The following is a 113,626-nucleotide window of genomic DNA, read 5'->3' as shown; positions in this document are numbered from 1 at the left end:
TCTGCGACAGGTGGAAAAGCGGCAGTTGGATATGTCACACCGCAAGATCAACGACCAACCGATCGTTCATTTCGACATAACTCGACTATTGGCACCCACGCTGTCGCCCAACGCGATGTTACCAACACGTATATCGGCAAGATGCTATGAATATCGAATGAATTCGAATTCTGCGGCGACCCGAACCACCCGCGCCCCGGTCCACCCGGAGACGGCAACTGTCGACCGGGCCCGGCCGAGCACCTGGCGGGCCAGCCTGTGCCTGGTCGCGGCGCTGACGGCGTGTACGCCCGAAAGCGACGCGCGCCAACCCGGCACGCCGCCTGTCGACGGCACAACCTCGCCGGCGCGCGAGGGCGATGCCGGACTGCCGTGCACGCCGTCGGTAACGGCGATGCCGGCAATACCGGCGGGTTATCGACTGGTCGGAAAAGACGTGGCCGTGCCCGACCGCGCCGTGCTGACTGCGGAGGACTCCGGGGAGGCTGATCGAGCGGCTCGACTATTCGCCAAATGGGGCCTGGTCGTACGCGCAGGCACGGTCGTCGACCTTCAGGTGGCACCGGGATCCGAAGGCGAGGCCCGGATCGGGTGGGGTGCTCTCGGCACGCCAACGGCGACCGCCACGGTGCACGCCTGCGCGCCGGAGGGTGCACAGGCGCAATGGATGGCCTTCGTCGGTGGCACGTGGGTCGCGCGGGCTGCCTGCGTACCTCTCGTCGTGCGGTCGAACGGCCAAGAGGACACTGTCGACCTCGGCATCGGCGTTGCCTGCGACAAGCCCTCCACGCGATAGATCCCACTGGGCACCGTCGACGGCAGCATTGCGACGGTCCCCTACTCCTGCTGGCCGCGATAGCGGGGATCGACACCTGGAAGTTCGACGATTTTGCGCTGGGTCCGGCAATCGCGGTGGGCGCCTTAGCGGCCACTTCGATCGTCGAGGTCTTCCTACTCACCAACGCCCAAACTTGGGCTGGTATGTCATAAGGACGCTCTCCGAGTCCATTAAATCGTTGACTTGGCGATTTACCACAGCGGCAGATCCTTTTCCCGGATCGCTAATACTGCAACGGCAGTTGGTCAGGGGTAGCCGTGTCGTCGGTAGTGGCAGGTTCGGGCTTGGTGTTGGCGTCGTCGGCGCCATCGAGACCAGGCCCAGACGCGCTCTGATGGGTGGGTTGATCGCACTATGAGTGCGGTGAGCAGTCTTCGGATCTCCGGTACGGTGTAGCCGATCATCATGTCGCCGTCGGGGCTGGATCCCCTTTTGCGGTAAGGGATCGGGCCACGGACAGCCAGGCGTGGGCGGCCATGGACAGGGTGATGTGGCGCTGCACCCCGGCCGACCGGGTGCCCTTCTTCAGGAACCCGGTGTCGTCCACGATCAGCACTCCGGCCGGGACGCCGAGGTGCTCGACCACGTAGTCCCGCACGTCGTCACGGACCGCGTCGACGTCCCAGTCCGCCCACCGCAACAACCTTTGCATCCCGTCCGGCGACACGTCCCCGGCCTGCTCCGCGAGGGTCCAGCCGTTCTTACGGCCCAGGCCGGGAGACCAGCCCGCACAGGTACTGCCGCGCCCGCCGCCGCGGCTCCGAGCGGCGAAACCGAGGCCCGATCCGGGCATGCAACCGGTCCAACTCCCCATGCCACTGATCGACATCAACGTCTGTCACAGGCAGACCAACGAACGCGAGCCGAACTCGATTCGCCTACTGCCGTAGTAGTACTAGTGCCCCTCGTCCAGCGGTCGGGCCGGGAATCAACCGGTAGGGCTGGACCGGACCGGACCGGTTTCCGGTCCCGCCCGGCCCACGGCCAGCCACAACGCGGCTATCGGTTGGCGTCCCGGACCCGTACGGCGGCGACGCGCGGGGACACCACCGGGTCGGGTTGGGAGAACGTGGCGACGAAGTCGTGTGGTCCGGCGCTGGTCAGGCCGGCGTAGTCGCCGAGGAAAAAGCCCGGGGGGCCGACTTCATTCAGGAAGGGGGCATGCCGCATGTCGAATGGCTCGTTGGTGAGTCTTACCTCGGTGTCGAACCCAACCCCGGTCGCGCAATCAAGCTTGGGTGTCGGGCGACAGGTCACCAGCCAACGATCGGTCCATAGCGCCCCGGCGGGGTCGTCGTGACGAAAATCGGAGTAGTCGACCGCGACGGTATGGTCGGCGGCGACTGCAACCGATGCGGTGAATGCCTGTTGGTTGCCGATCGGGACGTACGTCGGGCTGCGGTTGACCTTTACCGGCGTGGACCAGTGGCGCCCGCTGTCGTCCGACACGGACAGTGCGATTGCGTCCGCCCGCCCGCCGCTGAAGCGGGCGTCCTGCCAGACCAGGTAGATCCGCCCGCTGGCCGGATCGACCGCCGCGTCGATGAGCGCGGCGCTGCCGCTGGAGACCTGGTCCCCCGGCGACTGCGGATCGCTGACGCCGGCCGACCGCATCTCGGCTACCAGGTGGGGAGGTGACCAGGTGGCGCCACGGTCCTGCGACCGCATCACGGCAACGTGCCGGGTGGGCCGCTCGCCGGTGAGGTCGAACAGGGTGAAGGAGTCGACAAGGGTCCCGTTGGGGAGCACCACGATCTGGTGTCCGGTGGTCAGCCGGTTCTCCCCCGGCTCATAGATCTGCCGCGCCCGCCAGGTGCGTCCGGCATCACCGCTGGCGGCGAAGACCACCGCTCCGCGGAACGGCTCGCCCTCCTGGTCGGGTTCCATGATCTTCGGTACGACCGTGTAGACGCGTGCGGGGTTCTTCGGATCAGCCACGATCGCCCCACCGACGTACGTCCCGCCGTCCGGATCGCGCTCCGCCACTACGAGGACCGGTTTACTCCAGGTGAGACCGCCGTCGAGGGATCGGGCCGTGATGAGTCCGCTGGGTGTGGTCTCGGGTGCGTCGAACACATGCGCCGACAGATGCAGCATGCCGGTTGGGCCGAATGACAGCCACACGTCATCGACGTAGTCGAAGGTCCCGCCCGTGCATCGGCTCGTCCCCGGAATCAGCACCCGCCGCCAACTGTGGCCGCCGTCGGCGCTCACCCCAGCGACCAGTCCTCTGAACCGGTCCTGTGTCCACACCGACACCAGCTGCTGACGTTTCAGCGGGTTGGCGGCGACGGTCGGTTCGAGCGCGCCGGCGGGTAGGAGATCGTCAAGAGCGGCCGAAGGGCAGGCGCCGAATGGGCTCGGCCCAGAGACCCACGCCGGACCCGTGGATACCTCCGATGGCGCCACCGACGCGCCCGCTGCGCTGGCGCCCGGCGCGAGAGTCATGGTCACTAACAGGACCGTGACGAACAGGGCGGTACGAGCTCGTCCGCTCATCGTGTGCTCCCCAGGTCGACCGGATCGGGTGCGAGTCGGCCACGTCGTGCCAGCAGGACGCTGGCGGCGGCGAACCAGATGAAGCCGATGAACCTTCCGGCCGGGATGAAGACCGACGCCGCGGAGGCCAGCAGCGAGAAGATCGCGAGTACGCACAGCGTCGCGATGCCGATCCCCAACCTGCCGAGCCAGCTCGGCAGCGCCCTGGTCCGCAGCATGGCGGCTGAGGCGGCGCCGACGAAGAGGCCGAGCGTCACGATGTGCAAGGGACCGCCGGTAATGAAGGCGAGGTCCATCGCGAACCGGAAGACCCGCAGATCCGATCCGCTGCCGGGACGAGACATGATCCATTGAACGGCCGCCGACGACAGCAGCAGCGCGGAGGCGACCGCACCGGAGGCATGCGCCAGCCCAGCGGCTCGGCCGATGTCGCCCCGCCGGCGCATCGTGACGGCGACGTACGCGGTGAACACCAGCAGTGCGACCGCTGCCAGCGCCTGGAAGAACGCGCCAACCGGTGCACTGGCTGAGCCGCTATCGAGGAACTGTTGGACATCGGCGTCGGACGAGTACGGCGTAACCAGCGGCTCGCCGGGTGAACTGATCAACCCCGGGAGGAGCATCGCCGTGGCGAACGACAGGACGTACAGCAACCCACTCAGGGCGTGCAGCCGAGAGGCCACAAATGGTGTCTCACGCACGGCGGGGCCTCCCCGCCGGATAGACGACGATGGCTGTCGGGTGTGTCGCGCTCCTATGTTGATGCACGGAGCGAGCATGCCGCCGGAGTCATCCGTCCACGTCGCATAGGCGTCGTATCTCTGACTGCGCTCCACGGCGTATTGCCGTTGCGCGAGGGGGTACCACCCGGCCAAACGCTGGCGCTCGCCACCGCCGACGTGAACGCGGGACTCTAAGCCGGTTGTTCCGGTGAGGTTGGTGTTCTCAACTCGCGCGACTCCGCCCGGCCTAGGGTAGGCCTGCCGGCCCGGGGCGCTCGGACCGCGGCCGCGTCATAGCTCACAGGAGCGGAATTCATTTCACAGGATGTCCCGGCCTGCTCCGCGAGGGTCCAGCCGTTCTTACGGCCTAGGCCGGAGACCAGCCCGCACAGGTACTGCCGCGCCCGCCGCCGCGGCTCCGAGCGGCGAAACCGAGGCCCGATCCGGGCATGCGACCGGTCCAACTCCCCATGCCACTGATCGACATCAACGTCCGTCACAGGCAGACCAACGAACGCGAGCCGAACTCGATTGCCTACTGCCGTTGCAGTACTAAGCGACGGGGCTAACCGATGTCGACCTGCTCAGAATGGCCGCCGCAGCAGTTGCAGCGGGTGTGGCATGGACGCAGACGCGACAGCACAGTAGCGACTGCAAACGCCCTGGCCGACGCTCTCGCCCTGGGTGACCTCGGAGTCATCGCTAAGCTCGTGCGGCAGCGCAGCCTTGGCCGGGCGTCACGCCGGACTCGAACACGGCCGCGTCATCGACATCGACAGGATCGAGGGGGCCAGTGCTCACCGTAGCCTCGGCGGACACCATCGTGGTGCCCGAGGGTGAGCGATTCGGATTCTGGCACGACCTGGTGGCACGCGAGTCGGTTCCGATGCGGATCCACAGTGCCCACGCAGCAGACTTCCGTGCCCGAGCAGAGGTCGTCAACCTGGGTGAGGTCGTGCTGTCGTCCTGGCAGTACCCATCCCTGGACATGCAGCGGACCGGCACATCCATCCGCCGCAGCGACCCGGAGATGTACCAGTTCGCGCTGCCGTTGTCCGGTCATGGCGGGTTGGAGCAGGAGCGGCGGGCGAACCTGTTCACGCCGGGGCACTTCGCCGTCGTCGACACGTCCCGACCGCATCAGTCGTCGCATCAGCGGCGGTCGCAGCGCGAGAGTCTGTTGACCACCCTGACGATCCTCGTTCCGCACAGTCTCATACCGCTGCACCCCGACAAGATCGCGCAGCTCCTCGGCACGAACATCCCCGCCACCGAGGGGATGGGCGTGCTGCTCAGCCAATTCGTACGTCAGATCTTGACCCACCCAGAGCAGTACCAGGAGAGCGACGTTCCGCTCCTGGGCACCGTTGCGCAGAACCTGATCTCCGCAGCGGTGGCCCAGCACCTGGACCTCACCGACGCTCTACCGACCGAGGTACGCGGGCACAGCCTGCGCGTACGGGTCAAGGCGTTCATCGACGAGCACCTCGGCGACCCGAATCTCTCACCAAGCACCGTCGCGGCCGCGCACCACGTCTCGCTCCGCAGCCTGCACCGAGCGTTCGAGGCCGAGGACCAGACAGTCGCTGAGATCATCCGGACGAAGCGCCTGGACCGGTGCGCACGCGACCTGCGCGATCCCCTGCAACGAGCGCGGCCCATCCACAGCATCGCCGCCCGCTGGGGCTTTCCCGCGAAGGCGCACTTCAGCAGAGTCTTCACCGCCACCTTCGGGATGTCTCCCCAAGCCTTCCGTGACGACCCCTCCGCTCGCGGCCGGTAGGCCGGCGGCCGCTGCGCGTAGCTCGTTCCCCCTCACCAGCGCGAAGGATGCTCACCGCACCCAGCCGAGAAACCGCCGATGCAGGGAGCCGGCAGGCGCCCAGGTCAGGTCCGCCGAAGCGCGGACCAGTTGCGCCCCCATGTACAGAGCCAGCGACACTGGGGCTTGGTCGAACTCCTCTCGCAACTCACGCTGCCGCGTACGGCACGGCCATGGCTGGTCGCAGCCGCTACAACTCCAGAGAGGCAACACCGGGCCATGGACAGTTGCCGCGCTTGACTTCATCGCCCCTCCCCCACCGGCCAGTGCCCCCGGCTGATCGGGATGCGGTGCCGGGCCAGGCACGGCAGTTCCGCACCGCAGCGGCAGACGCGCCGCCATTTCCGCCACGACCAGGCCGGCTGGTGCCGACGCGCCAGGGTCATCGCGACCGCGAGCAGGTACTCGTCGTACGTGACTCGGCGCTCCGGATCGCCCCAGTTGGCTCTCATGGGGTCGCCCCGCCGAGCAAGGAACGCGAAGCAGTGCACCTACAGGCGGAGGGTTGGACGATCGGAAGCATGCCGGGACTGTCCCGCCCGCTACCTGTCGCTGGCCATGTCCACGAGTCATGTCACGGCGACATGACCCGTCTCGACCTGCGCACATTCGGACCCTAGGCTGCGAAGCGAGGGCCTTGGGTAGTCAGTCCGCCACGCTGGGAGCCGCTGTGCTGCTCGATCCACTTCGCATTCCGGCCGCCACTTGGTCCGACCCGGCCGTACGCGACGCCCTGAGCCGACGTGACGTCGGCGGGCTCTTCCGACGCATCGGCCAACTGACCGGCGCAAGCCAGACCCGGATCGGCGCGGCGGTCGGGCTGGAGCAGGGGTACGTCAGTCGCGTCACGGCGGGCCGAAAAGTGACCTCCATCGAGGTATTGGAGCGCATCGCCGATGGTTGCCGAATGCCCGACGAGGCGCGCATGGCGCTCGGCCTGGCGCCACAGAGCAGTCGCCCATGTCATCGCGACATGGCATCGACGCAAGGACAGCGGCAGAGTGGCCTTCCTGTCAACCGGTCCTGGCGGGAGGACGTCCGCGCCGCCATCCAATTGTGGGAAGGCGATGTGAACCGTCGAGACGTGGTTCGGCAGATCGCGTTCAGCTCCGCCGGCTACACCCTGCCGGCCCTCAGGTGGTTCACTGCGCCTCCCCCTCGAACCGTTGAACAGGCGGGCTCTCGCACTGTTGATCGACCCGACATCGAGACCATCCGCGAGATGTCCGCGACCTACCGCCGGCTCGACAATCAGTACGGTGGCGGCCACTCCCGCGCTGCCGTCGCCCGCTACCTCCACCAGGAGGTGACGCCACTGCTCGAGAACGGCCGCTACGAGACGCCGACCGCGCGGAAGCTTCTCAGCGCGATCGCCGAACTGACCCAGCTCGCCGGCTGGCAGGCGTACGACGTCGCCGATCACGGGGTAGCCCAGCTCTACCTGACACGCGCCCTTGAGCTGGCCCAAGCTGCCGGCGACGCAGGGTTGGGCGCGGAGATCCTCGCCGCGATGAGCCATCAGGCGACGTACCTCGGACACGGTGTCACCGGCATCGACCTCGCCCGCGCCGCCAGGCAGACAGCGATACGAGCTGGGCTCACGGTACTGACGGCAGAGGCGTCCGTTACGGAAGCCCACGCGCACGCCATGATGAGGGACGAGCGGGCCTGCACCGTGGCACTCCACCAGGCGGAAGTTGCCCTCGACCGGGCCGACCGGAGCAGCGATCCCCAGTGGCTCGGGTACTTCGATGAGGCCTACCTGTCCGCCAAGTTCGGACATTGCTTCCGAGCGCTCGGCAAGCCCGCCCAGGCCGAACGCTTCGCGGCTCGCTCCCTGCGGATGGACGAGCGGTACGTCCGCGGCAAGGCCTTCAACCTGGCGCTACTCGCCTGTTCACAGGCGCAGCAGGGAGATGCCGAGAGGGCCTGTGCAGTCGGTGCGGAAGCCTTGACCCTGACCGCACGGCTTCGATCGGCCAGAGCTGCCGGTTACGTACGTGAGTTGCAGGCCGAACTCGCGCCCTACCGCCAGCGAGGCGCCGTCCAAGGGTTCATCCGCCGAGTGGACACGGTTCTCGGCACCCGGCGCTGACGTCTACAACTCACCACGGGCCTGTCGCGCGACCAACTCCAAGACCGCGATCACCGTCCCGGCCCCGACGATCTCGCCCTGCGCCACCAGTTCACGCGCGTCGGCCAGCGGGATCCAGGCCACCCGCTCAGCCTCGTTCACATCGACCGGACCGCCCGTGTGCTCTGCCTCTCGGGAGAGGAAGAGCATGTTCTCGGCGTCCGCAGTGCCCACCCACGGCTGGAACGACAGCAGCGGCTCGACCTGGTACGGACGCCATCCGGTCTCTTCCTCCACCTCGCGTACGGCGCACACCTCGGGCAGCTCGTGTTCGTCGATGTAACCGCCGGGCAGCTCCCACACCCACCGATCGAACACGAATCGGTGCCGCCGCATTAGCAGCAGACGCTGTCGTTCGTCCACGACCGCGACCATGGCTGAACGAGGCGCCCGGATCACGTACTGCTCGAACCGCACGCCGTCGGGCAACTCCACCTCGGCGATGCTCAGTCGCGCTCGGCGCGTGTCGTCGACGACCCGCTCACCGTGGATGGTCCACCGCGTCAGCTCGGTCGGCTGATTCTCCGTCATCGGCTCATTATCGACTTACTGCGCCCGGCTTGATCCGCAGCTCACAACCACGCCAGGAAGACGGTCTCGGCACTCAGGCTGTCGTTGGAGATCGGGATCATCTCCCCTCCTGGGTTGGTCGGCACAACTCTGAGGTCCGGGCGCTGCCCTGGCTCCCCGTACGGATCGTTGGGGATGTGAACGGCGGCGATGAAGTGTTTGCCGTCCGCCGAGACCACCATCCCCTCGGCGACGGTGCCGTCGTCGGCGTCGACCACGTCGATCGAGGCGCCTACGGGGTCACCGGAGTGGGCGTCCGCGACCTGGAACGACCCGGACGGGGCGCGGCACAGCACCTGGGCGTCGCTGATCCAGCCCACGATGGCGACACAGTCCCTGACCAGGGTGGCGTTGCTGGCCGATTTTCCGATGAGCGCTTTCGACGAGTCTGCGGCGTCGAAGATCCTTCCGAAGACCTTCGGCGCGAACCCCGTGAATCGACGGCCGTTCGGCGAAACGCGGACCATGTCAGCCTGGATGGCTCGCGGCGGTTTTCCCGAGACGGTCAGCGGGAGTTCATGTCCGGCCGCCGGCCCTTCGTCCGTCAAGTCCTGCTTGCCCTCGATGGCCCGGGATCCGATTCTCTGCTCCCCGGCAGGGTTCGTGTAGGTGAACCAGACGCTGCGCCCGTCGGGCGCCATCGCGGCGTTCTGCTCGTCGTTGCTCGTCGCGCCGCTCGGGGCCGCGGCGTCGCCCTGGGGATCACCGCTTGCCACGGAGCCGGCGTGTGTGGCCTTGCCGTCGGGCTCCCGGAACACCACTGCCATCCGGGTGAATCCGAGGTCGAAGAGGGCGCGGATTCGCGGGGACAGGTGTTCCAGGTCGTCCACGCGGTAGGGGGACGGGCGGTCGGTGCTCTGCCGGCACAGGTCCACGAGCGGGCTGTTGACTGCCTCGACGCCTGAGTAGTTGGAAAAAGCCGCGCTGGCCGGTATGTCGAACATGCGCTCGTCGAGTTGTTGCCACCCGTCGGGATCCCATGCCTGCACCGAGACGGCGGCGGCGCGCGCGCCGATGGAACAGGTCGCGGTGATGACGGCGCCCTTGCGGGTGAACGGGGTGTCCGGCAGCGCGTACCCGTCGTTGCCCCGGTTCCCAGGGGGCGGGTCGGTGCCTTCCTGCTCTGCTTTCGGCGTCGAACTGCATGCCGCAGCACACAGGACAGCCAGCGCAACCGCCAGAGTTCTCGGAGCTACGCCAAATCGCATTGGTTTCCCTGAGGGTTCAGATGGCATGGCGTCCAGGGGACCGAGCCGAACACCCACTTCTGTCGAGGGTTCGCGGGTGCCGATTCCGTGTGGATACGGAGGGGGTTCCCGTCGCCGTCTTTCAGTTGGACGTAGTCGTCCTGATGGTGGGCGTCGGTGTAGTGGACCTCGATGCCCCACTCACACGACTGGCCGGCTGGCGCGATCGCCTCCACCCGGAGGGCGCCCACGGATTGGCCGCCTCCGACCTCGATGAATCGGCTGTCGAAGTAGGGCTTGCCCTGCCCCTCGGTGTCGTCGGTCAGGACCGGCTCGTCGGCGCGGGGCGGTAGGTGAAGACTGATCCCTTCGTAGGCCGCTCCGCCCTGCGACGGGCGGGAGACGACCGTCTTCCTGCTGCTCTTCACGCAGGTGAGATCAACGACCTTCCAGTCGTCGATCATCACGGGGTAAGCACGGGTACTCAAAAAGGCAATCTTGAAAGTGTCAATGTTTGCCATCCTGCCGGACGACGTCTGCTGATCCATGTATCGCTGCGGGGCGTTGTTCAGGAAGGACGCGTATCCGAGCGGGTGACCACCCAGGCTTCGCAGGTACGAGAAGGGGGACGAGCTGTCCTGCATCTTCTGCGTTTCGTCGGCGGTCAACTCTCGGTCGAGGACCATCGTCCAGGATTCTGGCTCGCCCCTCTCCGGCTGCACGGACACCGTGAAGGGCAACTCGGACGCATCGACCTTCTTCTGAGAGTCGTTCTCCTTGGCAACGGTGGACGGGATGAAGAAATGGTCTCGCGCCGTTTCGACTGCCAGGGTCACGGCCGCCACCACGACGCCTATCACCACCGACACCACGATCCAGCGCCTGTTCTTGCGACGGGAGGCCCCGGGGCCCGCTCCGAATTGCTCATAGGCGATCGCTTCATAGCCGTCGCCGGCTTCGCTCCCGACCTCAGCGGGTGCCTGTTGCTGTCGAGCACCTGCCGATGAGTCTCCGTGTGGGCCCGGACCAGCCGTTGCCGGCTCCTGCGGCGACGCGCCACCGCTGACGGGCCTCGGCCCCGAAGTCTCCTCGGGTGGTGGCGTTGCTGTCATAACCACCGACTGTACGGTCGGTCGTCGAGCCGCAAAGTCCCGAACGTGAGCTGTCCACAATGGGTCGCCGAGACGACAACGAAGGCCCTGGCCAAGGCTTGGCTACTTGGCCAGGGCGTTGATCGTCGGACGGATGTCGCAGAATGAAGCCGCCTGTCGACTCGGCGATCTCGTTGGATCGGTACTCCAGCGTCAGGCCTGCGCCCCGACCGGCGCGGCTGGCTCGTCGGACCGGCGCGGCTCCCCCTCGCCCGCGTCGTCGTGCTCGTCGAGCATGGTCGCCTCGTCGAACGGGTCGTCGCCGCGCAACACCCCGACCGCGCGGTTCCGGTCGAACTCCCCGGTCCAGGTGCCGACGAGCACGGTCGCCACGGCGTTGCCCGCGAAGTTGGTCAGCGCCCGAGCCTCTGACATGAACCGGTCGATGCCGACGATCAGCCCAACCCCGTCGACGAGGTCCGGCCGGTGCGACTGGAGCCCACCGGCCAGCGTCGCCAGCCCGGCGCCGGTGACACCGGCAGCACCCTTCGAAGCGATGATCATGAACAGCAGCAGCGAGATCTGCTCGCCAATCGACAGCGGCTTGCCCAACGCGTCGGCGATGAACAGTGACGCCATCGTCAGGTAGATCGCCGTACCGTCTAGGTTGAACGAGTATCCCGTCGGCACCGTGATGCCCACGACCGGCTTGCTCACGCCGAAGTGCTCCATCTTCGCGATCAGCCGCGGCAGCGCCGACTCCGACGACGAGGTCGACAGGATCAGCAGGAACTCCCGGCCGAGGTAGCGCAGCAGGCCGAAGATCGAAATCCGCGCCACGAACCAGAGCAGCGCGCCCAGGAACACCAGTACGAAGATCAGACAGGTCGCGTAGAAGCCCACCATGATCTGGGCGAGGCTCTTGAGCGCGTCCACGCCGGTCGCGCCGACCACGGCGGCCATGGCACCGAACGCGCCGATCGGCGCCAGCCACATGATCATGGCGAGGACCTTGAAGACCACCCGCTGAATGACGCCGATGGCGCTCAGCACCGGCTCACCGCGCCGGCCCATCGCCTGCACGGCGAAGCCGACCAGCAGGGCGACCAACAGCGTCTGGAGCACCTCGCCCTCGGTGAGCGCGGACAGCAGCGTGGTCGGGATGATCCCGAGCAGGAAGTCCGCCGTCCCGCCGGTCTCGTCGCCAGCGGCGGCCTTGCCCGCGCCCGCGAGGTCCTGGCCCAGGTCCAGGCCGGAGCCGGGGTGGATGAGGTTGCCGACCACCAGGCCGATGGCCAGCGCGACGGTCGACATGGTGAGGAAGTAGCCGAGGGCGAGGCCGCCGACCTTGCCGACCTTCGCGGCCTGCCGGACGGAGCCGACGCCCAGCACGATGGTGCAGAAGATGACCGGGCTGATCATCATCTTGATCAGGTTGACGAAGCCGGTGCCGATCGGCTTGAGTTCCTTGCCGAAATCGGGGGCGACCAGGCCAACCACGATGCCGGCCAACACGGCCACGATGACGGCCAGGTAGAGGTAACGGGTACGGTCCCGGCGGACCGGCGGTGCCGGTGAGGTGGCGGGTGCGGTGGTGTCCATGTCGACAATGTGAACCGTGTCTCACCCGTTGACAGCCTTGCGGTCATTCTGTTCACCGCGACAGCAGCAGCGCTACAAGGAGGTGGTGGAGGTGGCCCGACGCCAGTGGAGCATCGCGGGGCAACTCTTTGCCCTCCAGGCGATGGTGGTGACGCTGCTCGTGCTGGCCGGCGCGGCGGGCGCCGTCTGGCTGGCCCGCACCGACTCCCAACAGGCGGCAGAGGAGGAGGTGCTCGCGGTGGCGCAGACCGTGGCCAGTTCCCCCGACGTCCGCGCGGCCCTCACGGCCGCCGATCCGCCGAGCGTCCTCCAGCCGTACGCCGAATCGACCCGGCAGACGACGGGCACCGACTTCGTGGTGGTGATGGCCCCCGACCGCACCCGCTTCTCACATCCGACCCGGGACCTGATCGGCAAGCCGTTCGTCGGGGAAATCGGGCCCGCCCTGGCGGGCCACCCGTTCACCACCACAAACGTCGGCACGCTCGGTGAGTCGGTGCGTGCGGTGGTTCCGGTGTACGACGAGCGGCAGCGCATTGTCGGTCTGGTCTCGGTCGGCATCACGACCCGGAATATCGACCGTAAGTTGCTCGGCGAGTTGCGGGTGCTGCTCGGTGTCGCCGCACCGGCTCTCGCACTCGCCGCGACCGGCTCCTGGCTGCTCAGCCGCCGGCTGCGTCGCCAGACGCACGGTCTGGGACCGGCGGAGATGACCCGGATGTACGAGTACTACGACGCGGTTCTGCACTCGGTGCGCGAAGGCCTCGTCGTGCTGACCGTCGACCGACGGGTGGCGCTGGTCAACGACGAGGGTCGCCGGCTGCTGGGGCTCGACGCGGACGCGCCGGTGATCGACCAGCCGGTCGCCGGGGTCGACCTACCGCCCGCGGTGGCCGACCTGCTCGGCTCCGGGCGCGACGCCCGCGACGAACCCGTCCTCGCCGGTGACCGAGTGCTCGTCGCCAACCAACGGACCACCCGCTTCGAGGGCGCGGTGCTCGGCACCGTGCTGACCCTGCGCGACCAGACCGAACTGCGCGCGCTGGCCAGTGAGCTGGATTCGGTGCGCGCATTGACCGAGGCGTTGCAGGCCCAGACCCACGAGTCGGCCAACCGGCTGCATACCGTACTGACGCTGGTGGAGCTGGGCCGCGCCGACGAGGCCGTTCGGCTCGGCACCCGGGACCTGGCGCTCGCCCAGCAGCTGACCGACCGGGTGGTCGGCGCGGTGACCGAACCGGCGTTGGCGGCGCTGCTGCTCGGCAAGTCCGCGCAGGCCGGTGAGCGCGGGGTCAACCTGGTCATCGACCCGGACTGCCGCCTCGACGACAGCCCACTGCCGACCGGCGACCTGCTCACCGTGGTCGGCAACCTGGTCGACAACGCCCTGGAGGCGGTGGCCGGCACGCCGGCACCACGCCGGGTGCGGGTCTTCGTCGGTGCTGTCGACGACGCGTTGGTGGTGCGGGTGGCCGACAGCGGCCCGGGACTGGCCCCGGAGCGGGTGGCCGACGCGTTCCGGCGCGGCTGGTCCACCAAGAGCACTGGCCGGGGCCTCGGCCTGGCGCTGGTCGGGCAGGTGGTCCGCCGGCACGGTGGTAGCTGCGACGTGGCTCGCTCGGATGACGGCGGCAGCCTGTTCACCGTCCGGCTGCCGGGTGAAGGTGAGCGGTCATGAGCGATATCCGGGTGCTTGTCGTCGAGGACGAGCCGCTGCTCGCCGAGGCGCACAGCGCGTACACCGAAAGGGTTCGGGGTTTCGTGGTGGTCGGGGTGGCGCACACCGCACGGGCGGCGATGGCGGCACTGCGCGCCAACGGTGGCGGCGACATCGACCTCGTACTCCTTGATTTTCGGCTGCCCGACCTGCACGGCCTGGACGTCTGCCGGGCGTTGCGCGCGGCCGGCAGCAGCGTCGACGTGCTCGCGGTGACCAGCGCGCGGGACCTGGCGGTGGTGCGCACCGCGGTGTCTCTCGGGGTGACCCACTACCTGCTCAAACCGTTCACGTTCGCCGCGTTCCGCGACAAGCTGGAACGGTACGCGGACTACCGCGCGCAGGCCCTCGCCGACGGTGAGGTGGCCGCCCAGCACGAGGTGGACCAGATGTTCGCCACCCTGCGCGGCACCGCCGGGCTCAGCCTGCCCAAAGGGCTCGACGCGCAGACCCTCGATCGGGTACGCGCGGCGCTCACCGACGGGACTCGCACCGGGGTGGGCCTGTCGGCGACCGAGGTGAGCGGGCTGACCGGAATCTCCCGGGTGACCGCCCGCCGCTACCTGGAATACCTGGTGACCATCGACCGGGTTGCGCGCAGCCCCCGCTACGGCACCCCCGGCCGCCCCGAGGTCGAGTACCGACCCCGGTGAGCGTGCCGAGACTCCGACTCGACACCGGCCGCGAGGTGCGATCTGTCGATGTGGGAGGTGGGAGAATCGACGACGAGCCGATACCAGGAGGTGAGCCGTGACGTCAAGCAACGCCGAGTGGCCGACGGCTGAGCATGTGCCAGCCGAGGAGTTGGCCCGTCCTCAGGGCATTCGACCAATCGCCTCCGTGGACGACCTGGCCCGTCCGGACCTGTTCGAGTCGGACGACGAGTTGGACGAGTTCCTCGCCGACCTGTACGTCTCCCGGCGGGCCGGTGCCGCGTGAGCATCGCCGTCAAGCCGCCAGGCTGCACTCGGCGGCGCGTCGGGGAGCTGATTTCGCGGTAGTCCGAGCGGCGACCTTGGTTGACGCATGCCTCAGTTCTCGGTTCCGCACTTCGGTCCGACGCCACTAGCTACGGTTGACCTCCGCGCGCTGCCGAAACGAAGCAGAGGCAGTGCCGTTACCACACCGAGCAAGTCAGGCGATCTGACGGAGGTCGTCGCCGTAGTCGAAGATGATCCGCATCCGGGCGCCGAGCGCTCGTGCATATCGGCTCAGCGTCGCGACCTCGTTGGCCTCCAGATCACCGTTCTCGATCTGGCTGACTCGGCCGGGCGTGACACCCATCAGCTCGGCCACCTGCCGCTGGGTCAGACCCAGCCGCTTCCGCTCTTCGGCAAGGTGGAAGGCGCTGATCCACGCCTCGGTACGGGCACGTTCTACGTCGAGCGCCTCATCGTCCCCGTCGTGCAGCTCAGCCCGGATGTCATTCCAGTCATGGAAGTCGCTCATCAGACCTCCCTCCGTTTCCTCTCGAAGGCAAGCCAGCCCTCATACGCAATCTCAGCCACCGGAATCGCCTTTTCGTACCAGCGATTCCAATCTCCTGCCTTGTTGCCGGCCACTAGCAGCACGGCCTGGGACCAGGGATCGAAGACGAACAGCACTCGGACGGCGACGTCCCTTCCAGATCTCGGCCGGAGTTCCTTGAGGTTGCTGATGGTCGAACCCCTGAGGGTGTCAACCAGTGGACGCCCCAGGCCCGGACCGGTCTCCGCAAGCATGTCGATCGCTACGTTGACCGACCGGTACGTCGACGGGTCGGCCTCCCGCAGGGATCGCAACCAGTCGCGGCATCGGTTGTCGTCCTGATCGCCCAGCGACGTGGCGGCTCATGAGACATGGAGCAACTATAGCCTGGCCTATACACGGAGCGGTGCGTCCTTTAGTGGTGGCGGACGGAAGATCCGTTGTTAGACTTGCCGCGTTGGGTTAGCGACACGACTGGGGAGACCAGACATGGCGGGTGACGACGACATCTCCGGGTGATACCGGATGTGTTCGGCCACCAGTTCGGCGCGCGTCTGCGCAGCCGCCGTGGCCATGTCGTCGTTCCACCGGTCCCCGTCTTGTCGGGCGGCTTCGGCGCGCCCACCCCACCCTTTGAGGTCACTCGCATGTCTGATGCGTTCATCGTCTGCTCGAACCTGTCCTTCTCCTGGCCGGACGACACTCCGGTCTTCGCGGAGCTGTCCTTCTCCGTTCCCGGCGGCCGCACCGGGCTGGTCGCGCCCAACGGCGCCGGCAAGAGCACTCTGCTGCGGCTGATCGCCGGGGAGCTGCGCCCCAGCGGCGGCAGTGTCACCGTCGATGGCCTGCTCGGCTACCTCCCGCAGACCCTGCCGCTGGCCGGAGATCTGACCGTGGCCGAGGTGCTCGGCGTCGCCGAGCGGATCACGGCGCTGCACGCCATCGAGGCCGGTGACGCCAGCGAGAAGCACTTCGCCACGATCGGCGACGACTGGGACATCGAGGAGCGCACCCGCGCCGAGTTGGACCGGCTCGGCCTGGGTGACCTGTCACTCGACCGCCGGCTGCACACCCTCAGCGGTGGCCAGGTCGTCTCCCTCGGCCTGGCGGCGCAACTGCTCCGGCGTCCGGACGTGCTGCTGCTCGACGAACCGACAAACAACCTGGACCTGGAGGCCCGGCACAAGCTCTACGACGTCCTCACCGATTGGCCTGGGTGTCTGCTGCTGGTCAGCCACGACCGGGAGTTGCTCGACCGGATGGACCGCATCGCCGAGCTGGATAACGGCGAGATCCGCTGGTACGGAGGGAACTTCACCGCGTACACCGAGGCGGTGCAGGCGGCGCGCGAGGTGGCCGAGAGCAACCTGCGCAACGCCGAGCAGGAGGTCAAGCGGGAGAAGCGAGAGATGCAGCAGGCCCGGGAGCGGGCCGACCGACGGGCCAGCAACGCCTCCAAGAACCTGAAGAACGCCGGGCTGCCGAAGATCTTCGCCGGCACCATGAAGCGCAACGCGCAGGAGTCCGCCGGAAAGTCGCACGAGACGCACTCCGCCCGACTCGGTCAGGCCAAGGCCCGGCTCGACGAGGCCGGCCGGGCGCTGCGCGAGGAGGACCGGATCAACGTCGAGCTGCCGGGCACCACCGTCCCAGGCGGCCGTACGGTCTTCACCGCGCAGGGTTTGCGGGCCCGCTTCGACGGCCGGGAACTGTTCGGCGGCAACGGCGCCGACCTGGTGATCCGCGGGCCAGAGCGGATCGCGCTCACCGGGGCGAACGGCGTCGGTAAGTCGACCCTGCTACGCCTGATCAACGGCGATCTCGAACCGGCGGGCGGTGAGCGCAAGCACGGCGACGGGCGGATCGCGTACCTGTCGCAGCGGCTGGACCTGCTGGACCTCGACCGCACGGTGGCGGAGAACTTCGCCGCGTACGCGCCGAGCGTGCCGGACGCGAAGCGGCTGAACCTGCTCGCCCGGTTCCTGTTCCGGGGCTCCCGGGTGAACCTGCCCGTCGGGGTGCTCTCCGGCGGCGAGCGGCTGCGCGCCACCCTCGCCTGTGTGCTCTGCGCCGACCCCGCGCCGCAACTGCTGCTGCTCGACGAGCCGACCAACAACCTGGACCTGGTCAGCGTCGCCCAGTTGGAGAGCGCGCTGTCCGCGTACCAGGGGGCCTTTGTCGTGGTCAGCCACGACGAACGGTTCCTGGCCGAGATCGGCGTGCAGCGCTGGTTGCGGCTGGCCGACGGCCAACTGCGGGAGATCAGCGCCCCCGAGCAGGGCTGAGCCCGGTCGGGAAGGTCGCGGCCCGGCCCGGCGCACGCCGGCCGGGCAGCGGCCCGGTCAACTCACGCCGGCCGGGCCGCTGCCCAGTCAGCTCACGTTGGCGGGGCCGAGGACGCTCTTCAGGTCACCCATCAGCGCGGTCGTCGCCGCCACCCGGAACGGGCCCAGCCGCAGGGTGGTGGTGCGCCCGCCGTTCTGCAACTTGACGTGCACCTCGGTGTCGCCGGGGTGCAGCACCAGGGTTTCCTTGAGCTTTTCCACCAGCGGTGGTGTGCACCGGTGCACCGGGATCGTGAGGGTGACCGGCTTGTTGGTGGCGCTGGTGCTGACGTCCGGCATGGACATGTCCATCGCCATGATTCGTGGGGTGTCGTCGCGGCGGTCCACCCGACCCTTGACCACGACGATGGCGTCCTCGGCGATGTACTGCCCGATCACCTCGTAGGTGTTGGGGAAGAACAGCGTCTCCACACCACCGGCCAGATCTTCCAGGGTGGCCGAGGCCCAGGCCCGGCCCTGTTTGGTGACCCGGCGCTGCACCCCGGAGAGGATGCCGGCGAGGGTGACCACGGCCCCGTCGGGCACCGCGCCGTCCTCGGCCAGGGAGGCGATTGTGGTGTCGGCCGCCGCGCCGAGGATGTGTTCCAGGCCGAACAACGGGTGGTCGGAGACGTACAGGCCGAGCATCTCCCGCTCGAACGCCAGCTTGTCGCGCTTGTCCCACTCGCTGTCACCGATGGTTGGCATCACCGTCGTGCTGCCGGTGTCACCGTCACCGAAGCCGGCACCGAAGAGGTCGTACTGGCCGACCGCCTCCTTGCGCTTGACGTCGGCGTACGCGTCGATGGCGTCGGCGTGCACCGCGAGCAGACCCTTGCGCGGGTGCTCCATCGAGTCGAACGCACCGGCCTTGATCAGCGATTCAATTGTCTTCTTGTTGCAGACCACCGCGTCCACCTTGGACAGGAAGTCGTAGAAGTCGGTGTAGTCGCCCTTCTCCTCGCGGCACCGCATGACCGAGGCGACCACGTTCGCGCCGACGTTGCGCACCGCGGCCAGGCCGAAGCGAATGTCCGTGCCGACCGGGGTGAACGGGCCGGCCGAGATGTTCACATCCGGCGGCAGCACCTGGATGCGCATCCGGCGACACTCGGATAGGTAGAGCGCCATCTTGTCCTTGTCGTCACCGACGGAGGTGAGCAGACCGGCCATGTACTCGGCCGGGTAGTGCGCCTTCAGGTACGCGGTCCAGTAGGAGACCAGGCCGTACGCGGCGGAGTGCGCCTTGTTGAAGGCGTACCCGGCGAACGGCACCAGGACGTCCCACACCGCCTGGATCGCCTCGTCGGAGTAGCCGCGCTCGCGGCAGCCGTCCCGGAACGGGATGAACTCCTTGTCGAGGATCTCCTTCTTCTTCTTACCCATCGCCCGGCGCAGCAGGTCCGCCTGACCGAGGGTGTAGCCGGCGAGGATCTGCGCGGCGCGCTGCACCTGCTCCTGGTAGACGATCAGGCCGTGGGTCGGCGCGAGGATCTCCCGTAGTGGCTCCTCCAACTCCGGGTGGATCGGCGTGATCTCCTGGAGGCCGTTCTTGCGCAGCGCGTAGTTGGTGTGCGAGTCGACGCCCATCGGGCCGGGCCGGTACAACGCCAGGACGGCGGAGATGTCCTCGAAGTTGTCCGGCTTCATCAACCGCAGCAGCGACCGCATCGGCCCACCGTCGAGCTGGAACACGCCCAGGGTGTCACCACGGGCCAGCAGCTCGTACGCGGCCGGGTCATCCAGCGGCAGGGCCAGCAGATCGAGCTTGAGGCCGTGGTTGAGCTCGATGTTCTTGACCGCGTCGTCGATGATCGTCAGGTTGCGCAGGCCGAGGAAGTCCATCTTCAGCAGGCCGAGCGACTCGCAGGTCGGGTAGTCGAACTGCGTGATGATCGCCCCGTCGGCGTCGCGGCGCATCAACGGGATGTGCTCGATGATCGGCTCGGCGGACATGATGACGCCGGCGGCGTGCACACCGGTCTGCCGGATCAACCCCTCGATGCCCTTGGCGGTGTCGATCACCTTGCGGACGTCGGGGTCGGAGTCGTACAGGCCACGGATCTCGCCGGCCTCGGCGTAGCGGGGATGCTTCGTGTCGAAGATGCCGGTGAGCGGGATGTCCTTGCCCATCACGGCCGGCGGCATCGCCTTGGTGATCCGGTCGCCGACCGCGTACGGGTAACCCAGCACCCGGGCCGAGTCCTTGATCGCGGCCTTCGCCTTGATCGTGCCGAAGGTGGCGATCTGGGCGACCTTGTCCTCGCCCCACTTGTCGGTGACGTACTTGATCACCTCACCGCGCCGACGCTCGTCGAAGTCGATGTCGACATCCGGCATCGACACCCGCTCGGGGTTGAGGAACCGCTCGAAGATCAGCCCGTGCTGGATCGGGTCCAGGTCGGTGATGCCCAACGCGTACGCGACGAGCGAGCCGGCGGCCGAACCACGGCCCGGACCCACCGCGATGCCCTGGTTCTTCGCCCACTGGATGAAGTCGGCGACCACGAGGAAGTACGACGGGAAGCCCATCTGGTTGATGACGCCCAGCTCGTACTCGGCCTGGACGACGTGCCCCTCCGGGATGCCGTTCGGGTAGCGGCGGCCCAGGCCGACGAAGGTCTCCTTGCGGAACCAGGACTCCTCGGTCTCCCCCTCGGGCACCGGGAAACGCGGCATCAGGTTGTGGAACTCGAACATGCCGGTCGGGTCGACCTTCTCGGCGACCAGCAGCGTGTTGCGGCAACCCTCCTGCCACAGCTCCGACGAGTCCACCCCGCGCATCTGGTCGGCGCTCTTGATGAAGTAGCCGCCACCCTCGAGACGGAACCGGTTGGGGTCGTCGATGTTGCTGGCGGTCTGCACACAGAGCAGCACGTCGTGCGCGGTGGCCTGCTCCTCGACCGTGTAGTGCGAGTCGTTGGTGACCACCGGTGGGATGTTCAACTTGCGGGCGATGTCGGTGAGCCCCTCACGGACCCGGGTCTCGATGGAGAGCCCGTGGTCCATGATCTCGACGAAGTAGTTGTCCTTGCCGAAGATGTCCTGGTAGTTGGCGGCGACCTTGAGCGCCTCGTCGAACTGGCCCAGCCGCAGCCGGGTCTGAACCGCGCCGGACGGGCAGCCGGTGGTGGCCATGATCCCCTCGGCGTACTCGGCGATCAGCTCCATGTCCATCCGGGGCCACTTGATGTAGTGCCCCTCCATGGACGCGCGCGAGTTGAGGGTGAACAGGTTCTTCAGGCCCTGCGCGTTCTTCGCCCACATGGTCTTGTGGGTGATCGCGCCGTTACCGGAGACGTCGTCGCTCTTCTGCTCCGGCCGACCCCACTTGACCCGCGCCTTGTGATAGCGCGACTCCGGAGCCACGTACGCCTCGACGCCCAGGATCGGGGTGATCCCGGCGGCCATCGCCTGGTTGTAGAAGTCGTTCGCGCCGTGCATGTTGCCGTGGTCGGTGATCGCCACGGCGGACATGCCGAGCCGCTTGGCCTCGACGAACAGGTCCTTGAGGCGGGCCGCTCCGTCGAGCATCGAATACTCGGTGTGCACGTGCAGATGCGCGAACGAATCGGCCATGCGTGGCGCCCCCCGGCGGTGTGGATCTTGATGGTCGGAGCCGACCGGGACCCACCCTACCGAGGTGATCTCGGTGGCTCCACCGTCCGCGCCGACGGGCGTGGCCCTCGTCTCGTCGCAGACGGCGACGACCCATCCCTTGCGCAGTCCCCCATCATAGAAGGCGCGCCCTTTTACCATCGCGACACACGAGGCCCCGCCAGGTAACACTTGACGGGGCCCCGAGCCTACGTGTGACGATCCCTTCACGGGTTAACGACCGCGTCGGGTTCCGGACGTCGACGCCACGACGCTGACGCGCCGAAGCACCGGAAACGCACAGCGGCCGTCGCGTCAGGAGCAAGCCACGCACTTCTACGCATAAGGGAGTGACACCGATACGTGAATTAATGCTGTCACTCCGTTGCCAGTCCATCCTACGTGGCCGCCGATCCCCTCGCCGGCGTCAGAGCCGAAACGAGACAGTTCGTGGACGGCCTCCGCCGCTGAGCTAATTCACTCAAGCGATTCAGCTCATCTCGGTTACGGCCTGACGCAGCAGATCAAGCACGCAATCGCGAAAAACGGGCGCCACATCAGGAGTGATGATGGTGAGCATCGAGCAACCATCTTCAAAGCAGCGCATCGGAGGGAGGGAATCCGTATTGAGGATCTCGTCAGCACGGCTCCTCCCGCATGACGGCCTTGATCAGACCTGTCTCGCACGGCTCGTAGTAGATGGTCAGGGGGCCCTGTCCTTTCGGATCGGTGAAGTATCCATGTTCATCCCATGCGTCACGGAGCGCCGAGTCGCGCGCCACAATCACATCTCCCCGCGACTCGGGCAGTGTGACGGTATCGGCCCGCCACTGGGAAACCCGTGCCGTCGCTCACCATCGTTGATCGACACCAGCATCACTGGCCAACGTTTTCCGAGGGCGTCAAGCATCCGACCGACTGCGGGTGCCAGATCCGCTAGCCCTACGACGACAACCGCGTCCTCACCGGCGATCATCCCTCACCCCCACTTACTGGTGAGCCCAACGAATCTGACCCGGCGTCTCGGCACCTGAATGAGGATGGACCAATCATCGATTGATCGGCAACACGGGTTCCATCCGTGACGGCAACCTTGACGGCAACGCCAATGCGCAGTCACAACCATCCACACAAATAGCGGCACCCCGGTTACGTGGCCCAACCGGGGTGCCGCATGGCGAATCGCGTCCTTATTCCTCGAATTCGTCACACGAGACTAGCTGACTGATAAAGGCCTCGAAGCTGTCAGCCACACGCCGCGGAATACGATCCTCGTCAACATAGGTCACGGCAGGCTCACCCGCTGGCCCGCAATCCGTGTAGTCGAGCATGACAGTGTCCTGCCCAGCCGTTGGCGTGTCGCAAATAACTACTCCGATGTTCGGATACTCCCACTCCTTAATCATCTGGTAACTTCCCATCCCCGCCGATGAGTCAATCCCCCAGTCACCTCCGATGCCTCGAATGCCACTGATCTCAAAATGATCCTCAGCCCAGGAGGTCGGAAAGGCCGTTGGGAAACAGCGACGCTGAGGCGTCCCGCCGTTTCGGAGCGAGATAAGCGCGACGTAGCTACGAGGCAACCGAACGCCCAAGTCAGCCTCCGCTCGGATGATCATCGAATCTTCAAGCTGGGGCCCCGTGTAGTAGTCATCATCCTCAAATGGATCAATCACTAGAAGCCTCCATTGTGCCCAGTCTTCGCATGAACTTGCCTATCCACGAGCTGCATCAGTCCACGGTCTTGATGATGATGCCACGTATACCCACTTGGAGTACTCCTGAGACCAGCCGCATTGTTGGCTGCTGTGAAGTCTCGCGATCGGCTCCCGGTGAGAGTAATCCGGACGTCCAAAACTGTGGGATGACGCCACGCAGAAAAGTCAGGAAAGCCCTGCCGATCGAATGGAACTCCGGTTACCGGATGATCCTTTCCAGCCAAATGGCCATTGCGGGTCTGGGGGACTCCTCCGGTCATACAGAGGCAATGATCCTTATGCCCGCAGATGGATCCACCGCAGTTATGGACGAGTACTGGCGTGTCTCCGGCGATCACATCGTCGATCAGATCCGCACCGGCAAACTCGCCCCCGGCGACGTCCTACCCACTGCCCGGCGCATGGCCGACACCTACGGCGTCGCCTCCATGACCGCCCAAAGGGCGCTACGCGAGCTGCAACACCGCGGCCTCACCTACGCCGTCGTCGGCAAAGGCACCTTCGTCCACCCCCAAGCACCCGAACGCATCGGCACCGACGCCGACGGCCGGCCCATCGCCGCGACAACCCAGACGCCGGTCATCAGCGACGACCCGGCACTCAACCGGCGCCTCGCCCTCTATCTACTCGAACGCGACCGCATCAGCGGCAAGATCGTCGACGCGTTCATGAACAAGGACACCGCCGCCGCCTGGCAAGCCACCGAGGAACTCGCCACCCTCCAACAAGCACACACCGACCTCGCCGACGACCTCGCCGCCTACGAAGCCAACCTCGGACGAGCCGCCGGCACCACTAGCAACGCCCCTGCCGCCGATCGGTCGACGAAGCGACGCAACCCCAAGGCGTAGCCCAGCAGCCCCGCCACCGACGGAGCCACTGGGCTAAGAATTGCTTCACCAGATCAAGACGGCCCGGCCTGTCGGCCGGGCCGCGCGCACGCGCTACGGCCTACGGCCCCGCGCGCACGCCCACCAACACCCAAGCTCCCTATCGAAAAGTCGCCCCCAATCCACCGGCCAAGGCCGTGACGATCCCTTCACCAACCAACCTCGACGAGTGGTCCGGGGATCGACGCCGCACCGCTACGCGGCGCGCCACCGCACAATCATCGATAGATGCGCATGCTTGCGAACGCATGACATCAGTCATGACAGCAACGCGGGTAGACCCCGGCGCCCTCCGGCGCACAGCGCAGCCGAATCCCTACGGGCCGTGACGCGCACGTTACGACTCTCGGCTCTATTCAGGCGCCTCTTCCGACGCCCGCCGATCAAGCTCCTGCACCATACGCTGAACATCCTCTGCGCTGAACTTGAATGGGCGGAGCTGATTTATCACGACCTCCCGCTTGACTTCGGAAGACGGCAGTTGCGCCCAGTCCTGTACCAGATAGTCCGCTATTAGCGGAGGCTCGATTTTTCGGCTCGAAAAATCCTCCCAATGCTCCCAGTGGGCAACTTCCCCATCTCGCCCAGACGCCCTCAGACTTACCTTTATTTCTTTGATAACGCGCTCATGCAAGTCACTAAGAAAGGAGCTTCCCCGTGTGGCATCGTCTACATCGCGCGCGAGGTACCTAACCTCCATTAGAGCCCGGTTGAGAGCAAGGAGTTCCTGGTAGTCGTCAACTTGCAGCACTGTTGCTCCTAACCGAAGGGGTTCGGTCCGTGATAAATGACATCATCTGGCGTGAACCTGAATGAGCCCTGATGCACCAACTCGTTCGGCTGAACACCTGGCCCGAGCCTATCGGGAGAGATACGGAATCCAATTACGTGGGAACCGCGACCCGCATACCGCGGGTTGCCTGCGAACAGAACATTGTTGGCATCGCCGGACTTCACCATGTCCTGCGTAAAGTAGCTAACGCCCTTCGAGTTGGCCTTCACCACCCCACCTCCCATGATGGTGGCGTGTCCGGCCTCATCCGTGTAATGAAAGAAAACGTCATCTCCGAGGGAGTCGGCCAAGTTATCCACGCTGTGTTTTGCGGCGTCCCCACAGTTGTGAACAAGAACCGGGGTGGTGCCGGCTACCACATAGTACGTGTGGACTACGGAGACCGTGAGGTCCCGCATCGTCCTGGAACCCTGGAAGTTGTGGACCTTGGCCACGCTTACCAGGTCACCAGTCGCGGTCATCAGCCACTCGGTCGGCTGGAGGTCCCCCGCGTCAACCCACGTGTTCCGGCTCGCACTCCAGAACGGGTGATGCTGCGTGGTCTTGAGGGTGGTGAACTTGCCATCCTCGGTCCGGACGGACAGGTCCGTCAGCGCCTCGTCCTGATTGACGTGGAGCTGCTCGACCGTCTGTGCGCTGTTGACGCCCGTCTCCGGATCGTGCGCGAGTACCTTGTCGCCTACAACGATGTCTGCGATAGGTCGCTCGCTGCCGTCCGCCATCTCGACCGGCGTCGAAGGGTCGAAACTGTGCGTCGGGCACCCGCCCTTGGCGGTCGGAGCACCACCCCCGTTACTCCCGCCAGTCTTACCCTTCGTTACTGGCGCGGGATCCTTCGCCGGCGGCTTGGGGGTTCTGGGCGCCGGGGGGTTCTTGACCGTATTGCGGATCTCGTCCTTGAGTGCCTTCATCTCTGCGGCCTCGGCGGCCGGGTTGATCTTAGGCGTACCTCCGATGGGCGCCTTGGCTACAAGAGCTTTGGCTTTATCCCCAACCCACCCGATGGCTTTCTTGCACCAATGACCGATTTTACAAGACCAGTCGAGGACGGGTACCACAGAAACCGTCGAGACCGCCGCGTTTACATACTGTCCCTCCTTGATGTAGAGGCCGGCGTTCACGCCGTCGCAGACCCCGCCGAGGCCGATGACCAGGAAGCCGCAAGCATCCAGGCTTTCATGCGCCCGCTGCGACTTGCCCTTGTGCGGCATGCCACTGCCGCCGCTGCTGGGAGACGGCTCCCCCTCGCCCTTCCCCGTGGTCCCCTCGATCAGGTTCTGGCAGGCATAACCGCTGACACCCATGAATCCGCAGAGACCCAGACCCGGCGTCGCCGAGGGCAGGGTGTACTCCGGGATGATGCTTCCGCTGGGGTCGCTGTACGTCACGGGGTTGTTGGCGGCGTACGTGTACGCCGGCAACTGTTGCGGGTTACCGGGATCGTTGATCGGGTCCACGGAGATGAACCGACCGATCGTCGGGTCATACTCTCGGGCGCCGAGATGGGTCAAGCCGGTCGGGTCCTGGTAGCCACCCAGGAACCCCTGCTTGTTCGGCCATGCGACAGAGGCGCCTCGTGGCGCCCCGTACGGAGTCTGGCGACGTTGCGTGATTGTCTGGTTAGCGTCCGTGCCAACACTGATCTGCGAGGTCCCCTGGTAATCGCTCGCCAGCCAGCTGATCCCGGTCACGGTCCGCTGAGCGATCGTCTCCCCATTGAAGGAGTAGTAACGCGTGGCATCTACCTGCCCGGTGGTCCCATTCCGGCGCACCTCCTGGTCGCCCAGGAAGAGCGTGCTGCTGCCTGCGGAATCGGTAGAGATCAGCCGGTTCCCGTCGGCGTCGTAGATGTACGTGTTGTTGCCTGCGCTGTCGGCCAGCGAGGTGAGGTGCCCCTCGACGTCCCAGTTGAGCGTCTGTTGCCCGGATGGGCCAGGCCGCGTCTTCGTATTGCCTGCGTCGTCGTAGGTGTACGACCCCGTTGTCGTCCCGGTGTCGTCGCTGCGGCTCCAACCGTCCAAAGCATGCGGCCGCACCGCGCCCGCCGACGGGTAGGAGTAGCTGGTGGTCACCGTGCCGGTTGGCGTCCCTCGCTCGGTCTGGGTCAGCCGGTTTCCCACGCGACCCTTCGGGTCATCCGGCGCACCGAACGACCACTCCTGCCAGTACGGCGCCGGGCCGCCCAACTCCGCTTCCGCCTGCGGCTTGGCGACGCAGTCGTAGGACTTTGGCGTCCACGCGGCAGTGAGCCGGCGCTGGTGGTCGTACGAGAAGCACTGTGTGTCCCGTGGCCGGGCACCCGAGTTGTCGTCGATCTTGATTAGGTTGCCGCTGGCGTCGTAATCGTAGGACGAGTTGGCGATGTACGAGGGAGACGTCGATCGGACCACCGAGCTGCCTGCGACCCGGCCGGTACTCTCGTCGTACCAGTCTCGCGACTGGACGAACTTCGCGCCCGTCAACGCGCTGGCCCGCGTGATCGTGCTCAGCTCGTAGAGGTTGGTGTATCCGGACTGGATGGCGTAGTAGCTGACGTCGCCGTAGTCCGTCGCGAGCTGGTCGGTCATGGCGTACGTCGAGTCGTACTTGTAGGTCAGCACTTCTTCGCTAAGCCCACCCGCGGCCGGCAGCGTGACCGTGTTGGGTGATCCATCTTGCATATAGGTGGCCTTCGACGTGAAGCTGCACGTCACGGCACCGATGCCGCAGAAGCCGGCCTGTGAGGACGGAAGAGTGAGCTTTGTCTGCTTCGGTCGGTACAACGCATCGACCGTTACCGTCTCACTGCGGTACTCGTCCGAGCCCACCCATCGCGAGGCAGACTTGGTCAGCCCCTTGGCCGGGGAGTCGTAGGTGTATTCGATGCGCTTGTTGCCGGTAAGGCTCCCCTCCCGGAGGGTCAGGAGTCGACCGAGCCGGTCGTAGTTGTAGTAGAGATCGGGAGTGTCCGTTCGGGAGTCGGTAGTCTTTTCCAGGTCGCCCTTGGAGTTGTACTGCAGTCGCGCCGCACCCTGATCCGGATCCGTGGATGAGATCAGCCGACCTTGGATGTCATAGTCGTAGGACCATGCGTTACCGGCCGCGTCCTTGACGGTCGCAAGCTGACCGCCGGGATGGTAGGTGTAGCTGGTTTCGTCGTAAGTGCCGGTCGCGGTACGTCCGTGGTACTGCCACAGCTTGTCCGTCCGTCCCTCGGCGTCAGTCCATACCGTGGTCGCAGCTTGGCCCAGGGGCGGCTCGATCGTGGTGTGGTCGCCGTAATAGGTGGTGGAGGTACGCGCCTTCTCGACCTGGACACTCGACTCTGATGCGAGTAGCAGTGAGTGCGTCTGCCGGCCCGCAGCGTCGTACAGGGTCCGCGTCTGGCTCGGCACGTCCCGGTCCAAACCGGAGTACAGCGTCGTGGTTACCGCGTCTTTGTTGTAATAGGCGGAGTTAGCCTTGTAGATCCGACCGGCCGCGTCGTAGAAGGTGTCCGTCAGGATGCGGCCACCGCCGTACGCCGGCTCCTGGGTCTGACGCGCTCGGCCCAATGCGTCGAGGATGGCGTGCGAGGTGTTGTATCCGCCCTTCGCATTGAGCGAACGCGTCGTGATGAAGGATGGTGCAGTGTTCAGCAGGTTGTAGCTGTAGCTGGTTGACGGGTCCGTTGGGAAGTTCGCCCTCAACCGGTCCGGCAGCCAGACTGCTGTATTGCGACCCATGGCGTCGTAGTCGTATTCGGTGACGCGGTCGTTCAGATCTGTGCGCTTGACCGGAGCGCCGAGCACAGGATCAAGGTCGACGGTGTCGACCCAGCTCAACGGGTTCTCGGTCTTTACCTGGGTGAGCGGTCCACCAGTGGTCGGGGTGTACGTGGTGGTGGTGGTCTCGCCGGCGATATCCGTCGACGACTTCACCCGGCCCAGCGCGTCATACGTCGCCGTGGACACCTGCTGGTAGGCACGGGTCCCGCTGGTAAGGCCCGTGATCGTCTCCGTGGCCGTGAGCAACCCTACGGTAGGGGCCAGGCCATAGGCGAGGGAGTCGTAACTGAACCGAACGTCTCCGGTGATCTGCTTCTCGGTGGTGGGCGCCGTGGCGCAGGTGCCCGTCCAGCCGTTGATGCGCTTGACTGGCGTCAGCAGCCAGTTGTTGGTATTGCGAACGTACTCGGTCTGCACACAGCGCTTGTCGCCGTCGCCGCTGTCCTCGACGAAGGTCGGCATGCCGTAGGCATCGAAGGTGGTCGTCGAGGTCTTCCGTCGCACGCCCGTGTCCGTCGCAGCTCTGCTGCGGACGGCCTGCACGCGGGAGTATCGGGACTCCGCGACCGGCGTGCCGGCCCGGGTGGCCGAGGCCGGGTTTGAGCGCCACATGTCGTTTACCGAGGCTGCCAGCACGGTCGACCCGAGCCAGGTGATCGACTCCCGCGGAGTACCGGCATAGTGGTCGTAGTCGTTCGCCGGGCCGCCCTCAAGACCTTCGACCTGCGTGGTGCGGGTCCCGCCACCGTCGAGCTTGTCGCCGTACATTCCTCGGAAGTAGAGGGTCTCGGACTTCATGCGTTCCGCGCCCTCACCGCTGTAGGTGATGACCTTGGGGTAGCCGCGCCACTGCGACCAACTCTTGCGTTTGTCGGGTGCAATCCCATCGTCCTCGGCGTAGTGCCACAGAGGCTCTTTGGTGGGATTGGGGTACTCGTAGACGGTGCGTAGGGGTCGGGCGCCACCGGTGTGGTCGATCTGCTGGACCTCGGTCACCACATACTTGTGGAAGTAGTCCGTCACCGGTTCGGTCCGACCCGGAGGCGTCCAGATGACCGGATAGCACCGCAAGGAGTTGTCGTCCAAGGCGGTTGGCATGGTGCCGCCTCTGACGCACTCTGGATCGGTGTAGGTCACGTAGATCTCGCCGCCGGTTTCCAGCTTGATCGAATTGACTCGTCGCCAATTCATGGCGAGTGCCCAGTCGCTGCCGGAAGCGTCGACCCGGTTTTGCATCTGCTTGCCCTCGAAGGTCACTTCGGGGGCTGTCACGGTCGTGCCGTTCAGGCCCCGGTGGGTGATGCCCTCAAGCCACAGCCCGGCGCGAGTGCCGTCACCAGGGTCGGGAAAGCTCTGCCTGAACGTCCACGAATCCGCAAGCTGATACGACGACGTCGCGGCCTTCCATGCGCTGGTGGTCACCACCGTCGTCCGCTTCGCCGACCAGAAGGTCGGAGAGACGTTCAGACAGGGATTGGTGGTGGAAGTGCACTCCTGGTCCCAGGGGGTGTCCGGCCAGGTGGTGGCATTCTTCGTCGTGCAGTTCTCAAGGCAGCGATCCGGCGTCGTGAACTCCACCCGGCCGGGAACGTTCTCGATGTACGGGCTGTTCGCCGCGTACTCGTTGTTGTCTCGGTTGTCCGTGCCGTAATCGATCCGCTTCAGGTAACCCGCGCGGTCGTAGACGACCGGGGCTCCCGTCGCCATGTTCTTGGAGTAGTAGTTCGACTCCTTCTGCCACCACAACGACATGGTGTTGCCGTGCACGTCCTGGACATAGTCCAGGTTCCACCGCCATGCCTGACGCTTACCACCGCATTCCGAAGCCGCGAAGGTGGCCGCGTGGCAGGGCTCGCCGGGGTTGTTGCCAAAGACCGGGACCGTCAGGACCGAGTCGGTCGTCGGCCGGTCCGTCGACCATCCAGGGAGCCGGTGCCGACCGAACCAGTACTGGGTACCGTTGGCGCTGGTGACCTTCCAGTACTCGTCGTTGTCGTCACCATTGGCGTAGGCCGGAGAGGTCAGCAGCTCGACCTTCGAGCCGTCCTCACGGCGTGGGTGCCACCTCCCGTCGCTGCCCTTGAGCAGCTCGACAGACGAACCGTTCAGCGAGAGCACCGCGTTCTCCGGGCCCCAGCAGAGGTCGCCGGTCTTGGTGGTGTTGTTGGCCGTGTCGTCCATGTCGTCGGCGCACGCCTTGTACTGCCGCTCGATGAAACCAGGCGAGTAGTCAAAGCCCTCACCGATGGCTCCCGGCTGGTTGTTGGTGGCTGCCTGCCGGCCATCCACGGACTGGGAGGAGTAACCGAGACCGAGACTTGGCACGGGTCCGCCCGGACCCGGCGGCGTCCGCATCGGGTACGACCACTGGAAACCTCCGGAGGAGCCCCCGTGACTCCACGTTGACGAGGGTGCCAGGCTGGACGCGGTGAAGTCGCCCGAGCCGCCGGACGGACCACTCGTCGCTGCGAAGAGCGTGCCGGAGACTGCGGCAGCCGAGCTGCTCGCCCTCCGCTCCGCTGGCGCCGACACCGCTGCCGACACCGTCCCGGCGCGAACATCGTTGCGCGAATCCAGAGGCACCGGCTCGCAGCCCTTGGCTGCGGGCGACGTCAGGGCACACTCCGGCAGCTGAACCAGCCGGAGCCGGGAGGACCAGTCCGCGCCGTATGCCGAGGCGAAGCTCGCGTAATCGATACTCACCTCGACGGGACCCGCGGACGTGACGCCGTCGGTGCGCGCGACTCGCAGCAACAGACCATTGATGCCAGAGGCTTCGGCCTTTGCCTTGGGCAACAGCTCGACCCGCACCTTGCCAGGCGCGGACGCCGCAGATCGCGAAGCCTCTGCCACCACCGGGCGAACCGTCACCGGTAGCACACCTGCGCGTACCGCCGCGCCCGCCTGCAATCGTGCACCGGTGGCGACGCTCGTCAGGTTGACATCGGCGAATCCGGCCGTGGGCCACACCGGTGGCGGCCGCTTGACCTTTGCTGCCGATTCCTCGGCGTCCGGGCTGGGGGTGGTGGGCTTGACGGGCTGCACGGGTACGGACTTGTAGCGCTGCGCCTCGAGTCGCTTGGCCTCGGCGACCTGCTGTGCCTGTGCGGGCACCTGCCCGACGAGCGTGCTGGCGAGCACCGCGAGCAGGCCGGCGGCGATGGCCTTCCGGCCCCTCGCATTCGCGGCGCCGAAAGTCGATCTGGGCTGCCGGAAGCGGCTTGCTCGACTGGATCTGACCCTGTTCATCGTTTCCTTTCCAGGGGTGACAACACGCCGCCAGGGGGTTGTGCGGCGTGGTGGACAGAGGGTGGGTCGGGGTGGAGGGCGACGCCGCGCCACCCCGACCATCCGGCTGCGGTTACGCCTCCGCGAACAGCGCCGCGATATCGGCGTCGGAGAGGACGCCCTGCCAGGCACGGACCCGGTCGATGTCGCCGGGGAAGTGATCCGCGAGCACTCCGTACTTCGCGCGGCCGACGGTGAAGGCGCCCTCGGCGCTCCACGGCGTCGGGGCATTGACGGTGCCCGCCAACTGGCCGTCGACGTAGAGGCTCTGCTTCTGCGCGTTGACGTCCTGGACCGCGGTGAGATGGGTCCACTTGTTCGCGACGCAGTCACTGCCGAACGCGGTTCGGACCGAGCCTGCGATCGCGTCGAGCGTTATCGTCATCAGTGACCATCTGGGACGGCCGGATGAGTCGTTGCGACAGGTCAGATAGAAGCCGGAGAGCGTGTTTCCGTCCTGAGCCACGACCGTACGAGGGCCTAGCCCGCCGTTCCAGCGCACCCACGCGGAAACGGTGTACGACTGGTCGGTGCGGAGCACCGGTGATTCGGTGGCCGCGTGGCCGGAGAGCCCGTCCACGGCGAGGCCGCTGGAGAAGTTGTAGCCCGCGTCGGCCGACCAGTCGGCCGACGGAGCGTCGGTCAGGGTGAGCGGGCGCTGATAGCCGGAGCCGTCGGCTTCCTGCCGTGGTGCGTCGTAGTCGTAGTCCTCCATCTCCCACTGCCCGACGAGCACGGGCTCGACCAGCGGCCGCAGGTCGATGTCCGGGTCGACGACGCGGTCCCACACCCGAACCTCGCCGACGAGGCCGTTGAACCAACCGGTGAGGGGCCCGGCACGGCCGACGCCGATCATCAGCGGGCCGCTCGAGGACCAGACCGGCGGGGTGGAACCCGTGCCCTTCAGGACACCATTGACGTACAGGCTCAGCTGGTTGGTCGCGCCGGCGTCGTAGACGCCCGTGAGGTGCGTCCAGATGCCCACCTGGACGGGGTCGGGCGAGCAGGCAGGCGCCGGGGTCGCGCCCCCGCTCGCGTAGTCGGATCCGTAGGTGACGAAGCACCAACGCTGCTTCGCGGGGAAGTACTGCAACTCGAAGGGGCTCTTGTTCGTGCCCGGTTGCGAGACGACGATGCCGCCCGCGGCATCGGCCCGGACCCAGGCGGAGACCGAGAAGCTGCGCGTGGTGTCGATCACCGAGCTGGAGGTGCTGGCGTAGTCCGAGGCGCCGCGGAACTTGACCGCCCAGTCCTTGCCCCGGCTGCGGTGCGCGCCGCGCAGGCGGGAGTCGGACCACGAGGGGTTGGGGGTCAGCGTGGCTGACTGCCCGCCGTCGACCTTGTTCGTCAGGGTCGTGCCGGTGCCCTCGTCGATCGCCCAGTGTGCCTTCGGTGCCGAGGGGCTGTCGACGAGGAAGACGTAGTCGTACGCGTCGGTGGTGTTGCCCGCCTGGTCGCGGCTCTTGACGCTCAGTACGTTTTCGCCGATCGAGTTCGGTGTGACCCAGACCGTGGCCGTGCCACCCAACGTCGCCGCCCTCACCACCTGCTCGGCACCGCCATCGATCCGATAGAGGTAGTCGTAGACGTCGGCGGCACCGTTGGCAGAGAAGGTGAACCGTCCGGAGTAGCCGACCGAGCCGTGCACGTCCTGGTTCGTGCCCAGCGGCGGCGACTCCAGGTAGAGCGCGTCTTCCGGCGTCACCTTCGGCCTCGACGTGGGCGCGGCGTAGTCGACGTAGAACTCGCACCAGGGCGACTGGCCCGAAATGCCATCGAGACCGTCCTTGGTCTGCACCTGCCAGCGGTACACGTCACCGCTGGCGGTCTTGGTGGTCAGCTGCACCTCGGCCTTGGCCCCCGGGGCGACCCCGGCATCGGACTTGGGAAAGCCCGTCGCCGTGGTCCAGGTGCCGTTCACCTGCTTCTGCAGTGTGAACACACCGGACAGGCTGCCGCCATTACTGCCGTCGGGATCGCTCAGGGTCGCCTTCAGCCACGGGTAGTCCGACCGCACCATCGGGCGGGTCGCGCCGGTCACGCACGCCTGGGCCGCGGCCGTGTAGTCCCCGTGGGTGGACAATTGGGCCGCAGTCGGGGTGTTCGGGTTGGTGTTGTACTCGACCGACAGCTTGGTAAGCGCCGGGTCGAACTTCTTCCACCAGGTCGACTCGGATTCCGACGTACCGTCGGCCTGCCGGGCGGCCAGGGCCAGGGTGTACTTGGCGTTCCCGCGGTTCTTGGAGACGTCTTCCGTCAGCTTCGAGAACTCCATCGGCAGGTCCGGCTGCGGGTCGTTCGAGCAGCTCGGCGTAGCCGGCGGCTTGTGTGCGTGGCCGGACCGCTCCTCCAACCAGGCGATGAGGTTCGGGCCGTCCCACGTCTGTTTGCCGGAGCCGCCCAGTTCGTCGGTCCGGTAGAGGTTCACCGGCGTGGAGCCACACGAATAGGAGTGGGTCATCTCGGTCAGGAACTTGGCCGACCGGATCGTCTTGCCCGACAGCGCCGAGAGGTTGAACCGGAAGAACGAGCGGAAATTCCCGGAGCCGTCCGGGTTCCTGCCCACCCGGGCCACCCCGTCGTCTCGGGTCGCGTTCGTCGAGCCGGCATATCCCCACAGCGCCTTGTTGACTGTTGTCCACGGGTCGATGGCCACCGGGTACACGGTGTTCTTGCCGCGAAGCAGCGTGAGATCCGGACGGATGACGAGGTCCCCGTCCCGCACGTCGGTCGCCAGCTCGGCCTTGCGCGCCCGGTCCGGCACCGTCCGCAGCGCGTCGTGCTTCTCCTGCGCCGCGAAGGCCGCCAAGGCCTTGCTGTTCTTCGCCTGGGCCTCCGCCGTGAGGCCGGATGAGTCCCACATCAACGCGTTGCCGGCGGAGAGCACCTCATGCCCCGAGCCGTTGACGACCTGGAAGCCACCGCCGGCACGGTCCCTCTTCGACAGACCGGGAGTGTCGAGGCGGAACCGCAGGGTCTCCAACGCGGGGTTCGCCGCCGCGCTGGCCGACTTCACCACGAGCACCCAGCTGAAACCGTCGGACAGGGCCCGCATTCGCAGGTCGACGTCGGGCAACACCGACTCGTAGACCGCGGTGTCGGCCTCGATCCGGGGCCGCGGCAGCGAGCCTGGCCAGGTGAGGGACACCTCCCCTCCGTCAACCGGAAGGTGTACCACCGCAGCCGTGCCACCGGCGGAGAACGAGACGTCCGCCAGCGTGGCCACCGGCGTGACAGAACCGTCCGGCGCCTGCCGCAGCGAGGTGTCGATGGTGCGCCAGCCCGTCCCGTCCCGCCGGTTCACCCACTGCGGAACAGGGTATGACTCCAGGACCAGGGATCCGTGCGGGGACGCCAGGACTCGCGAGTTCTCTGACTTCAGCCTCGTCACCTCGACGGTACGACCGGTGTGCTTGGCGGCGGCGAGAGCCTCGGATTCGGAGAGCTCGGCGGCCACCGGCCCGCCGCTCGGCCCGGGTTGCGCCGGTCCGGCTTCCACTCGTTGCGGCATGGGTGCGACGCCAGCCAGGGCGATTGCCGCCGCTACGAGCGCACATCCCCATTTTCGTGATCGGGCGCGGGTGCGCGCACGAGAAAACGTCACTGCGGTCTCCTGTCCTAAGGTTTCAGAGATTGCTCAAAGGGCCCTCTCCGGGGCCGGCAACGGCGCGCGGCCGACCCCGGAGCGGTTCCTTCAGGGAGCGCTACACCTCATTGGCGAGGGAGAGAATCTCCGCAGGCCACCGCCGTGATCCCCAGCCGGCGCCACGGGGCGACAGCGGCTGTGCGCGGTTCTTGCACTCGAATTCTCCTGAGCCAAAGTGTTGAGACTCGCCGCAGGGCTCGCCCACCGAGAGAACTGCCCGAAGGCATGGGGTAGAGGCCGCCCTGGACGGCGGCTGGACTGCCGACGACACCGGTCCGCGCGTCGGGACAGTCAAACGGTTATGTGGTTGAGTCGCGTCTTTTCGACACGAGCGGACCACGGCATCTTCGAAATTTGAGGCGTTTTGAATGGCAACGCTGCCGAGCAGAGTCGGGCGCACCACCGCCGAAAAACTCAGTGGAATGGCCGCTTGCCGGTCCGCCCGAGGGATAACGACGAAGCCCGACGGCTCACACCCCACCTAACCTGATCATCGCCAGCGGGCCTAAGCCGCTGGTAGATGCCTTTCCGCACAACGTGACCTCGCACGTCGCCCTCCCCCGTCCTCCAAGTGGGATGAAGGTAGGGACCGATGACGGGTCGTGTCAACCGCACCACTAAGCGCTACTTTGGGTAATCCCTGAAAAGGGCCTGAACAGGGTGTTTTCAGCCCACCGGCACCCACCGTCACCACGAACAAGACCGGCCGGGGCGGGTGGCCGCAGCGCAGAGCCGTCACCTTCCGCGATTCTCGAATCACGTTCCGGACAATGGCCGGGCGAACCAATTCACCGCACCAAATCAGCTCGCCGAATTATTGAACGCACTTGTGCAGGGCTACGTTCGCAACAAATGAATCCGCCGTGCCCCGCCGGCGCTTGCTCATCGGGGACGCCTGAATACCGACGATCTCCTTGGCGGACGGCGATCGCGTCTGGCAACCCTCCCACCAGCCCCTGCCCAGGCCCTCGTCTCCTCAACGCCTGCGGATGAGCCTAGGCTCGGGGCATGGCGAGGTACTACGACGTGCACCCGGAGAACCCACAACCCCGGATCATCGGCCAGGTCGCCGACCTGATCCGCGGTGGCGGGCTGGTCGCCTACCCCACCGACTCCTGCTACGCGCTCGGTGTCCAGTTGGGCAACCAGGACGGGCTGGACCGGATCCGCCAGATCCGCCACCTCGACGATCGGCATCACTTCACCCTGGTCTGCAGCGACTTCGCCCAGCTCGGCCAGTTCGTCCAGATCAGCAACTCGGTCTTCCGCCTGGTGAAGGCGTCCACCCCGGGCAGTTACACCTTCATCCTGCCGGCCACCCGTGAGGTGCCGCGGCGGATGTTGCACCCCAAGAAGCGCACCGTCGGCGTCCGCGTGCCCCGGCACACCGTCACCCAGGCGCTGCTGGCCGAGCTGGCCGAGCCGCTGGTGTCCAGCACCCTCGTCCTACCCGGTGACGACGAGCCGATGACCCAGGGGTGGGAGATCAAGGAACGCCTCGACCACCAGCTCGACGCGGTGCTCGACGCCGGCGACTGCGGCAAGGAGCCGACGACGGTGATCGACCTGTCCGGGCCCGAGCCGGAGATCCTGCGCCGGGGCGCCGGAGACGTGTCCCGCTTCGAGTAGGCCGCCGGCCGGCTCCGGTCGGGTGCCGGACCGTAGCGGGCCGCGTCGACGTCGCCGGTCGTACGCTTGAGGATCGGCACCGGCGAGCATTGGACACCCGGCATGCCCGACGCGGACGACATCGACGCCCTGGCCCGGTCCGCCGCGCGCGGCGACCCGGCAGCACTGGACGCCCTACTGCTCGCGGTCCGCCCCGAGGTGCTGCGCCTGTGCGCACGGTTCCTACCCAGCAGGGAGGACGCCGAGGAGGCCTGCCAGGACACGCTGATGGCACTGGCCAGCGGCATCACCCGATTCGAGGGGCGTTCCTCGTTCCGCACCTGGCTGCACCGGCTGACCGCCAACCGGGCCCGCTCGACGTACCGCACGCTGCGCCGCCGCTGGCGGCTGGAGGCCGGCGGCGTACCGCTGCCCGACCAGGCCGACCCGCGCCGGACCAGCGTGGTCGCAGGCACCCGCCTCGACCTGCTCGACGCCTTCGACGCCGTCCGCCCCGACCTCGCCGAGGTGGTGGCACTGCGCGACGTGCTCGGGCTGAGCTATCCCGAGATCGCCGCACTGCTCGACGTGCCGGTGGGCACGGTGAAGTCCCGGCTGCACCTGGCCCGACGGCAGGTCCGGCAACGCCTCGGCACCGGATGAGCCACGCCGCGCAGCGCCCCGTGCTCCGCCGGCTCTGCGCCGGTGTCGTCGTCCTCGTGGCTGTCGTTGCGGTGGCCGCCTGCGGCACCGACGCGGTCGCGCCGCTGCCCGCGCAACCGCCCGGTCCGTCCAGTCCGCCGCCGACCCTCTCCGCAGCCCCCGCAACCCCCGCGACCCCCTCGCCCACCGAGCCCACCGGGTCGCCGTCCCGACCCCCGTCGACCAGCGGGCGTCCGATCGCGGCACCGCCCGCACCAACCCGCACCAGGAGTACGCCGCAGCGACCAGCCCCCGCGACGACCACGCCGACCGGGCCGACCACGAGCTGCCAGGGTGCCGTCCGCTACGACCTGCCGCTGGCCGAGACCGAGCTTGAGCTGCTGCGATCCCTCTGCTTCGCCACCGGCGCGGTGCTGCGGATCCAGGGCATCGGCCCCGGCCTGGTCACCGTGGACCGCCCGGAGCTGGTGTCGCAGCAGTACGAGGCCGGAGTGGTGGACATCCGGTTCGTCCGCCCCGGCACCGTCGACGTCACGATCCCGCAGCAGGACCGGTCGCACACCATCACGGTGGTGGTCCGCCAGTCCACCGATTCGTGACCGGGCGTCCCGGCCGTCACCGCACCCACGGCCGTCACCGCACCCACAGCCGTCACCGCAGCCACGGCCGTCACCGCACCCGCACGCCGGCGAGCAGCGTGTCCACGAAGTCGGGTCCGCCGTCCACCGGTGGCACGATCTGCACGTAGAGAAGAGCGTCGCGGTCGGGATGCCGCCCGGCCGACTCGACGATCCGCGGCCGACCCCGGTCGCAGCGGTACGCCACCACGGTCCACTCGACGCCCGCCTGCCGAATGGTGCGGGCCGGCGCGGACGTGCAGTCACCGTGCGTGCGCTCGGCCAGGAACCCGGCGGGCGTGGTGCGCGCCGCCGTAGTGGCGGAGAAGCCGACGAACGCGCCGGGCACCCGGGGGTCGGCGGCCCAGCGGCGGGGCTGCGGCGACATCACCAGCGCCGGTTCCGCCTCGCCGTCGACGCCGTACTGACCGGCCCACGTCGCACCGGCGGCCGACCAGCCGTCCGGCAACGTCACGGTCAGCGGCCCGGCGGTGTACGTGCCACCGCCGGGCCTTCCGGAGCCGGTGCCGCCCGGCTCGGCGCCCGCGCCACCCAGCACGGCGACGGCCAGGACGGCCACCCCGGCCAGCGGCAACCGGTACGGGTGACGGGCCGCCGGCTGCTGCCGTACGGGGTTGGCGGCCCGGTCCAGCGCGGCGTGCAGCGCGGCGGCGTCCGGATAGCGATCGGCCGGCTGATGGGCGGTGGCCCGGATGAGCACCGCCGCCACCCCCACCGGTACGCCGTCGCGCAGCCGGAGGGCGCCCACCGATCGGGGCGGGTCGGTACCGAGGCGCACCGGATCCGCAGCGAGCAGACGGATCCCGAGCCGACCGAGGCCGTACACGTCGGCGCGGGTGTCGATCACCGCGCCCGGGTCGTCCTGCTCCGGCGCCATGTAGCCGGGGGTCCCGGCCCGGGCGGTGAGGCCGGACGCGGCGGCGAGCGCCTTGGCCAGACCGAGGTCGGCGATCAGCACCCGTTCGGTGCCCGGACGGTCGCCGTCGGAGTGGAAGAGGATGTTGCCCGGGGTGAGATCGCGGTGCACGACGCCGTGCCGGTGCAGCACGGTCACGCCCGCGCAGACCTCGCCGAGCAGGCGCAGGGCCGTCGGGCCGGACATCGGGCGGGCAGCCAACCTGTCCCGCAGACTCCCCCCGTCCGCCCAGGCCAGCACCGAGTACGGCCGGCCGTCGGGCAGCTCACCGACGGCGTGCACCCGAACCAACCGCTCATGCTCCAGCCGTCGCAGCAGCCGGGCCTCGTCGCGGAAGCGTTCCCGGACCCGCAGGTCGTGGCTCCAGTTCTCGGCCAGCACCTTGATCGCCACGTGCGCGTCGAGCACCGGGTCGTAGCCCAGCCAGACCGTTGCGAACGAACCGACGCCCAGCAGCCGTTCGATGGCGTAGGGCCCGATCCGCTGCGGAGCCGTCACCGTCTCACCCCCGGCCAGCGCCGTCGGTTGGTAACCCTCTGCACAGTAGACCGACCCGATCGGAAACCCGACGAACCGCTGGCCCGGGCGCGGTGACTAACAGGGCAGAGACCCGTCACCGAAGGAGCGCACCATGAACCGTCCGTCGATCCTCCTCACCACCGCCGCGCTGGCGCTCAGCACGCTCGTCCCGCTGGCCACCGCCGGCCCCGCCTCGGCGGCTTCTCCCACTGGCGGCACCGCCCCCGCCACGGCGCGCGGCCCGCTCGCCACCGCCACCCTCGTCGGGCACAGCCACCCGCAGGTGCTCAGCGTCCAGGGCGTCGGGGCGTACCGGATCGGCGTCAGTCTGGCGGCGCTCACCGCGGCGGGGCGCATCGACTGGGTGGCGCCGGGCTGTGGCGGGGTGGTGCACGCCGGCGCGACCGGCTCCTGGGCCGGCGTGCTCATGCTGGCGTTCCGCGACGGTTGGCTGGTGGCGGTGGGTACGGCCACCGCGCCGCCCCGCTCCCCCGCCGGGGCCACGGTCGGCATGTCCTTCGCCGAGCTGGAGGCGATCTACGGCCGGCGGGGCTCGCTGATCCGCAACGACGCGGGGGACGCCGAGGCGTACCTCGTGCGGGTCGGCTCGCGGGTGGAGTTGTTCACCGGGCACCCGATCCGTCCGGGCGTGGGTTTCTTCGAGGTCGGGCCGGCCGCCTTCGTCGAGCGGAACTTCCGCGTGGGCGCGACCTGCTGATCAGCGTCAGACGTCGGGGCGTCCGGTCCGTACCGGGCGCCCCGAATGCTGTCCGTCGCACAGGGTCTGCGAGCAACACGATGATGTCGGTGTAGACAACACTGTGTGGCACACAGTATGGTGTGACACATGGTTAGCGAGGACGTTCTACGGACGCACCTACAGGAGCTGCGTCGAGGCACCGTCGTGGTAGCCAGCCTGGTCGCGCTGCGGCGACCGGACTACGGCTACGCACTGCTGCAACGGCTCACCGACCACGGCTTTCCGGTGGACGCCAACACGCTCTACCCGCTGCTGCGCCGCCTGGAGGACCAGGGCCTGCTGACCAGCGAGTGGAACACCGAGGAGAGCCGACCGCGCAAGTTCTACCGGACCAGCGACGAGGGCGAGTCGATGCTGAGCCGGCTCCTCGACGACCTCGCCGCCGTGCAGACCTCCATCACCGGGCTGATCCAAGGAGTGGACCGATGAACACCCTGACCAACCGCTACCTCGCCGCCACCCTGCGATCGGTGCCCGCCCAGCGCCGGGACGAGATCGCCACCGAGCTGCGCGCCTCGATCGAGGACATGATCGAGGACCGGACCGGCGGCGGCCAGGACGCCACCACCGCCGAACGGGAGGTGCTCACCGAACTGGGCAACCCCGACCTGCTGGCCGCCCAGTACGCCGACCGCCGGTTGCAGCTCATCGGCCCGACCTACTACCTGGTCTGGCTGCGGTTGTTGAAGCTGCTGCTCAGCTTCATCCCGGCGCTCGCCGGCACAATCGTCGCCATCGTCGCGGCCGCCGAGGGCAAGGGCTTCGCGGCCATCGGGACGGGCGTCGTCATCGCCCTGCACGTGACAGTGCACATCTCCTTCTGGCTCACCCTGGTCTTCGCCCTCATCGAGCGCTCCCAAACGCCCATGGACCTGCCAGATTGGACCGTCGACCAGCTGCCCGACGCACCAGTTCACCGGCGCATTCCCCTCGCCGACACCATCGCGTCGGTGGTCATGCTCGTGGTGACCATCGGGTACATCGCCCTGCAGCACTTCTACTCCTGGGTGCAGGCCACCAACGGCGACAACATTCCGATGCTCGACCCGGCTCTGTGGAACTTCTGGCTGCCGGCGCTGATCGTCGTGCTGGTCGCCAGCGTGATCTTCGAGGTCGTCAAGTACCGGATCGGACGCTGGACCTGGGCCCTGTTCGGCACCAAGGTGCTGCTCAACCTGGCGTTCGCGGTGCCGCTGGCCTGGCTGGCGCTCTCCGACCGGCTGCTCAACCCGGCCCTGGGCGTGCGCCTGAGCTGGCTGGCAGAGGCGGACAACCGCAACGACCTCGGTCTGGCCCTCGCGCTGGGCGCGGCCGCGGTCGTGGTCTGGGACCTGGTCGACACCGCGATCAAGACCCGGCGCCAGACGGCGTGAGCGATTCCCGACAGGGCGGCCCGGCGCGTACCCCGCGCCGGGCCGCTCGCCCGTTGGGCGGCGTCAGCACCGAGCCGCCCGCTGGAAATGCCTGGCCGGGGACGTGGCATCGTTCTCGGATGACCGAGGCACAGCAAGGGGACTGGCGCCGCCCGGGTCCAACGGCGGAGCAGCGCCGCAACGACCTGTGGATCGGGCTGGGGATGACCGGACTGGCACTGGTGAGCCTCACCCTGGCCCACAGCACCGGGGCGTTCCTGCTGGGTCCGCCGCCGTCCGGGCCGGAACAACTGTTGTGGACCGTCGCGGTGACCCTGCCGCTGATCTGGCGGCGGCACCGACCGGCCACCACCCTGCTGATCGTCTCGATGGTGTTCATCGCTTCGCAGGCACGATCGGCACCGGAGACCCAATTCTCCTCCTGGGCACTGTTCTGCGCCCTCTACACCGTCGGCGCCTGGGGGCAGGACCATCAACTCGCCCGCCGGCTGCGGATCAGCGTGATCGCCACGATGTTCGCCTGGCTGGGGGTCTACTACGCGGTGACGATCGACCACATTCCGCCCGACGCCTTCGCCGACGCGGCCGGGCCGGTGCCACCGGTGCTCGCCGCGATGGTCAACGGCGTACTGGTCAATGTTCTGGTCTTCGGTTTCGCGTACTTCTTCGGCGAGACCGCCTGGGTGGCCGCGCGGCGCGAGCACGAGCTGCAGGCCCAGGCCGAGGACCTGCGCAGTTCGCAGGCCGAATCCCGGGAACGTGCGGTGCTCGGCGAACGGGTCCGGATCGCCCGGGAGTTGCACGACGTGGTCGCCCACCACGTGTCGGTCATGGGGGTGCAGGCGTCCGCCTGCCGCCGGGTGTTCGACCGCGACCCAGACAAGGCCCGCACCGCACTCGCCGCCATCGAGCAGAGCGCCCGCACCGCCGTGGACGAGCTACGTCGAATGCTGGGCGTGCTGCGGACCTCCGAGAAGGCCAACGCCGAAGCGCCGGCCGCCGGCGGCGTCGAACGAATCGGCGAGCTTGTCGAACGGGCCCGGGCCGCGGGCCTGACAGCAACCCTCGGGGTGTACGGCGACACGGTCGCGCTGCCCGAATCGGTCTCGCAGGCGGCCTACCGGGTGACGCAGGAGGCGGTCACCAACACCCTGAAGCACGCCGGGGCGGACATGCTGGACGTACGGGTTCGATACCTGGCTCAGGAGGTGGAGGTCGACGTGACCGACGACGGACGGGGCGGTGGCAAAGCCAACGCCGCCGGAATGGGCCTGATCGGGATGCGCGAACGGGTCACCGCGCACGATGGCGACCTGGAGACCGGGCCGCGTGCCGGCGGCGGTTGGCGCGTACGCGCCCGCTTCCCGCTGCCGGTCCGTGCCGGGCAATCGGCATGAGCACCACACCGGCGGCGCCGATCCGGGTGCTGCTCGCCGACGACCAACATCTCGTCCGTACCGGCTTCCGGGTCATCCTCGAGGTGGAGGACGACATCGAGGTGGTCGGCGAGGCCGCCGACGGCGAACGTGCCGTCACCATGACCCGCGTCACCCGCCCCGACGTCGTACTCATGGATGTGGAGATGCCCGGGATGGACGGCCTGGAGGCCACCCGGCAGATCACCGCCGACGGGCCGGGTGCACCCGCGGTGCTGATCCTCACGACCTTCGACCGCGACGACTACCTGTTCGCCGCGCTGCGGGCCGGGGCCAGCGGCTTCCTGCTCAAGAACGGCACACCTGAGGAGCTCATCGAGGCGATCCGGGTGCTGGCCAGGGGCGACGGCCTGCTCGCCCCGGAGATCACCCGACGAGTGATCTCCACGTTCGCCCGCCCCGGAGACCCGGCAGGCACCGCACACCGCGGGCCGGACGCCGAGGCCGCGCTGGGTGAGCTGACCACGCGCGAACGAGAGGTGCTGATGCTGCTCGCCTCCGGCGCGAGCAACGCGGAGATCGCCGCGACCATCCACCTGGGCGAGGCGACGGTGAAGACGCACGTGAGCCGGGTGCTGGCCAAACTCGGCCTGCGAGACCGGGTGCAGGCGGTGGTGTTCGCGTACGAGAACGGGGTGGTCCGACCCGGCGGGTGACCGGCATCCGTCGCGAGGTGGACCCACCCGCTCAACCGTCGGACGGACGGCAGTCCGCGGTATTTGATCTAGCGTGAGTGCGTGACCAGAACGCTTCGCCTCGACGGCGTCGAACGCAGCTTCGGCGACCGGCAGGTACTCAAGGACGTTTCCTTCGAGGTGGCCTCCGGCCGGATGACCGGCTTCGTGGGCGCCAACGGCGCCGGCAAGACCACCACCATGCGGATCATCCTGGGTGTGCTCGCCCCCGACGCCGGCGAGGTGCGCTGGGGTGACACGTTGCTGACCCCGCAGGACCGCCGACGCTTCGGCTACATGCCGGAGGAGCGGGGCCTCTACCCCAAGATGACCACCCGGGAACAGGTGACCTACCTGGGCCGGCTGCACGGCATGGACGCCCCCGCGGCACGACGTGCCACCGACACGCTGCTGGAACGGGTCGGGCTCGGTGAGCGCGGCGACGACCTGCTGGAGACGCTGTCGCTGGGCAACCAGCAGCGCGCCCAGATCGCGGCCGCGCTGGTGCACGACCCCGAGGTGCTGGTGCTCGACGAGCCGTTCTCCGGCCTCGACCCCCTCGCTGTCGACACCGTCGTCACCGTGCTGCGGGAAAGAGCCTCGGCCGGAGCGCCGGTGCTCTTCTCCAGCCACCAGCTCGACGTCGTGGAGCGCCTCTGCGACGACCTGGTCATCATCGCCGACGGTGCGATCCGGGCCGCCGGCAGCCGGCAGCAACTGCGCGACTCCTACACCGTGCCCCGCTACGAGCTGGTGGTGGCGGGCGACGCCGGTTGGGTACGCGACCACCCCGGGGTGACCCTGGTCGAGTTGGACGGCGAGCGTGTGGTCTTCGACCTGCCGGCCGGCGCCGACGAACAGCCCGTGCTGCGGGCGGCCCTCGCCCGTGGCCCGGTCCGCGCCTTCCGCCCGATCAGCCCCTCGCTCACCGAGATCTTCCGAGAGGTCACCCAGTGAACGTCACCCAGGCCACCCGGCTGGTCGCCGAACGCGAGATCCGGGTCAAGATCCGCGACCGTACGTTTCTGTTTGGCACGCTCTTCTTCCTGCTGATCGCGGCGGCGGGCACCATCCTGCCGCCGCTGTTCTCCGGCAGTCCGGACACTGTGGCCGTCACCCAGGAGGCAGCTGGGCCGCTGCGGGACGCCGGACTCGACGTCCGCGTGGTGGCCGACGACCGAGCCGCCGAGCAGGCCGTCCGCGACGGTGACGTGGACGCGGCGGTGGTCTCCGGTCCGAAGGTTCTCGCGATGGACGAGTCCCCCACCGACGTGGTCCAGGCGCTGAGCAGCTCGCCGCCGGTGCAGTTGCTCGACCCGGACGCGGTCGACCCGGTGGTGGCGTTCCTGGTGCCGTTCGTCTTCGCGTTCGTCTTCTTCATCACCTCGCAGACCTTCGGTTTGCAGATCGCGCAGAGCGTCATCGAGGAGAAGCAGACCCGGATCGTGGAGATCCTGGTCGCCGCCGTGCCGGTCCGAGCGTTGTTGGCCGGCAAGGTGGTGGCCGGCGCCATCCTGGCGTTCGCGCAGATCGCGCTCATCGCGGTGGTGGCGGTGGTCGGCATGCAGATCGGCGACAGCGGTGGCCTCCTCACCCTGCTCGCCCCGGCGATCGGCTGGTTCGTGCCGTTCTTCCTGCTCGGCTTCGTGCTGCTCGCCGCGATGTGGGCGGCGGCCGGTGCCCTGGCCAACCGGCAGGAGGACATCGCCGCCGTATCGACGCCGGTGCAGCTCGCCGTCACGCTGCCGTTCTTCGCGGTGATCTTCCTGAACGACAACGACACCGCGATGCGGGTGCTGTCCTACGTGCCGTTCTCGTCGCCCACGGCCATGCCGCTGCGGCTGTTCAACGGTGACGCGGCCGGCTGGGAGCCGTTCGTCTCGCTGGCCATCCTGCTGCTCGCCGCCGGTGCGTTCCTGGTCGCCGGAGCCCGGGTGTACGAGGGGTCGCTGCTGCGCACCAACGGCCGGACCTCCCTGCGTACCGCCTGGCGGGAGCGGGAGACGATCGGCTGAGCCGATGGTTCGCCCACGCGGGCGTCGGAGTCCTCATCGGACGCCGACGCCCGCGCTGCCGTACACCGGTGCTGGCTGCTCAGCGGGCCGGCGGCACCTGGTCCCAACCGGTCGGCAGCGTAGGCACCGACCAGGCCGGCTCGGGCTGCCACTTGGCCCACGCCGGGTCCCACCAGCGCTCCCCCGCGTCGAGCAGCGCCGCGATCCGGTCACCCTCGGCCTGGATCGCGTCGCCCATACCCGGGTAGCGCCCCTCGACGAGGCGCTGGGCGAACAACTCCACGTCCTTCCAGACGTACCGGTCGGCGTCCGCACCCCACCACAGGTCCAGCTCGTGGTCCAGGGTGTCCACCCCGATCGGCGTACGCCGCAACGGGTCCTGGAGGTTGAAATACCACCCGTCGAACTCGCGGCCCGGGCCGGTCCAGAACACGTCGACCGAGTGTGCCTCGCCGGGGCGTTGCAGCATCAGCTTGCCGTGCCCCGACCAGGAGCGGTGGCCTGCGGTTTCCCACGGGTGCCGCCCACACGGGAAGACGCCGTTCTCCGGGAAACCGAACTCGGCCCCGGGCGGGAGGTAGAGGGCGAGCAGGTCGGGCGAATCCTCGACGCAGATCGTCGGGCAGCCGAACCACACCTCGCCGCGCAAAACCTCGCGCCGAACAACCACGTCACCCGGTGCAAACAGCCGTGCCCCCACTCTCACCCTCCTCGTTCGCCGCCCCGGGCGCCCACGGGCCCGCAGGGCACCGGCTCGCACCCACCTACCGCCGCGATCTTGCACTTTGGGTCGACGAAATGTCGGCTACAACCGTTTCGTCGGTGCAGAAAGTGCAAGATCGCGGTGAGTTGGGGTGGTGCGGCCTTTAGGCGTCGACCGCCGCCATCACGTCGTCGGAGATGTCGAAGTTGGCGTAGACGTTCTGCACGTCGTCGCAGTCTTCCAGGACGTCGATCAGCTTGAAGATCTTGCGCGCGCCCTCTTCGTCCAGCGGGATGTTCATGCTGGGAATGAGAGAGGACTCGGCCGACTCGTACTCGATGCCGGCGTCCTGCAACGCCGTCCGCACTCCGATCAGGTCGGTCGGCTCGGAGACCACCTCGTACGCCTCACCGAGGTCGTTGACCTCCTCGGCACCGGCGTCGAGGACAGCCAGCATCACGTCGTCCTCGCTGGTGCCCTCCTTGGGCACGATCACCACGCCCTTGCGGGAGAACATGTACGACACCGAGCCGGCATCGGCGAGCGAGCCACCATTGCGGGTCAGCGCGGTACGCACCTCGGTCGCCGCCCGATTGCGGTTGTCGGTGAGGCATTCGATGAGCATGGCAACCCCGTTCGGGCCATACCCCTCATACATGATCGTCTGCCAGTCAGCGCCGCCGGCCTCCAGGCCGGAGCCACGCTTGACGGCGCGATCGATGTTGTCGTTCGGCACCGAGCTCTTCTTCGCCTTCTGAATGGCGTCGAAGAGCGTCGGGTTGCCGGAGGGGTCGCCGCCACCGGTCCGCGCGGCCACTTCGACGTTCTTGATCAGCTTGGCGAACATCTTGCCGCGCTTGGCGTCGATGACGGCCTTCTTGTGCTTGGTCGTCGCCCACTTTGAGTGGCCGGACATCTTCTACCTCCGTTGCTACCCGCCGTCTGCATCGACCGCACCGCTCACGCCCCGCTTCCGCCGGCGCACGCGGAGGTGCCGGTCAGCCCTGGTGGAAGCCGTGGCGGGCAGATGGCCCTGCCGAATCTCCGCAATCCTACCGACGTCCCCCGGGTCGCTGTCATGCACCGCGCATGGCGGTTCCGTCCCACCCGCCCGGACCAGGGCAGACGGGACGAAAATCCCCCTGGACCGGCTACGACCTCAGCAGCGCCCGGCCCACCGGACGCAACGCCCGCGAGCAGGTCACGACCTCGGCGAGCATCGTGGACAGCTCCGCCTCGCGGCCGCCGCACGACGGCGGACCGCTGCCCGGGGCAGCTGCCCGCTGTCGCCAGCTGTCCGCACCGTCAGGAGACGGTGCGGACCAGATCCACGAAGTACGCGTGCACGCGCAGGTCACCGGTCAGCTCCGGGTGGAACGAGGTGGCCAGCAGGTTGCCCTGCCGGACCGCCACGATCCGGTCAGCGGCCGGGCCACCGGTCACCGAACCGATCACCTCGACGCCGGCACCGACCCGCTCGACCCACGGGGCCCGGATGAACACCGCGTGGAACGGCTCACCCGGCACCCCGGTGATGGTCACCGGCGCCTCGAAGGAGTCGACCTGACGGCCGAACGCGTTGCGCCGCACGGTCATGTCGATGCCGGAGAAGCCCCGCTGGTCGGGTCGGCCGTCGAGCACCTCGGTCGCCAGCATGATCATGCCGGCGCAGGAGCCGTAGACCGGCATGCCGTCGGCGATCCGCTTGTCGATCGGCTCGCGCATCTCGAAGATGTCGGTGAGTTTGCTGATGGTGGTGGACTCGCCGCCGGGAACGACCAGGCCGTCCACCGCGTCCAGCTCTGCCGGACGGCGGACCGGGCGGGCGTCCGCGCCCGCCGCCGCCAACGCGGCGACGTGCTCGCGGACGTCCCCCTGAAGTGCGAGCACACCAATCACGGGTACGGCCATGGTCCTCACCTCACCAGCCGCGCTCGGCCAGGCGGTGCGGCTGCGGGATCTCGTCGACGTTGATGCCGACCATGGCCTCGCCGAGACCGCGGGAAACCTTCGCCAGCACGTCCGGGTCGTCGTGGAAGGTGGTGGCCTTGACGATCGCGGCTGCCCGCTGAGCCGGGTTGCCCGCCTTGAAGATGCCGGAGCCGACGAAGACACCCTCGGCGCCGAGTTGCATCATCATCGCCGCGTCGGCCGGGGTGGCGATGCCGCCGGCGGTGAACAGCACCACCGGGAGCTTGCCGCTCTCGGCGACCTCCTTCACCAGCTCGTACGGGGCCTGCAGCTCCTTGGCCGCGACGAACAGCTCGTCGGCCGGCAACGAGGACAGCCGACGGATCTCCTGGCGGATCTTGCGCATGTGGGTGGTGGCGTTGGAGACGTCACCGGTGCCCGCCTCCCCCTTGGAGCGGATCATGGCCGCGCCCTCGGTGATCCGCCGCAGCGCCTCGCCCAGGTTGGTCGCGCCACAGACGAAGGGCACCGTGAACGCCCACTTGTCGATGTGGTTCGCATAGTCGGCCGGGGTCAGCACCTCGGACTCGTCGACGTAGTCCACGCCCAGCGACTGGAGGATCTGCGCCTCCACGAAGTGGCCGATGCGGGCCTTGGCCATCACCGGGATGGAGACCGCCTCGATGATCCCGTCGATCATGTCGGGGTCGCTCATCCGGGACACCCCACCCTGTGCGCGGATGTCGGCGGGCACCCGCTCCAGGGCCATCACCGCGACAGCGCCGGCGTCCTCAGCAATCTTGGCCTGCTCGGCGTTGACCACGTCCATGATCACGCCGCCCTTGAGCATCTCGGCCATGCCACGCTTCACGCGGGCGGTGCCGACGACGGGGGCGGTACCGGAGTTCGAGGCGGTGTTTTCGGGCACGGGTCATCGCTCCTTGGATGTGCTCTGGGAGTGGCAGCGAAAATGCTACGCGCAGGTCAACGCCACACCGACAGCCAATCAGACCCCCGGTGGCCTGCACTGTGGCCCTGATCACCGGCCCCCCACGGCCGTTCCGCGGTGGCTCCAGGAGCCGGCGCACGGCGACAGGTCAGGTCGCGGGGACGTCCGCCGGGACGGCGAGGGTCGGATCGTCGATGTCGAAGTAGCGCGGCCACTCCCGGCCCCGCCCCATCCGCAACAACCGCACCAACGGCCGGCTACGCGCCGAGCGGGCATCCCGGACCAGGTCGGTGTGCACCTGCCGGGACAGGGCGAGCCGACGACTGGCGGCGATGACCGCCCCGCAGTCCGGATCGCCCGCATCCAACTGGACGGCACGCAACTGCCGGGTGAGGTCGTTCTCCGCCGCCTCCCGCTCATCCGGGCTGGCGTCCAGGGCGATCCGCGCCGCCGCGTACAGCTCCACGCCGAAGCGCCGCTCCGCCAACACGGCGGCCGCCGCAGCCCGGCGCAGCAGGTGGGCATCGAGGGCCCGGGCCGCCAGCTCCGCGCGGCCCTGCAGCCGCTCCACCCGGCCGGCCGTCCAGATGAGGTACGCCGCGACCAGCCCCAGGACCACGCTCGCGGCCACCACCCACCACATGTGCCGCATCGTAGTGCTGCTCCGTTTCGCCTTCAGTTAAGCGCGGCCACACCGGTCACCCCGATCGCGATCCGCACCATGCGTCACACCGGTTCAGCCCAGCCCCACCCACTCCTGGTCGATGACCCGCCCGTCGGTTGCCTCGATCGCCGCTGCGTATACCTCCAGAACGCGGCGAGCAACCGTCGGCCAGTCGAAATTCACCACCACCTGATCGCCGCAGGCGCTCAGCGCGGCCCGCCCGGCCGGATCGTCCAACAGCTCGGTCACCGCGTCGCGCAGCCCCGCCGGGTCACCGGTGGGGAAAAGCCGACCGGCGCGCCCACCGTCGAGCACCCGCCGGAACGCGTCCAGATCGCTGGCGACCACTGTCGTACCCGCGGCCAGCGCCTCGGTCAGGATCATGCCAAACGACTCGCCGCCGGTGTTCGGTGCCACGTAGAGGTGCACACTGCGCAGCATTCGCGCCTTGTCCGGTTCGGTGACCAGGCCGAGGAACGTGACCCGCTCATGCAGTTCGGCCGGGAACTGGTCGTACAGGTCGTCGGGGTCACCCGGGCCGGCGACGAGCAACCGCAGCCCGGGCCGGGTGGCGGCCATCGCCACGAACGCGTCGCGCAACACCGGGAAGCCCTTGCGCGCCTCGGTGAACCGGCCCAGGAACCCCAGGGTGCCGCCGGTGCCCGGCGCGCACTCCCCCGGCCAGCCCGGCAACGGCTCGGCGTCGGCGAACTTGGCCACCGCCACCCCGTTGGGGATCTCCACCGCGCCGCCGTCCATGTGCTCGACCTGGACCTTGCGGGCCAGCGCACTGACCGCGATCCGGGCGGTGATCCGCTCCAACACGATCTGAAGCACACCCTGCGCGGCGGCAAGCACCCGCGAACGGGTCATCGCGGTGTGGAACGTGGCCACCACCGGGCCGCGGGCGGACAACACGGCCAGCAGGGACAGGCTCAGCGTGAGCGGCTCGTGCACGTGCAGCACGTCGAAGTCGCCGTTGGTGAGCCACCGGCGCACCCGGGCGGTCGAGACCGGGCCGAACGCGATCCGGGCCACCGACCCGTTGTACGGCAGCGGCACGGCACGACCGGCCGACACCACGTACGCCGGCAGCGGCGAATCCTCGTCGGCCGGTGCGAGCACGCTGACCTCGTGGCCGAGCGTGATCAACGCCTCGGCCAGGTCCATCACGTGGTTCTGCACCCCGCCGGGGACATCGAAGGAGTACGGGCACACGATGCCGATCCGCATGCGTCAGCGCCCCCCGTCCCCGACGGCGGGCCGCCGCTGCGACGCACTCCTCGCACCTATCGTGCCCACCTCCTCAGGCCTGACCGGAGGCCGACGACGGCAGCGCCGCGCCGTCCCCCGACCCCCGCTGGTCCAGCCACATCCGCTGCAACATGTGCCAGTCTTCCGGATGCTGGGCGATACCCGCCGCCAGACGGTCGGCGATCAGCTGGGTCAGCGACCGGACCCGCTGGTCCAGAGGCCCCACCTCGGGCCCCGGCACCGGCAGCGGGCCGGCGAGCGACGCGCACGCCGCGTCCGGTTCGTACCACATCGAGGCCACGTAGAGCGGCGCGCCGGTGTGCAGCGCGAGCAGCGCCGGCCCGGCCGGCATCCGGGTCTTTCCGCCGAAGAAGTCCACCTCCACCCCACGGGCGGAGAGGTCCCGGTCGGCCAGCAACGGCACCACCGCACCGGCACGTACGCGCTCCAGCAGCACGTCGAACGCCGGACGCGACCCACCATGGGTCGGCAGGATCTCCATCCCCAGGCTCTTCCGGAAGGCCATGAAACGCTCGTACACGCCCTCCGGCTTGAGCCGTTCCATGACCGTGGTGATCGGCCCGATGGCGGCCGCCACCCAGGCACCCGCGGCATCCCAGTTACCGGCGTGCGGCAGCGCCACCACGGCGCCCCGGCCGGCGGCCACGTCGGCGGCGAGCAACTCCGCGCCATCGAGTCGGAAGCCGGACAGGATCTGCTCTCGGCTCAACGCGGGCAGCCGGAACGCCTCCATCCAGTACCGGGCGTACGAGCGGAGTCCGCGCTTGACGAGATCGTCCAGCTCGGCCTCGGGCAGCTCCGGGCCGACCACCCGGCGCAGGTTCGCGCGCAGTCGGGCCGTACCCCCGCCGGGGCGGCGGTAGGCGCGGTCCGCGCCCGCCTGGAACGCCGCCGCCACCAACGGCCGGGGTAGCGCGCGGACCACCCGCCAGCCGGCGACGTAGCCCAGCTCGGTGAGGTTCACGCGGCCCGGCCGCCGGTCATCCGGCGCCGGGTCGGCGACGCGCCGCTCACGCCTGGCCGTTCGGCTGGAGCTGCTGAGCCTGGCGGTAGACGTGGGCCATCCGCTGCCCCACCGTGAAGATCGACACTGCGGCGAGCAGCCAGAGCGCGACCTCCAACGCCGGCTTCACGTTCAGGCCGGTGAGGATTCCGCCGACGCCGACGATCAGCAGCCGCTCGGTACGCTCGGCGATGCCCACGTTGCAGGTCATGCCGAGCCCCTCAGCGCGGGCCTTCACGTAGGAGACCAGACTGCCGGCGGCCAGACAGACCAGCGCGGCGGCCACCCCGGAGTAGTTGCCCTCCGTGGCCAGCCAGTACGCGACAGCGCCGAAGACGGCGCTGTCGGCGACCCGGTCCATGCTTGAGTCGAGGAACGCGCCGAATTTGGTGGAGCCGCCGCTCATCCGGGCCATCGTCCCGTCGAGCAGGTCGGTGAGCGCGAAAACGGTCACGATTAACGCGCCCGCGACCAGATGGCCGCGGGCACCGAAGCCGAGCGCACCAACGAGCACACCAACGGTGCCCGCAACGGTGACGGCATTGGGGGTGACGCCCGCGCGCAGGAGGGCGCGGGCAATCGGCTCGACGACGCGGGTCATCCCCGCGCGGGCCGACACTTGGAAGATCTTCGCCATGGCGGTCCCCACGATAACGGTCCGCCCAGCTCCGGCGATACGGCCGGTCCCTCCGACCCGCCCGGGGGAGGCTTGTGCCTATCCGACAACGGGTGTGAGATCGAGCTGGAGGGTGAGCCAGCTCACCCGACCACCCGTCCCGTTCCCACTGTGCAGCAGACCACCGGAGGATATCGCCGCGCACTCGCCCCGGGCCGCTTCCACCTCGCGCGGCGGTCGCCACCACCACCGGCTGAGGGAGGTGCGCCCCATGGCGCAAAAAAATCAGGACAAGGGTTCCACCGGCGGCACGCCCGTGGTGACCGAGCCCGAGCGGGTACGCAACGTGGTTCTCGTCGGGCACTCCGGTGCCGGCAAGACGACCCTTGTCGAAGCCCTGCTCGCGGCGACCGGCACGATCGGTCGGGCCGGCACCGTGGTCGACGGCACCACCGTCGGCGACCATGACCCCGCAGCCGTACGCCAACAGCGTTCCGTCAGCCTGTCCTGCGCACCGCTGCTGCACAACGGCATCAAAGTCAACCTGCTGGACACTCCCGGGTACGCCGACTTCGTCGGCGAGCTGCGCGCCGGCTTGCGGGCCGCCGACGCCGCCCTCTTCGTCGTCTCCGCGGCCGGCGGCATGGACGCGGCCACCGTCGCCCTGTGGGAGGAGTGCGCCGCCGTCGACATGCCCCGCGCCGTCGCGGTGGCCCGACTGGACCAGCCCCGCGCCGACGTCGACGAGACGGTGGCGCTCTGCCAGCGTCTCTTCGGCGACAACGTGATGCCCCTCTACCTGCCGATGCTCGGCGACGACGGCGTGTCCACCGAAGGCCTGCTCGGCCTGATCACCCGCCGGGTCTTCGACTACTCCGCCGGGCTGCCCGCCGACGTGCGCGACCCCGACCCGGAGCATCAGCGGGCCATCGACGAGTCACGCGACGAGCTGATCGAGGGGATCATCGCCGAGAGCGAGGACGAGACCCTCATGGACCGCTACCTCGACGGCGAGGAGATCAGCACCGAGGTGCTCATCGACGACCTGGAGAAGGCCGTCGCCCGGGGCCACTTCTACCCGGTGGTGCCGGTCTGCTCCCACACCGGTGTCGGGCTGGACGTTCTGCTGGAGGTGCTGACCGCCGCATTCCCGTCGCCGCTTGAGCACGAGTTGCCGGCGGTGACAGGCGTGGACGGCTCGCCCCGCCCGCCGCTGACCTGCGACCCGAACGGGCCCCTCGTCGCCGAGGTCGTCAAGACCACCGTCGACCGGCACGTCGGTCGAGTCTCACTGGTCAGGGTCTTCTCCGGCACCCTGCGCCCCGAGCAGACCGTGCACGTCTCCGGGCACGGCATGGCCGAACGCGGCCACCCCGACCACGACGCCGACGAGCGGGTCGGGCACATCTTCACCCCGCTGGGCGCCACCCTGCGTGAAGTGCAGCTCTGCGTCGCCGGCGACATCTGCGCGATCACCAAGTCGGGCAGCGCCGAGACCGGCGACACCATCTCCGCCAAGGACGACCCGCTGCTGATCGCCCCCTGGGAAATGCCGGAGCCAATGCTGCCGGTGGCGGTCGTGGCCCGCAGTCGCGCCGACGAGGACGCCCTGGCCCGCAACCTCGCCCGCCTGGTCGCCGGCGACCCCACACTGCGACTGGAGCGCAACCCGGAAACCCACCAGCTGGTGCTCTGGTGCATGGGCGAAGCACACGCGGACGTGGTGCTCGACCGGCTACGCGCCGGCGGCGTCGAGCTGGACACCGAACCCGTCAAGGTGTCGCTGCGCGAGACGCTGACCGTACCCGCGAAGGGCCACGGCCGGCACGTCAAGCAATCCGGCGGGCACGGCCAGTACGCGGTCTGCGACATCGAGGTCGAGCCCCTACCCTCGGGCAGCGGCAACGAGTTCGTCGACCGGGTCGTCGGCGGCGCGGTGCCGCACAACTACATCCCGTCAGTGGAGAAGGGCGTCCGCGCCCAACTCGAACGCGGCCTAGTCGCCGGCCACCCGGTGGTGGACCTGCGGGTGACCCTGGTCGACGGAAAGGCGCACAGCGTCGACTCCTCTGACGCGGCCTTCCAAACCGCGGGCGCGCTGGCCCTGCGCGACGCCGCCGACCGTGGCCAGCCGGCACTACTGGAGCCAATCGACGAGGTCACCATCCGAGTGCCGGACGGCTCGGTGGGCACGGTCATGGGCGACCTGTCCGGCCGACGCGGCCGAGTGCTCGGCACCGAACCGGACCCGGACGCCGAGGGCCGCACCCTCGTCCGGGCGGAGGTGCCGGCCACCGAGTTGCTCCGCTACGCCGTCGAGCTGCGCTCGATGACGGCTGGCACGGGCACCTTCCGCCGTCACTTCGTCCGCCACGACCCCATGCCCGCCCACCTGGCCGACCAGATCCGCAAGGAACAAACCCCGTAACCCCTCCCGGGCCCTCGCCCGGCCAGCCCACGCCCTGCCCTGCCCGGCGCCACGCCCAGCACGGGCCACGCCCAGCTCTGCCCGGCGCCACGCCCAGCAGCGGCCACGCCAAGCTCTGCCCAGCGCCCTGCCCCGCCCTGCCCCGCGCCACGCCACGCCCTGCCCGCGCCACGCCCCGCCCTGCCCCGCCCGCGCCGCGTCCGGCGCCAGCGATCTTGCACTTTGTGTCGCCTGAATGTCGTCATTGCGGCAAAAGTCTCGACAGAAAGTGCAAGATCGCGCGGGTGGGGCGCCGGGGGCGGGTCGGCCGGCGTGGGTCGGGCTTGCTGCCGCCGATCATGGAGTTGTGGTGCCTCATGAAAGGGGCGTGCACTACTAAATCGCCCACCATAACTCCATGATCGACCGGGCGGGCGCGGAGCAGCGCGGCCCCGCCATCCCTGCCCGCCGATCCTGCAGTTTCTGACGCCGATGTCCGACTGCCCCGGCGAGAGCGGGAGGGAGTCCTGCGGCCCGAACCGGACTCGGACATGATCGACTCCATGTCGCCGATATGGCGGCATCCCGCCTCGCGGATACCGCAATGTCGGCGACATGGAGTGGATCACGCTCGGACGTCCATCGGCACGGGGGCAGCATGTCGTCGATTCGTCTCGTATGGGTGATTCTGTCCGGTGGCTGAAGGTCACCGGGGCGGCGGAATCCGGGGGGCCGGCTCGGGTCGTGTGGCGTAATGCCGGATATGCGACGACAGTAAGTGCAAGATCGCGGCGGAGCAACGCGGACACCGAGCAACGCGGACGCCAAGCAACGCGGACACCGAGCAACGCGGACACCGAGCAACGCGGACACCGAGCAACGCGGACACCGAGCAACGCGGACGCCAAGCAACGCGGATGCCAAGCAACGCGGACACCGAGCAACCCGGACACCGAACAACCCGGACACCGAACAACGCGGGCGCGGGCTGGTGAGGGCTTAGGGGTGGGTTGTGGGGTGGGTGGGGCGGGGCCAGTGGGGGCGGTCGGCGTCGCGGAGGGCGGCGGTACGCAGGGCGGCCAACTGGCGCTCCACCTCGGCGAACTGGTCCGCTGGCAGTGGACCCCGTTCCAGCGCTGCCGCGTTCTCCTCGACCTGAGCGACCGTACGGCAGCCTGGAATCGGGATGGTGCGACCGCTGCGGGTCCAGATCCAGCCCAGCGCGCCCTGGGCGAGGCTGCGCCCGTCGGCGGTGAGCGCGGCGCGGACCGCGGCGACCCGGCGCAGCCACTCCGGTGCCGGCCGGCCACCACGGAACCACTCCAACCAGCCCGGGGCCAACCCGCGCACGTCGTCGCGGGGCAGTATCGACCCGGCTGAGTACTTGCCGGTGAGCAACCCCATCCCCAGCGGGCCCCGGTTGACGCTTGCCAGGTCGTACTTGTCGCAGACGGCGAGGAGGTCGGGGGCGTCCCGCAGCACCGACAGGGTGTGCTGCACGGCAGTGGCACCGGCCGCGGCGTGCCCGAACGTGGCGGCCCGGTCGGGGCGGTCGGTGCTCCACCCGTACGCCCGGATCAGACCCTCAGCGACCAGGTCCTCGCAGGTGCCGATCAGCGCCTGCGCCCGCGGCACACTCAGGTCGGCCAGGTGCAGCTGGTAAAGGTCGATCCGGTCGGTGTCGAGCCGGCGCAGGGAGGCGGTGACGGCCCGCCGCAGGTACGCGGGTGACGCGTCCTCCCCGGTGGCCTGCCGGCTCGGCTCGTCGAAGGTGTAGCCCCACTTGGTGGCGATCACGGCGTCGTCCCGGCGGCCGGCGAGCGCCCTGCCGAGCACCCGCTCACCGTGCCCGGCACCGTACGTGTCGGCGGTGTCGAAGAGGGTGACGCCCAGATCGAGCGCCCGGCATACGGCCCGCACCGACTCGTCGTCGTCGACTGCGCCCCAGCCGAGCGGCTGGGTGCCCTCCGCCCAGGGCCCGCCGATCGCCCAGCACCCCATGCCGAGGGCGCTGACCTCGATGCCGCTGCGCCCCAACGTTCGTGTCGTGACTGCCATCGGCCGATCGTGCCACCTTCGCCGGTCGGGACGTAGCAGATCCCGGGGGCGGAATCTCGGGTGTGCGTCAACCTGCCGGTGCGGCATGATCGGCCGCATGCGGAGGCTGGGTGTGGACATCGGCGGCGTGATCATCGAGCCGGCCGACGGAGATGCGGACACGTCGTTCTTCGGCGCGCACTACCTGCGTACCCCCGTCGTCGACGGGGCCTTCGAGGCACTCGCGGCGGTCGGCCCGGCGTTCGACGAGGTGCACCTGGTGTCCAAGTGCGGGGAGTCCACCGAGCGGCGCACCCGGGAGTGGTTGGCCCACCACGACTTTCCGGCGCGCACCGGCATCCCCGCGCAGCGGGTGCACTTCTGCCGCACCCGACCGGACAAGGCGCCGATCGCCCGGCGGCTCGGGCTGACCCATTTCGTGGACGACAAACTGGAGGTGCTCGGCTACCTCGACTCGGTGCCGCACCGCTTCCTGTTCCGCCCCCGCCCGGCGGAGGTCGCCGCACACGCGGCGCTGCTGCCCCGCGTACACCGGGTGGAGAGCTGGCCGGAGCTGACACCGCTTCTGCGCGCCGACTAACCCCGGTCAACGCGGGCGCCGCGCAAAGGGGCGCGCCGCCCAACGCGGACGCCACCCAACGCGGACGCCAGCCGGCTAGCCCCGGCCAACGCGGGCGCCGCGCAAAGGGGCGCGCCGCCCAACGCGGACGCCAGGCAACCCGGACGCCACCCAACGCGGACGGCGGGCAACCCGGACGGCGGTCAGGACGGCCAGGCGCGGGCGAACAGGTCGCGGGTGTCGCCGAGCAGTTGCGGCAGAACCTTCGTGCGGCCGATCACCGGCATGAAGTTCGCGTCGCCGCCCCAGCGCGGCACCACGTGCTGGTGCAGGTGCGCGGCGATGCCGGCGCCGGCCACCCCGCCCTGGTTCATGCCCAGGTTGAAACCGTGCGCGTTGCTCACCTTGCGGATCACCCGCATCGCGGTCTGGGTGTACGACGCCAGCTCGGTGGTCTCCGGCACGTCCAGGTCGGTGTAGTCGGCGACGTGCCGGTAGGGGCAGACCAGCAGGTGCCCCGGGTTGTACGGGTAGAGGTTGAGCACCACGAAGACGTGCTCGCCACGGGCCACCACGAGGCTCTCCTCCGGCGGCAGCTTCGGTGCCAGGCAGAACGGGCAACCGGTGGGCTTCTCGTAGCCCTCGGCCGGGCGGTCCTCGCCGGATATGTAGGTCATCCGGTGCGGCGTCCAGAGCCGCTCCAAGCCGTCCGTCATGTCACCGATGTCCGTGTACCCCTCCGCGCCTGTCACGAGCCGATCCTACGGAGCCGCTCAGGCGGGCCGCGATACCTGGCGCCGGGAAAATCCTTGCTTGCAACTTCTTGACGGATCGATGCTCACGTCTGAAAATTCCGTGCATCCACGTACTTCCATTCATTGATGGAGAGTTGCATGATCCGACGGCTCGGCAGGCTACTCGCGGCACTCGCGCTGACCGCCGCCACCACGGTGGCCGGCATCACCCTCACCGCCGGAGCGGCACAGGCGGATGGTTGCTACACCTGGGGTCGCAGCCTGTCCCAGGGGGCGTCCGGCGAAGACGTCCGGCAGCTACAGATCCGGGTCGCCGGCTACCCCGGCTACGGTGCCGTGCTGACCATCGACGGTGCGTTCGGCCCGGCCACCCGGTCCGCGGTGATCCGCTTCCAGCAGGCGTACGGGCTGTCCGCGGACGGGATCGCCGGCCCACAGACCTTCAACCGGCTCTACGCCCTCCAGGACGACGACTGCACCCCCGCCAACTTCAGCTACGCCGAACTGAACAACTGCAACAGCACCTGGGCCGGCGGCGCGGTCGCGGCGAGCACCGCCCGGTTCAACGCGCTCGTCTCGATGTGGAAGCTCCAGGCCCTGCGGCACGCCCTCGGTGACGTGGCCATCGCGATCAGCAGCAGCTTCCGCAGCTACGCCTGCAACAGCGCGGTCGGCGGGGCGTCGAACAGCCGGCACCTGTACGGCGACGCGGTGGACCTGGTCGGGTCACCGTCGTTCTGCCGGCTGGCCCAGCAGGCCCGCTACCACGGCTTCGGACAGATCCTCGGCCCCGGCTACCCGGACCACAACGACCACACCCACGTGGCGGCGGTCGGCGGCTGGTCGGCGCCGAACTGCGGCATCTGACGCCCCAGCGTGGTCTTCGGCGATCGATCGTCGAAGACCACGCTCGAACAAGGAAGTAGTGGCCTCCCGCAGCGGTGAGGCCACTACTTCCTGAATCGAGCACGATCATGAACGGCCGAGCAGGACCGGCCGGGTGGGACGCGCGGGAGCTACTCCGCGGCGGCCGACGGGCCGATGTTGGTCCGCGAGCTGACCACGTCCAGGACGTGGGTCACCGCCTCGGCGACCGGCACCCCGTTGCGCTGGGAGCCGTCGCGGTAGCGGAAGGACACCGTGCCGGCTGCCACGTCGTCGTCACCGGCGATCACCATGAACGGGATCTTCTGCTGCTGTGCCGTACGGATCTTCTTCTGCATCCGGTCGTCACCCGCGTCCACCTGTGCCCGGATCCCCTCGGCGCGCAGCGCCGCGACGAAGCCGTGCAGGTAGTCGGTGTGGTCCTCGCGAATCGGGATGCCGACCACCTGCACCGGCGCCAGCCACGCCGGGAACGCGCCCGCGTAGTGCTCGGTGAGGACCCCGAAGAACCGCTCGATCGAGCCGAACAACGCCCGGTGGATCATCACGGGCCGCTGGCGGGTGCCGTCGGCGGCCTGGTATTCCAGCCCGAACCGCTCCGGCTGGTTGAAGTCGACCTGGATGGTGGACATCTGCCACGTCCGACCGATCGCGTCCCGCGCCTGCACGGAGATCTTCGGCCCGTAGAACGCCGCGCCGCCCGGGTCAGGCACCAGGTCCAGGCCGGAGGTTGCGGCTGCGGTCCGCAGCGCCTCGGTCGCCTCGGCCCAGTCCTCGTCGGCGCCGATGAACTTGGGCGAGTCGTCCCGGGTCGACAGCTCCAGGTAGAAGTCGTCGAGACCGTAGTCGCGCAGCAGGTCCAGCACGAAGCTGAGCAGCGTGGACAGCTCGCCGGCCATCTGCTCGCGGGTGCAGTAGATGTGCGAGTCGTCCTGGGTCAGGCCACGAACCCGGGTCAGGCCGTGCACCACACCGGACTTCTCGTACCGGTAGACGGTGCCGAACTCGAACATCCGCAGCGGCAGCTCCCGGTACGACCGCCCGCGCCCCCTGAAGATCAGGTTGTGCATCGGGCAGTTCATCGCCTTGAGGTAGTACTCCGCGCCCTCCAACTGCATGGGCGGGAACATGGTGTCCGCGTAGTACGGCAGGTGACCGGAGGTCTGGAACAGCTGCGCCTTGGTGATGTGCGGGGTGTTGACGAACTCGTACCCCGCCTCCTCGTGCCGGCGCCGCGAGTAGTGCTCCATCTCCCGGCGGATGATGCCGCCCTTGGGGTGGAAGACCGCCAGGCCGGAGCCGATCTCGTCGGGAAAGCTGAACAGGTCGAGGTCCGCACCGAGCTTGCGGTGGTCGCGCCGGGCGGCCTCCTCCAACAGCTTCAGGTACGCCTTGAGCTCATCGCGGGTCGGCCACGCGGTGCCGTACACCCGCTGCAGTTGCGGGTTCTTCTCCGAACCGCGCCAGTACGCGGCGGCCGAGCGCATCAGCTTGAACGCGCCGATCAGGCGGGTGGTCGGCAGGTGCGGGCCTCGGCACAGGTCCGACCAGCAGACCTTGTCCTCCTTGGCGTCGAGGTTGTCGTAGATGGTCAGCTCGCCGCCGCCCACCTCCATCACCTCGGTGGTGTCCAGGCCCTCGCCCTTGACCTCGATCAACTCCAGCTTGAACGGCTCGTCGGCCAGCTCGGAGCGCGCCTCGTCCAGGCTGCCGAAGCGACGGCGGCGGAACCGCTGCCCGGACTTGATGATCTCCTGCATGCGCTTCTCGAGCTTGCTGAGGTCATCGGGCTGGAACGGCTTGTCGACGTCGAAGTCGTAGTAGAAGCCGTTCTCGATCGGCGGGCCGATGCCCAACTTGGCCTCGGGGAAGATGTCCTGCACGGCCTGGGCCAGCACGTGCGCGGTCGAGTGGCGCAGCACGTTGAGCCCGTCGGGCGAATCCAGGCTGACCGGCTCGACGACGGTCTCCTCGGCCGGCGCCCAGTCCAGGTCACGCAGCTGACCCTCCGGGTCGCGGACCACCACGATCGCCTTGGGGCCGTTCGCGGGCAGTCCGGCCGCGGCCACCGCGTCGGCCGCCGTGGTCCCGGCGGCGACGACGACGGGGTCGGCCACGGCGGGGGTACGGGGTGCGGACACGGTGACTCCTCCAAGCGGTACGAAACGGTGCCGATCCTCGGCTCCTGCCGATGCTATCGGTCCGCCCACCCACGGTCGGGAAGGGCACCAGCGTTGAACCTTTCGCGCCTCGGAGCCGAACTACCAGGTGTGACCGGAACCGGTGCCAGCCGCACCGACACAGATGGGGGCACAACATGGCGAGCACGCACGGCGGTGGACGTCGGCGGCGGATCGCGGCGGTGACCGCGTTGACCGCCGCCGGGCTGCTGCTCTGGCCCGGGTCGGCGCACGCCGCGGACGTGACGACCACCCCGACCGAGGCACTGCAGGGCGACGCCGTACGCCTGGAGTTCTCCGTGCCGGAGGAGCGGGCCGGCACGAAGACCCGCGAGATCGAGGTCCGGATGCCGGCTGACGCGCCGATCGCCGAGGTCTACCCGATGTCGGTGGACGGTTGGGCACCCCGGATCAGCTCGCGAACCCTGGATCGGCCGGTGGCGGGCATCCACTCCACCGGGGTGAGCACGGTCACCACCGCCGTGACCTGGGTCCGGGTCGGCGAGAGCGAACCTGGGCCGGCCCGGCTGGCGCTGTCGATGGGGCCGCTACCCCAGGCGGAGCGGCTCACTTTCGAGGTCGTCCAGACGTACGCCGATGGCACGGTGGTCCGGTGGGCGGACGCCGACGGCGCGCACCGGGCTCCGGCGCTCACCCTGTTGCCGGCGGCCGCTGGCGCGGCCGGACCGGCCGGGCACGGCGGTCATGGCGCACCGGCTGCCGGTGCGCCGGCGGCCGGTGCGCCGGCGGCCGGTGCGCCGGCGGCCGGTGCGCCGGCGGCCGGTGCCCCGGCGGGTGCGGACACCGGTGTCGACGCGGCACCGGCCGGCGAGGCGGGCGGCGAATCGGGCAACGCCGACGGGGCGGGCGGCGGGTCGGGCAGCGCCGACGGGGCGGACCGCAAATCGGGCAACGCCGACGGGATGCTGGCCGCCGGCCTGCTGGCCGGGTTGGGCGGCGGCGCGGCGATCGGCTGGCTGGTCAGTCGGTGGCGCCGACGCGACCCGGCCGAAGACGCGGCGCTCGCCGAGGTGACCGGCGGAGGAGCGGTGACCCAGGCTTGATCGACTCAACATCGCCGATGTTGGCGTATCCCGCCGCTTGGATACCCCAACATCGGCGATATGGAGTGGATCACGGTCGCGCGGCGACGTGACGACGCGGCGACGCGGCGACACAGGCCAACCTGACGACGCGGCTGCGACGGGACGGACGGTCAGGGCAGCCAGGTGGGTAACGGTTCGCGGGCGCTCAGCCACGACTCGGGCACCCCGCCAGGGGTGCCGACGCCGGTGTACGCCGCCACCACCGCCCCCGCGATGGCGGCCGTGGTGTCCACATCCCCACCGGCCCGCACGCACATCTGGATCGCCGCCGGATAGTCGTCGAGGTGGGTGGCGGCCACCCAGAGGGTGAACCCGACGGTGTCCTGGGCGGTTACCCGGGAGCCGTTGCCGAGTGCCGCCACCACCCAGGGCAGCGGCCGGCCGAGCAGCCCGGCCGCCCGGTTCACGCTTCGGTGCACCTCGGTGCCCGGGTCGAGCGCGGCGGCGATCCCGGCGAGCAGCCGCTCCGGGGGCGGCCGGTGCCCGTCGAGGCGGGCTCGGGCGGCCAACGCGGCGGCGACGGCGACCGCGACAGCGCCGGCGATCCCCTCCGGGTGCGCGTGCGTCACCTCGGCCGAGGCGCGGGCCTGCGCCGCGGCACGCGCGGTCGAGTCGGCGAAGTACGCCCCCAACGGGCCGACCCGCATCGCCGCGCCGTTGCCGCAGGAGCCCTGACCGTCGAAGGCGGACGCGGCGGCCACCGGCCAGGGGGTGCCGGTGCGGATCAGCTCCAGAATCAGCATCGCTCCGGCGCCATAGCCCCGCCGCGGTGCACACCGCTCGGCGAAGGCCAGGGCCAGCCGGTCCCGGTCGATGCCGCCGGAGTCGGCCAGCTCCGCGAGGACCGAGCAGGCCATCTCGGTGTCGTCGGTCCACTCCCAGGGCGCTGGCGGCAGCGCGTCGGGGGTGAGATCCGTGGGCGCTGACGCCGGCAGGAAGTACTGCGCGCCGAGCGCGTCGCCGGTGGAGAGACCGGCGAGGCTGTCCCGGGCGAGCGCCAGGCGGGCATCGACGAACAGGGTGAACGACATCGTCATGACAGCTTGCCCCCTCACCAGGCACGTCGCAACGCGATCAACTTGCCAGGCAAAGTACGGTCTTGTCGTGGCCTCCGTGCTCCTGGTCGAAGACGATCACGTCGTACGTGGCGCGATGCTGCGGTCCCTCACCGACCGGGGGCACGCCGTGCACGCCGTGGGTACGGCGTTGGACGCCCTGCGTCGGGTCGCCGCGGAGACACCCGACCTGGTGGTGCTGGACCTCGGCCTGCCCGACCTGGACGGCTCGGACGCGCTGCGGATGCTGCGCGGCATCACCGACGTGCCGATCATCATCGCCACCGCCCGTGACGACGAGCAGTCGGTGGTCAAACTGCTGCGCGCCGGCGCCGACGACTACATGGTCAAGCCGTTCACCGGGGCGCACCTGGACGCGCGGATCACCACAGTGCTGCGGCGCGCCGGCCGGGCGAGCCGGACAGTCCAGCCGGCGGTGCACAGCGTCGGCGGGCTCCGGGTGGACGTGGGCGAGCGCAGCGCCCAGCTCGACGGGGAGCCACTGGCGCTGACCCGCAAGGAATTCGACCTGTTGGCGTATCTCGCCGCACGACCTGGGCGGGTAGTGTCCCGCCGGGAGCTCTTGGAGGAGGTATGGCGGCAGCCATCGGTCGGCGAGGATCAGACCATCGACGTTCACCTGTACTGGCTGCGCCGAAAGATGGGCGAGTCCGCGGCGAAGCCGCGCTACCTGCGCACCGTGCGGGGGGTGGGGTTCCGGCTGGTAGCACCGGACTGAGGACGGCGCTGGCCCTGCTCACGGCCGGCATGTGCAGTCTCGTCGCGCTCGCGTTCCTGATCCCCCTCGGGCTGAGCCTGCGTGAGCAGAGCCGGGACGAGGCGATCGCCGACGCGGCCCGGCGTAGCGCGCTGGTCACCGGCGCGCTGGCGGTGAGCACCGAACCGGCGGTCGTCGAGCGTGCCGTGGTGGCGAGCGCCGAGGGTGCCCCGACCCGGCCGGTGGTGCACGGGCTGGGGCTGGACGAGTCCGCTGGTCGGGCCAGCGGCAGCGACCTGGACCGGGCTCGTGCCGAACGACGGTCGTTGGTCGTCGACGTCGACGGGGGTGTGGTCCGGCTCGACCCGGTGGTCCTCGGTGACCGGGCGGCCGTGGTCGAGGTGTTCCTCCCGGATTCGACGCTTGGCGATGGTGCCGGCGGCACCTGGCTGTTGCTGTTCGCGGTCGGCGCGGCGCTGGCCGGCGCGGCGGTGCTGGTGGTCGACCGGGTCGCTGCCCGCGCGGTGGACTCGACCCGAGGTCTGGTCAAGGCCGCGCTCTCCATCGGTGACGGCGACCTGGGCGTACGCGTCGAGCCGACCGGTCCCCGCGAGCTGGCCGAGGCCGGGTACGCCTTCAACCGGATGGCTGACCGACTGGACGCGGCCCGCACCGATGAGCGGGAGCTGGTCGCTGACCTGTCGCATCGTCTGCGTACCCCGTTGACGGTGCTGCGGTTGGACGCGGAGGCGTTGGAGTCCGATGACACCAGCGTCGGTTCGTTCAGCCCGGCGGAGCTGGATCGCCTCCGCGGTATCCGGCGGATCCGGCAGGCGATCGTCACCCTGGAGGGTGAGATCGACGTGTTGATCAAGACCACCCGTAAGGCGGTGGCGCTCGAGGCCGGGCCGGCGATGTGCGACGTCAGCGAGGTGGTCCGGGACCGGATGGTGTTCTGGGCCGCGCTGGCCGGCGATCAGAACCGGCCGCACCGGGTGAACGGCGCGCAGCTGCGCATCCCGGCGCCGGTGCCACGGGCCGAGTTGGCCGCCGCGCTGGACGCGGTGATCGGTAACGTCTTCCGCTACACCCCGCAGGGCACCGCGTTCGAGGTGGCCGTGTCCCGGCGGGACGGTTACGTGGCGATCCGGATCGACGACGCCGGACCCGGCATCGCCAACCCGGACCGGGCGCTGCGCCGGGGAGCCAGTGACCAGGGCTCGACCGGGCTTGGCCTGGACATCGCCAAACGGGTGGCGTTGCAGGCCAACGGTTCGGTGAGCATCGACCGCGCCCGGCTGGGCGGGGCCAGCGTGGTGATGCTGCTCGCCGACCCGGAGGCGACGCCGCGTCAGGTCAGCCGGTTCGGTCTGGTCGGCCGGATGGCACGCGACGCCCGGGACACGAAGGCCGCCGGTCGTCGCTGGCCCCGTCAGCGCCCCACCGACGACTGATCGGGGTCGGCCCGGCTGTGCGCCGTCGCAAGTCTTCCTTAGATCGCGGTTAACGATCGCGTTGGACCGGCTGCGGGCTGACAGGATCAGAGCACGTTCCAAACGGTTCCACCGGCCAAACGCACCACCCACCCACGGCCGGTGGAGCCGCGCGCGCGGCGGGAGTATCAGGTCCCCCCACACCCAGGCTCCCGCCGCGCGCCCTGCTCCCTCCGACCGGCTCAGCGAGCGGCAGCGAGCCCGACCGGCTCAGCGAGCAGCAGCGAGGTAGGCGTCGATCTCGGCCGTGATCCGCTGCTTGCCGGCGGGGTCGAGGAAGGACGCGGCCACCGCGTTGCGGGCCAGCCCAGCCAGCCCTTCGGGACCGACCCCGAGCAGGCGGGCGGCCACCGCGTACTCGTCGTTGAGGGTCGTGCCGAACATCGGCGGGTCGTCGGAGTTGATGGTGACGAGCAGCCCGGCCTCGACCAGCCGGGGCAGCGGGTGCTCGTCAAGGTTGGCCACCGCCCGGGTTCGTACGTTGGACGTCGGGCAGATCTCCATCCCGATCTGCCGCTCGGCCAGGTGGGCGAGCAGCTCCGGGTCTCCGGCGGCGGAGATGCCGTGCCCGATCCGCTCGGCGCCCAGCTCGTTGAGGGCGTCCCAGATCGTCTGCGGCCCGGTGGTCTCCCCCGCGTGCGGCACCGAGCGCAGCCCGGCGGCACGGGCCTGGTCGAAGTAGGGCCGGAACTGGGGCCGGGGTACGCCGATCTCCGGGCCACCCAGGCCGAAGCTGATCAGCCCCTCCGGGCGTTCCTGCAGGGCGATGCGCAGCGTCTCCTCGGCCGCGGGCAGGCCTGCCTCGCCGGGAATGTCGAAGCACCAGCGCAGTTCGAGGCCGAAGTCGGCCAGGGCGCGCTTGCGGGCGTCCTCGATCGCCTCGCAGAACGCGGGCGCGGGGATGCCCCGACGCACGTGCGAGTACGGGGTGATGGTCAGCTCCGCGTAGCGGACCTGTTGGCGGGCCAGCTCCCGGGCCACCTCGTGGGTGAGGATCCAGACGTCCTCCGGGTCGCGGATGAGGTCCACCACGCTCAGGTAGACCTCGACGAAGTGCGCGAAGTCGCGGAACTCGAAGTAGTTGGCGAGCGCCTCCGGGTCGGCCGGCACGGGGGTGCGCCCTTCGTGGCGGGCAGCCAGCTCGGCGACGATCCGGGGCGAGGCGGAGCCGACGTGGTGCACGTGCAGCTCCACCTTGGGCAGGCCGGCGATGAAGGCGGGCAGGTCGGTCACTGGCTCTCCTCTGCACGGTCGCCGGTGCGGGCGACGACGAAGACGCGGCGGAACGGGAAGTACACCTGACCCTGCCGCACCGGGTACGCGGCGCTGAGGCGTACCCCCAGCTCGGCCCGGAAGGCGGACCAGCCGGCGGCGTCCAGCGCGGCCCGGACCGGGCGCAGCGCGGTGCCCTCCATCCAGGTCAGCACCGGGTGCTCAGCGGCGGGCCGAGCCGGCAGCAGGTGCACGTAGGTAGTCTCCCAGGCGTCCACGGCGCAGCCGGCGGCGGTCAGCAGTGCCGCGTAGTCGGCCGGGTCGTCGACCGGGTCCGCTCGCAGCAGTGGGGCGACCTCGGCCCGCCAGGTCGGCCGGTCGGCGACCTCGCGCAACGCGCGATGCGATCCGGCGTCGAAGTTGCCGGGGACCTGCATGGCGAGCCACGCGCCGGCGGGCAGCTCGGCGGCCCAGCGGCGCAGCAGCTCCTGGTGGCCGGGCACCCATTGCAGCGCCGCGTTGCTGACCACCACGTCTTCGTCGCCGCCGGGGTGCCAGTCGCGCAGGTCGGCGACGGCGAAGTCGACGGGAGCGCCAAGGGCTGCGGCGCGATCGATCATCTCGGGCGAGGAGTCCAGGCCGAGCACCCGGCTCGTCGGCCAACGCTCGGCGAGGGTGGCGGTGAGCTGGCCGGGGCCGCAGCCGAGATCGACCACCGTCCGGGGCCGCTCGGCCGGGATCCGCGCGACCAGGTCGTAGAACGGCCGGGATCGCTCGTCGCCGAAGCGCAGGTAGGTCGTCGGATCCCACATGGTCGCCTCCTAAAACCGTACGTTCGTCTTGTTGAAAGGTACGGCTCGCCTGGCAGGGCGGCAACCCGATCACTAGGCTCGGGGCATGGAACAGCGCAGCTTCAACCGGCTCGGCCGGACCGTCGGCGCGGTCGGCCTGGGTGCCTGGCAACTGGGCGCCGACTGGGGCACCGTCAGCGAGGACGACGCGATGGCGGTGCTCGCCGCCGCCGTGGACGCCGGGGTCACCTTCCTCGACACCGCCGACGTGTACGGCGACGGTCGCAGCGAGCAACTGATCGGCCGCTTCCTTCGCACCCGACCCGACGCCGGGCTGACCGTCGCCACCAAGATGGGCCGCCGCGTCGAGCAGGTGCCGGAGTCGTACACCCTGGCCAACTTCCGGCAGTGGACCGACCGGTCCCGGGCCAACCTGGGCATGGACACGCTGGACCTGGTCCAGCTGCACTGCCCGCCCACCGCCGTCTTCTCCTCCGACGAGGTCTTCGACGGCCTGGACACCCTCGTCGCCGAGAAGGCCATCGCCGGGTACGGGGTCAGTGTCGAGACCTGCGACCAGGCCCTCACCGCGATCGCCCGACCAGGGGTGGCGAGCGTTCAGATCATCCTCAACGCGGTCCGCCACAAGCCACTCGAGCGTGTCCTGCCGGCAGCCGCCGCGGCCGGAGTGGGCATCATCGCCCGGGTGCCGCTGGCCAGCGGCCTGCTCTCCGGCCGTTACGACGAGCACACCGAGTTCCCCGCCGACGACCACCGCAACTACAACCGGCACGGCGCTGCCTTCGACGTCGGGGAGACGTTCTCCGGGGTCGACTACGAGCAGGGCCTGGCCGCCGTACGCCGGCTGGCTCCGCTTGTCGACGCGGACCGCACGATGGCGCAGTTCGCGCTGCGCTGGGTGCTGGACCAGGCGGGCGTCACCGTCGTCATCCCGGGTGCCCGCGACGCGGATCAGGCCCGGCGCAACACCGCGGCGGCATCCCTGTCTCCGCTCACCGACGGCCAGCTGGCCGCCGTACGCGAGATCTACGACGAGCTGATCCGCCCGCAGGTGCACGACCGGTGGTGACCCGCACACCCGGGATGCTCGCGCCGCGCCGCCCGACCAGCGATGCTGGTGGGCGGCGCGCCGCCCCGGGCGGCGGAGAGGGGACGCGATGAGGGGCTGGCTTCCGCTCACCCTCGGCCTGCTGGCCGTCGTGATCGGTGCGGTGTGGACAGTGCAGGGCCTCGGCTATGTCAGCGGCAGCATGATGACCGACGAGAAGATCTGGGCGGTGCTCGGCCCGCTGGTGGCGCTGGCCGGGCTTGTGGTGATCTGGCTCGGCCTGCGCTCGCGCCGGCGGAACTGACCCCCCGGTCCACACTGGCGCCGGGCGTCGACACGGGAAAGCCCCGCATCCCGGAGGGGATACGGGGCTTCGCAACGACCCTGGCCGGATCGTCCCATTGGTCGGCGGGGGCCGACCATCTCACTCAGATGGGACGGACCTGCTCCGCCTGCGGGCCTTTCTGACCCTGAGCAATCTCGAACTCCACCCGCTGGTTCTCCTCCAGCGAGCGGTAGCCGCTGGACTGGATGGCCGAGAAGTGGACGAACACGTCAGCACCCCCACCATCGACGGTGATGAAGCCGAAGCCCTTGTCAGCGTTGAACCACTTCACGGTTCCCTGAGCCATGTGTATCTCCCTCTAAAAACTGGTGGCCGTGCACGCCGTCCGGCCGATCGGCCGTTTTTGAGCAGCGGCGTCTGAGGCGGCCCCACGAAGGAGACTTCTCTCAACCCACGCCATCTCGCAACAGCGTGGACCAGCAAATCACGTACGCAAAAACTCTGTCACGACCTCTGGAACGAATTTCTCCGACATGTGACCTGACGGATGCCTGAGATCCGCTGGGCGGCGTCCGATGTCATGCGAAAGCCCCCTTCCCATCGATGCGGGAAGGGGGCTGAAGTCGCTGTGTGGTCAGTCCGGCCAACTGCCGGTCATCCGGCGGACGCCGACCGCGCCACCCCGGTCCACGGCAGCCCGGACGACCGCGAAGATGGCCCCCTGCAACGCCGCGGCGGCCAGGATCTCGCCCCAGCCGCGATCCTCGTCTGTCGCGTTTGGCGCCTCGCCGTCGCCTGCGGTGACCTTCCAGACCTGCCGGAAGATCGCGCCGGCCACCACTCCTGCGGCGATACCCATCAACACGCCGACCGGCCGGTACGCGACCCTGCCGATGCTCTTGCTCACCTACGCCTCCCCCGCACGATCATCAGCACCACCACGGTGGCCACCGCACCGGCGGCGATCGCCGCCCACGGCACCGGGTTGCGTCGCATCAACTCGCCCTTGTCGTGCGCCTGCGCGCGCACCAACTCGCTCTTCTCGTAAGCCTGTGCCCGCGCCATCCCGGCACCCCGCACCGCCTGCCCGCGGACCCGGGCGACGGTTTGCGCCGCTTGCTCGCGCATCCGCTCCTTCGCCTGGCCGGCGGACTCCTTCAGACGCGCCTTGACGTCGGCCTTGGCGGCCAACGCCTCCATCGTCTCGCCCAACTCGACCCGGGTGCGACGGATCTCCTCGCGGAGCGCCTCCGTGTCACCGGTCCCGTTGCCCGTCATTGCCGCCCCCTGTCCTTCACTGCGGCGGCGACGGTGTCCATGTCGGCCCTGAGGCTGCGGACCGTGGCCGCCGGCATCGGCGGGACGGCACGGCTGATCTGTTTCTTGCCCACCAGGGCGAAGATGCCGGCCATCAGGAAACAGGCCACCGCCACGATCAGCGCGGCAGCCCAGGCGGGCAGCACCAGGTCGAGCAGCAGGATCGCCGTGGCGACCAGCGCGCCCAGGCCGAAGAATGCCAGCGCGCCGCCGCCGCCGAACAGGCCGATCCCGATGCCTGCGTGCTTGCCCTTCTGGGTCAACTCTGCCCGGGCCAGCGCCAGTTCGTCCCGCACGAGGCGGGAGACCTGCTCGGTGGCTCGCTGCACCAACTCGGCGGTGGAGGGCTCGCTCCCGTTGTGGGATGTGCGGGCGTTCGCCACGTCAGCCATGCTGTCCTCCTTTCCTCATCACCGCGCTGTATGCCCGGAGTCGCCGCCCGTCAATCCTAAAGCGCGCCGAGCAGCTCACCGTCCCCGTTGTCCGGACGCCGCGCCGAAGTGCCGGCACCCGGCCCACTCGATCGCGCCAGAGACGTCCGGCAGCAGATCCCCCACCCAAGGCCGACCAAACCTCCCACCCGGCCCCTCTCCCCCGCCGACCCACGACCGCAGGGCTGATCATGAGGATGGCGGGGAGCAAACCGGGCATACCTCCCCGCCAAGTCCATGATCGTCGCGACTTCGGGAGCAAGATCGACACAACGTCGCCGATGTTGGGGTATCCCGCCCACGCCGGATACCGCAATGTCGGTGATCTGGAGTTGACCATGCCGGTGGCAGGCCACGGAGGCCTACCCACGGTTGGTCGTTGGGCGATTTGTCCGGTCTAGGCATGTCAGGCCCGGCCGACCACCGTCGTGTGTGGGCTGGGGTGTTCCGGGCGGGTCAGGGGCGGGATTCCTCGGGGCCAACGAAGGCTTCGCTGCGGGCGTCGCCGTCGTCGCTGCCGCCGAAGACACGCGCGTCGTCGGGTGCCTCGGTGTCGGTCGCGCGGCGTGCCGGCCGCCTCGGCTGCACCCACTGCCAGGGCAGGTTGCTGCTGGCATCGCCCAGCTCGGTGCGCATCCGGGGCATCGCGGTCGGGCGATTGTCCCGGATCCAGGCCACCAGGTGCTCCCGGACGAGGCAGCGCAGGTCCCACAGACTGCCCGCGTCGGCGGCGCTGACCAGCGCGCGCATCCGCACCATCCCACCGGTGGCGTCGGTGACCTGCAGGACGCACACCCGCCCGTCCCACAGCTCGGTGCCCTCGACGAGGCGGCGCAACTCCTCGCGCATGGTCTGCACCGACACCGCCCAGTCCACGTCGATCTCGGCGGTGCCGAGCACCGCCGACTCGGTCCGGGTCCAGTTCTGAAACGGCTTGCTGGTGAAGTACGAGGTGGGCAGGATCAACCGCCGGTCGTCCCAGATCTGCACGACGACGTAGCTGAGGGTCAGCTCCTCGATCCGACCCCACTCCCCCTCGACGACCACGACGTCGTCGAGGCGGACGGCGTCGCTGAAGGCGAGTTGAAGGCCTGCGAAGACGTTGCCGAGCAGGCTCTGCGCGGCGAGCGCGGCCACCACACCGACCACGCCGGCCGAGGTCAGCACACCGGCGCCGATGCCGCGCACGCTCGGAAAGGTCATCAGCATCACGCCGACGGTCAGGATGACGATCACCGCGATGGTCAGTCGGCGCAGCATCACCACCTGGGTCCGGACCCGCCGGGCGTGCCGGTTGTCGGGCACGTCGACCCGGAACCGGGCGAGTGCGGTGTCCTCCACGACGATCAGCAGAGCGGCGACCAGCCAGGCGGTGGTGGCGATGACGCCGAGGAGGAGCAGGTGCAGCAGCAGCCGCCGCCAACTCTCGCCGACCGCGTACCCGGTGCTGAAGCGGACGGCGAACTGCACGGCAAGGACCGTGCCGGCGACCTGGAACGGGCGGTGCGCGTGATCGGTCAGCTCGGTCAACAGCAGTGATCGGCGGCCGAACCGCCGGGTCAGCCGGTGGACGACCTCGACCAGGAACAGGGCGACCGCCGCCGCGACGAGCGCGGCGACGGCCGTTTCGAGATAACTCTGCACGGCTTCGGTGCTCCCCTTCGACCAGGCGTCGGGCACTTCGGGCAAAAGCCCGCCAGTGCCCGACGTCGCCGGACTCGACCAGCTCAGACCTTGCGGTACCGGGACTGGAGGAAGCAGAAGAAGCCGAAGGCGGCGATGCCCAGGGCGACGAGGGTCAGCAGGAACACGCCGTACGACTGCTCGCGCAGCGTGTGCAGTGCCGCGTCAAGACCCCGAGCCTTCTCCGGGTCGTAGTTGACCGCAGCCACGACGACCAGCAGACCGGAGATGCCGTACGCGACGCCCTTGGCGATGTAACCGGCCATGCCGAGGCGGCGGGCCAGCTTGCGGGTCTTCGGGCTCATCTCGCCGGTCTTGAGGTGCTTCTCGAACCGCTTGACGGCCCCGTAGATGACCAGGCCGACACCGATCGCGGCGAGCACCACCCCGGCCAGGCCGACCAGCCAGCGGCCACCGCTGGAGGTCATCAGCTTGCCGGTCAGGGCCTCCTGTTGGTCGGCGCTGTTCGAGCCGGCGTCGTTGAAGACCTTGAAGGCGGTCCAGGCGAAGTAGAGGTAGACGAGGGTCCGGCCGGCCGAGGCGAGCCGTTCGGTGACTCGCTCCCTGCCGCGCTCGGCGCGGTGCCCGACCGCCGCCTCCAGCGCCTGCCAGATCGCCATCGCGAGCAGGCCGACCGCGGTGGCGATGACCAGGAACTTACCCAGGGGTTGTGCGGCGAGGGTACGCAGCGCGCCGGACTGGTCGCCGTCATCGGACGACGTGCCGAACGCGATCTGCAACGCCAGCCAGGCGAAGAGTAGGTGGACGATGCCGTAGCCGATGAAGCCGGCCCGGGCGAGGAGTTCCAGCCACCGGCTGTCCGCCGTTCGGGAGGCGGTGGCTTCGGCGCTACGGGTGAGTGACATGGCGTCACAATCTCCGGTTTCGGAGATTCCCAAACGTCGGCCACCGCCGCCCGCCCAGCTCAGCTCAGCTGCCCGGGTTACGTGCTACACGAATTTTGACCTGCTGGTCGGTGACGCTGTCCAAGGTGACCGAGAAACCGCCGGCCTCGGCGGCCTGCTGCCCGGTGGTGAGGGTGAGCTGTTCGCCGGCGACCTCGACGGTCACCTGGTCACCCTCGGCGCCGACCAGTTTGGCCTCGATACCCAGGATGGTGGTCCTCGCGTCGACACCCCGATCGAAGGTGACCGTGCAGGCGTCCACCGCGCAGTCGGTGGAGGCGCCCTGCGAGCTGCAGCCGGCGAGCACGGCGAAGCCGAGCGCCAGACCGGCGAAAAGGCCGGCGGTGCGGCGAATGGGGGTCAATGGGATGGTGGCGGATCGTTTCGTCACCTCGCCAAGGGTACGAGACGGCCGCGAGCCCCTCGCCGAACAGTGATCAGCCGGCGGCCGACCAGGGCACGAGGGGCACCGGCTAGGGTCCGGGACATGCCCTTCGACATCGCCCGCACCCGGGCCGCCTACCCCGCCCTGACCGAGGGCTTCGTTCATTTCGACGGTGCCGGCGGCACCCAGACCGCGGCCAGTGTGATCGACGCGATCACCGACGCCATGCGTACCGCGGTCGGTAACCGCAGCGCTGCCAACGTGGCGGGTCGCCGGTCGTTGGAGTTGGTGGCCGAGGCTCGCTCGGCGGTGGCCGATCTGCTCGGTGCCGACCCGTCCGGGGTGGTGCTGGGCCCGAGCGCCACCGCGCTGACGTACACCCTGGCCCGCACGCTCGGCGCGACCTGGCGCCCGGGCGACGAGGTGGTGGTCTCCCGGCTCGACCACGACTCGAACGTGCGGCCGTGGGTGCAGGCCGCCGAGGCGGCCGGCGCGACAGTGCGCTGGGCCGAGGTGGACCGGCACACCGGTGAGCTGCCCGCAACCCAGTACGCCGATCTGGTCGGTGAGCGGACCCGGCTGGTCGCGGTGACGGCCGGTAGCAACGCCATCGGCACCATGCCGGACGTGCCCGCGATCGCCAAGACCGCGCACGCGGTCGGTGCGCTGGTCTACGTCGACGGGGTGCACTCGGTGCCGCACGGGCCGACCGATCTGGCCTCGCTCGGCGCCGACGTTCTGGTCACCAGTGCCTACAAGTGGTCCGGCCCGCACCTGGCGGCGATGGTGGCCGACCCGGCCCGGTGGGCGGCACTGCGCCCGGCGAAGCTGGTGCCGTCCTCCGACGCGGTGCCGGACCGGTTCGAGTACGGCACCCCGAGCTTCCCGCTGCTGGCCGGCGTGACGGCGGCGGTGGATCACCTGGCGGGTCTGGACCCGGACGCGGTCGGTGACCGGCGGGCGCGGCTGCGGGCCGGGCTGGCCGCCGCTCAGGCCCACGAGGAGGCCCTGCTGGACCGGCTGCTCGCCGGGCTGGCGGAGCGGCCGGCGATCACCGTGTACGGCTCCCCGGCCCGGCGCTGCCCGACGATTTCGTTCCGGGTCGCCGGGATGTCACCAGCGGCCACCCAGGAGGCACTGGGCGCCGCCGGGTTCTGCCTCTCCGTCGGCGACTACTACGCCTACGAGTACTTCCAGCTGATGGGCCTGCGTGACAGTGGCGGCGCGGTGCGGGCCAGCATCTACCACTACAACACCGCCGACGAGGTGGACCGGTTGCTCGGTGAACTGGACGTGCTGACCGACAGCTCGGGGAGAATGGCCGGATGAGCACCCTGGTCGAGGACAACCCGGCGAAGCACCGCTTCGAGATCCTCATCGACGACGCGCTGGCCGGCTTCACCGCGTACCTGGCGCGTGGCGAGGTCCTGGTCTTCACCCACACCGAGGTGGACCGGAGCTTCCAGGGCAAGGGCGTGGGGAGCACGCTGATGCGGGGCACGCTGGACCAGCTCCGTGAGCGCGGCACGAAGGTGGTGCCGCAGTGCCCCTTCATGGCCGCGTTCATCGACAAGCACCCCGAGTACGCGGACCTGGTCGCCGACCTCCCGTAGCGCCGACCGGCCGGTCAGCACCGGCCGGTCCAGCTCAGCGGCTGCCGGTCAGCACCTCGGCGGCGGCCCACCCGCTGGCCCGGGTGGCACCGTGGGTGGCCAGGTGCACCGCCCCGGTGATCAGCTCGGGCACGCCCAGCTCGACCACGACCGCGTCCGGCCGGGCGGCCAACGCGCGCTGCACCGCGGCGCGCATCCAGTCGTGCCGGTGCAGGTCGCGGACCACCAGGACCAGTGGGCGAGGGCCCGCCCCGGCGCCTGGGTCGGCCGGCACGTCGGGTTCGGCGTAGCGGACCGTGCTCGTGCCGGGCAGCAGCTCGCCCAGCGGTGCGCCGATGCCCCACGGGGTCTCCGCACCGATGGCGATGTTGCGCAGCGGCTCGAACTCGACGACGTGCGCCGCGCGGGTCAACGGCAGCGCGACCGTCGCGCTCGGGGCGACAGTGACCCGAACCGCACGGCGGGCGGCGACCAGCCCGACGTCGGCGGTGCCGCGCTTCTCGGCCGACCCGGCGCGGGCTGCCACCGTCCAGGCGGCGAGTTGACCGACACGCTTGGCCGCCTCGGCGAGGCGTTCCTCGGGCAGCTCACCGGAGACGACCGCGGCGACGATGGCGTCGCGCAGCTCACGGGCCGACTGCTCGTCGGCCCGTTCGCCGCCGATGCAGATCGCGTCCGCTCCGGCGGCGAGGGCGCGGACCGTCGCCCCGGCGAAGCCGTACCGGTCGGCGACCGCGCGCATCTCCACCGCGTCGGTCACCACCACGCCGGAGAAGCCCATCTCGTCGCGGAGCAGCCCACTCAGGATGCGCCGACTCAGCGTGGCCGGCAGTTGCGGGTCGAGGGCGGGCACCAACAGGTGGCCGGTCATCACCGCCTGCACCCCGGCGGCGACGGCGGCCCGGAACGGGGCCAGCTCGCAGGTGTCCAGTCGGTCCCGGTCGGCGGTGATCCGGGGCAGGTCGTGGTGTGAGTCGACGCGGGTGTCGCCGTGCCCGGGGAAGTGCTTGGCGCAGGCCGCGACGCCACCGGCCTGGAGCCCGCGGACCCAGGCGGCGGTGTGCCGCGCGACAAGCGCCGGGTCGGCACCGAACGAGCGGACGCCGATCACCGGGTTCTCCGGGTTGGAGTTGACGTCGGCGTCCGGGGCGTAGTTGAGGGTTACCCCTGCCGCGGCCAGTTCGACGCCGAGGTCCCGGGCGACCGCCTCGGTCAACTCCGGGTCGTCGACCGCGCCGAGGGCGAAGTTGCCGGGCCGGGAGCTGCCGTGGACCGATTCGAGCCGAGTGACGTCACCGGCCTCCTCGTCGATCGCCACGATGACGTCCGGACGTTCGGCACGCAGCGTCGCGGTGAGCGCCGCCACCTGCGCGGGATCGACGACGTTGCGGGCGAAGAGCACCACCGAGCCGAGGCCCTCGCCGAGCCAGCGGCACACCCACGGTGGTGGGATGGTGCCGACGAACCCGGGTTGCAGGACGGCAGCGGCGAGGGCCGGGAGGTGCCCGGTGGGCGTGGTCACGCCACCCCCTCCTGGCGGTCGGCGTCGATCACCGGCGTCGGTGCGCCCCCGTCGACCCGCTGGTTGCGCTCGCTCATGCGGCCCCCGTACCCCATCTCTCGCGCGCCCTTGGCGCACCGCCACCGGCCGGCGGTCCTGCCATGGTCACACCGGGCGATTCAATAGTCAATAAACCTTACAGTTGCCCGGCGGCCCGATCCCCGGGAGAGTGCGGGGATGGACCCCGCCCTGCTGGCCGACGCGACGAGCCCGGCCGACATCCCCGGCGTACGCCTGCTCGGCCTGGTCGTCGGCGCCCTGCTGCTGCTCGCCGCGATCCGGGCGATGTTCGGCCGCCGCTGAGCTCGACCCGCCGCCCGACATACCGGCCGATCGGGTGTGACCGACCTCGGCCGGGGTACCGCTCCCCCAACAGCAGGTCCGCGTGCCAAAGGGGAAACGATGAAGATCGGTTACTTTCTGTCCAGTGAGGAGTTCACCCCAGCCGAGCTGCTGGATCAGGCGCGCGGTGCCGAGCGGGCCGGTTTCGAGGCGCTGTGGATCTCCGACCACTACCACCCCTGGGTGGACGCACAGGGCCAGAGCCCATTCGTCTGGTCGATGATCGGCGCGCTCAGCCAGGTCTGCTCGCTGCCGGTGATGACCGCGGTGACCTGCCCGACCCTGCGGATCCACCCGGCCGTGATCGCCCAGGCGGCGGCGACAAGCGCAGTGCTGCACGGCGGGCGTTTCGTGCTCGGCGTCGGCACCGGCGAGGCGCTCAACGAGCACATCTTCGGCGACGCCTGGCCGCCGACCGACGTCCGCCTGGAGATGCTGGAGGAGGCCGTCGAGGTGCTGCGGAAGTTGTGGACCGGCGATTTCGTCAACCACCGCGGCAAGCACTACACCGTCGAGCAAGCCCGGATCTACACGCTGCCCGACACGCCCCCGCCGATCTACGTCTCCGGCTTCGGCCCGAAGTCCATCGACCTGGCCGCCCGGATCGGCGACGGCTATGTGACCACGATGCCGGACGCGGAGATGGTGCGCCGCTTCCGCGCGAACGGCGGCGGGGACAAGCCGTGCCAGGCCGGCTTCAAGGCGGCGTACGCCGACAGCGAGGACGAGGGCATGCGCATCGCGTACGAGCGCTGGCCCAACGCCGGGGTCCCGGGTGAGCTGTCCCAGGTGCTTCCCTCACCGCGCCATTTCGAGCAGGCCGCCGAGTTGGTCAAGCCGGAGATGTTGAAGGAGTCGTTCGTCTGCGGCAACAGTGTCGACGCCCACCTGGAGATGATCGACCAGTACGCCAAGGCCGGCTTCGACGAGCTGTACGTGGCGAACACCGGCCCGCACTACCAGGGCCTGTTCGACCTCTACCAGCGTGAGGTCCTGCCCCGCCTGCGCTGAGCCCCGCAGCCGCCGAGCCCGACCACGGCCACCGCGTCGCCCCGGCTCCGACTACTCGGGGGCCGGGGCGATCCCGTGCAGCAGGGTCGCGATCAGGTCGTCGACGTCCCGACTCGGCAGGGACGGAGGGGTCGCGTCGTCCGGATGCAGGAGATGCCGCAGCACCAGGTCGTGGCAGACCCCGACGATGAGTGCCGCGACCGCGTCGACCCGGGCGTGTGCGGCGACCCGACCGAGTCGTTGTTCGGCGCGCAGGTAGTCGACGACCGCGGCGCGCACCGGCCCGTCGCCCTGCGGTAGCCCGGCGAGGCGTTGCAGAACCACCGGCTGGTGCAGCAGCCCTGCGAAGGCTGGCAGGACCGCCGCGTGAAAGGCCAGCGCCCAGGTCAGGTACGCGCGCAGGTTGGCCTCGACGGTGCGGGAACCCGCCTGCCCGGGAGGCCCTCCGGCGGCCCGCTCGGCCGACTGGACGCGAGCCTGCAGGGCGTACGCCAGCAACTCCTCCTTGTCGGCGAAGTGGTTGTAGAGCACCCCGTCGGCAACCCCGGCCTCCCGGGCGATGTCACGGACGGTGAGCCGCCCCGCGCCGCGCTGGGCGATCAGCCGTTCGGCGCTGGCAATCAGATGCTCGCGCAAGCTCTGGTCGCCGCCGCGCAACGCCGCCGCTCTTCTCGGTGCCATCATCGGCATCGTAGAGGCACGGTGACCTGCACCGCGCCCGCGGTCATCCGGGTCGTCGCGCGGTCACCAGCCAGGCCGTACCGCGCATCCGGACCCCGTCGGGGCTCTCGTGGCGGCGCAAGGTGGCGGCCATCGCCTCGGTGGCGCGCTGCGCCGTTGCCGGGTCGACGCGGACGAGTTGGTGGCGCAGCGGCCCCCATTCGGCGAGGAAGCGCGCGGCATCGGACGCGTCGCGTCCCCAGAGCTGGGTCGCCTCGACCGGGGTGCAGTCGACGGCAAGGAACCCGGCGTCGGTGAGGACCTGCCGCACGATCGCGGGGTCGGCGAGAGAGAGCGGCTCGGCGACTGCGGTCCCGTCGCTGCCGGACTGTGGCAGGTGCGCGGCGAAGGCCTCGAGCACCGCGCCGAGGTCGCCGCCCCAGCCGTCGTTCAGGCAGACGAATGCGAGCCGACCGCCGGGGCGAAGCGCCCGACCGACGTTGCCGAAGGCGGCAACCGGGTCGCCGAAGAACATCACGCCGAAGCGGCTCAGCGCGACGTCGAAGCCGCCCACCGGGAACGGGTGGACCTGGGCGTCGGCGCGGATGAACCGCACGTTCGACACGCCCTCGGCCCGCGCGCTGGCCTCGGCCCGCCGCACCATCGGCACGGAGAGGTCGATGCCGGTCGCCTCGCCGTGCGGGCCGCTGGTGGCGGCGGCGAGCCGGGTCAGCTGGCCATTGCCGCAGCCGACGTCGAGGACCCGGTCACCGGGTTGGACCGCGGCCACCAGCAGCGGGTTGAAGCCCCGGTTCACCGCGTCGTAGCGGTCCGAGTGCTCGGCCCAGTGCTGCCCCTCGTAACCGTTCCAGGCCTGCGCCTGCTGCTCGTTGACGATCACGCCACCACCTCCACCATCATGAACCGGCGTTCATGAACTGCTGTTCATAATCCTGCCGCCGGGCATCGTCGTCAACCTGTCGACCGCTTCCGAACCAGCTGTCCACCCGAGACGGTTTCGGCTGTGAACGGCTCGGGTACCTCCGGCCCTCGATGAAACTGTCCACGCATTCGATGACGTTGCGCCGCGCGGCGCGGAGCCTCTTCGGCTGGAAAGCGCTGCGGCCCAACCAACTCGCCGCCATGCGCGCGGTGATGAAACGACGTGACGCCCTGGTGGTGTTGCCCACCGGTGCCGGCAAGTCGGCCATCTACCAGATTCCGGCCAGCCTGATCCCCGGCCCCACCGTGGTGATCTCCCCGCTGCTGGCCCTTCAGCAGGATCAGATCGCCTCCCTCAACGAGCGGCAACGCCCGGAGCTGCGGGCGGTGCGGATCAGCTCGAACGAGTCGCCCACCCAGCAGGCCCAGGCGATCACCGAGATCCGCGAGGGCCGGGCGGAGTTTCTGTTCATCACGCCGGAGCAGCTGAGCAACCCCGACCGGATGGCCGAGGTCGCCGCGTTGAAGCCGGCGCTGGTGGCCATCGACGAGGCGCACTGCATCTCGGCCTGGGGGCACGACTTCCGCCCCGACTACCTGGCGCTCGGGCACCTGATCGAGGGCATCGGTCGGCCGCCGGTGGTGGCGCTGACCGCCACCGCGTCCCCGCCGGTACGCGACGACATCATCGCCCGGCTGCGACTGCGCGAGCCGGAGGTGGTGGTCTCCGGGCTGGACCGGCCCAACCTGTTCCTGGAGGTGGCGCACTGCCCCACCGAGGACTACCGCTGGCGGCGCCTGATGGCACTGCTGCGCGACGAGGGGCGGCCGGGGATCATCTACGTGCCGACCCGCCGCGCCGCCGAGGAGCTCGCCACCCGGTTGACCGACGCCGGCTTCCCGGCGCAGTTCTACCACGGTGGAATGTCGGCCGGTGCCCGCGCGGAACTGCACGAGGCGTTCCTCGCCGACCAGGTCCCCATCATGGTGGCGACCTCGGCGTTCGGCATGGGCATCGACAAGCCGAACATCGCCTGGGTGGTGCACATGGCGCTACCCGACTCCCCGGACAGCTACTTCCAAGAGATCGGCCGGGCCGGGCGCGACGGGCAGCCGGCCCGCGTGCTGCTGCTCTGGCAGGCCGAGGACGTCGGCCTGCAACGGTTCTTCAGCGGTGGCCTGCCCGACCACGACGAACTGCGCGACCTGGCCGCGCTGCTGCGCCGCAAGCCGGCCACCAAGACCGAGTTGCGCGAGACCACCGGCCTCGGGCCGCGCAAGCTGGGCCAGTATCTCTCCCTGCTGGAGCAGATCGGCGCCGCCGAGCCGCGCGCCCGGCAGCGCATCGGCGCTCCCCGCTACTCCCCCACCCCGACCGACGCCGCCGCGGCGGCGCTGGGCGAGGCGGAACGGCAGCAGACGGTGACCCGGTCCCGCACCGACATGATGCGGGCCTTCGCCGAGACCAGCGCCTGCCGGGGGCAGACCCTGCTGGCCTACTTCGGCGAGCAGATGACCGAGGTCTGCGGGCACTGCGACAACTGCCATGCCGGCACCAGCGTCACCGACCAGGGCGCGGTCGGGCCGTTCCCGGTGCACAGTCAGGTGCGCCACCCGGAGTGGGGGCACGGCATGGTGCTCTCCTACGAGGACGACAAGATGACGGTTCTCTTCGATGAGGTCGGGTACAAGACGTTGTCGGTGCGCGTGGTGTCCGAACAGGGCCTGCTGACCCTGGACTAGCCTGACCCGGGCACCGACGTGGAGCCCGGTGGATCGACCAAGCAGAGCTTCGATTGACCAAGCAGAGCAGGGCGGAAGGGGCATTGCCGTGATCGAGCAGCCGGCGTACACCGGTTTCGGTTTCTCCGACGGGGAGTGGGGGCTGCTGGTCGGCCTGCCGCAGTCGGTGCTGACCGCGGCGAGCGCCGCCGAGTCCGACGGCACCCGCCGGACCATGGCGGAGACCGCGGCCGGGCTGGAGACCATCGCCGCCGGCCGGGAGTCGGCCAGCCCGCTGGTCGCCGCCGTGGCCGGCGAGATCGTCACCCGGGTCGGTGACCCGGAGACCGGGGCGGAGCTGCCGGTCATCGCGCCCGACGACCCCCGGGCGCTGATCGACGACGTGCTGCTGCGGGCCGGCCAGGCCGCCGCGCTGCTGGCCGGCCGCGTCGACGAGGGCGAGGCCGGCGCGTACAAGCACTGGCTCGTGAAGATCGCCGAGCAGGTGGTGGGTGCCGCGTCCAGCGGTGGGCTGCTGGGCATCGGCGGCGAGTCGGTCAGTGACTCCGAGCGGCGCTTCCGCGACCGGCTCGCGCACGTGCTCACCGACTGACCGACAACGACGTACCGGCCGGGTCGGTCGGCTCGGCGGCCAACGCCGCGGGGTCGGCCGGCCGGACGCCGCGCAGCGCGACCAGCGCGGTGACCGCGCCCAGCGCCATCGCCACCATGACGGCGATCGCGGCGAGGTGCAGCCCGTCGGTGAACGCGACCCGGGCTGCGTGCAGCACCGCGTCGGCCAGATCCGCCGGCAACCCCTGAGCCACCGCGAGTGCGCCCCCCAAGGTCTCCTGGGCCGCGTCACCGGCGTCGGCGGGCAACCCGGCCGGCAGGCCGTCGACGATCTCGCGGCGATAGACCGCCGCACCGACGCTGCCGAGGATCGCCATTCCCAGCGCACCGCCCAGCTCACTGCCGGACTCGGTCAGCGCCGACGCGACACCCGCCTGCTCGGGCGGCGCCGCGCCGAGGAGCAACTCGGTGACGAGTGACATCACCGCCACCAGGCCACCCGCGTAGACACTGGCACCGACGAGCAGCAGCCACAGTGGCGTCTCCGGTGTGACCTGGGTCAGCACCGCGAAACCGAGCAGTGCGACCCCGAAACCCGCACCGATCAGGTACGCCCGCTCGACGCGCTGAGCGAGCGCGGCGGCGGCCGGCGCGACGCCGCCCACGGCGAGGGACGGCACCAGGCTCCACAGTGCCGCCCGCAGCGGGCTCAGGCCGAGCACCAACTGGAGATGCTGGGTGGTGAAGATGGCGAAGCCGACGATGGCGAACATGGCCAGCAGGTTGACCGCGAGCGAGCCGGCGAAGCCGCGACGACGGAACAGCCCAAGGTCGACCATCGGGTACGCCCGGGTCCGCTGCCGGTGCAGGAACAGCGCGCCCACCAGCAGGCCGGCGACGATGGCGAGCACCCGCACAGCGCTGACGCCGTCGCGGGCCATCTCCTTGATGCCGTAGATCACCGGCAGCAGCGCTGCGAGGGACAGTGCCGCGCTGAGCAGGTCGAACCGCCCGGTCGCCGGGTTGCGGAACTCGGGCACCAGGACCGGGGCGAGCAGGAGCAGCATCAGCATCGCCGGGATGTTGATCAGGAAGATCGAGCCCCACCAGAAGTGCTCCAGCAGGATGCCACTGAGCACCGGGCCGATTGCGATGCCGCCGGTGAGGGTGGCGGTCCAGATGCCGATCGCGGTGCCGCGCTGCTTGGCGTCGTGGAACATGTTGCGCACCAGGGCGAGCGTGGAGGGCATCAGGGTGGCCCCGCCGACGCCGAGGACGGCGCGCGCGGCGATCAACGTCGCGGCGCTGTCGGCGTACGCGGCCAGCAGCGACGCCGCCCCGAACGCGGCGGCGCCGATCAGCAGGAGCCGGCGTCGGCCGATCCGGTCGCCCAGAGCGCCCATGGTGATGAGCAGCCCGGCCAGCACGAAGCCGTAGATGTCGAAGATCCAGAGCTGCTGGGTGCCGGTGGGGCGCAACTCCTCGCTGATGAACGGGACGGCGAAGTAGAGCACCGACACGTCCATCGAGACCAGGAGCAGCGGCAGCATCAGCACCGCGAACCCGATCCACTCCCGGCGGCCGGCCTGCGGGGCCGGTGTAGTCATCGTCGTCATGATCCAATTCCCTTCTGCGTAGGTCGTACGCTGTAATGCGTAGACCATACGCAGAACTAGGATGGCGAGGCAAGGAGGAAAATGTGGCGGCGAAGACAGACGACAACGGGCCAGTGCTCCCACCGGCCATCGAGAGCGCCTGGGGGCTGCGGGAAAGGCCACCCAAGGGGCCCCGGCCCCAGATGAGCGTGCCCACCATCGTGGACGCCGCCGTACGGGTGGCCGACGCCGACGGGCTGGCGGCCGTCTCGATGAGTCGGGTGGCCAAGGAGCTGGGTGCCGCCACCATGGCCCTCTACCGCTACGTCGGCTCGAAGGACGAGCTGCTGATGCTCATGGTGGACACCGGGTACGGCCCGCCGCCCGGCCCGCCCCCACCGGAGGCCGACTGGCGTGCCGGCCTGACCCGGTGGGCCCGGGCCGAACACGAGGTGCTGCGGCACCGGTCCTGGCTGCTGCACGTGCCGGTCACCGGCCCACCGATCACCCCGCAGCAGCTCGGCTGGATGGAGGACGGGCTGCGCTGCCTCGACGACACCGCCCTGGCCGAGGGCGAGAAGCTGTCGGTGCTGCTACTGATCACCGGCTACATCCGCAACGAGGCCACCCTCACGTCGCAGATCGCCGAGGGCGCTCGGGCCGCCGGGCTCGAGCCGGGCGAGATGATGCCCGCTTACAGCCGCATGGTGGCTCGGCTCATCGACCCGGCCCGGTTCCCGGCGCTGCACCGGGTGCTGACCGCCGGCGTACTCGACCAGGACGACGACCCGGACGACGAGTTCACCTTCGGCCTGGACCGGATCCTCGACGGCATCGAGGCTCTGATCGGCCGACGAACGACCTGAGGACACGCGATGTTGCACAGGGAAACCCTCGACACGACCCTCCTGCCGCCCAGCGAACGATTCGGGATGTGGCTGGATCTGGTCGCGCGCACCTCGGCGCCGATGCGGGTCCGCTCCGCGCACGACGACGACTTCGTCGCCCGAGCCGACTTCGTCGACCTCGGCCCGATCCAGCTGATCAGTTACGACTACCCGTCGCTGGAGGCCACCCGGACCCCCAAACTGATCCGCCAATCCGACCCGGAGCTGTACATGCTCGCCCTCACCATCCGCGGCGTCGGCACGTCCAGCCAGGACGGCCGACAGAGCGAGATCCGCGCTGGTGAGTTCACCTTCTACGACGCCTCCCGGCCGCACGACGTCGGCCACCACGCGACCGAGCCGGAGCAGGACCAGGCCACCTCGATCATCACGATGATCCCGCACGCCGCGCTGCCGCTGCCGCCAGAGCGGATGGCCGCGCTCTACGGCGGGCGGATGTCCGGCAGCGAGGGGATCGGGGCGCTGTTGGCGCAGTTCCTGCTGCAGGTGACCCGGCACCCCGAGCAGTACCATGCCGCCGACGCCAGCCGGCTCGGCGCGGTGGGCCTCGACCTGGCCACCACCCTGCTCGGCCGACACCTGGTCGCCGAGGACGCGGTGCCCACCGAGGTCCGCCGCCGGGCACTCCTCGCCCAGGTGCAGTCGTACGTCCACCGGCACCTCGGCGACACGACGCTCAGCCCACAGGTCATCGCCGACGCCCACCACATCTCGGTGCGGTCGCTGCACAGGTTGTTCGAGGCTGAGGACATCACGGTGGCGTCGTACATCAGGGATCTGCGGCTGACCCGCTGCCGGCGCGACCTGTCCGACCCCGCGCTGCGCAACCAGCCCGTGCAGATGATCGCGGCGCGCTGGGGATTTTCCGACAAGGCCCACTTCAGTCGGGCGTTCCGGGCGGCGTACGGGACGAGCCCGCAGGAGCATCGCGAGGGCAGCTCAGATCCGGCGCGGATCGTCAACCGTCCGGCATCCATGGTCAACTCGCTCGCGGCAGACTGACACCAACGCGGCTTACCGCCGCCCGCACAGCGGGCCCAGGTGGGCTGCGCCAACGGGGGCCGCGGCGAGGCGCCCGCCGCGCGTGCGGCGGGCGGCCGCCCGGTGGCCCGCTCAGGCCTTCTCCAGCAACTCCAGGACGAGTCGCTCGGCCTCCTCGCGCGGCGCCTGCGGGTCCATCGACGCCACCACCCCGTCGTGGTAGAGGTCGACCACCCGCGGATCCACATACGACGCACGAGCCACCGTCGGAGTGTTGCCCAGCAGCTCGGCCACCGCGCGCATCACCGCGACCACCGCCTTGCGCCGGGCCGTCACCGAACGGGCCGGGCCAACCGTGGCCAGCTCGGTGGCGGCGAGGACTGTGGCGTGCCAGGTGCGGAAGTCCTTGGCGGTCATCTCCCCACCGCTCGCGTCGCGCAGGTACCCGTTGACCTCGTCGCTGCGCACGTCACGCCACTCCCGACCGTCCCAGTAGCCGAACAGCCGGTCCGCCCAACGCCGGCGACGGCGCAGATGGACGAGCACCTGGCACAGCTCCGGGTCCTCGATCCGGCGTACCTGCTCGATGCCACCCTTCGCCGGGAACACGAAGACCACGCAGCCGCGCCGGGACCGGGCGTGCTCGGGGCGCAGGGTCGACACCCCGTACGTCGGGTCGTCGCCGGCCGCGTACTGGTCGCTGCCGACCCGGAACATCCCCATGTCCAACAGTCGGGCCACCGTGGCCAGCACCCGGTCTCGGCCCAGGCCCCGACCGTCCAGGTCACGCCCCACCCGCTCCCGCAGCGCCGGGAGTCGCCGGGCCACCTCCAGCATGTGGTCGAACTTCGCCTCGTCCTGCTTCTCCCGCCACAGCGGGTGGTAGACGTACTGCTTGCGACCCGCCGCGTCGATCCCGATCGCCTGGATGTGCCCGTTCGGGTGGGGCGAGATCCAGACGTTCTGCCAGGCCGGCGGGATGACCAGCTCCCGCAGCCGGGCCAGGACGTCCGGATCCCGGACCGGAGCGCCGGTCGGGTCGACGAAGGCCCAGCCCCGTCCGCGCCGGCGCCGTCCGTACCCCGGTCGTCCCGGGTCACTACGCCGCAACCGCACCGGAGACCCGCACCACCCTCTCCACCTCGGAAACGGCGGCCAGCACCTCGTCGAGGCGCAGAGCCGCCATCGTCGGGTGGCTTCCTACCCCGTCCCACCTGGGCCAATCCCCGTCGCCGGCCCAGAGCACCCGGTGCCGGGGCCGGTCCGGTGGCGGCCCCCAGTGCGCCGGCGGCACCGGCCCGAAGAGGACGACCGACGCGGTGCCGTACCCGGTGGCCAGGTGGGCCACCCCGGTGTCACCGCTGACCACCAGTCGGGCGTCGGCCACCAGCGCGGCGAGCGCCCCGAGGTCGGTCCGGCCCGCCAGCACCGAGTCGGACGCCAGGCCGGCGGCGTCGGCCACCCGGGCCGCCAGCGCCCGTTCGTCCGCCGAGCCGGTGAGCAGCACCCGGTGCCCTCGATCGGTGAGCGCCCGGGCCAGGGCGGCGAACCGCTCGGCGGGCCAGCGCTTGGCGGGGATCTTGCTGCCGGGGTGCAGCACGGTGGCTCCGGTCGGCAGCTCGGTCGACCCGGGCCGGCGCAGCCCGAGGTCGGTGCGGTCGGCGGGGATGCCGTACCAGGACAGCAGCCGGCACCATCGGTCCACCTCGTGCTCGTCGGCGGCCCACCGGGGGCCGTCCGCGCAGCCGGCCTCCGGGTTGGCGAAGGCGAGCAGCCGGCCGGGTCGGGTGGCGGCGAGCAACCGGTGCGACTGCGGGCCGCGCCCGTGCAGGTTGACCGCGACCTGCGGGGTCGACCCGACCCGGAGGGGCCGATCGAGCCCGGCGGTGTCCACCAGCCGGTCGACGCCACCGACCAGGTCGACCAACGGTGCCAGCCAGGCGGGCGCCGCGAGCGCCAACTCCTGACCGGGGTACGCGGCCCGCAGCGCCCGCAGGGCGGGCACCGCCGTGACCAGGTCGCCGACGCCGAGGGCGCGCAACACGAGGATCACGGGTACGAGGTCTCCTGCTCGGCGCAGACCACCAGCTCGCGCACCGCGCAGCCGGGCGGCTGGTTGAGCGCGAACATGATCGCGGCAGCGGTGTGGGCGGGATCGTTGAGGATCGCGTCCGCCCCCGGCTTGTACTGCGGGTCGCGCTCGTCGAAGAACGCGGTGCGCATACCTCCCGGGATGAGCAGCGTGACGCCGACCTGACCGGCGAGCTCGGCGGCGAGGGCGCGGGTGAAACCAACCACGCCGAACTTCGCCGCGCAGTACGCGGTGGCGTCGCTGACCGCCTTGACGCCCAGGGTCGAGGCCACCGTGACGATGCGGCCCCGAGACGTCAGCAGGAACGGAAGCGCGGCCCGGATCACCGCCGCGGTGGCCAGCAGGTCGACGGCGATGATCCGGTCCCAGGTCTCCCCCGGCAGGTCGGCGAGTCGACCCGGGACGTCCGTGCCGGCGGCGGTGACCACCGCGTCCAGGCCACCGGCCTGCTCGGCGAGATGGTGGGTGGCCACCTCGGCGGCCCGCGTGTCGGCCAGGTCGCACTCGGTCCAGGACACCCCGTCGGCCGGCGGCTGCCGGTCCAGGACGACCGGGCGACCACCGGAGGCGGCCACCGCGGCGACCACCGCCGCGCCGAGCCCGCTGGCGCCGCCGGTGACCAGGACGGTGGGTCCGGCACCGGGCCGCGTGGCGGTCATCGGGTCCGCTCCCCGACCGAGCGAACGATCATGTCGGTGGTGGAGCGGCCGTCCAGGTAGGGCACCACCACCGCGTTCCCGCCCCACCGGCGCAGGACCTCCGCCTCCGGCAGGATGGCTGCGGCGTCACCACCACCGGTGGCGTAGTCGCCGCCCTTGACCCAGATGTCCGGTCGTACCCAGGACAGCGCCGCCTCCGGGGTCGGCTCGTCGAAGATGAGGACCGCGTCGACGCAGCTCAACGCGGCCAACAGTCGACTGCGGTCGCCCTCGGACATCACCGGTCGATCCGGCCCCTTCAGGCCGGCCACACTGGCGTCGGAGTTCACACAGACGATCAGGCAGTCGCCGAGCTGCCGGGCGGCCTGCAGGGTGGCCACGTGCCCGGCGTGCAGCAGGTCGAAGCAACCGCCGGTCGCCACCACCGTGCCGCCTGCGGCACGTACCTCACCCAGGAGCGTGGCAACCGCCGCCACTCCCACCCGTGCACCCCCCGGGCCGGCGGCGCTGGTCAGCACGGGGCCGCTCGTCGTTCGCGACCGCGGGGCTCGCAACACCGGCTCACTCCTCCCGCTCATGGGCAGCGCCGCCGCCACTCCCCCACCAGCCACGTACGCGGACGCCTCGGCGACCGCGGCCTGCACCGCCTCGGAGACGAGCGCGCCCTGGGCCAACGCGAGGCTGGCGGCGGCCGCGAACCGGTCGCCGGCCCCGCAGGTGTCCCCCTCGGCGCTACCCGGCGTCGGCACCACCAGCGGTGTCGACCCGGCGTGGCAGAGCAGAGCCCCGTCACCGCCCAGCGTCACCGCGACCGCACCCGCCCGCCAGCGCCGCCGTAACCCCTGAGCGCCCCGCGACGCGGTGGCCAGCCGGGAGGCACCGGGCAGTGCGGGGACCAACTCGCGCACCTCCGACTCGTTCGGGGTGGCCAGATGCACGCCGGGGATTGCCGCCGGGCCGCGCGGGTGCGGGTCCCACACCACCGGGGCGCGGGTGGCGGCCAACGCGTCACGCAGTGCGGGCTGCCGGGCCACTCCCCGGCCGTAGTCGCTGACCAGCACCGCGGACGCCGAGCCGATCACCCGGAGCACCTCGTCGGACGGCGGACCGGGCTCCCCGGACGTGCCGCCGCGGTCGTGGCGCAGCAGCACCCGGCCCCGGGCCCGCAGCCGGATCTTCTCCGGCGTCGCACCGGACAGGGCCAACGGGTACACCTGCACGCCGGCCGCCGCGAGCAGCGCGCTCAGTCGGGCCCCGCCTGCGTCGTCGGCGAGCGCGGTCACCAGCACCACCTCGGCGCCCTGTGCGGCGGCGAACACCGCCGCCAGACCTGCGCCACCCGGTCGGTCACTGGCCGCGGTCTCGTCGAGAACCGGCACCGGGGAGTCCGGGCAGAGCCGGTTCACCACGCCTTCCACGTCCCGGTCGAGCAGGGTGTCCCCGAGCACCACCACAGGTCCCCTCACGCTTGCCTCCCCATCCTCACGCGTCGACCTGCTGTCCGGTCCCACCGTCGAGCACCACTTCGACCCCGGTGCGCACCGGCCCCGACGGGAGCCGACCGGCCGGCGCGGGCTCCCCCGGCACGTGGTGGCCAACCGACGGATCGGTGGCCGCGGCCAGTGCGGCAGGCAGTTCCTGTTCGAGGTACTCGCAGAGCAGGTGACTGGTCACCAGGTGCAGCTCCTGGACGACCTGGGTGTCGGGGGACGCGACGGCCAGCACGTCGTCGCAGGCGTCGGCGAGGGGATTGGGGGCGGCACCGGTGAGTGCCCAGGTCGTCAGGCCGACGTCGCGGGCGGCCTGAGCGGCACTGACCAGATTGGGGCTGGTGCCGCTGGTGCTCAGCAGCAGCAGAACGTCGCCGCGGCGACCGTGGGCGCGCACCTGACGGGCGTAGACGTCGGTGTAGCCGTAATCGTTGGCGATCGCGGTGAGCGCGCTCGTCTCGGCGTGCAGGGCGATCGCGGACAACGGCTGACGGTCGTCGTGGAGCTTGCCGACCAGCTCGGCGGTGAGATGCTGGGCTTCGGCGGCACTTCCGCCGTTGCCGGCGACCAGCAGGCGACCCCCGCCGGCCAGCCGGTGCGCCAGGTCCGCGCCCCAGCGCGCCAGCTGCGACTCACACCGCCGGTACGGCACCAGCGCCGCGGCGAGGTTCGTCAGGTGGGTGTCGAGCAGACTGCCCGCCGGCATCAGGCCACCACCCGGGCCGGCCGGCGTACGGCAGCCACCTCGCTGTAGACATCGACCAGCCGCTCGGCGGTGGCCGCCCACGAATACCGCGCCCGGGCCCGCTCGCGCGCCGCCGCGGCGTACGCGAAGCGCCTGATCCGATCGTCGAGCAACCCCTGGATCGCGACGGCCAGAGCATGCGGGTCCCGCGCCGGCACGAGGTCGCCGGTCGTCCCGTCGACCACGGTGTCCCGGATGCCGCCGACGGCGGTGCCGACCACCGGCACCCCGCAGGCCATCGCCTCCAGTGGGGTCAACCCGAACGGCTCGTACCAGGGTGCGGCGACCAGCAGGTCCGCCGAGCGGTACCAGCGGCCCATCTCCTCCCGGGGTACCGCACCGACCAGGTGCACCCGCTCGGCCACCCCGCACGACTCAGCGAGGGCCCGCAGCCGCCGGGCGTACGGGTCGGTTTCCAGCAACCCTTCGGGTGGGCCGCCGACCACCACGCATTCGGCGCCCGGGACCAGCGCCATCGCGCGGATCACGGTCTGGAAGCCCTTGCGTTCGACGAGCCGGCCCACGGTCAGGATCCGGGCCCGACCCGGTTCACGGTCGGCGGCCGGCCCGAGCGGGGCGAACGTGGCGAGGTTGACTCCGGAGGGCACGACGGTCATTCGAGACCGGGGCACACCCATCCGGACCAGTTCCCCGACCTCGTCGCGGCACTGCGCGACGATCCGGTCCACCGAGCGGCCCAACTCCCGCTCGTAGGACACCCGCCGGGCCGGGCTGGTGTCCTGCACGCCCTGGTAGCGGCGCTTCACCGTGCCCAGCGCGTGGTACGTCTGCACCACCGGCACACCGGTCTGCCGGCCAGCCGTCAGCGCCGCCAGACCACTCATCCAGAAGTGCGCGTGGATCACCTCGGGCACCCAGTCCCCGCCCCGCCAGCGCTCGATCAGCCAGCGACTGAACTCCCGCATGTGCGGCAGCAGCGCGTCCTTGGCCACCGGCTCGGCCGGGCCGGCCGGCACGTGCACCACGTCGTACCCGTCCGGGCTGCGGACGGTCACCGGCAGGTCGAGCGCGTCCCGGCGGGTGTAGACCCGCACCTCGTGCCCGGCGGCGGCGAGCGCGGCGGACAGCTCCGCGACGTGCGTGTTCTGGCCGCCGGCGTCCTCCCCTCCGAGGACGGCGAGCGGGCTGGCGTGCTCCGAGATCATCGCGATCCGCATACTTCCTCCTCCAGCAGCCGGTCCCAGTCAGCGAGGAAACGGTCGAGGCCGTACTTGTCGCGCGCGGCGGTTCGCGCCGCCACGCCGGCCTCGCGGGCGGTCGCCGGTTCGGCAATGAACCGGCGGGCGGCGTCGAGCAGGGTGTCGGTTCGGGTGGCGAGGGCACCCGCCTCCGGAGGCACCGCCGTCACCGCCTCGGTGGTGGCGAGCGCGACGACAGGCATGCCGATCGCCATCGCCTCGATGAGACTGAGCCCCAGCGAAGTCCACCGGCACAGGTGCAGGTACGCACGCCGCCGGGCCAGCTCGGCGTGCATCCGGTCCTGGGGCACGTCGTCGTGGCTGGTGAGCCGGTCGGCGGGCAACCCGAGATGGTCGGCGAGGCCGGCGACACCCATGCCGAACACGTCCAGCGGCGCGATCTCGGCGAATTGGGGCAGCAGATCGGTTCCGGTGACCCGACCTCGTCGTACCGGCTCGTTGATCACCACCGCGAGCCGGTCGAGTTCGCCGGTGTAGGACGCCGAGGGGGCGACGATGCCGTGGTCGACCACTGTGGTGCGGGACGCGCCGGTGTCCCAGAAGATCTGGTTGAACCCGGTGACGTGCGCGATGAGCAGATCACCCCGGTCGGCCATCGGGTGTCGCGTGTTGGGCACGTCGCCCTTCGGGGTGTTGTGCTCGACATAGATGGCGGGCACGTCGCGGCCCGGGCGGCGGCGCAGCCACGCCTCGGCCCGATCGATCTCGTCGGGGCGTTGCAGGATGACCAGGTCGACGTCGGTGCCCGGCAGTTCCTCCGGGGTGACCTCGACGGCGCTGTCCGGCCAGGGGTAGGTGCGGGCCCGGCCGAGGCCGTAGGGGCCGCGGTCGGGTGTGGTGGGAATCAGGTAGCGATGGCTGCCATGCACGAACGACGTGGTCCAGGAGCCGTGCACGTGCCAGAGCAGGATGTTCATCGCCCGCCACCACCACCGCTGACGGCGAACGCCCGCAGCGCGTCGACCACCTCGACCGGATCGATGCCGCTGAGACAGGGGTGCCCCGACACCGGGCAACTGGCTGCCCGGGTGTCCCGGCAGGGCGCGGCGGCGTCGCCGAGCCGGACGGTGGGCACCCGGTAGGGCCCCCACTGACCGAACGGAACGGTAGGCGCGAAGAGACTCACCACCGGCACACCGGCCGCAGCGGCGAGGTGCGCGGGCCCGGTGTTGCCGACCACGACCGCGCTGGCGTCCGCCACGATCGCGGCCAGACCGGCCAGGTCGGTTCGGCCACCCAGGTCGGTGCCGCCGGCCGCCGCGACCTGGGCGGTGACCTCGCGCTCGGCGGAACTGCCGGTCACCAGCACCCGATGCCCGGCGGCGGTCAGCGCCCCGGTGATCCGGGCCGCCAGATCGGGCGGGCAGGCCCGACTCGACGCGGCCGAGCCGGGATGCAGCACCACGTACCCCGGAGCACCGAGATCGGCCGGGCGCGGCCCCACGGCGTCGCGGCGCAGCCGGAGCACAGGTTCGTCGCCGTCGGGCAGCCGGTGGCCTGCCGCGGCGGCGAGGGAGAGGGCACGTTCGGGTTCGGGTACGCCCACCGGCACCCGATGGCGGATGTCCAGCAGCGAGCCCGGGTAGTCGTCACTGATCGCCGAGATCCGACCGACCCCCGCCATCCGCAACAGCAGCGCCAATGGCAGGGCGGACTGGTGGAACGAAGTGAAGACCACCGCCTCGTCCGCGCCGACCGCGCGCAGGCGTGCGGTCAGGCCCCACATGACCTCCGGGTCGATCGGCGCCGGCGACGGATCGATCCACGGCAGCGGATGCTCGATGATCTCGTCGACGCCGGGCAGCAGCTCGGCGGCGGCACGGCCGCGCGGCCCGCACAACAGCACCACCCGCTGCGCTCCGGCCGCGACGGCGCGGATCGCCGGCCCGGTGACCAGCACGTCCCCCGCCGAATCCGACCTGACCACCAGCGCTGTCCGCACCGGGTCGCCGGGCGGGGTGGCGGGCCGCACGGCTTGTTGGCGGCGCAGGATCTCGTCCACCGCGGCCGGCAGGTCGCTGGCCACCCATCCGGCGGCGGCGACCTCCTCCGGCCGGGTCACCGGGGTGGGCACCAGCACCCCCGCAGCCCCCGCGGCCAGCGCGGCGGCAACGTCCCGGCCGATGTCGCCCACCAGCACGCACCTGGACGCGGTCGTGCCCAACTCCCGGGCGGCGGCGTACACCAGGCCAGGTTTCGGCTTGCGGCAGTCACAGCCGTCCGCGTCGTCGTGCGGGCAGACCAGCCACGCGTCGAACCGGCCCAGCAACTCCTCGACGCGGGCGTGCACCGCACCCATCTGCTCGCCGGTGAAGTAGCCCCGGGCCAGGCCAGACTGGTTCGTCACGACCGCCAACCGCAGACCGGCCGCCCGCAACCGGTCCAGTGCCGCCCGCGCTCCCGGCACCGGGCGCACCTTCTCCGGGTCGCCGTTGTACGGCACGTCCTCGATCAGAGTGCCGTCGCGGTCCAGCAACACCGCGTCGTACAGGACTCCTCGGGGGCTCCCGACAGACCCGGAACCGGCGCGGTCAGCAGCGGCGTACGCCCGGGCTGACCTGCGCTGATACGGATCCTCCTGGTCCTGTCGCACAGCCGGCGGGTTCCCTGCGCCCCGAGGAGTAAACGTCGTCACCGGGGCGGCGGGCCAGCGCGGCGGCGGGCCAGCGCGGCGGTGGTGCCCGTGTCGGCCTTACCCGCCGCGCGGGAGAAGCTAACCCGCCAACCGTTACCCGTGGCGTGGTGCGGGTATGGGAGTCCAGTGGCGATTGTGGAGAAAGTGATCGACGCTGCCCCCCAACAGGTGTTCGACGTGCTCGCCGACGGGTGGACGTACAGCGACTGGGTGGTGGGCACGGCACACCTGCGTGACGTGGACGACGCCTGGCCCCGGGTGGGCAGCCAACTGCACCACAAAGCCGGGCCGTGGCCGTTCTCGTTGCAGGACGCGTCGACGGTGCTGGTGTGCGAGCCGCCGCACCGGCTCGTGCTGAGGGCGGGCCTCTGGCCGGCCGGCGAGGCGATCGTGACGTTCACGCTGCAACCGGTCGACGGAGGCGCCACCCGGGTTCGCATCGGGGAGGATTTCGCGTCCGGCCCGCTGCGCTGGGTCCGCAACAAGGTCAACGATCTGGTGCTGCACCTGCGCAACCGGGAGACGTTGGACCGGCTCGCCGACATTGCCACCCGACAGAAGGGGTCGCAGTGACGCAGACCGTGGTGGTGACGGGCGCGAGCGCCGGCGTTGGCCGCGCGGTCGCGCACGCGTACGCGGCTCGGGGCGCCCGGCTGGCGCTGCTGGCCCGGGGGGAGGCGGGCCTGGCCGCCGCCGAGCGGGAGTGCCGCCTGCGCGGCGCGACCGACGTGCGCGCGTACCGGGTCGACGTGGCCGACGCGGGTGCGGTGCAGCAGGCAGCCGACGACGTGGCGCACCGGTGGGGCCGCATCGACGTGTGGGTCAACAACGCCATGGTGTCGGTGTTCGCACCGGCCTGGGAGATCCCGGCGCGCGAGTTCCGCCGGGTCACCGAGGTGACCTACCTGGGCACGGTGCATGGCACCCTGGCGGCGCTGCGACACATGCGGGCACACGGGCGGGGCGCGATCGTGCAGGTGGGTTCGGCGTTGGCCTACCGGGGGATCCCGCTGCAGTCGGCGTACTGCGCGAGCAAGCACGCCGTGCAGGGTTTCAACGACTCGCTCCGCGCCGAACTGCTGCACGACTGCCCGGGGGTGAAGCTGTCGATGGTGCAGTTGCCGGCGGTGAACACGCCACAGTTCTCCTGGGTCCGTACGCGGCTTCCCCGGCATCCGCAGCCGGTGCCGCCGATCTTCACGCCGGAGTTGGCCGCTCGGGCGATCGTGTGGTCCGCCGATCGTGGCACCCGGGAGCTGAACGTGGGCGGCCCCACGTGGCAGGCCCGACTTGCCGACGCGCTGTTCCCCGGCCTGCTCGACCGGAAGCTGGCCCGTGACGGGTACGAGAGCCAGCAGACCGGCGACGAGATCGATCCGACCACCTGGCGCGACAATCTCGACCATCCTGGCGATGAAGACACAGATCGGGGCACGGCGGGCGTGTTCCATGAACAGGCGCATGACCGGTCAGCGGCCCTCTGGGTCGGCACCCACAAGCCGGCGGTGTCCGGTGTCGCGCTCGCCGCTGTGGCGCTTGCCCTCACCGCCGTGGCCCGTCGCAGACGTTGACCGCCTCTCGCTGACGTCGACCTCATCTCGCTGACGTCGACCGCTCTCGCTGACGTCGACCGCCCGACACCGACGTCGGTCGCCCGACCTGGGCGCGCTGGCACGCCAACTCCCCGACGAGCGCATTGATACCCGGACACTGCGGGGCACTGCCGTCCGCAACGCCTGGAAGGGGTGCCTCTTCAACCCGAACGTGACAACTGGATACCCTTTCGGGGAGCCCCCTTCCGCAAACCGAGGATGTCCGCATGATCGAGCCTGTGCAGCTGCCGTCGCCGTGGCGGGACGCACGCCTGACCGTTGTCGTGCCCACCTACAACGAGGCGGGTAACCTGCCCACGCTGGTGGAGCGGCTGCTCGCCCTGCCGCTGCCCGGCCTGCGCATCCTCGTGGCCGACGACAACTCCCCCGACGGCACCGGCGATGTGGCCGACAAGCTGGCCATCGAGCACCCGGACCGGATCGAGGTCGTGCACCGCGCCGGCAAGGAGGGCCTCGGCCGGGCGTACGTCGACGGGATGAGTCGGGCGATCGAGGGCGGCGCGGAGTATGTGGCGCAGATGGACGCCGACCTGTCCCACCCACCGGAGGCGCTGCCGGGGATGCTGGGCGCGCTGGTCTCCACCCAGGCCAGCGTGGTGATCGGTTCCCGCTACGTGCCCGGCGGAGAGCTGGACGAGAACTGGCCGCTGTACCGTCGGGCCCTCAGCGGCTGGGCGAACCTCTACGTGCACACCCTGCTGCGGGTGCGCATCCGGGACCTGACCGCCGGCTTCAAGATCTGGCGGTCCGACGCGCTGCGCGACATCGATCTGAAGCGGGTGCAGTCCAACGGCTACAGCTTCCAGGTGGAGATGCACTACCTCGCCACCAAGCTGGGGCACACCATCCTGGAGGTGCCGATCCGCTTCGAGGAGCGGCGCGACGGCGTCTCGAAGATGACCACCGCGACCAAGGTGGAGAGCGCCCTGATGCCGTTCCGCCTGCGAAGCAAGCACCGCAACATCACCCGCTAACCCCAAACCCACCCCCCCAACCCCCAACCCCAACCCCAACCCCAACCCCCAACCCCCAACCCCAACCCCAACCCCCAACCCCCAACACCCAACACCCAACACCCAACCCCCAACCCCCAACCCCCAGGTTGATCATGAGGTTAGCGGGCTTGTTGATCTCCAACCGCCCCGCCAACCCCATGATCAACGCGGACGGTGGGGGCGGACGGGTGTGGGGTGGGGGGTGGGGGTTTGGGTGGGGTTAGGTGAGTTCGTTGGGGTAGAGGGCTCGGTGGGCGGTGGCTATTGCTGCTGCGTAGGCGCGTCCCGTTAGCGCGCGGTCGCGGGCCAACGCCGCGCGCGCCGCGTTCGCGCCGGGTGCGCCGTGCACACCGCCGCCGGGGTGCGCCGACGCGCTGGCCAGGAAGAGCCGGTCCACCGGGGTGTCCGCCCGGCCCAGGCCAGGGATCGGGCGCAGAAAGAGCTGCTGGTACGCGGCGGCGGTTCCGCCGCCGAGAGCGCCGCCGACCAGGCTCGGGTTGCCCTTCTCCAGGTCGGCCGGACCGGCCACGTGTCGCCCGACGATCAGTTGCCGGAAACCCGGCGCCGCCGCCTCCAGCACGTCCTCCATCCGTTGCACGTGCCCGGCGACGTCCTCGGCCCGCCAGTTCCGACGAAACGGCAGGTGGGTGTACGACCAGAGCGACTCGGTGCCCGGCGGGGAGTGACTCGGGTCGGCCACGGACATCTGCCCCACCAGCAGAAACGGGTCGCGGGGCAGCTTGCCTTGGGCCAGCTCACCCGCGTAGTGGGTCAGCCCGTTCAGGTCCGCGCCGAGGTGCACGGTGCCGGCACCGGCCAACTCCCGGTTCTGCCATGGCACGGGTGCGGAGAGTGCCCAGTCCACCTTGAGTGTCGAACCGTCCCACCGGAAGTGCGTCAGGTCCTCCACCAGTCGCGGCGGCAGCGCCGCCGCGCCGACCAGGTCGAGGTACAACGCTGGCGCCGGCACGTCGGCGAGCACGGCCCGGCGGGCCCGCCACAGTGCGCCGCCCTCCGTGCGTACCCCCATCGCCCGTCCCCGGGCGGTGAGCACCCGGTCGACGCGGGCGCCGTAGAGGATCGTCCCCCCGCTCTCGGACAACCGAGCAACGAGCGCGTTGGTGATCTGCTGCGCGCCGCCGTTCGGCACCGGCCAGCCGACCTGCTGGCCGAGCATGGCCAGCAGCCAGCCATACACCCCGGAGCCGGCCTCCTCGGGGGACAAATCGGTGTGCAGGGCGCAGCCGGCCAACAGAGCCGGTCCGCCGGCACCGTCGAACAGTTCGTCGCCGAGCTTGCGGACCGGCACCACCAGGCGTCGAGCCAGTCGCAGCGCGCCGGCCACGCGCAGCCGACGCAGCAGGCCCAGCCCGCCGCGTACCGGCGGGAACGGTGTGGTGATGGCCTCCAGCATCGGCTCGGCCACGTCGAGCCAGTCGGTGTACGCGTCGAGCCAGCGCTTGCCATCACCGGGGGCGAACTGCTCCAGCGATGCGGCTGTGACGTCCGGGTCCCGGTTGATCACCGCAGCCCGGCCGTCCGGCAGCAGGTGCGCCAACACGTCCGGCGCATGCCGCCAGGACAACCCGTGCCGACCCAGGTCGAGGCCGCCCAGCACCGGTGAGGCGTACCCGAGGGGGTAGAAGGAGCTGTAGAGGTCGCTCAGGTAGCCGGGCGCGGTCACCTCGGCGGAGCGGACCGCGCCGCCGGGCACCGCGCTCGCCTCCAGCACCACCACCTCCCAGCCGGCGTCCGCCAGCAGGTTGGCCGCCACCAGGCCGTTGTGTCCGGCCCCGACGATGACAGCGTCCACGCTCTGCGCGGAGGTGGTTGTCATCCGATCCGCCTACCCGGCGCGCAACCAGGCGAAACGCGTTTGCCGCGCCGGGGCCGGGGCATCCAGCGCCGCATGTACACGGTTGCGCAGTTGGTGGGCGGGGTGTGGGGCGCGGGCGGCGACGGCGGCGAACTGGTCGTGCATGATCCGGCGGACGGTTCGCCGGTCAGCACGGTGCCGGTGGCCACGGCCGATGAGGTCGGCAAAGCGACCCAGGCGGCGCGCAATGCGGCGGCCCAGTGGGCGGCTACCGCGCCCGCTGAGCGGGCCGCTGCGTTGCACCGGGCCGCGGACGCGGTGGAGGCGGTCATCGAGGAGTTGTCGGCGGCCGTCACCGCGGAGATGGGCAAGCCGCTGGCGGACGCCCGCGGCGGGGTCGAGGCGGGCATCAGCACCTTGCGACAGTACGCGGAGCTGGCTCCGCTGCGCGGCGGGCGGTCGCTCAACGGCGAAGCGGACGCGCTGGACTTCCTCACCCCGCAGCCGCGCGGTGTGGTGGCCGCGATCACGCCCTGGAACGACCCGGTGGCGGTCTCCTGCGGGCTGCTCGGTGCAGCCCTGGTCACCGGCAACGTGGTGCTCTACAAACCGAGCGAACGGGCGCCGGCGACGGGCTGGCTGCTGGCGCGGGCGCTGGATCAGGCGCTACCGGCTGGTGTGTTGTCGCTGCTCACGGGCGGCCCCGAGGTCGGTGCGGCGCTGGCGGCCGAGGACGTCGACGTGGTGGCGCACGTGGGCTCCACCGCGACCGGACGGGCGATCGCCGCCGCCGCGGCCCGCACCGGCGCGAAGGTGATCCTGGAGAACGGGGGCAGCGACCCGTTGATCGTGGATGCGGGCGTGGATCCGGAGTGGGCGGCCGGTCAGGCCGCGCTCGGCGCGTTCGCCAACGCTGGGCAGATCTGCGTGGCGGTGGAGCGGATCTACGTGCACCGGGAGGTGGCCGAGGACTTCGTCGCCGCCCTGGTGCGACGCGCCGATGCGCTACGGGTCGGGCCGGGCCGGGACCCCGGCACCGAGTTGGGTCCGCTGGTCGACCGGCGGCACCGGGAGCACGTGCACGGGCAGGTGGCGGCGGCGGTGGCCGCCGGCGCACAGGTCCGCCTTGGCGGGGAGGTGCCGGACGGCCCAGGATCGTTCTACCCGGCCACGGTGGTCACCGACTGCCGGCACGACATGCCGCTGGTGCGGGAGGAGACATTCGGGCCGGTCGCTCCGGTGGTGGTGGTCGACTCGTTCGACGAGGCACTGCGCTGCGCAGCGGACTCCCCGTACGGGCTGGCCGCCACCGTGCTGACCACGTCGATGAGTCACGCACAACGGGCCTGGCGGGAGCTGCCGGTGGGCACCGTCAAGGTCAACGCGGTGTTCGGGGGCGCGCCAGGTGGCGCCGCGCACCCGCGCGGGGCCAGTGGGCAGGGCTACGGGTACGGCCCGGAGCTGCTGGACGAGTTCACGGCCACGAAGGCGGTGCACATCGAGGCGCCGGGCGGCGGGCACTGGTGAACGGTACGGGCGGACGCAGGGGTGGCGCGTCCGCCCGTACCGCGTCGGTGTGCTCTGGTGCGGCGGCGGTCAGTTCCCGCGAGCCTTGCGGGTGGCTCGGTCGTTGGCTTTCTCGATCGCCTTGACCAGCTCCGGTTTGGTCATGCTGGACCGGCCAGGTACGTCGAGTTTGCGGGCCACCGACATCAGGTGGTCCTTTGTGGCGTTGGCGTCCACTCCACCGGCGGTGGGGGCTCGCCGTTCCGGCCCGCCGCCGGCGGCCTGCTGGTCGCTCGGGCCCTTGCGGCCCTTCGGCTCCCAGTGGTCGCCCACCTTCTCGAACTGGTGCTTCACCGCGGCGAAGGCGGTGCGGTGCGACCGCTCCCCCTCACCGTAGGTCTCGACCGCCGAGTCGTGCGTCTTCTCCCAGGTGCGCTGCGCCTTATCCGAGGAGCGTCGCAGCGTGCTGGGCAGGTCTTCGCGCCCGGGCATCTCGTCCTCCTCCGTGTCGACAGGGTCACCGTGACCGTTCCCCTGTGCCGCGGCGGCAAACCATACGCGGAACCCGCGAGGCGCTGGGCGGGTTTGTCGATTTCGGAATCCGGGTACCGGCGGGCCAGGCCAGACCGGACGACCGGTCATCCGGCGGCCGGGGCGCAGGGAGCGGGCATGACGACCACCGAGCCCGATACGACGCTCGACGGCAAACCGGGCACGCGGGTGCCCCGACGGATGCGGCAGCTGAGCTGGCGGACCTGGCGCGGGGTGCTGGTCCGCAGCGTGCAGAACTTCGTCAACGACAACTGCTCCGACTGGGCCGCCGCGCTGACCTACTACGGGGTCCTGGCGCTCTTTCCGTCCGCCATCGTGGTGGTGGCCCTGGTTGGTCTGGTCTCCGACGGCGAGCGGACCCTGGACACGGTGGTCGACCTGGCCAACCAGGTGGGTGCCGGGTCGGTGATGACCGACGACGGCGGCGTGGTCAAGGTGATCCAGTCCGTGGTGCTCCAGGAGAGCAACGCCAAGGTGCTGCTGAGCTTCGGCCTGCTCGGCGCGCTGTGGTCCGCGTCGGGCTTCATCGGCGCGTTCACCCGGGCCTCCAACGCCGTCTACGGGGTGACCGAGGGTCGGCCGGTCTGGAAGCTGCGGCCGTTGCAGATCGGCCTTGCCGCGGTCACGCTGGTGCTGCTCGCGGTGGTCGCCCTGGGTCTGATCGTCAGCGGCCCGGTCACCGACGCGGTCGGCGACCTGATCAACGCCGGGGGCCTGGCCCGCACGGTGTGGAGCGTGGCGAAGTGGCCGGTGCTCGCCATGGTCATGATGGTGTTGCTGTCCCTGCTGTTCTGGATCGCCCCGAACGTACGCCAACCCCGCTTCCGCTGGCTCACCCCCGGCGGCGCGGTGGCCCTGCTCTCCTGGGCGGTGGTCTCCTTCGGCTTCGGCCTCTACGTGGCCACCTTCGCCTCGTACAAGACGACCTACGGCAGCCTCGGTGCCGCCATCGCGTTCCTCGTCTGGCTCTACCTGTCCAACTCGGCGCTGATGCTCGGGGTGCAGATCAACGCCCAGGTGCAGCGCGGGCGGCAGTTGCAGGCCGGTGACCCCGACCCGGAGGAGCCGGTGCTGCCGCCGCGCAAGCCCGCCGACGACTGACCCCGGTTCGGGGGCGGATGTCCGGTCCGGGGCCGGGCCGAGGGCCGGTTCGTGACCCGTTGCCGGTTTAGCGGACAGGGGGCCGGGTAGCGCAGAAGGCATGGAGCGTGGCAACAGCAAGCACGGACCGAGGATCGACGAACAGATGAGTCAGGAGGTCAGCGGCCTCGTGCAGGGGCCGGGGACCGGTGGCTCTCGGGTCGACGAGTCGCGGGTGCCGGAACCGGCGGGCGAGGACCAGCCGGAGACGACCACCGCCCCGGCCGGCGACCTGCGCACCGGCACCCCGCAGGGAATGAGTTCCACGGATGTCGAGCAGCGCAGCCGGCTCGGCCGGTTCATCTCGATGAGCGCCCTGCCGGGAGACCGCCTGGTGCTCATCGCCAGCGCCCGCGAGAACGAGGCGCCGGACGACATCGTGGCAGCCCTGGAACGACTGCCCGAGGGCACCCTCTACCAGACGGTTTCCGAGGTATGGGCCGCCCTCGGCAACAAGAACGAGACGACTCGCTGGTGAGAAGAATCGCCCCCGATTCGACGACCACCAGCGGCTGAAGGAGGTTCTCTCATGAGTGGCGTTACCGAACATGTGGAAGTTTCCGTGCCCGTCCGCACCGCGTACGACCAGTGGACGCAGTTCGAGCAGTTCCCCGAGTTCATGGAGGGCGTGCAGGAGGTTCGGCAGCTCTCCGACACGATGACCCACTGGACGGTCGACATCGCCGGGGTGAAGCGCGAGTTCGACGCCGAGATCACCGAGCAGCTCCCCGACGAGCGGGTCGCCTGGCGCTCGACCGACGGCGCCCAGCAGGCCGGCGTGGTGACGTTCCACCGGCTCGACGCGGACAAGACCCGGGTCACCCTGCAGCTCGAGTTCGAGCCGCACGGGGTCGTCGAGCAGGCCGGCGACAAGCTCGGCATCGTCGACCGGCGCGCCAAGGGCGACCTGGAGCGGTTCAAGACCTACATCGAGCGACGCGGTCAGGAGACCGGCGCCTGGCGTGGCTCGGTGGACCGCCCGCAGCCGTGATCCTCAGCAGTGACACCGATGGCCGCCAGAATCCTGGCGGCCATCGCCGTTCCCGAGCCCGGTCGTGTGGCGCCGTTTGCGATCATCGCGCCCGGGTACGGCTGTAGACATGACCGACGACAACATCAGGGTGTGGCGGGACGAGGAGCGGCTTCCGTTGGAGGAGCTGGAGCGTGCCGTGTCGGGCTCCAGCCTCGACGGGGAGGCTGACGACGTGACCGGCAACGACGCCGGCGAGGAGGCCACGTTCGGGCACGGCCCGGCGGCGTCGGACCGCGACGGGGCGGTCCGGGGCAACAGCCGGGAGGACACCGACCCGCAGCGCGCCTACCGTCCGTCCACCACCGGCCGGACCGGGCCGGACGTCTGAGTTTCCCGCCCCGTTTGGGCGGGAAGCGCCCGCGCGGGCGAGCCGGTGGTGGGTCGGCGCGCGCCCCACTCGTGCAGCGCGACCAACGCCAGCGCGAGCACCAGCAGGGCCGAGCCCAGCACCTGCACCGACGTGTTGCCAATCAGCACGCCCAGTCCGGCCGGGACGAACGCCGCGCCGAGGCCCGAGGCGCCGATCTGCAGCCCGATGGCCCGGTCCGCGTGCGCAGCGCCGACCCGTTCGGCGGTGGTGAGGGTGAGCAGCGGGAACACCGGCGCGGCGGCGAAACCGACCACGACCAGGCCGAGCACCGCCAGCACGGCCGGCCCGGGTACGGCGATCAGCGCCGCGCCCACGGCCATTCCGGCCAGGCTGACGCGCAACACCAGCCCGGCCCCCAGGCGCTCGGCCACCACACCCTGCACGACCCGGCCGACGAAGAGGCTGCCCCAGTACGCGGAGACGCAGCCGCCGGCCACCGCCGCGCTGAGCCCCCGTCCCTCGGTCAGCAGCAGGAACGCCCACAGGCCAGCGGACACCTCGATGGCCACGTACAGCGCGAAGGCGAGCAACCCCGACCAGACGGCCGGCAGTCGCAGTGTGTCCCGAATCGGAACCCGGACGCCCGGTGCGGCACCGTCCGCGCTGGTCGGGCCCGTTCCGACGGCCGCGCCCGCCTCGGTGCTCGTCGGGGCGCCGCGATGCCAGGCCCGCACGGTGAGCACGAATGCGGCGGCGAGAACGAGTTGGGCGGCGGCCACGATGCCGTACCCCCAGCGCCAGGCGAGCCCGGCGCTCAGCACCCCGGTCATGATCAGCGGGCCGATGGCCACGCCGAGGCCGAAGAAGGCGTGCAACCAGTTCATGTGCCGGGCCCCGAAGGTCCCGGCCGCGTACGCGTTGAGCCCGGAGTCGACCGCGCCGGACCCGAGCCCGAGCAGCAGCGCACAGCCCACCAGCACCGCCAGCACGGGGCTCACGGAGTAGCCGGTCAGCGCGAGGCTGGCCAGCACGGTGCTGCCGGCGAGCAGGGCACCGACGCCGACCCGGGCCAGCGTGAAGCCTGCCAGCACGCTGGAGGTGAGATAGCCGACGGTGCCGGCGGTGAGCACCCACCCGACGGCCTCGGTCGGTACGCCGAAGTCGCTCCGGATCGAGGGCCAGGCGACGCCGAGCAGCCCGTCCGGCAGGCCGAGACTGACGAACGCGAGGTAGGCCAGCAGGAGCAGCGTGGCGCGAGGACGCGCAGGTGGGGTGGCCACGAGACATCATCCTGCCGGAGGGCACCCTAGTGCCGTGGGCACCGGATCGCTCGCCGCACAAAGAATTCGTGTCCGTACGGTCGAGAAAAACGGACAGCTCATCCAGAATCGGCCGATCGGGGGACGGCAAAGCGGCTCGTTCGCGTAAGAATTTCGGGATGCATCAAGGCTCCGCATTCCTCTCCACGCGTCAGCGCCGGCTCGCCTGGCTCGGCTTCCTGCTCGCCGCGCTACAGGCGCCCGTGTCCGCCAAGCTCGTCGCCGACGAGTCGTGGCTGTTCAGCCTCTGCGTCGCGCTGATGGTGGCCACCGTGATCATCGCCGACGACGCGGCCCGGCGACGCCCGGCCGACGCGACAAGCGACTAACCCGCACGCATTCCAGCGCCTCGCTGAGCTTGCCGAGCGCGGCGAGCGTCGCGTCGCTCACCCCGGTCGGCCGCCGGTGCTGCTCGTCCGGTCCGTCCAGCTGCTGTCCCATTGCCTGCCTCCGTGCCGTGTGCCACCCTCTGCGCCCGGTTCTCCTGGTGCCCCGTCTGTGCCGGATCAACCCCCGCGGCCAGCCCTGGTCGTCCAGGTGGCGCAGGCGACACCCGCCGGGCGGCCGAGGTCGACCCGGTGACCCATCGGTTAACCTCGGTCACCATGCGTGTGCCGTTCAACCGGGTCGCCCCCCGTACCGCCGTCGACTCGGCGCGGTCCACCCTGGCCGCCCTCACCGTCTCCGTGGGCACCGTCGGGCTCGCCGCCGCCGCTGCGCGACCAAGGCTGCTGGCCCTCGTCGACCAGCATGCGGCCGCCGTGCGGGACAGCCTCGACGGCGACCGCCAACCGCTGACCGCCGCGGCCCTCGCCGGCTACGCCGATGGGGTCCGCGCGGCTGCCCTGGAGCACGGGTGGGTGCCGCCGGCCGGGCCGGTGGACTGGAGCGACCCGGAGTGGCTGCTCATCCGACTGCTCGCGGTCTGCGCGCTGGCCCGCTCGCTCGACGGGGCCTGACGAGCAACGGGGAGGGCACTCCGCGCCGTACGCGGAACACCCTCCCCGACCCGTTGTGCCGTTTACCTCGCTACGAGCGGTATTGCTGGGCCTCGTCCACCTGAGGCATTGCCTGGGTGCGGTCGCCCCCGCGGTCGGCCATCTGCCGCTCCACGTCGCTACGCCCGGCCGCATTGGCCTGACGCTGCTGCTGCACCGCCTGGGCTTCCCGGGCCGCCCGAGCCAGCCAGCCGTCCCAGCGGTTCTGCATCGGCTTCACGAGACCGCCACCGACACCGACGACCAGGATGCCGCCTACCGTGGCGAGCACCGCGATCAACACCGGAGTCGTCACCGTCGTGGCGATACCCACCTGGTTCAGCGCGGCGATCACGCCGAGCGCGATGATGAAGATCGCCGTCAGGTCGGCCAGGACCTTGCCGTACGAGAGCCCTCCCAACGCCCCGGTGACCAGATCCCGCACGGCGTTGGCGATCGCAGCCGCCACCACCACGATGACGATGGCGACGAACGCACGCGGCAGCCAGGACACCACGCCGCTGATCAAGTCACTGATCGCGTTGGGCCCCCAGACTCCGAACGCGAACTGCAGAGTGAACAGCAGTACGGCGTAGTACGCCAGTCTGGCCAGAATGTCGGAGGCGTCGTACTTCGTTCTCTCCAGGGCCCGTTTGATGCCGCCGCGTTCGACCGCTTGGTCGAAATGCACCCGCTCTAGCACCGTATCCACGATCTTGAGGACGGCTCTGGCGATGAGCCAGCCGACCACGAGGATGACGATGAAGGCCACTGCCTTCGGGATGAAGAGCAGCACCGACCTCCAGGTGTCGGCGATGGCATCGCCGATGTCGGCCTGCCGGACCGCGAGGGTTTTCAGCATGATGTCCCTCCTGTCGCATGGACTGCGCCGGGCGCATACCCGCCTACCGGTCTGGCAGTCCGCGCAACGCGCCGCGTTTTCGCCGCAGGCCGCCGGGCGGAGGCCCTGAACTGCCCGAACGACCCCCGCGACACGGAAAGCGACGGCCCGCCGCCACGATCGATGCCTTTTCCGTTGGGCCGACTAGGCTGCGAACATGCCAGGAACGGTCGGGCGAGTCCCCACGCCAGCGACTCCGGTCCCGGGCGCGTCCGCCGGTGCCGGTGCGGCCGCTGCCGTGCTCGCCCACGACTGGGCCGGCACCCCGCTGGGCCCACCCGAGGGCTGGGACGTGGCGATCCGGGCCGTGGTCGAGCTGATCCTCGCCTCGCCGATGCCGATGGCCCTGGCGTACGGCGACGACCTCGTCCTGCTCTACAACGCCGGCTACGCCGAGTTGCTGGGCACCAAACACCCGAGCGCCTTCGGCCGCCCGGCCTCCGAGGTGTTCGCCGAGATCTGGGCGCTGCCCGGTGTCGGTCAGGTGTTCGAGCGCACCTACCGGCAGGGTGTGCCGTTCCTGGAGAAGGAGTCCACTCTGCCGTTGGTCCGCGGGCACTCCGCGACGGTGGAGCAGGCGGTCTTCACCCGGGGCTACTCGCCGGTGCGCGACAGTGCCGGGCAGATCGTCGGCACGTTGACGGTCGCGGCCGAGACCACCCACGTCACCGAGCAGTTGCAGAGCCTCAGCGAGGTCGCCGCAGCGCTCGCCGGCACGCTCACCCTCGACGACGTGGCCCGGGTGGCGCTGCGGTACGCGCTCACCACGTTCGACCCCGACCAGGTCTCGTTCGCGGTCGACGAGGGCGGCGGCGGTTGGCGCATGGTGCGCCGAGTTCGCGGCGAGTTGCTGGACGAGGCCGACGAGCGGCTTCCCCCGCTCTGGCGACGCGCCCCGGCGGGCTGGACGGCCCCGGTGGTGCAGGCGGCACACTCCGGCGGCCCATCCTTCGTCCGCGACGGGCAACCGCTGCGGGATATCGCCGTGGACCGCCATGACCAGAAGATTCGTTCGATGGCGGCCCTGCCCCTGGGCACGTCGGTGGTCCGCGGCGGGCTGGCGGTCGGCTACCAGGTGCCGCACACCTGGTCGCCTGCCGAGCGGGCACTGCTGGCCGCCTCGGCCGAGTTGATCGGCCAGGCCGCGGAGCGGGCCCGCCGGTTCGAGACCCAGCACGGCACGGCCCAGCTTCTGCAACGCAGCATGTTGCCGGAGCACCTGCCAGATCTGCCCCGGTTGCGTGTCGCGGCCCGCTACGACCCGGGGGTGGACGGCAACGCCGCCGGCGGTGACTTCTACGATGCGTTCCTTCTGCCCAGCGGCGCGCTCGGTGTGGTCCTGGGCGACGTCGCCGGTCACGATGTGCAGGCCGCCGCGCGGATGGGGCAGGTCCGGGCCGCACTGCGCGCGCTGGCTCTGGCCGACCCGGCGCCCGACGCGGTGTTGGCCGGGTTGGACCGGCTGGTGACCAGCCTGGGCGCGGAGGCCGGCACACAAGAACTCTTCGTCACCGTGGTGTTCGGGGTGATCGACGCGGAGCGGCGGGAGTTGACCCTGGCCAGCGCCGGCCACCCGGCGCCGCTGATCCGCCGCAGTGACCCGGAGGGCCGCTCGCACTCCGAGTACGTCGACGTACCGGCCGGTCCTCCGCTGGGTCTGGGCGGCCGGCCGGGCACCAGCACTGTCGCGTTCCGCCCGGGTGACACTTTGCTGCTGTTCAGCGATGGGGTGGTGGAGCGTCGCCGGCAGAGCCTCACCGCCGGGCTGGCCACCCTTGGTGACGCCGTAGCCAAGGCCGGCAGTGGCGACCCGCGCGCGCTCTGCGCGGTGGCCACCGCAGCGGTGCCGGGCAGCACGGAGGACGACGTGGCCGTGCTGGCGGTGGAGCACGCGCTCAAGCCGAGTCGCTCGGCGAGCATGGAGGTGCCCGCGGAGCCGACCGCCCCCAGCCGGGTTCGGCACTGGATGACCGGCCAGCTCACCGACTGGCAGGTGCCTGAGTCGGTGATCGGTGCTGCGGTGCTGTGCACCAGCGAGCTGACCACCAACGCGTTGCTGCACGCCGGCACCGCCGCCCGGGTGGAGATCGACCTCAGCTCCGAGCGGCTGCTGGTCTCGGTCGCCGATTCCGGCACTCGCGGCACCGTGACCCGGACCCGCACCGACACGTTGAGCAGTCGTGGACGTGGCCTCGGCCTGATCGAGGAGCTCAGCGACGCCTGGGGCACCGACCCGTCGGTCCGCGGCTCCACGGTCTGGTTCGAGATTCTGACACCGCCGACCGCGCATCCCTGAGACGCCCGACGGGTAGGAGGACGCTCATGCGTACCGACCAGCCCACCGGAGTCCTCTTCGACGTCGATGGCACGCTTGTCGACACCACCTACCTGCACACCGTGTGTTGGTGGGAGGCGTTGCGCCAGACCGACCAGCCGGTGCCGATGGCGCTGGTGCACCGCTCGATCGGGATGGGTTCGGACAAGCTTCTCAACCATTTGCTCGGCCCTGAACGGGACCGGGACGCCGACCCGAGGCTGCTCGACGCGCACGACACCCTGTACGCCGAGTACTGGGAACGACTCACGCCGCTGCCCGGGGCGGCGGACCTGCTGCGCGCCTGCGCCGAGCGGGGGCTGCGGGTGGTGCTCGCCACCTCTGCCTCGGAACCCGAGGTCGGCGCGCTGCGTCGGGCGCTGGCTGCCGATGATGTGATCGACACCGTCACTTCCTCGGCGGACGCTCAGCAGAGCAAGCCGGCACCGGACATCCTGGTCGCCGCGCTGGCGCAGTCCGGGTTGGCAGCCGAGCGGGTGGTCTTCGTTGGCGACTCGGTGTGGGACGTCGTCGCTGCCGGCGCGTTGAGCATCCCGTGCGTGGGGCTGACCTGCGGCGGCACCAGCCGCGGTGAGCTGGCCGGTGCTGGCGCGGTGGCGGTGTACGACGACCCGGCCGCGCTGTTGGACGAGTTGGCGGATTCCCCGCTCACCCAGCCGAGGTGAGCCTCACTCCGGTTCGCCGGCCCGTACGCGCATAGCCCGAGGCCCTGCGGGGCATGGATTGTCACCACCTGCCCCGCGCCTCGCGGGTGCGGCTGGAGGGTGGTGCCGTGGAGCCGGTAGACGTGGCGTTCGCGCTGGTGGGCCTGGGCGCTCTGCTCGCGGGCATCCTGCCGCGGGCGCTGGAGCGACGCCCGCTGTCGATGCCGATCGCCTTCCTCGCCCTCGGCATGCTGGTGTTCCTGCTGCCGGTCGGGCTACCGACCCCGGACCCGCTGGCGCACCCGGAGCTGACCACCCATCTCACCGAGATCGGGGTGATCGTCGCGCTGATGGGTGCCGGGCTCAAGATCGACCGTCCGTTGAGTTGGCGGCGGTGGTCGTCCACCTGGCGTCTGCTGGCGATCGCGATGCCACTGTGCATCGCGGCGGTGGCTCTGCTCGGGTGGTGGTGGGCGGGGCTGGTGCCGGCCGCCGCGCTGTTGCTGGCCGCCGCGCTGGCCCCGACGGATCCGGTGCTCGCCGCCGACGTGCAGGTCGGCGAGCCGACGGACGTGGAAGACTCCGAGGACGAGGTCCGCTTCGCGTTGACCTCCGAAGCCGGCCTCAACGACGGGCTGGCGTTCCCATTCGTCTACGCCGCCATCGCCATCGCCTCGACCAGCCTCGCCCCACGCGACTGGTTGGCCGAGTGGTTCACCGTGGATGTGCTCTGGAAGGTGGGCGTCGGCGTCGGCGGTGGCCTGCTCATCGGCTGGCTGCTCGGCAAGTTGTTCTTCCGTGCGCCCAGCGAGCTGCGGCTGGCCCGGCACGCCGAGGGTTTCCTGGCGCTGGCCGCCACGTTCCTGGCGTACGGGCTGGTGGAGGTGGTCGGCGGGTACGGCTTCCTGGCGGTGTTCGTGGCGGCGCGGGCGATCCGGGCGGCGGAGCGGACCCACGAGTTCCATTCGGTGTTGCACGATTTCGCCGAGCAGGTCGAGCGGCTGCTCACCCTGGTGCTGTTGCTCCTGCTCGGTGGAGCGATCGTGGGTGGCCTGCTGGCACCACTGACCTGGCCGGCGGCTGCCGTCGGGCTGGCGCTGGTGTTCCTGGTTCGGCCGCTGATCGGCTGGTTGTCGCTGCGTGGCGCGGCGGGCCGGCCCGCCGAGCACTGGGTCATCTCGTTCTTCGGCATCCGCGGCGTCGGCTCGTTCTACTACCTCGCGTACGCCACCACGAAGGCCGACTTCCCGCAGGCCGAGCTGCTGTGGGCGACCGTCGGGCTGGTGGTGCTCGTCTCCGTGGTGGTGCACGGCGTCACGGCGACTCCGGTCATGCAACTGCTGGACTCCGAGGACGAGCGGACCTCCGACCCGGCCGAACGTGACACCGACGCCCGACCGGTCGCCGCAGCCGGGCACGCCTAGGGTTCTTCAACTCGCCGCCGAGCACGCGCTCGGCCGCGACTTCACCCGCCGCCCTGATCGTCCGCGCCGGTGGTTGGGAAGGGTCCGGTCGGCGTCGAGGCCTCGGGCCCCGGGGAAAGCTTGTCCGGGTCGAGGATCATGTCGATGGCGGCGATGCGATTGTGGTGAACGGTGAAGCCGACGACGGCGATGGGTTTGCCGCTCCGGTCGCGGGCGACGACGCCGGCGACCCCGTTGACCATCGCGGGAGCGCAGAGGCGCGCGAACCGTGGCCCGGCGTCGGCGGCCCGTGCGGCCACGGCGCGGGCGCCGGTGAGCAGGGCGGGTGCGAGCCGAGCACGGCGTCCGTGGTCGGAGCGGAACACGACGTCGGGGGCCAGCAGGGCTAGCAGGGCGTCGAAGTCACCGGCGCGGGCAGCGGCCAGAAACGCGTCGACGACACGTCGCTGGGCGGGCAGGCCGGCGCGGGGCTGCGGGGCATGCTCGCGCAGTCGCCGCCGGGCGCGGCTGGCCAGTTGCCTGGTGGCCGCCGGTGTGCGCCCCACGACGACGGCCACCTGCTCGAACGGCATACCGAACATGTCGTGCAGCACCACCGCGAGCCGCTCGGCAGGCTCAAGGCTGTCCAGCACCACGAGCAACGCGATCCCGACCGCGTCGGTGTGCAGGCTGGCTTCCTCGGGATCACCGTACTCGCTGACGAGCGGCTCCCAGGTCGCGCTCAACTGCTCGCGGCGCGCCTGACGGGCCCGCAGCATGTCGATGCACACCCGACCGACCAACGTGGTCAGCCACGCGGCCGGGTTGGTGATCAGGGCAGGATCGGCGCGCGTGGTGCGCAGCCACGCCTCCTGCAGCGCGTCATCGACCTCGGTCAACGACCCCAGCAGCCGATAGGCGACGGCCCGCAGACGCGGGCGGTGCTGCGCCATCTGCTCGGCGAACCACTCCTGGTCGTCCATCTCCCTATTTCCCGAACGCTTCCCGCCGTAGCATCGCCAACAGTGTCGGAGTGCCCTCCCCGGTAGTGACAGCCACGGTCCGCCCGACCCACGCAGTGTCCGTGGCCTGGGCGAGCAGGCAGGCCGCCAAGTCCGCACGGCTGGTGAAGACGCCGTCGGAACGATTCTCGGAGAGTCGGTAGCGAGTGACGCTGACACTGTCGAAGAGCCCCGACGGGCGCACGATCGTCCAGTCGAGGTTGCTCTCCCGCACCAGCCTCTCCATGGCGCGCATATCGTCGTAGGTGGACTTGCCGATCGTGGCGGTGACCAACGGCTGAATGACGCGGTTGAGCAGGAAACCGCCCTCGGCGTGGTGATGCGGCTCGGTGGCGCTGGAACTGACCACCACGAGCCGCCGCACACCCGCACGGCGCATCGCGGCCAGGACAGTCGCGGTGCTGCGACTGTAGAGCAGCACCGGTTGCCGAGTGAACGGCGCTCCAAGGGCCGACAGCACCACGTCGGCACCGTCCACCGGGGCATCCACGGTCACATCGGCGGCCACCACCTCCAACCCCGGGCCCTTGACCGGGAACGATTCCGGCTGCCGGGTCACCGCCCGTACGTCGTGGCCTGCGTCCAGCGCCTGCTGTACGAGGCGTCGACCCGTGCCCCCGTTCGCGCCGAGAACGACGATAC

Annotated in this window: 102 protein-coding genes and 2 pseudogenes (1 of these 104 running past the window's edge); 48 read left to right on the top strand and 56 right to left on the bottom strand. The window is 70.2% G+C overall.

The genetic code is table 11. The features are described from left to right. The first annotated feature begins 10 nt into the window (after positions 1 to 10). Positions 11 to 796, top strand: a complete 786-nt coding sequence (locus ACLQ28_RS24165; RefSeq protein WP_425688572.1) for a hypothetical protein — start codon at positions 11 to 13, stop codon at positions 794 to 796. Continuing rightward, a complete protein-coding gene (locus ACLQ28_RS24160; RefSeq protein WP_425688545.1) occupies positions 681 to 1,196 on the top strand; it encodes a hypothetical protein in 516 nt (171 codons plus the stop codon). Before ACLQ28_RS24165 ends, ACLQ28_RS24160 begins: the two co-directional genes overlap by 116 nt. A gap of 135 nt (positions 1,197 to 1,331) precedes the next feature. On the opposite strand, the pseudogene ACLQ28_RS24155 reads toward ACLQ28_RS24160, so the two are convergent. The 4 genes and pseudogenes from ACLQ28_RS24155 to ACLQ28_RS24140 form a co-directional block, all read right to left on the bottom strand. Next, a pseudogene (locus ACLQ28_RS24155) lies at positions 1,332 to 1,680 on the bottom strand (transposase); the annotation flags it as partial. Between the two features lie 157 nt (positions 1,681 to 1,837). Next, positions 1,838 to 3,052: a sialidase family protein gene (locus ACLQ28_RS24150; RefSeq protein WP_425688544.1), complete on the bottom strand. Its 1,215-nt coding sequence runs from the start codon at positions 3,050 to 3,052 to the stop codon at positions 1,838 to 1,840. A 281-nt stretch (positions 3,053 to 3,333) separates the two neighbouring features. Further along, positions 3,334 to 4,038, bottom strand: a complete 705-nt coding sequence (locus tag ACLQ28_RS24145; protein WP_425688543.1) for a hypothetical protein — start codon at positions 4,036 to 4,038, stop codon at positions 3,334 to 3,336. Between the two features lie 350 nt (positions 4,039 to 4,388). After that, a pseudogene (locus ACLQ28_RS24140) lies at positions 4,389 to 4,565 on the bottom strand (IS701 family transposase); the annotation flags it as partial. 287 nt (positions 4,566 to 4,852) lie between these two features. Here ACLQ28_RS24140 and ACLQ28_RS24135 point away from each other — a divergent pair. After that, positions 4,853 to 5,842, top strand: a complete 990-nt coding sequence (locus ACLQ28_RS24135) for a helix-turn-helix domain-containing protein (RefSeq protein ID WP_425688542.1) — start codon at positions 4,853 to 4,855, stop codon at positions 5,840 to 5,842. Positions 5,843 to 6,123: 281 nt separating this feature from the next. Here the strand turns inward: ACLQ28_RS24135 and ACLQ28_RS24130 are convergent, their stop codons facing one another. Further along, positions 6,124 to 6,333, bottom strand: coding sequence for a hypothetical protein (locus tag ACLQ28_RS24130; protein WP_425688541.1), 210 nt, complete (start codon positions 6,331 to 6,333; stop codon positions 6,124 to 6,126). A gap of 218 nt (positions 6,334 to 6,551) precedes the next feature. Here ACLQ28_RS24130 and ACLQ28_RS24125 point away from each other — a divergent pair, with 218 nt between their 5' ends. Beyond that, on the top strand, positions 6,552 to 7,976 hold the full coding sequence (locus tag ACLQ28_RS24125; protein ID WP_425688570.1) for a helix-turn-helix domain-containing protein: 1,425 nt from the start codon (positions 6,552 to 6,554) through the stop codon (positions 7,974 to 7,976). A gap of 3 nt (positions 7,977 to 7,979) precedes the next feature. Here the strand turns inward: ACLQ28_RS24125 and ACLQ28_RS24120 are convergent, their stop codons facing one another. From ACLQ28_RS24120 to ACLQ28_RS24105, 4 genes are all read right to left on the bottom strand, one after another. Continuing rightward, positions 7,980 to 8,546 (bottom strand): NUDIX hydrolase, encoded by a 567-nt coding sequence (locus tag ACLQ28_RS24120; RefSeq protein ID WP_425688540.1) that lies wholly within the window; start codon positions 8,544 to 8,546, stop codon positions 7,980 to 7,982. Between the two features lie 41 nt (positions 8,547 to 8,587). Next, positions 8,588 to 9,793, bottom strand: coding sequence for a hypothetical protein (locus ACLQ28_RS24115; protein WP_425688539.1), 1,206 nt, complete (start codon positions 9,791 to 9,793; stop codon positions 8,588 to 8,590). Beyond that, a complete protein-coding gene (locus ACLQ28_RS24110; RefSeq protein WP_425688538.1) occupies positions 9,778 to 10,644 on the bottom strand; it encodes a hypothetical protein in 867 nt (288 codons plus the stop codon). Before ACLQ28_RS24110 ends, ACLQ28_RS24115 begins: the two co-directional genes overlap by 16 nt. A gap of 432 nt (positions 10,645 to 11,076) precedes the next feature. After that, entirely contained in the window at positions 11,077 to 12,465 is a 1,389-nt protein-coding gene (locus ACLQ28_RS24105; protein WP_425688537.1) for a cation:dicarboxylate symporter family transporter, read from the bottom strand. 16 nt (positions 12,466 to 12,481) lie between these two features. Here ACLQ28_RS24105 and ACLQ28_RS24100 point away from each other — a divergent pair, with 16 nt between their 5' ends. The 3 genes from ACLQ28_RS24100 to ACLQ28_RS24090 all read left to right on the top strand — a co-directional run bounded on the left by ACLQ28_RS24100 (position 12,482) and on the right by ACLQ28_RS24090 (position 15,121). Beyond that, on the top strand, positions 12,482 to 14,143 hold the full coding sequence (locus ACLQ28_RS24100; protein WP_425688536.1) for an ATP-binding protein: 1,662 nt from the start codon (positions 12,482 to 12,484) through the stop codon (positions 14,141 to 14,143). After that, positions 14,140 to 14,835, top strand: a complete 696-nt coding sequence (locus tag ACLQ28_RS24095) for a response regulator (protein ID WP_425688535.1) — start codon at positions 14,140 to 14,142, stop codon at positions 14,833 to 14,835. Before ACLQ28_RS24100 ends, ACLQ28_RS24095 begins: the two co-directional genes overlap by 4 nt. A 97-nt stretch (positions 14,836 to 14,932) precedes the next feature. Then, positions 14,933 to 15,121, top strand: a complete 189-nt coding sequence (locus tag ACLQ28_RS24090; protein WP_425688534.1) for a hypothetical protein — start codon at positions 14,933 to 14,935, stop codon at positions 15,119 to 15,121. Positions 15,122 to 15,316: 195 nt separating this feature from the next. Here the strand turns inward: ACLQ28_RS24090 and ACLQ28_RS24085 are convergent, their stop codons facing one another. Together ACLQ28_RS24085 and ACLQ28_RS24080 are read right to left on the bottom strand one after the other, a co-directional pair. After that, positions 15,317 to 15,631 carry a transcriptional regulator gene (locus ACLQ28_RS24085; RefSeq protein ID WP_196922256.1) on the bottom strand — a complete coding sequence of 105 codons (315 nt, stop codon included), beginning with the start codon at positions 15,629 to 15,631 and terminating at the stop codon, positions 15,317 to 15,319. Further along, positions 15,631 to 15,999, bottom strand: a complete 369-nt coding sequence (locus ACLQ28_RS24080; protein WP_425688569.1) for a type II toxin-antitoxin system RelE/ParE family toxin — start codon at positions 15,997 to 15,999, stop codon at positions 15,631 to 15,633. Before ACLQ28_RS24080 ends, ACLQ28_RS24085 begins: the two co-directional genes overlap by 1 nt. Before the next feature lie 297 nt (positions 16,000 to 16,296). Between ACLQ28_RS24080 and abc-f the strand changes: the two genes are divergently transcribed. Beyond that, entirely contained in the window at positions 16,297 to 17,934 is a 1,638-nt protein-coding gene (gene abc-f, locus ACLQ28_RS24075) for a ribosomal protection-like ABC-F family protein (RefSeq protein WP_425688533.1), read from the top strand. A gap of 87 nt (positions 17,935 to 18,021) precedes the next feature. Here the strand turns inward: abc-f and dnaE are convergent, their stop codons facing one another. From dnaE to ACLQ28_RS24060, 3 genes are all read right to left on the bottom strand, one after another. Continuing rightward, positions 18,022 to 21,552 carry a DNA polymerase III subunit alpha gene (gene dnaE / locus ACLQ28_RS24070; RefSeq protein ID WP_425688532.1) on the bottom strand — a complete coding sequence of 1,177 codons (3,531 nt, stop codon included), beginning with the start codon at positions 21,550 to 21,552 and terminating at the stop codon, positions 18,022 to 18,024. A 1,208-nt stretch (positions 21,553 to 22,760) separates the two neighbouring features. Further along, entirely contained in the window at positions 22,761 to 23,246 is a 486-nt protein-coding gene (locus ACLQ28_RS24065) for an SMI1/KNR4 family protein (RefSeq protein WP_425688531.1), read from the bottom strand. After that, a complete protein-coding gene (locus ACLQ28_RS24060) occupies positions 23,246 to 23,548 on the bottom strand; it encodes an HNH endonuclease (protein ID WP_425688530.1) in 303 nt (100 codons plus the stop codon). The genes ACLQ28_RS24065 and ACLQ28_RS24060 overlap by 1 nt, the downstream gene beginning before the upstream one ends. A 45-nt stretch (positions 23,549 to 23,593) precedes the next feature. Between ACLQ28_RS24060 and ACLQ28_RS24055 the strand changes: the two genes are divergently transcribed. Then, complete coding sequence (locus ACLQ28_RS24055; protein ID WP_425688568.1) at positions 23,594 to 24,139, top strand: GntR family transcriptional regulator; 546 nt, start codon at positions 23,594 to 23,596, stop codon at positions 24,137 to 24,139. A 798-nt stretch (positions 24,140 to 24,937) separates the two neighbouring features. Here the strand turns inward: ACLQ28_RS24055 and ACLQ28_RS24050 are convergent. Both ACLQ28_RS24050 and ACLQ28_RS24045 read right to left on the bottom strand, forming a co-directional pair. Beyond that, the gene (locus tag ACLQ28_RS24050) at positions 24,938 to 31,966 is read right to left on the bottom strand and encodes an RHS repeat-associated core domain-containing protein (RefSeq protein ID WP_425688529.1); all 7,029 of its coding nucleotides are present in this window, start codon (positions 31,964 to 31,966) and stop codon (positions 24,938 to 24,940) included. A 112-nt stretch (positions 31,967 to 32,078) separates the two neighbouring features. Beyond that, the gene (locus ACLQ28_RS24045; RefSeq protein WP_425688528.1) at positions 32,079 to 35,516 is read right to left on the bottom strand and encodes a LamG domain-containing protein; all 3,438 of its coding nucleotides are present in this window, start codon (positions 35,514 to 35,516) and stop codon (positions 32,079 to 32,081) included. A gap of 1,143 nt (positions 35,517 to 36,659) precedes the next feature. On the opposite strand from ACLQ28_RS24045, the gene ACLQ28_RS24040 reads away from it, so the two are divergent. The 3 genes from ACLQ28_RS24040 (at position 36,660) to ACLQ28_RS24030 (ending at position 38,521) form a co-directional block, all read left to right on the top strand. Next, positions 36,660 to 37,280 carry an L-threonylcarbamoyladenylate synthase gene (locus ACLQ28_RS24040; RefSeq protein ID WP_425688527.1) on the top strand — a complete coding sequence of 207 codons (621 nt, stop codon included), beginning with the start codon at positions 36,660 to 36,662 and terminating at the stop codon, positions 37,278 to 37,280. A 102-nt stretch (positions 37,281 to 37,382) separates the two neighbouring features. Beyond that, positions 37,383 to 37,922 (top strand): RNA polymerase sigma factor, encoded by a 540-nt coding sequence (locus tag ACLQ28_RS24035; protein WP_425688526.1) that lies wholly within the window; start codon positions 37,383 to 37,385, stop codon positions 37,920 to 37,922. Next, positions 37,919 to 38,521 (top strand): hypothetical protein, encoded by a 603-nt coding sequence (locus ACLQ28_RS24030; protein ID WP_425688525.1) that lies wholly within the window; start codon positions 37,919 to 37,921, stop codon positions 38,519 to 38,521. Before ACLQ28_RS24035 ends, ACLQ28_RS24030 begins: the two co-directional genes overlap by 4 nt. A gap of 70 nt (positions 38,522 to 38,591) precedes the next feature. Here the strand turns inward: ACLQ28_RS24030 and ACLQ28_RS24025 are convergent, their stop codons facing one another. Continuing rightward, on the bottom strand, positions 38,592 to 39,974 hold the full coding sequence (locus tag ACLQ28_RS24025) for a serine/threonine-protein kinase (protein WP_425688524.1): 1,383 nt from the start codon (positions 39,972 to 39,974) through the stop codon (positions 38,592 to 38,594). A 133-nt stretch (positions 39,975 to 40,107) separates the two neighbouring features. On the opposite strand from ACLQ28_RS24025, the gene ACLQ28_RS24020 reads away from it, so the two are divergent. The 7 genes from ACLQ28_RS24020 (at position 40,108) to ACLQ28_RS23990 (ending at position 46,253) form a co-directional block, all read left to right on the top strand. After that, positions 40,108 to 40,713, top strand: a complete 606-nt coding sequence (locus tag ACLQ28_RS24020) for a hypothetical protein (RefSeq protein ID WP_425688523.1) — start codon at positions 40,108 to 40,110, stop codon at positions 40,711 to 40,713. A 129-nt stretch (positions 40,714 to 40,842) separates the two neighbouring features. After that, positions 40,843 to 41,184, top strand: a complete 342-nt coding sequence (locus ACLQ28_RS24015; protein ID WP_110564981.1) for a PadR family transcriptional regulator — start codon at positions 40,843 to 40,845, stop codon at positions 41,182 to 41,184. Then, positions 41,181 to 42,128 carry a permease prefix domain 1-containing protein gene (locus tag ACLQ28_RS24010; protein WP_425688522.1) on the top strand — a complete coding sequence of 316 codons (948 nt, stop codon included), beginning with the start codon at positions 41,181 to 41,183 and terminating at the stop codon, positions 42,126 to 42,128. The genes ACLQ28_RS24015 and ACLQ28_RS24010 overlap by 4 nt, the downstream gene beginning before the upstream one ends. 119 nt (positions 42,129 to 42,247) lie before the next feature. Continuing rightward, positions 42,248 to 43,525 (top strand): sensor histidine kinase, encoded by a 1,278-nt coding sequence (locus tag ACLQ28_RS24005; protein WP_425688521.1) that lies wholly within the window; start codon positions 42,248 to 42,250, stop codon positions 43,523 to 43,525. Beyond that, positions 43,522 to 44,220: a response regulator gene (locus ACLQ28_RS24000; protein ID WP_425688520.1), complete on the top strand. Its 699-nt coding sequence runs from the start codon at positions 43,522 to 43,524 to the stop codon at positions 44,218 to 44,220. The genes ACLQ28_RS24005 and ACLQ28_RS24000 overlap by 4 nt, the downstream gene beginning before the upstream one ends. 81 nt (positions 44,221 to 44,301) lie before the next feature. Next, positions 44,302 to 45,195 carry an ABC transporter ATP-binding protein gene (locus tag ACLQ28_RS23995; RefSeq protein WP_425688519.1) on the top strand — a complete coding sequence of 298 codons (894 nt, stop codon included), beginning with the start codon at positions 44,302 to 44,304 and terminating at the stop codon, positions 45,193 to 45,195. Continuing rightward, positions 45,192 to 46,253: an ABC transporter permease gene (locus ACLQ28_RS23990; RefSeq protein WP_425688518.1), complete on the top strand. Its 1,062-nt coding sequence runs from the start codon at positions 45,192 to 45,194 to the stop codon at positions 46,251 to 46,253. The genes ACLQ28_RS23995 and ACLQ28_RS23990 overlap by 4 nt, the downstream gene beginning before the upstream one ends. A 79-nt stretch (positions 46,254 to 46,332) precedes the next feature. Here the strand turns inward: ACLQ28_RS23990 and ACLQ28_RS23985 are convergent, their stop codons facing one another. From ACLQ28_RS23985 to pgsA, 8 genes are all read right to left on the bottom strand, one after another. After that, positions 46,333 to 46,953, bottom strand: coding sequence for a DUF402 domain-containing protein (locus ACLQ28_RS23985; RefSeq protein WP_425688517.1), 621 nt, complete (start codon positions 46,951 to 46,953; stop codon positions 46,333 to 46,335). A gap of 166 nt (positions 46,954 to 47,119) precedes the next feature. Next, positions 47,120 to 47,872, bottom strand: a complete 753-nt coding sequence (locus tag ACLQ28_RS23980; protein ID WP_357111269.1) for a YebC/PmpR family DNA-binding transcriptional regulator — start codon at positions 47,870 to 47,872, stop codon at positions 47,120 to 47,122. A 389-nt stretch (positions 47,873 to 48,261) separates the two neighbouring features. Then, on the bottom strand, positions 48,262 to 48,867 hold the full coding sequence (gene pdxT / locus ACLQ28_RS23975) for a pyridoxal 5'-phosphate synthase glutaminase subunit PdxT (protein WP_425688516.1): 606 nt from the start codon (positions 48,865 to 48,867) through the stop codon (positions 48,262 to 48,264). A 10-nt stretch (positions 48,868 to 48,877) separates the two neighbouring features. After that, positions 48,878 to 49,795 carry a pyridoxal 5'-phosphate synthase lyase subunit PdxS gene (gene pdxS, locus ACLQ28_RS23970; protein ID WP_425688515.1) on the bottom strand — a complete coding sequence of 306 codons (918 nt, stop codon included), beginning with the start codon at positions 49,793 to 49,795 and terminating at the stop codon, positions 48,878 to 48,880. Positions 49,796 to 49,964: 169 nt separating this feature from the next. Beyond that, complete coding sequence (locus ACLQ28_RS23965; RefSeq protein WP_425688514.1) at positions 49,965 to 50,459, bottom strand: hypothetical protein; 495 nt, start codon at positions 50,457 to 50,459, stop codon at positions 49,965 to 49,967. Between the two features lie 93 nt (positions 50,460 to 50,552). Continuing rightward, a complete protein-coding gene (locus ACLQ28_RS23960; protein ID WP_425688513.1) occupies positions 50,553 to 51,713 on the bottom strand; it encodes a glycosyltransferase family 4 protein in 1,161 nt (386 codons plus the stop codon). A gap of 73 nt (positions 51,714 to 51,786) precedes the next feature. Next, positions 51,787 to 52,719, bottom strand: coding sequence for a phosphatidylinositol mannoside acyltransferase (locus ACLQ28_RS23955; RefSeq protein WP_425688512.1), 933 nt, complete (start codon positions 52,717 to 52,719; stop codon positions 51,787 to 51,789). Between the two features lie 46 nt (positions 52,720 to 52,765). After that, entirely contained in the window at positions 52,766 to 53,395 is a 630-nt protein-coding gene (gene pgsA, locus ACLQ28_RS23950) for a phosphatidylinositol phosphate synthase (protein ID WP_425688511.1), read from the bottom strand. A 250-nt stretch (positions 53,396 to 53,645) separates the two neighbouring features. On the opposite strand from pgsA, the gene ACLQ28_RS23945 reads away from it, so the two are divergent. Beyond that, positions 53,646 to 55,802 (top strand): elongation factor G-like protein EF-G2, encoded by a 2,157-nt coding sequence (locus tag ACLQ28_RS23945; protein ID WP_425688510.1) that lies wholly within the window; start codon positions 53,646 to 53,648, stop codon positions 55,800 to 55,802. A 978-nt stretch (positions 55,803 to 56,780) separates the two neighbouring features. Here ACLQ28_RS23945 and ACLQ28_RS23940 read toward each other — a convergent pair. Further along, positions 56,781 to 57,839, bottom strand: coding sequence for an aldo/keto reductase (locus ACLQ28_RS23940; RefSeq protein WP_425688509.1), 1,059 nt, complete (start codon positions 57,837 to 57,839; stop codon positions 56,781 to 56,783). A 97-nt stretch (positions 57,840 to 57,936) separates the two neighbouring features. Between ACLQ28_RS23940 and ACLQ28_RS23935 the strand changes: the two genes are divergently transcribed. Beyond that, positions 57,937 to 58,419: a hypothetical protein gene (locus ACLQ28_RS23935; protein ID WP_425688508.1), complete on the top strand. Its 483-nt coding sequence runs from the start codon at positions 57,937 to 57,939 to the stop codon at positions 58,417 to 58,419. Positions 58,420 to 58,601: 182 nt separating this feature from the next. Here the strand turns inward: ACLQ28_RS23935 and ACLQ28_RS23930 are convergent, their stop codons facing one another. After that, a complete protein-coding gene (locus tag ACLQ28_RS23930; protein WP_425688567.1) occupies positions 58,602 to 59,114 on the bottom strand; it encodes an HIT family protein in 513 nt (170 codons plus the stop codon). A gap of 177 nt (positions 59,115 to 59,291) precedes the next feature. Here ACLQ28_RS23930 and ACLQ28_RS23925 point away from each other — a divergent pair, with 177 nt between their 5' ends. After that, complete coding sequence (locus ACLQ28_RS23925) at positions 59,292 to 60,020, top strand: D-Ala-D-Ala carboxypeptidase family metallohydrolase (RefSeq protein WP_425688507.1); 729 nt, start codon at positions 59,292 to 59,294, stop codon at positions 60,018 to 60,020. A 149-nt stretch (positions 60,021 to 60,169) separates the two neighbouring features. On the opposite strand, the gene thrS is transcribed toward ACLQ28_RS23925, so the two are convergent. Then, the gene (thrS, locus tag ACLQ28_RS23920) at positions 60,170 to 62,179 is read right to left on the bottom strand and encodes a threonine--tRNA ligase (protein WP_425688506.1); all 2,010 of its coding nucleotides are present in this window, start codon (positions 62,177 to 62,179) and stop codon (positions 60,170 to 60,172) included. A gap of 176 nt (positions 62,180 to 62,355) precedes the next feature. Here thrS and ACLQ28_RS23915 point away from each other — a divergent pair, with 176 nt between their 5' ends. Next, entirely contained in the window at positions 62,356 to 63,282 is a 927-nt protein-coding gene (locus tag ACLQ28_RS23915; RefSeq protein WP_425688505.1) for a DUF1775 domain-containing protein, read from the top strand. 152 nt (positions 63,283 to 63,434) lie between these two features. Here ACLQ28_RS23915 and ACLQ28_RS23910 read toward each other — a convergent pair whose 3' ends face one another. After that, on the bottom strand, positions 63,435 to 64,355 hold the full coding sequence (locus ACLQ28_RS23910; protein WP_425688504.1) for an ADP-ribosylglycohydrolase family protein: 921 nt from the start codon (positions 64,353 to 64,355) through the stop codon (positions 63,435 to 63,437). Positions 64,356 to 64,428: 73 nt separating this feature from the next. Here ACLQ28_RS23910 and ACLQ28_RS23905 point away from each other — a divergent pair, with 73 nt between their 5' ends. Both ACLQ28_RS23905 and ACLQ28_RS23900 read left to right on the top strand, forming a co-directional pair. Beyond that, positions 64,429 to 65,118 carry a response regulator transcription factor gene (locus tag ACLQ28_RS23905; RefSeq protein ID WP_030489108.1) on the top strand — a complete coding sequence of 230 codons (690 nt, stop codon included), beginning with the start codon at positions 64,429 to 64,431 and terminating at the stop codon, positions 65,116 to 65,118. 29 nt (positions 65,119 to 65,147) lie between these two features. After that, positions 65,148 to 66,551: a HAMP domain-containing sensor histidine kinase gene (locus tag ACLQ28_RS23900; protein ID WP_425688503.1), complete on the top strand. Its 1,404-nt coding sequence runs from the start codon at positions 65,148 to 65,150 to the stop codon at positions 66,549 to 66,551. A 249-nt stretch (positions 66,552 to 66,800) separates the two neighbouring features. Here the strand turns inward: ACLQ28_RS23900 and ACLQ28_RS23895 are convergent, their stop codons facing one another. After that, positions 66,801 to 67,823, bottom strand: coding sequence for an adenosine deaminase (locus ACLQ28_RS23895; RefSeq protein WP_425688502.1), 1,023 nt, complete (start codon positions 67,821 to 67,823; stop codon positions 66,801 to 66,803). After that, positions 67,820 to 68,614: a trans-aconitate 2-methyltransferase gene (locus tag ACLQ28_RS23890; protein WP_425688501.1), complete on the bottom strand. Its 795-nt coding sequence runs from the start codon at positions 68,612 to 68,614 to the stop codon at positions 67,820 to 67,822. The genes ACLQ28_RS23895 and ACLQ28_RS23890 overlap by 4 nt, the downstream gene beginning before the upstream one ends. A gap of 85 nt (positions 68,615 to 68,699) precedes the next feature. Between ACLQ28_RS23890 and ACLQ28_RS23885 the strand changes: the two genes are divergently transcribed. Together ACLQ28_RS23885 and ACLQ28_RS23880 are read left to right on the top strand one after the other, a co-directional pair. Beyond that, on the top strand, positions 68,700 to 69,683 hold the full coding sequence (locus ACLQ28_RS23885) for an aldo/keto reductase (protein ID WP_425688500.1): 984 nt from the start codon (positions 68,700 to 68,702) through the stop codon (positions 69,681 to 69,683). 88 nt (positions 69,684 to 69,771) lie between these two features. Then, positions 69,772 to 69,966 carry a hypothetical protein gene (locus ACLQ28_RS23880; protein WP_425688499.1) on the top strand — a complete coding sequence of 65 codons (195 nt, stop codon included), beginning with the start codon at positions 69,772 to 69,774 and terminating at the stop codon, positions 69,964 to 69,966. Between the two features lie 124 nt (positions 69,967 to 70,090). On the opposite strand, the gene ACLQ28_RS23875 is transcribed toward ACLQ28_RS23880, so the two are convergent. The 7 genes from ACLQ28_RS23875 to ACLQ28_RS23845 all read right to left on the bottom strand — a co-directional run bounded on the left by ACLQ28_RS23875 (position 70,091) and on the right by ACLQ28_RS23845 (position 74,675). Continuing rightward, entirely contained in the window at positions 70,091 to 70,294 is a 204-nt protein-coding gene (locus tag ACLQ28_RS23875) for a cold-shock protein (protein WP_088962828.1), read from the bottom strand. Positions 70,295 to 70,582: 288 nt separating this feature from the next. Then, entirely contained in the window at positions 70,583 to 70,855 is a 273-nt protein-coding gene (locus ACLQ28_RS23870; protein WP_425688498.1) for a DUF4235 domain-containing protein, read from the bottom strand. Further along, the gene (locus ACLQ28_RS23865) at positions 70,852 to 71,226 is read right to left on the bottom strand and encodes a DUF3618 domain-containing protein (RefSeq protein ID WP_425688497.1); all 375 of its coding nucleotides are present in this window, start codon (positions 71,224 to 71,226) and stop codon (positions 70,852 to 70,854) included. The genes ACLQ28_RS23870 and ACLQ28_RS23865 overlap by 4 nt, the downstream gene beginning before the upstream one ends. Continuing rightward, on the bottom strand, positions 71,223 to 71,657 hold the full coding sequence (locus ACLQ28_RS23860; protein WP_425688496.1) for a phage holin family protein: 435 nt from the start codon (positions 71,655 to 71,657) through the stop codon (positions 71,223 to 71,225). Before ACLQ28_RS23860 ends, ACLQ28_RS23865 begins: the two co-directional genes overlap by 4 nt. 495 nt (positions 71,658 to 72,152) lie before the next feature. Further along, on the bottom strand, positions 72,153 to 73,340 hold the full coding sequence (locus ACLQ28_RS23855; protein ID WP_425688495.1) for a mechanosensitive ion channel family protein: 1,188 nt from the start codon (positions 73,338 to 73,340) through the stop codon (positions 72,153 to 72,155). A gap of 83 nt (positions 73,341 to 73,423) precedes the next feature. Further along, positions 73,424 to 74,245: a DUF1206 domain-containing protein gene (locus ACLQ28_RS23850; protein ID WP_425688494.1), complete on the bottom strand. Its 822-nt coding sequence runs from the start codon at positions 74,243 to 74,245 to the stop codon at positions 73,424 to 73,426. Between the two features lie 64 nt (positions 74,246 to 74,309). Continuing rightward, positions 74,310 to 74,675: a hypothetical protein gene (locus ACLQ28_RS23845; RefSeq protein WP_425688493.1), complete on the bottom strand. Its 366-nt coding sequence runs from the start codon at positions 74,673 to 74,675 to the stop codon at positions 74,310 to 74,312. Between the two features lie 96 nt (positions 74,676 to 74,771). Here ACLQ28_RS23845 and ACLQ28_RS23840 point away from each other — a divergent pair, with 96 nt between their 5' ends. Both ACLQ28_RS23840 and ACLQ28_RS23835 read left to right on the top strand, forming a co-directional pair. Then, positions 74,772 to 75,998 carry a cysteine desulfurase-like protein gene (locus tag ACLQ28_RS23840; RefSeq protein ID WP_425688492.1) on the top strand — a complete coding sequence of 409 codons (1,227 nt, stop codon included), beginning with the start codon at positions 74,772 to 74,774 and terminating at the stop codon, positions 75,996 to 75,998. Continuing rightward, complete coding sequence (locus ACLQ28_RS23835; RefSeq protein WP_425688491.1) at positions 75,995 to 76,282, top strand: GNAT family N-acetyltransferase; 288 nt, start codon at positions 75,995 to 75,997, stop codon at positions 76,280 to 76,282. Before ACLQ28_RS23840 ends, ACLQ28_RS23835 begins: the two co-directional genes overlap by 4 nt. A gap of 34 nt (positions 76,283 to 76,316) precedes the next feature. Here the strand turns inward: ACLQ28_RS23835 and ACLQ28_RS23830 are convergent, their stop codons facing one another. Continuing rightward, positions 76,317 to 77,804, bottom strand: coding sequence for a glycoside hydrolase family 3 protein (locus tag ACLQ28_RS23830; RefSeq protein WP_425688490.1), 1,488 nt, complete (start codon positions 77,802 to 77,804; stop codon positions 76,317 to 76,319). Between the two features lie 216 nt (positions 77,805 to 78,020). Between ACLQ28_RS23830 and ACLQ28_RS23825 the strand changes: the two genes are divergently transcribed. Both ACLQ28_RS23825 and ACLQ28_RS23820 read left to right on the top strand, forming a co-directional pair. Next, positions 78,021 to 78,146 carry a hypothetical protein gene (locus tag ACLQ28_RS23825; RefSeq protein ID WP_255421242.1) on the top strand — a complete coding sequence of 42 codons (126 nt, stop codon included), beginning with the start codon at positions 78,021 to 78,023 and terminating at the stop codon, positions 78,144 to 78,146. Between the two features lie 99 nt (positions 78,147 to 78,245). Next, a complete protein-coding gene (locus ACLQ28_RS23820; RefSeq protein WP_425688489.1) occupies positions 78,246 to 79,196 on the top strand; it encodes a TIGR03557 family F420-dependent LLM class oxidoreductase in 951 nt (316 codons plus the stop codon). Positions 79,197 to 79,247: 51 nt separating this feature from the next. Here the strand turns inward: ACLQ28_RS23820 and ACLQ28_RS23815 are convergent, their stop codons facing one another. Together ACLQ28_RS23815 and ACLQ28_RS23810 are read right to left on the bottom strand one after the other, a co-directional pair. After that, a complete protein-coding gene (locus ACLQ28_RS23815; protein WP_425688488.1) occupies positions 79,248 to 79,877 on the bottom strand; it encodes a TetR/AcrR family transcriptional regulator in 630 nt (209 codons plus the stop codon). A gap of 43 nt (positions 79,878 to 79,920) precedes the next feature. Further along, a complete protein-coding gene (locus ACLQ28_RS23810) occupies positions 79,921 to 80,757 on the bottom strand; it encodes a class I SAM-dependent methyltransferase (protein WP_425688487.1) in 837 nt (278 codons plus the stop codon). A 152-nt stretch (positions 80,758 to 80,909) separates the two neighbouring features. Between ACLQ28_RS23810 and ACLQ28_RS23805 the strand changes: the two genes are divergently transcribed. Together ACLQ28_RS23805 and ACLQ28_RS23800 are read left to right on the top strand one after the other, a co-directional pair. Continuing rightward, the gene (locus ACLQ28_RS23805) at positions 80,910 to 82,541 is read left to right on the top strand and encodes a RecQ family ATP-dependent DNA helicase (protein ID WP_425688486.1); all 1,632 of its coding nucleotides are present in this window, start codon (positions 80,910 to 80,912) and stop codon (positions 82,539 to 82,541) included. A gap of 88 nt (positions 82,542 to 82,629) precedes the next feature. Further along, positions 82,630 to 83,133 carry a hypothetical protein gene (locus tag ACLQ28_RS23800; RefSeq protein WP_425688485.1) on the top strand — a complete coding sequence of 168 codons (504 nt, stop codon included), beginning with the start codon at positions 82,630 to 82,632 and terminating at the stop codon, positions 83,131 to 83,133. Here the strand turns inward: ACLQ28_RS23800 and ACLQ28_RS23795 are convergent. Next, positions 83,123 to 84,700: an MFS transporter gene (locus ACLQ28_RS23795; RefSeq protein ID WP_425688484.1), complete on the bottom strand. Its 1,578-nt coding sequence runs from the start codon at positions 84,698 to 84,700 to the stop codon at positions 83,123 to 83,125. The genes ACLQ28_RS23800 and ACLQ28_RS23795 overlap by 11 nt on opposite strands. A gap of 92 nt (positions 84,701 to 84,792) precedes the next feature. Between ACLQ28_RS23795 and ACLQ28_RS23790 the strand changes: the two genes are divergently transcribed. Continuing rightward, positions 84,793 to 85,554, top strand: coding sequence for a TetR/AcrR family transcriptional regulator (locus ACLQ28_RS23790; RefSeq protein ID WP_425688483.1), 762 nt, complete (start codon positions 84,793 to 84,795; stop codon positions 85,552 to 85,554). Positions 85,555 to 85,563: 9 nt separating this feature from the next. Beyond that, complete coding sequence (locus ACLQ28_RS23785; RefSeq protein WP_425688482.1) at positions 85,564 to 86,598, top strand: helix-turn-helix domain-containing protein; 1,035 nt, start codon at positions 85,564 to 85,566, stop codon at positions 86,596 to 86,598. A gap of 111 nt (positions 86,599 to 86,709) precedes the next feature. Here the strand turns inward: ACLQ28_RS23785 and ACLQ28_RS23780 are convergent, their stop codons facing one another. Genes ACLQ28_RS23780 through ACLQ28_RS23745 form a run of 8 tightly spaced genes read right to left on the bottom strand, consistent with a single transcriptional unit; the run spans position 86,710 to position 95,376 of the window. Then, positions 86,710 to 87,693 (bottom strand): DNA topoisomerase IB, encoded by a 984-nt coding sequence (locus tag ACLQ28_RS23780; protein WP_425688481.1) that lies wholly within the window; start codon positions 87,691 to 87,693, stop codon positions 86,710 to 86,712. Continuing rightward, positions 87,677 to 88,630, bottom strand: a complete 954-nt coding sequence (locus ACLQ28_RS23775; RefSeq protein ID WP_425688480.1) for a glycosyltransferase family 9 protein — start codon at positions 88,628 to 88,630, stop codon at positions 87,677 to 87,679. The genes ACLQ28_RS23780 and ACLQ28_RS23775 overlap by 17 nt, the downstream gene beginning before the upstream one ends. Further along, on the bottom strand, positions 88,627 to 89,328 hold the full coding sequence (locus tag ACLQ28_RS23770; RefSeq protein ID WP_425688479.1) for an SDR family oxidoreductase: 702 nt from the start codon (positions 89,326 to 89,328) through the stop codon (positions 88,627 to 88,629). Before ACLQ28_RS23770 ends, ACLQ28_RS23775 begins: the two co-directional genes overlap by 4 nt. Further along, positions 89,325 to 90,794: a PfkB family carbohydrate kinase gene (locus ACLQ28_RS23765; protein ID WP_425688478.1), complete on the bottom strand. Its 1,470-nt coding sequence runs from the start codon at positions 90,792 to 90,794 to the stop codon at positions 89,325 to 89,327. Before ACLQ28_RS23765 ends, ACLQ28_RS23770 begins: the two co-directional genes overlap by 4 nt. 16 nt (positions 90,795 to 90,810) lie before the next feature. After that, on the bottom strand, positions 90,811 to 91,527 hold the full coding sequence (locus ACLQ28_RS23760) for a D-sedoheptulose-7-phosphate isomerase (protein ID WP_425688566.1): 717 nt from the start codon (positions 91,525 to 91,527) through the stop codon (positions 90,811 to 90,813). Next, a complete protein-coding gene (locus tag ACLQ28_RS23755) occupies positions 91,524 to 92,741 on the bottom strand; it encodes a glycosyltransferase (RefSeq protein ID WP_425688477.1) in 1,218 nt (405 codons plus the stop codon). Before ACLQ28_RS23755 ends, ACLQ28_RS23760 begins: the two co-directional genes overlap by 4 nt. After that, positions 92,726 to 93,700: a glycosyltransferase gene (locus ACLQ28_RS23750; protein ID WP_425688476.1), complete on the bottom strand. Its 975-nt coding sequence runs from the start codon at positions 93,698 to 93,700 to the stop codon at positions 92,726 to 92,728. The genes ACLQ28_RS23755 and ACLQ28_RS23750 overlap by 16 nt, the downstream gene beginning before the upstream one ends. Then, positions 93,697 to 95,376: an HAD-IIIA family hydrolase gene (locus tag ACLQ28_RS23745; protein ID WP_425688475.1), complete on the bottom strand. Its 1,680-nt coding sequence runs from the start codon at positions 95,374 to 95,376 to the stop codon at positions 93,697 to 93,699. Before ACLQ28_RS23745 ends, ACLQ28_RS23750 begins: the two co-directional genes overlap by 4 nt. Positions 95,377 to 95,562: 186 nt before the next feature. Between ACLQ28_RS23745 and ACLQ28_RS23740 the strand changes: the two genes are divergently transcribed. From ACLQ28_RS23740 to ACLQ28_RS23730, 3 genes are all read left to right on the top strand, one after another. After that, on the top strand, positions 95,563 to 95,991 hold the full coding sequence (locus tag ACLQ28_RS23740; protein WP_425688474.1) for an SRPBCC family protein: 429 nt from the start codon (positions 95,563 to 95,565) through the stop codon (positions 95,989 to 95,991). Further along, positions 95,988 to 96,989 (top strand): SDR family oxidoreductase, encoded by a 1,002-nt coding sequence (locus ACLQ28_RS23735; RefSeq protein WP_425688473.1) that lies wholly within the window; start codon positions 95,988 to 95,990, stop codon positions 96,987 to 96,989. The genes ACLQ28_RS23740 and ACLQ28_RS23735 overlap by 4 nt, the downstream gene beginning before the upstream one ends. A gap of 248 nt (positions 96,990 to 97,237) precedes the next feature. After that, entirely contained in the window at positions 97,238 to 98,005 is a 768-nt protein-coding gene (locus tag ACLQ28_RS23730; RefSeq protein WP_425688472.1) for a polyprenol monophosphomannose synthase, read from the top strand. Positions 98,006 to 98,246: 241 nt separating this feature from the next. On the opposite strand, the gene ACLQ28_RS23725 is transcribed toward ACLQ28_RS23730, so the two are convergent. Further along, the gene (locus ACLQ28_RS23725) at positions 98,247 to 99,863 is read right to left on the bottom strand and encodes a phytoene desaturase family protein (protein WP_425688471.1); all 1,617 of its coding nucleotides are present in this window, start codon (positions 99,861 to 99,863) and stop codon (positions 98,247 to 98,249) included. A gap of 72 nt (positions 99,864 to 99,935) precedes the next feature. Here ACLQ28_RS23725 and ACLQ28_RS23720 point away from each other — a divergent pair, with 72 nt between their 5' ends. Then, positions 99,936 to 101,369, top strand: coding sequence for an aldehyde dehydrogenase family protein (locus ACLQ28_RS23720; RefSeq protein WP_425688470.1), 1,434 nt, complete (start codon positions 99,936 to 99,938; stop codon positions 101,367 to 101,369). A 69-nt stretch (positions 101,370 to 101,438) separates the two neighbouring features. Here the strand turns inward: ACLQ28_RS23720 and ACLQ28_RS23715 are convergent, their stop codons facing one another. After that, entirely contained in the window at positions 101,439 to 101,840 is a 402-nt protein-coding gene (locus tag ACLQ28_RS23715) for a ChaB family protein (protein ID WP_425688469.1), read from the bottom strand. 177 nt (positions 101,841 to 102,017) lie between these two features. On the opposite strand from ACLQ28_RS23715, the gene ACLQ28_RS23710 reads away from it, so the two are divergent. The 4 genes from ACLQ28_RS23710 (at position 102,018) to ACLQ28_RS23695 (ending at position 104,401) form a co-directional block, all read left to right on the top strand. Continuing rightward, a complete protein-coding gene (locus ACLQ28_RS23710) occupies positions 102,018 to 103,001 on the top strand; it encodes a YihY/virulence factor BrkB family protein (protein ID WP_425688468.1) in 984 nt (327 codons plus the stop codon). A gap of 100 nt (positions 103,002 to 103,101) precedes the next feature. After that, positions 103,102 to 103,518, top strand: a complete 417-nt coding sequence (locus tag ACLQ28_RS23705) for a DUF2795 domain-containing protein (RefSeq protein ID WP_110564927.1) — start codon at positions 103,102 to 103,104, stop codon at positions 103,516 to 103,518. 51 nt (positions 103,519 to 103,569) lie between these two features. Beyond that, entirely contained in the window at positions 103,570 to 104,031 is a 462-nt protein-coding gene (locus ACLQ28_RS23700; protein ID WP_393141321.1) for an SRPBCC family protein, read from the top strand. 109 nt (positions 104,032 to 104,140) lie between these two features. Next, the gene (locus tag ACLQ28_RS23695) at positions 104,141 to 104,401 is read left to right on the top strand and encodes a hypothetical protein (protein WP_184184204.1); all 261 of its coding nucleotides are present in this window, start codon (positions 104,141 to 104,143) and stop codon (positions 104,399 to 104,401) included. On the opposite strand, the gene ACLQ28_RS23690 is transcribed toward ACLQ28_RS23695, so the two are convergent. Then, positions 104,359 to 105,663, bottom strand: a complete 1,305-nt coding sequence (locus ACLQ28_RS23690) for an MFS transporter (RefSeq protein WP_425688467.1) — start codon at positions 105,661 to 105,663, stop codon at positions 104,359 to 104,361. The genes ACLQ28_RS23695 and ACLQ28_RS23690 overlap by 43 nt on opposite strands. 158 nt (positions 105,664 to 105,821) lie before the next feature. On the opposite strand from ACLQ28_RS23690, the gene ACLQ28_RS23685 reads away from it, so the two are divergent. Further along, a complete protein-coding gene (locus ACLQ28_RS23685) occupies positions 105,822 to 106,031 on the top strand; it encodes a hypothetical protein (protein ID WP_425688466.1) in 210 nt (69 codons plus the stop codon). Positions 106,032 to 106,307: 276 nt separating this feature from the next. Next, complete coding sequence (locus ACLQ28_RS23680) at positions 106,308 to 106,661, top strand: DUF6401 family natural product biosynthesis protein (protein ID WP_425688465.1); 354 nt, start codon at positions 106,308 to 106,310, stop codon at positions 106,659 to 106,661. A gap of 70 nt (positions 106,662 to 106,731) precedes the next feature. Here ACLQ28_RS23680 and ACLQ28_RS23675 read toward each other — a convergent pair whose 3' ends face one another. Continuing rightward, positions 106,732 to 107,541, bottom strand: a complete 810-nt coding sequence (locus tag ACLQ28_RS23675; RefSeq protein WP_425688464.1) for a mechanosensitive ion channel family protein — start codon at positions 107,539 to 107,541, stop codon at positions 106,732 to 106,734. A gap of 196 nt (positions 107,542 to 107,737) precedes the next feature. Between ACLQ28_RS23675 and ACLQ28_RS23670 the strand changes: the two genes are divergently transcribed. The 3 genes from ACLQ28_RS23670 to ACLQ28_RS23660 all read left to right on the top strand — a co-directional run bounded on the left by ACLQ28_RS23670 (position 107,738) and on the right by ACLQ28_RS23660 (position 111,983). Continuing rightward, positions 107,738 to 109,876, top strand: coding sequence for a SpoIIE family protein phosphatase (locus tag ACLQ28_RS23670; RefSeq protein ID WP_425688463.1), 2,139 nt, complete (start codon positions 107,738 to 107,740; stop codon positions 109,874 to 109,876). Between the two features lie 26 nt (positions 109,877 to 109,902). Continuing rightward, a complete protein-coding gene (locus ACLQ28_RS23665; RefSeq protein ID WP_425688462.1) occupies positions 109,903 to 110,580 on the top strand; it encodes an HAD family hydrolase in 678 nt (225 codons plus the stop codon). Between the two features lie 107 nt (positions 110,581 to 110,687). Next, a complete protein-coding gene (locus ACLQ28_RS23660) occupies positions 110,688 to 111,983 on the top strand; it encodes a cation:proton antiporter (RefSeq protein WP_425688461.1) in 1,296 nt (431 codons plus the stop codon). Between the two features lie 41 nt (positions 111,984 to 112,024). Here ACLQ28_RS23660 and ACLQ28_RS23655 read toward each other — a convergent pair whose 3' ends face one another. Both ACLQ28_RS23655 and ACLQ28_RS23650 read right to left on the bottom strand, forming a co-directional pair. Next, complete coding sequence (locus ACLQ28_RS23655; RefSeq protein WP_425688460.1) at positions 112,025 to 112,945, bottom strand: sigma-70 family RNA polymerase sigma factor; 921 nt, start codon at positions 112,943 to 112,945, stop codon at positions 112,025 to 112,027. 4 nt (positions 112,946 to 112,949) lie between these two features. Then, on the bottom strand, positions 112,950 to 113,626 hold the 3' portion of the coding sequence (locus ACLQ28_RS23650) for an NAD(P)-dependent oxidoreductase (protein WP_425688459.1). It continues 4 nt past the right edge of the window; 677 of the gene's 681 nt are visible here — the last part of the coding sequence; the start codon falls outside the window, past its right edge — the gene reads right to left on this strand; the stop codon is at positions 112,950 to 112,952.

The organism is Micromonospora sp. DT201, from assembly GCF_049841575.1.
GTDB lineage: Bacteria > Actinomycetota > Actinomycetes > Mycobacteriales > Micromonosporaceae > Micromonospora.
Note: the sequence above shows the minus strand (reverse complement) of the source record. Positions and strands in the feature narration are given on the sequence as shown.

Excerpts from the sequence above, each read along its gene's own strand:
- ACLQ28_RS24130 (WP_425688541.1), bottom strand. The coding sequence starts at position 6,333 with ATGAGAGCCAACTGGGGCGATCCGGAGCGCCGAGTCACGTACGACGAG.
- ACLQ28_RS24120 (WP_425688540.1), bottom strand. The coding sequence starts at position 8,546 with ATGACGGAGAATCAGCCGACCGAGCTGACGCGGTGGACCATCCACGGT.
- ACLQ28_RS24115 (WP_425688539.1), bottom strand. The coding sequence starts at position 9,793 with ATGCGATTTGGCGTAGCTCCGAGAACTCTGGCGGTTGCGCTGGCTGTC.
- ACLQ28_RS24105 (WP_425688537.1), bottom strand. The coding sequence starts at position 12,465 with ATGGACACCACCGCACCCGCCACCTCACCGGCACCGCCGGTCCGCCGG.
- ACLQ28_RS24095 (WP_425688535.1), top strand. The coding sequence starts at position 14,140 with ATGAGCGATATCCGGGTGCTTGTCGTCGAGGACGAGCCGCTGCTCGCC.
- ACLQ28_RS24085 (WP_196922256.1), bottom strand. The coding sequence starts at position 15,631 with ATGAGCGACTTCCATGACTGGAATGACATCCGGGCTGAGCTGCACGAC.
- abc-f (WP_425688533.1), top strand. The coding sequence starts at position 16,297 with ATGTCTGATGCGTTCATCGTCTGCTCGAACCTGTCCTTCTCCTGGCCG.
- dnaE (WP_425688532.1), bottom strand. The coding sequence starts at position 21,552 with ATGGCCGATTCGTTCGCGCATCTGCACGTGCACACCGAGTATTCGATG.
- ACLQ28_RS24060 (WP_425688530.1), bottom strand. The coding sequence starts at position 23,548 with ATGACCGGAGGAGTCCCCCAGACCCGCAATGGCCATTTGGCTGGAAAG.
- ACLQ28_RS24055 (WP_425688568.1), top strand. The coding sequence starts at position 23,594 with ATGGACGAGTACTGGCGTGTCTCCGGCGATCACATCGTCGATCAGATC.
- ACLQ28_RS24050 (WP_425688529.1), bottom strand. The coding sequence starts at position 31,966 with ATGAACAGGGTCAGATCCAGTCGAGCAAGCCGCTTCCGGCAGCCCAGA.
- ACLQ28_RS24045 (WP_425688528.1), bottom strand. The coding sequence starts at position 35,516 with ATGCCGCAACGAGTGGAAGCCGGACCGGCGCAACCCGGGCCGAGCGGC.
- ACLQ28_RS24040 (WP_425688527.1), top strand. The coding sequence starts at position 36,660 with ATGGCGAGGTACTACGACGTGCACCCGGAGAACCCACAACCCCGGATC.
- ACLQ28_RS24035 (WP_425688526.1), top strand. The coding sequence starts at position 37,383 with ATGCCCGACGCGGACGACATCGACGCCCTGGCCCGGTCCGCCGCGCGC.
- ACLQ28_RS24030 (WP_425688525.1), top strand. The coding sequence starts at position 37,919 with ATGAGCCACGCCGCGCAGCGCCCCGTGCTCCGCCGGCTCTGCGCCGGT.
- ACLQ28_RS24020 (WP_425688523.1), top strand. The coding sequence starts at position 40,108 with ATGAACCGTCCGTCGATCCTCCTCACCACCGCCGCGCTGGCGCTCAGC.
- ACLQ28_RS24015 (WP_110564981.1), top strand. The coding sequence starts at position 40,843 with ATGGTTAGCGAGGACGTTCTACGGACGCACCTACAGGAGCTGCGTCGA.
- ACLQ28_RS24010 (WP_425688522.1), top strand. The coding sequence starts at position 41,181 with ATGAACACCCTGACCAACCGCTACCTCGCCGCCACCCTGCGATCGGTG.
- ACLQ28_RS24005 (WP_425688521.1), top strand. The coding sequence starts at position 42,248 with ATGACCGAGGCACAGCAAGGGGACTGGCGCCGCCCGGGTCCAACGGCG.
- ACLQ28_RS24000 (WP_425688520.1), top strand. The coding sequence starts at position 43,522 with ATGAGCACCACACCGGCGGCGCCGATCCGGGTGCTGCTCGCCGACGAC.
- ACLQ28_RS23980 (WP_357111269.1), bottom strand. The coding sequence starts at position 47,872 with ATGTCCGGCCACTCAAAGTGGGCGACGACCAAGCACAAGAAGGCCGTC.
- pdxT (WP_425688516.1), bottom strand. The coding sequence starts at position 48,867 with ATGGCCGTACCCGTGATTGGTGTGCTCGCACTTCAGGGGGACGTCCGC.
- ACLQ28_RS23965 (WP_425688514.1), bottom strand. The coding sequence starts at position 50,459 with ATGTGGTGGGTGGTGGCCGCGAGCGTGGTCCTGGGGCTGGTCGCGGCG.
- ACLQ28_RS23960 (WP_425688513.1), bottom strand. The coding sequence starts at position 51,713 with ATGCGGATCGGCATCGTGTGCCCGTACTCCTTCGATGTCCCCGGCGGG.
- pgsA (WP_425688511.1), bottom strand. The coding sequence starts at position 53,395 with ATGGCGAAGATCTTCCAAGTGTCGGCCCGCGCGGGGATGACCCGCGTC.
- ACLQ28_RS23945 (WP_425688510.1), top strand. The coding sequence starts at position 53,646 with ATGGCGCAAAAAAATCAGGACAAGGGTTCCACCGGCGGCACGCCCGTG.
- ACLQ28_RS23940 (WP_425688509.1), bottom strand. The coding sequence starts at position 57,839 with ATGGCAGTCACGACACGAACGTTGGGGCGCAGCGGCATCGAGGTCAGC.
- ACLQ28_RS23935 (WP_425688508.1), top strand. The coding sequence starts at position 57,937 with ATGCGGAGGCTGGGTGTGGACATCGGCGGCGTGATCATCGAGCCGGCC.
- ACLQ28_RS23930 (WP_425688567.1), bottom strand. The coding sequence starts at position 59,114 with ATGACGGACGGCTTGGAGCGGCTCTGGACGCCGCACCGGATGACCTAC.
- ACLQ28_RS23925 (WP_425688507.1), top strand. The coding sequence starts at position 59,292 with ATGATCCGACGGCTCGGCAGGCTACTCGCGGCACTCGCGCTGACCGCC.
- ACLQ28_RS23915 (WP_425688505.1), top strand. The coding sequence starts at position 62,356 with ATGGCGAGCACGCACGGCGGTGGACGTCGGCGGCGGATCGCGGCGGTG.
- ACLQ28_RS23910 (WP_425688504.1), bottom strand. The coding sequence starts at position 64,355 with ATGTCGTTCACCCTGTTCGTCGATGCCCGCCTGGCGCTCGCCCGGGAC.
- ACLQ28_RS23900 (WP_425688503.1), top strand. The coding sequence starts at position 65,148 with ATGTGCAGTCTCGTCGCGCTCGCGTTCCTGATCCCCCTCGGGCTGAGC.
- ACLQ28_RS23890 (WP_425688501.1), bottom strand. The coding sequence starts at position 68,614 with ATGTGGGATCCGACGACCTACCTGCGCTTCGGCGACGAGCGATCCCGG.
- ACLQ28_RS23885 (WP_425688500.1), top strand. The coding sequence starts at position 68,700 with ATGGAACAGCGCAGCTTCAACCGGCTCGGCCGGACCGTCGGCGCGGTC.
- ACLQ28_RS23880 (WP_425688499.1), top strand. The coding sequence starts at position 69,772 with ATGAGGGGCTGGCTTCCGCTCACCCTCGGCCTGCTGGCCGTCGTGATC.
- ACLQ28_RS23875 (WP_088962828.1), bottom strand. The coding sequence starts at position 70,294 with ATGGCTCAGGGAACCGTGAAGTGGTTCAACGCTGACAAGGGCTTCGGC.
- ACLQ28_RS23865 (WP_425688497.1), bottom strand. The coding sequence starts at position 71,226 with ATGACGGGCAACGGGACCGGTGACACGGAGGCGCTCCGCGAGGAGATC.
- ACLQ28_RS23860 (WP_425688496.1), bottom strand. The coding sequence starts at position 71,657 with ATGGCTGACGTGGCGAACGCCCGCACATCCCACAACGGGAGCGAGCCC.
- ACLQ28_RS23850 (WP_425688494.1), bottom strand. The coding sequence starts at position 74,245 with ATGTCACTCACCCGTAGCGCCGAAGCCACCGCCTCCCGAACGGCGGAC.
- ACLQ28_RS23840 (WP_425688492.1), top strand. The coding sequence starts at position 74,772 with ATGCCCTTCGACATCGCCCGCACCCGGGCCGCCTACCCCGCCCTGACC.
- ACLQ28_RS23835 (WP_425688491.1), top strand. The coding sequence starts at position 75,995 with ATGAGCACCCTGGTCGAGGACAACCCGGCGAAGCACCGCTTCGAGATC.
- ACLQ28_RS23825 (WP_255421242.1), top strand. The coding sequence starts at position 78,021 with ATGGACCCCGCCCTGCTGGCCGACGCGACGAGCCCGGCCGACATCCCC.
- ACLQ28_RS23820 (WP_425688489.1), top strand. The coding sequence starts at position 78,246 with ATGAAGATCGGTTACTTTCTGTCCAGTGAGGAGTTCACCCCAGCCGAG.
- ACLQ28_RS23815 (WP_425688488.1), bottom strand. The coding sequence starts at position 79,877 with ATGGCACCGAGAAGAGCGGCGGCGTTGCGCGGCGGCGACCAGAGCTTG.
- ACLQ28_RS23805 (WP_425688486.1), top strand. The coding sequence starts at position 80,910 with ATGAAACTGTCCACGCATTCGATGACGTTGCGCCGCGCGGCGCGGAGC.
- ACLQ28_RS23795 (WP_425688484.1), bottom strand. The coding sequence starts at position 84,700 with ATGACTACACCGGCCCCGCAGGCCGGCCGCCGGGAGTGGATCGGGTTC.
- ACLQ28_RS23785 (WP_425688482.1), top strand. The coding sequence starts at position 85,564 with ATGTTGCACAGGGAAACCCTCGACACGACCCTCCTGCCGCCCAGCGAA.
- ACLQ28_RS23770 (WP_425688479.1), bottom strand. The coding sequence starts at position 89,328 with ATGACCGCCACGCGGCCCGGTGCCGGACCCACCGTCCTGGTCACCGGC.
- ACLQ28_RS23755 (WP_425688477.1), bottom strand. The coding sequence starts at position 92,741 with ATGCGGATCGCGATGATCTCGGAGCACGCCAGCCCGCTCGCCGTCCTC.
- ACLQ28_RS23750 (WP_425688476.1), bottom strand. The coding sequence starts at position 93,700 with ATGAACATCCTGCTCTGGCACGTGCACGGCTCCTGGACCACGTCGTTC.
- ACLQ28_RS23730 (WP_425688472.1), top strand. The coding sequence starts at position 97,238 with ATGATCGAGCCTGTGCAGCTGCCGTCGCCGTGGCGGGACGCACGCCTG.
- ACLQ28_RS23725 (WP_425688471.1), bottom strand. The coding sequence starts at position 99,863 with ATGACAACCACCTCCGCGCAGAGCGTGGACGCTGTCATCGTCGGGGCC.
- ACLQ28_RS23720 (WP_425688470.1), top strand. The coding sequence starts at position 99,936 with ATGTACACGGTTGCGCAGTTGGTGGGCGGGGTGTGGGGCGCGGGCGGC.
- ACLQ28_RS23715 (WP_425688469.1), bottom strand. The coding sequence starts at position 101,840 with ATGCCCGGGCGCGAAGACCTGCCCAGCACGCTGCGACGCTCCTCGGAT.
- ACLQ28_RS23710 (WP_425688468.1), top strand. The coding sequence starts at position 102,018 with ATGACGACCACCGAGCCCGATACGACGCTCGACGGCAAACCGGGCACG.
- ACLQ28_RS23705 (WP_110564927.1), top strand. The coding sequence starts at position 103,102 with ATGGAGCGTGGCAACAGCAAGCACGGACCGAGGATCGACGAACAGATG.
- ACLQ28_RS23700 (WP_393141321.1), top strand. The coding sequence starts at position 103,570 with ATGAGTGGCGTTACCGAACATGTGGAAGTTTCCGTGCCCGTCCGCACC.
- ACLQ28_RS23695 (WP_184184204.1), top strand. The coding sequence starts at position 104,141 with ATGACCGACGACAACATCAGGGTGTGGCGGGACGAGGAGCGGCTTCCG.
- ACLQ28_RS23685 (WP_425688466.1), top strand. The coding sequence starts at position 105,822 with ATGCATCAAGGCTCCGCATTCCTCTCCACGCGTCAGCGCCGGCTCGCC.
- ACLQ28_RS23680 (WP_425688465.1), top strand. The coding sequence starts at position 106,308 with ATGCGTGTGCCGTTCAACCGGGTCGCCCCCCGTACCGCCGTCGACTCG.
- ACLQ28_RS23675 (WP_425688464.1), bottom strand. The coding sequence starts at position 107,541 with ATGCTGAAAACCCTCGCGGTCCGGCAGGCCGACATCGGCGATGCCATC.
- ACLQ28_RS23670 (WP_425688463.1), top strand. The coding sequence starts at position 107,738 with ATGCCAGGAACGGTCGGGCGAGTCCCCACGCCAGCGACTCCGGTCCCG.
- ACLQ28_RS23665 (WP_425688462.1), top strand. The coding sequence starts at position 109,903 with ATGCGTACCGACCAGCCCACCGGAGTCCTCTTCGACGTCGATGGCACG.
- ACLQ28_RS23655 (WP_425688460.1), bottom strand. The coding sequence starts at position 112,945 with ATGGACGACCAGGAGTGGTTCGCCGAGCAGATGGCGCAGCACCGCCCG.